This window comes from Pseudomonas sp. JUb42 (assembly GCF_024807945.1).
Classification (GTDB): Bacteria; Pseudomonadota; Gammaproteobacteria; order Pseudomonadales; family Pseudomonadaceae; genus Aquipseudomonas.
Genome location: NZ_JANUFD010000007.1, coordinates 287,983 through 403,325 on the forward strand (window position 1 = coordinate 287,983; position 115,343 = coordinate 403,325).

General features: G+C 61.0%; 79 protein-coding genes, 3 pseudogenes and 1 riboswitch (2 of these 83 only partly in view). Of the genes and pseudogenes, 43 read left to right on the forward strand and 39 right to left on the reverse strand.

Annotation, left to right across the window (positions count from 1 at the left end; genetic code table 11):
• A protein-coding gene (locus tag M2401_RS16175) for a potassium/proton antiporter (protein ID WP_259104338.1) crosses the window boundary here: on the reverse strand, positions 1 to 779 show its start. 964 nt of this gene lie to the left of the window's left edge; only the first 779 of its 1,743 coding nucleotides appear in the window; it begins with the start codon at positions 777 to 779; its stop codon lies off the left edge, out of view.
• 361 nt (positions 780 to 1,140) lie between these two features.
• Here M2401_RS16175 and M2401_RS16180 point away from each other — a divergent pair, with 361 nt between their 5' ends.
• Positions 1,141 to 3,747 carry a dermonecrotic toxin domain-containing protein gene (locus M2401_RS16180; protein ID WP_259104339.1) on the forward strand — a complete coding sequence of 869 codons (2,607 nt, stop codon included), beginning with the start codon at positions 1,141 to 1,143 and terminating at the stop codon, positions 3,745 to 3,747.
• Here the strand turns inward: M2401_RS16180 and M2401_RS16185 are convergent.
• A complete protein-coding gene (locus tag M2401_RS16185; RefSeq protein WP_259104340.1) occupies positions 3,744 to 5,546 on the reverse strand; it encodes an acyl-CoA dehydrogenase in 1,803 nt (600 codons plus the stop codon). The two genes, M2401_RS16180 and M2401_RS16185, sit on opposite strands and share 4 nt — an antisense overlap.
• 291 nt (positions 5,547 to 5,837) lie before the next feature.
• Between M2401_RS16185 and M2401_RS16190 the strand changes: the two genes are divergently transcribed.
• The gene (locus M2401_RS16190) at positions 5,838 to 7,019 is read left to right on the forward strand and encodes a hypothetical protein (RefSeq protein WP_259104341.1); all 1,182 of its coding nucleotides are present in this window, start codon (positions 5,838 to 5,840) and stop codon (positions 7,017 to 7,019) included.
• A gap of 56 nt (positions 7,020 to 7,075) precedes the next feature.
• On the opposite strand, the gene putA is transcribed toward M2401_RS16190, so the two are convergent.
• A complete protein-coding gene (putA, locus tag M2401_RS16195; protein WP_259104342.1) occupies positions 7,076 to 11,029 on the reverse strand; it encodes a trifunctional transcriptional regulator/proline dehydrogenase/L-glutamate gamma-semialdehyde dehydrogenase in 3,954 nt (1,317 codons plus the stop codon).
• Between the two features lie 419 nt (positions 11,030 to 11,448).
• Between putA and putP the strand changes: the two genes are divergently transcribed.
• On the forward strand, positions 11,449 to 12,933 hold the full coding sequence (gene putP, locus M2401_RS16200; RefSeq protein ID WP_259104343.1) for a sodium/proline symporter PutP: 1,485 nt from the start codon (positions 11,449 to 11,451) through the stop codon (positions 12,931 to 12,933).
• A 98-nt stretch (positions 12,934 to 13,031) separates the two neighbouring features.
• Here putP and M2401_RS16205 read toward each other — a convergent pair whose 3' ends face one another.
• On the reverse strand, positions 13,032 to 13,700 hold the full coding sequence (locus M2401_RS16205) for a polysaccharide lyase family 7 protein (RefSeq protein ID WP_259104345.1): 669 nt from the start codon (positions 13,698 to 13,700) through the stop codon (positions 13,032 to 13,034).
• Positions 13,701 to 14,014: 314 nt separating this feature from the next.
• Between M2401_RS16205 and M2401_RS16210 the strand changes: the two genes are divergently transcribed.
• Positions 14,015 to 16,144, forward strand: a complete 2,130-nt coding sequence (locus M2401_RS16210; protein ID WP_259104346.1) for a bifunctional diguanylate cyclase/phosphodiesterase — start codon at positions 14,015 to 14,017, stop codon at positions 16,142 to 16,144.
• 143 nt (positions 16,145 to 16,287) lie between these two features.
• On the opposite strand, the gene M2401_RS16215 is transcribed toward M2401_RS16210, so the two are convergent.
• On the reverse strand, positions 16,288 to 17,031 hold the full coding sequence (locus M2401_RS16215) for a hypothetical protein (protein WP_259104348.1): 744 nt from the start codon (positions 17,029 to 17,031) through the stop codon (positions 16,288 to 16,290).
• 66 nt (positions 17,032 to 17,097) lie between these two features.
• On the opposite strand from M2401_RS16215, the gene M2401_RS16220 reads away from it, so the two are divergent.
• Together M2401_RS16220 and M2401_RS16225 are read left to right on the forward strand one after the other, a co-directional pair.
• The gene (locus M2401_RS16220) at positions 17,098 to 17,616 is read left to right on the forward strand and encodes a YgjP-like metallopeptidase domain-containing protein (protein ID WP_259104350.1); all 519 of its coding nucleotides are present in this window, start codon (positions 17,098 to 17,100) and stop codon (positions 17,614 to 17,616) included.
• Positions 17,603 to 17,899 (forward strand): winged helix-turn-helix domain-containing protein, encoded by a 297-nt coding sequence (locus M2401_RS16225; RefSeq protein ID WP_259104351.1) that lies wholly within the window; start codon positions 17,603 to 17,605, stop codon positions 17,897 to 17,899. Before M2401_RS16220 ends, M2401_RS16225 begins: the two co-directional genes overlap by 14 nt.
• 19 nt (positions 17,900 to 17,918) lie before the next feature.
• Here the strand turns inward: M2401_RS16225 and M2401_RS16230 are convergent, their stop codons facing one another.
• Positions 17,919 to 18,377 (reverse strand): GNAT family N-acetyltransferase, encoded by a 459-nt coding sequence (locus tag M2401_RS16230; RefSeq protein ID WP_259104353.1) that lies wholly within the window; start codon positions 18,375 to 18,377, stop codon positions 17,919 to 17,921.
• Between the two features lie 258 nt (positions 18,378 to 18,635).
• Between M2401_RS16230 and M2401_RS16235 the strand changes: the two genes are divergently transcribed.
• Positions 18,636 to 19,373, forward strand: coding sequence for an ABC transporter substrate-binding protein (locus tag M2401_RS16235; RefSeq protein WP_259104354.1), 738 nt, complete (start codon positions 18,636 to 18,638; stop codon positions 19,371 to 19,373).
• 130 nt (positions 19,374 to 19,503) lie between these two features.
• Here the strand turns inward: M2401_RS16235 and yccS are convergent, their stop codons facing one another.
• From yccS to M2401_RS16295, 12 genes are all read right to left on the reverse strand, one after another.
• Positions 19,504 to 21,693 (reverse strand): YccS family putative transporter, encoded by a 2,190-nt coding sequence (yccS, locus tag M2401_RS16240; RefSeq protein ID WP_259104355.1) that lies wholly within the window; start codon positions 21,691 to 21,693, stop codon positions 19,504 to 19,506.
• A 229-nt stretch (positions 21,694 to 21,922) separates the two neighbouring features.
• Positions 21,923 to 23,101 (reverse strand): NAD(P)/FAD-dependent oxidoreductase, encoded by a 1,179-nt coding sequence (locus tag M2401_RS16245; protein WP_259104356.1) that lies wholly within the window; start codon positions 23,099 to 23,101, stop codon positions 21,923 to 21,925.
• 105 nt (positions 23,102 to 23,206) lie between these two features.
• A complete protein-coding gene (dbpA, locus tag M2401_RS16250) occupies positions 23,207 to 24,586 on the reverse strand; it encodes an ATP-dependent RNA helicase DbpA (protein ID WP_259104357.1) in 1,380 nt (459 codons plus the stop codon).
• Between the two features lie 240 nt (positions 24,587 to 24,826).
• Positions 24,827 to 26,269: a multidrug transporter subunit MdtD gene (gene mdtD / locus M2401_RS16255; protein WP_259104358.1), complete on the reverse strand. Its 1,443-nt coding sequence runs from the start codon at positions 26,267 to 26,269 to the stop codon at positions 24,827 to 24,829.
• Between the two features lie 230 nt (positions 26,270 to 26,499).
• Complete coding sequence (locus M2401_RS16260; protein ID WP_259104359.1) at positions 26,500 to 27,825, reverse strand: TldD/PmbA family protein; 1,326 nt, start codon at positions 27,823 to 27,825, stop codon at positions 26,500 to 26,502.
• A complete protein-coding gene (locus M2401_RS16265; protein WP_259104360.1) occupies positions 27,825 to 29,267 on the reverse strand; it encodes a TldD/PmbA family protein in 1,443 nt (480 codons plus the stop codon). Before M2401_RS16265 ends, M2401_RS16260 begins: the two co-directional genes overlap by 1 nt.
• A 329-nt stretch (positions 29,268 to 29,596) precedes the next feature.
• A complete protein-coding gene (gene betA / locus M2401_RS16270; protein WP_259104361.1) occupies positions 29,597 to 31,282 on the reverse strand; it encodes a choline dehydrogenase in 1,686 nt (561 codons plus the stop codon).
• A gap of 133 nt (positions 31,283 to 31,415) precedes the next feature.
• Entirely contained in the window at positions 31,416 to 32,888 is a 1,473-nt protein-coding gene (betB, locus tag M2401_RS16275; RefSeq protein WP_259104363.1) for a betaine-aldehyde dehydrogenase, read from the reverse strand.
• A gap of 44 nt (positions 32,889 to 32,932) precedes the next feature.
• Complete coding sequence (betI, locus tag M2401_RS16280; protein WP_259104365.1) at positions 32,933 to 33,526, reverse strand: transcriptional regulator BetI; 594 nt, start codon at positions 33,524 to 33,526, stop codon at positions 32,933 to 32,935.
• Between the two features lie 326 nt (positions 33,527 to 33,852).
• On the reverse strand, positions 33,853 to 35,031 hold the full coding sequence (gene choV / locus M2401_RS16285; RefSeq protein WP_259104366.1) for a choline ABC transporter ATP-binding protein: 1,179 nt from the start codon (positions 35,029 to 35,031) through the stop codon (positions 33,853 to 33,855).
• Entirely contained in the window at positions 35,028 to 35,873 is an 846-nt protein-coding gene (gene choW / locus M2401_RS16290) for a choline ABC transporter permease subunit (protein ID WP_259104368.1), read from the reverse strand. The genes choV and choW overlap by 4 nt, the downstream gene beginning before the upstream one ends.
• Before the next feature lie 67 nt (positions 35,874 to 35,940).
• Positions 35,941 to 36,885: a choline ABC transporter substrate-binding protein gene (locus tag M2401_RS16295; RefSeq protein ID WP_259104369.1), complete on the reverse strand. Its 945-nt coding sequence runs from the start codon at positions 36,883 to 36,885 to the stop codon at positions 35,941 to 35,943.
• A gap of 479 nt (positions 36,886 to 37,364) precedes the next feature.
• Between M2401_RS16295 and M2401_RS16300 the strand changes: the two genes are divergently transcribed.
• Both M2401_RS16300 and M2401_RS16305 read left to right on the forward strand, forming a co-directional pair.
• Positions 37,365 to 38,741 carry an L-serine ammonia-lyase gene (locus M2401_RS16300; protein WP_259104371.1) on the forward strand — a complete coding sequence of 459 codons (1,377 nt, stop codon included), beginning with the start codon at positions 37,365 to 37,367 and terminating at the stop codon, positions 38,739 to 38,741.
• Between the two features lie 527 nt (positions 38,742 to 39,268).
• Positions 39,269 to 40,375, forward strand: coding sequence for a GlxA family transcriptional regulator (locus tag M2401_RS16305; protein WP_259104372.1), 1,107 nt, complete (start codon positions 39,269 to 39,271; stop codon positions 40,373 to 40,375).
• A gap of 91 nt (positions 40,376 to 40,466) precedes the next feature.
• Here the strand turns inward: M2401_RS16305 and M2401_RS16310 are convergent, their stop codons facing one another.
• Entirely contained in the window at positions 40,467 to 40,727 is a 261-nt protein-coding gene (locus tag M2401_RS16310) for a hypothetical protein (RefSeq protein WP_259104373.1), read from the reverse strand.
• Between the two features lie 389 nt (positions 40,728 to 41,116).
• Between M2401_RS16310 and M2401_RS16315 the strand changes: the two genes are divergently transcribed.
• Positions 41,117 to 41,956: a 23S rRNA (adenine(2030)-N(6))-methyltransferase RlmJ gene (locus M2401_RS16315; protein ID WP_259104374.1), complete on the forward strand. Its 840-nt coding sequence runs from the start codon at positions 41,117 to 41,119 to the stop codon at positions 41,954 to 41,956.
• A gap of 222 nt (positions 41,957 to 42,178) precedes the next feature.
• On the opposite strand, the gene msrA is transcribed toward M2401_RS16315, so the two are convergent.
• The 4 genes from msrA to aceE all read right to left on the reverse strand — a co-directional run bounded on the left by msrA (position 42,179) and on the right by aceE (position 50,625).
• A complete protein-coding gene (msrA, locus tag M2401_RS16320) occupies positions 42,179 to 42,841 on the reverse strand; it encodes a peptide-methionine (S)-S-oxide reductase MsrA (protein WP_259104375.1) in 663 nt (220 codons plus the stop codon).
• Between the two features lie 198 nt (positions 42,842 to 43,039).
• On the reverse strand, positions 43,040 to 45,733 hold the full coding sequence (locus M2401_RS16325; protein ID WP_259104376.1) for a bifunctional diguanylate cyclase/phosphodiesterase: 2,694 nt from the start codon (positions 45,731 to 45,733) through the stop codon (positions 43,040 to 43,042).
• Positions 45,734 to 46,170: 437 nt separating this feature from the next.
• A complete protein-coding gene (aceF, locus tag M2401_RS16330) occupies positions 46,171 to 47,811 on the reverse strand; it encodes a dihydrolipoyllysine-residue acetyltransferase (RefSeq protein ID WP_259104377.1) in 1,641 nt (546 codons plus the stop codon).
• A gap of 168 nt (positions 47,812 to 47,979) precedes the next feature.
• Complete coding sequence (aceE, locus tag M2401_RS16335) at positions 47,980 to 50,625, reverse strand: pyruvate dehydrogenase (acetyl-transferring), homodimeric type (RefSeq protein WP_259104378.1); 2,646 nt, start codon at positions 50,623 to 50,625, stop codon at positions 47,980 to 47,982.
• A gap of 382 nt (positions 50,626 to 51,007) precedes the next feature.
• Between aceE and glnE the strand changes: the two genes are divergently transcribed.
• The 7 genes from glnE (at position 51,008) to M2401_RS16370 (ending at position 60,792) form a co-directional block, all read left to right on the forward strand.
• Positions 51,008 to 53,956 carry a bifunctional [glutamate--ammonia ligase]-adenylyl-L-tyrosine phosphorylase/[glutamate--ammonia-ligase] adenylyltransferase gene (gene glnE / locus M2401_RS16340; RefSeq protein ID WP_259104380.1) on the forward strand — a complete coding sequence of 983 codons (2,949 nt, stop codon included), beginning with the start codon at positions 51,008 to 51,010 and terminating at the stop codon, positions 53,954 to 53,956.
• 227 nt (positions 53,957 to 54,183) lie between these two features.
• On the forward strand, positions 54,184 to 55,218 hold the full coding sequence (gene waaF / locus M2401_RS16345; protein WP_259104382.1) for a lipopolysaccharide heptosyltransferase II: 1,035 nt from the start codon (positions 54,184 to 54,186) through the stop codon (positions 55,216 to 55,218).
• A 1-nt stretch (position 55,219) separates the two neighbouring features.
• Positions 55,220 to 56,284, forward strand: a complete 1,065-nt coding sequence (gene waaC / locus M2401_RS16350) for a lipopolysaccharide heptosyltransferase I (RefSeq protein WP_259104384.1) — start codon at positions 55,220 to 55,222, stop codon at positions 56,282 to 56,284.
• The gene (locus tag M2401_RS16355) at positions 56,284 to 57,408 is read left to right on the forward strand and encodes a glycosyltransferase family 4 protein (protein ID WP_259104386.1); all 1,125 of its coding nucleotides are present in this window, start codon (positions 56,284 to 56,286) and stop codon (positions 57,406 to 57,408) included. Before waaC ends, M2401_RS16355 begins: the two co-directional genes overlap by 1 nt.
• Complete coding sequence (gene rfaP / locus M2401_RS16360; RefSeq protein ID WP_259104387.1) at positions 57,405 to 58,211, forward strand: lipopolysaccharide core heptose(I) kinase RfaP; 807 nt, start codon at positions 57,405 to 57,407, stop codon at positions 58,209 to 58,211. Before M2401_RS16355 ends, rfaP begins: the two co-directional genes overlap by 4 nt.
• Before the next feature lie 196 nt (positions 58,212 to 58,407).
• Positions 58,408 to 59,172 (forward strand): lipopolysaccharide kinase InaA family protein, encoded by a 765-nt coding sequence (locus M2401_RS16365; protein WP_259104390.1) that lies wholly within the window; start codon positions 58,408 to 58,410, stop codon positions 59,170 to 59,172.
• A gap of 174 nt (positions 59,173 to 59,346) precedes the next feature.
• Entirely contained in the window at positions 59,347 to 60,792 is a 1,446-nt protein-coding gene (locus M2401_RS16370; protein ID WP_259104391.1) for a lipopolysaccharide kinase InaA family protein, read from the forward strand.
• Positions 60,793 to 60,802: 10 nt separating this feature from the next.
• Here the strand turns inward: M2401_RS16370 and M2401_RS16375 are convergent, their stop codons facing one another.
• On the reverse strand, positions 60,803 to 66,838 hold the full coding sequence (locus M2401_RS16375) for a membrane-targeted effector domain-containing toxin (protein ID WP_259104393.1): 6,036 nt from the start codon (positions 66,836 to 66,838) through the stop codon (positions 60,803 to 60,805).
• A 340-nt stretch (positions 66,839 to 67,178) separates the two neighbouring features.
• On the opposite strand from M2401_RS16375, the gene M2401_RS16380 reads away from it, so the two are divergent.
• The 6 genes from M2401_RS16380 to M2401_RS16405 all read left to right on the forward strand — a co-directional run bounded on the left by M2401_RS16380 (position 67,179) and on the right by M2401_RS16405 (position 74,700).
• On the forward strand, positions 67,179 to 68,936 hold the full coding sequence (locus M2401_RS16380) for a carbamoyltransferase (RefSeq protein WP_259104395.1): 1,758 nt from the start codon (positions 67,179 to 67,181) through the stop codon (positions 68,934 to 68,936).
• Positions 68,920 to 70,050, forward strand: coding sequence for a glycosyltransferase (locus tag M2401_RS16385; RefSeq protein WP_259104396.1), 1,131 nt, complete (start codon positions 68,920 to 68,922; stop codon positions 70,048 to 70,050). Before M2401_RS16380 ends, M2401_RS16385 begins: the two co-directional genes overlap by 17 nt.
• Positions 70,050 to 70,946 (forward strand): antimicrobial resistance protein Mig-14, encoded by an 897-nt coding sequence (locus M2401_RS16390; RefSeq protein ID WP_259104398.1) that lies wholly within the window; start codon positions 70,050 to 70,052, stop codon positions 70,944 to 70,946. The genes M2401_RS16385 and M2401_RS16390 overlap by 1 nt, the downstream gene beginning before the upstream one ends.
• The gene (locus tag M2401_RS16395; protein WP_259104399.1) at positions 70,943 to 72,352 is read left to right on the forward strand and encodes a PIG-L deacetylase family protein; all 1,410 of its coding nucleotides are present in this window, start codon (positions 70,943 to 70,945) and stop codon (positions 72,350 to 72,352) included. Before M2401_RS16390 ends, M2401_RS16395 begins: the two co-directional genes overlap by 4 nt.
• 32 nt (positions 72,353 to 72,384) lie before the next feature.
• On the forward strand, positions 72,385 to 73,341 hold the full coding sequence (locus M2401_RS16400) for a glycosyltransferase (protein WP_259104401.1): 957 nt from the start codon (positions 72,385 to 72,387) through the stop codon (positions 73,339 to 73,341).
• Positions 73,342 to 73,599: 258 nt separating this feature from the next.
• Positions 73,600 to 74,700: a glycosyltransferase gene (locus M2401_RS16405; protein ID WP_259104402.1), complete on the forward strand. Its 1,101-nt coding sequence runs from the start codon at positions 73,600 to 73,602 to the stop codon at positions 74,698 to 74,700.
• Between the two features lie 9 nt (positions 74,701 to 74,709).
• On the opposite strand, the gene M2401_RS16410 is transcribed toward M2401_RS16405, so the two are convergent.
• On the reverse strand, positions 74,710 to 75,312 hold the full coding sequence (locus tag M2401_RS16410) for a serine/threonine-protein kinase (RefSeq protein ID WP_259104403.1): 603 nt from the start codon (positions 75,310 to 75,312) through the stop codon (positions 74,710 to 74,712).
• Between the two features lie 739 nt (positions 75,313 to 76,051).
• Between M2401_RS16410 and M2401_RS16415 the strand changes: the two are divergent.
• The 3 genes and pseudogenes from M2401_RS16415 to hldE all read left to right on the forward strand — a co-directional run.
• Positions 76,052 to 76,435: pseudogene (locus tag M2401_RS16415) on the forward strand (O-antigen ligase family protein); the annotation flags it as partial.
• A gap of 264 nt (positions 76,436 to 76,699) precedes the next feature.
• Complete coding sequence (msbA, locus tag M2401_RS16420) at positions 76,700 to 78,508, forward strand: lipid A export permease/ATP-binding protein MsbA (RefSeq protein WP_259104485.1); 1,809 nt, start codon at positions 76,700 to 76,702, stop codon at positions 78,506 to 78,508.
• A gap of 108 nt (positions 78,509 to 78,616) precedes the next feature.
• Positions 78,617 to 80,038 (forward strand): bifunctional D-glycero-beta-D-manno-heptose-7-phosphate kinase/D-glycero-beta-D-manno-heptose 1-phosphate adenylyltransferase HldE, encoded by a 1,422-nt coding sequence (gene hldE, locus M2401_RS16425; RefSeq protein ID WP_259104404.1) that lies wholly within the window; start codon positions 78,617 to 78,619, stop codon positions 80,036 to 80,038.
• Positions 80,039 to 80,219: 181 nt separating this feature from the next.
• On the opposite strand, the gene M2401_RS16430 is transcribed toward hldE, so the two are convergent.
• Genes M2401_RS16430 through M2401_RS16445 form a run of 4 tightly spaced genes read right to left on the reverse strand, consistent with a single transcriptional unit; the run spans position 80,220 to position 83,585 of the window.
• Positions 80,220 to 81,179 carry a metal ABC transporter ATPase gene (locus M2401_RS16430; protein ID WP_259104405.1) on the reverse strand — a complete coding sequence of 320 codons (960 nt, stop codon included), beginning with the start codon at positions 81,177 to 81,179 and terminating at the stop codon, positions 80,220 to 80,222.
• 36 nt (positions 81,180 to 81,215) lie between these two features.
• Complete coding sequence (locus M2401_RS16435) at positions 81,216 to 82,031, reverse strand: aldo/keto reductase (protein ID WP_259104406.1); 816 nt, start codon at positions 82,029 to 82,031, stop codon at positions 81,216 to 81,218.
• Positions 82,028 to 83,203, reverse strand: a complete 1,176-nt coding sequence (locus tag M2401_RS16440; RefSeq protein ID WP_259104407.1) for an FAD-binding oxidoreductase — start codon at positions 83,201 to 83,203, stop codon at positions 82,028 to 82,030. The genes M2401_RS16435 and M2401_RS16440 overlap by 4 nt, the downstream gene beginning before the upstream one ends.
• A 49-nt stretch (positions 83,204 to 83,252) precedes the next feature.
• Positions 83,253 to 83,585, reverse strand: coding sequence for a multidrug efflux SMR transporter (locus M2401_RS16445; RefSeq protein WP_259104408.1), 333 nt, complete (start codon positions 83,583 to 83,585; stop codon positions 83,253 to 83,255).
• 93 nt (positions 83,586 to 83,678) lie between these two features.
• Between M2401_RS16445 and M2401_RS16450 the strand changes: the two genes are divergently transcribed.
• A complete protein-coding gene (locus M2401_RS16450; RefSeq protein ID WP_259104409.1) occupies positions 83,679 to 84,557 on the forward strand; it encodes a LysR family transcriptional regulator in 879 nt (292 codons plus the stop codon).
• Positions 84,558 to 84,571: 14 nt separating this feature from the next.
• Positions 84,572 to 85,846: a lipid IV(A) 3-deoxy-D-manno-octulosonic acid transferase gene (gene waaA, locus M2401_RS16455; RefSeq protein ID WP_259104411.1), complete on the forward strand. Its 1,275-nt coding sequence runs from the start codon at positions 84,572 to 84,574 to the stop codon at positions 85,844 to 85,846.
• A gap of 146 nt (positions 85,847 to 85,992) precedes the next feature.
• Here waaA and M2401_RS16460 read toward each other — a convergent pair whose 3' ends face one another.
• Positions 85,993 to 87,432, reverse strand: coding sequence for a TolC family outer membrane protein (locus M2401_RS16460; RefSeq protein WP_259104413.1), 1,440 nt, complete (start codon positions 87,430 to 87,432; stop codon positions 85,993 to 85,995).
• A 151-nt stretch (positions 87,433 to 87,583) separates the two neighbouring features.
• Positions 87,584 to 87,687: riboswitch (TPP riboswitch) on the forward strand.
• Between the two features lie 156 nt (positions 87,688 to 87,843).
• Here M2401_RS16460 and thiC point away from each other — a divergent pair.
• Both thiC and cytX read left to right on the forward strand, forming a co-directional pair.
• Positions 87,844 to 89,733 carry a phosphomethylpyrimidine synthase ThiC gene (gene thiC, locus M2401_RS16465; protein ID WP_259104414.1) on the forward strand — a complete coding sequence of 630 codons (1,890 nt, stop codon included), beginning with the start codon at positions 87,844 to 87,846 and terminating at the stop codon, positions 89,731 to 89,733.
• Positions 89,734 to 89,841: 108 nt separating this feature from the next.
• The gene (cytX, locus tag M2401_RS16470; RefSeq protein WP_259104416.1) at positions 89,842 to 91,131 is read left to right on the forward strand and encodes a putative hydroxymethylpyrimidine transporter CytX; all 1,290 of its coding nucleotides are present in this window, start codon (positions 89,842 to 89,844) and stop codon (positions 91,129 to 91,131) included.
• Here cytX and M2401_RS16475 read toward each other — a convergent pair.
• The gene (locus M2401_RS16475; RefSeq protein ID WP_259104417.1) at positions 91,100 to 91,846 is read right to left on the reverse strand and encodes an RsiV family protein; all 747 of its coding nucleotides are present in this window, start codon (positions 91,844 to 91,846) and stop codon (positions 91,100 to 91,102) included. The two genes, cytX and M2401_RS16475, sit on opposite strands and share 32 nt — an antisense overlap.
• A gap of 199 nt (positions 91,847 to 92,045) precedes the next feature.
• Between M2401_RS16475 and M2401_RS16480 the strand changes: the two genes are divergently transcribed.
• The 8 genes from M2401_RS16480 to M2401_RS16515 all read left to right on the forward strand — a co-directional run bounded on the left by M2401_RS16480 (position 92,046) and on the right by M2401_RS16515 (position 101,205).
• Positions 92,046 to 92,675 (forward strand): NUDIX domain-containing protein, encoded by a 630-nt coding sequence (locus M2401_RS16480; protein WP_259104419.1) that lies wholly within the window; start codon positions 92,046 to 92,048, stop codon positions 92,673 to 92,675.
• The gene (locus tag M2401_RS16485) at positions 92,666 to 93,118 is read left to right on the forward strand and encodes a DUF1249 domain-containing protein (RefSeq protein WP_259104420.1); all 453 of its coding nucleotides are present in this window, start codon (positions 92,666 to 92,668) and stop codon (positions 93,116 to 93,118) included. Before M2401_RS16480 ends, M2401_RS16485 begins: the two co-directional genes overlap by 10 nt.
• 429 nt (positions 93,119 to 93,547) lie before the next feature.
• Complete coding sequence (gene cpdA, locus M2401_RS16490) at positions 93,548 to 94,357, forward strand: 3',5'-cyclic-AMP phosphodiesterase (protein ID WP_259104422.1); 810 nt, start codon at positions 93,548 to 93,550, stop codon at positions 94,355 to 94,357.
• 107 nt (positions 94,358 to 94,464) lie between these two features.
• Positions 94,465 to 95,070 (forward strand): YqiA/YcfP family alpha/beta fold hydrolase, encoded by a 606-nt coding sequence (locus tag M2401_RS16495; protein ID WP_259104423.1) that lies wholly within the window; start codon positions 94,465 to 94,467, stop codon positions 95,068 to 95,070.
• A gap of 28 nt (positions 95,071 to 95,098) precedes the next feature.
• Positions 95,099 to 97,003 carry a DNA topoisomerase IV subunit B gene (parE, locus tag M2401_RS16500; protein WP_259104425.1) on the forward strand — a complete coding sequence of 635 codons (1,905 nt, stop codon included), beginning with the start codon at positions 95,099 to 95,101 and terminating at the stop codon, positions 97,001 to 97,003.
• Positions 97,003 to 97,986: an esterase-like activity of phytase family protein gene (locus M2401_RS16505; RefSeq protein WP_259104427.1), complete on the forward strand. Its 984-nt coding sequence runs from the start codon at positions 97,003 to 97,005 to the stop codon at positions 97,984 to 97,986. Before parE ends, M2401_RS16505 begins: the two co-directional genes overlap by 1 nt.
• 79 nt (positions 97,987 to 98,065) lie before the next feature.
• Positions 98,066 to 100,330 carry a DNA topoisomerase IV subunit A gene (parC, locus tag M2401_RS16510; RefSeq protein ID WP_259104428.1) on the forward strand — a complete coding sequence of 755 codons (2,265 nt, stop codon included), beginning with the start codon at positions 98,066 to 98,068 and terminating at the stop codon, positions 100,328 to 100,330.
• Between the two features lie 182 nt (positions 100,331 to 100,512).
• Positions 100,513 to 101,205 carry a membrane integrity-associated transporter subunit PqiC gene (locus M2401_RS16515; RefSeq protein ID WP_259104430.1) on the forward strand — a complete coding sequence of 231 codons (693 nt, stop codon included), beginning with the start codon at positions 100,513 to 100,515 and terminating at the stop codon, positions 101,203 to 101,205.
• Between the two features lie 306 nt (positions 101,206 to 101,511).
• On the opposite strand, the pseudogene M2401_RS34545 reads toward M2401_RS16515, so the two are convergent.
• Together M2401_RS34545 and M2401_RS34550 are read right to left on the reverse strand one after the other, a co-directional pair.
• Positions 101,512 to 102,237 (reverse strand): annotated as a pseudogene (locus M2401_RS34545) (histidine kinase); the annotation flags it as partial.
• A 77-nt stretch (positions 102,238 to 102,314) separates the two neighbouring features.
• Positions 102,315 to 103,062, reverse strand: a pseudogene (locus M2401_RS34550) (AhpA/YtjB family protein); the annotation flags it as partial.
• 130 nt (positions 103,063 to 103,192) lie between these two features.
• Between M2401_RS34550 and serB the strand changes: the two are divergent.
• Positions 103,193 to 104,407, forward strand: a complete 1,215-nt coding sequence (gene serB, locus M2401_RS16525; protein WP_259104433.1) for a phosphoserine phosphatase SerB — start codon at positions 103,193 to 103,195, stop codon at positions 104,405 to 104,407.
• 153 nt (positions 104,408 to 104,560) lie between these two features.
• Here the strand turns inward: serB and M2401_RS16530 are convergent, their stop codons facing one another.
• From M2401_RS16530 to M2401_RS16545, 4 genes are all read right to left on the reverse strand, one after another.
• Complete coding sequence (locus M2401_RS16530) at positions 104,561 to 106,342, reverse strand: molecular chaperone (protein ID WP_259104434.1); 1,782 nt, start codon at positions 106,340 to 106,342, stop codon at positions 104,561 to 104,563.
• 265 nt (positions 106,343 to 106,607) lie between these two features.
• Positions 106,608 to 107,471 (reverse strand): archaetidylserine decarboxylase, encoded by an 864-nt coding sequence (asd, locus tag M2401_RS16535; RefSeq protein ID WP_259104436.1) that lies wholly within the window; start codon positions 107,469 to 107,471, stop codon positions 106,608 to 106,610.
• Positions 107,472 to 107,515: 44 nt separating this feature from the next.
• Positions 107,516 to 108,331 (reverse strand): thiosulfate sulfurtransferase, encoded by an 816-nt coding sequence (gene rhdA, locus M2401_RS16540; RefSeq protein ID WP_259104438.1) that lies wholly within the window; start codon positions 108,329 to 108,331, stop codon positions 107,516 to 107,518.
• 53 nt (positions 108,332 to 108,384) lie between these two features.
• On the reverse strand, positions 108,385 to 109,920 hold the full coding sequence (locus M2401_RS16545) for an HDOD domain-containing protein (RefSeq protein WP_259104439.1): 1,536 nt from the start codon (positions 109,918 to 109,920) through the stop codon (positions 108,385 to 108,387).
• Between the two features lie 210 nt (positions 109,921 to 110,130).
• Here M2401_RS16545 and motA point away from each other — a divergent pair, with 210 nt between their 5' ends.
• Together motA and motB are read left to right on the forward strand one after the other, a co-directional pair.
• A complete protein-coding gene (gene motA / locus M2401_RS16550; RefSeq protein WP_259104441.1) occupies positions 110,131 to 110,982 on the forward strand; it encodes a flagellar motor stator protein MotA in 852 nt (283 codons plus the stop codon).
• 3 nt (positions 110,983 to 110,985) lie between these two features.
• Positions 110,986 to 111,984 (forward strand): flagellar motor protein MotB, encoded by a 999-nt coding sequence (motB, locus tag M2401_RS16555; RefSeq protein ID WP_259104442.1) that lies wholly within the window; start codon positions 110,986 to 110,988, stop codon positions 111,982 to 111,984.
• Positions 111,985 to 112,037: 53 nt separating this feature from the next.
• Here the strand turns inward: motB and rsgA are convergent, their stop codons facing one another.
• Positions 112,038 to 113,069: a small ribosomal subunit biogenesis GTPase RsgA gene (gene rsgA / locus M2401_RS16560; protein ID WP_259104444.1), complete on the reverse strand. Its 1,032-nt coding sequence runs from the start codon at positions 113,067 to 113,069 to the stop codon at positions 112,038 to 112,040.
• Positions 113,070 to 113,178: 109 nt separating this feature from the next.
• Between rsgA and orn the strand changes: the two genes are divergently transcribed.
• Together orn and M2401_RS16570 are read left to right on the forward strand one after the other, a co-directional pair.
• Entirely contained in the window at positions 113,179 to 113,712 is a 534-nt protein-coding gene (orn, locus tag M2401_RS16565; RefSeq protein ID WP_259104446.1) for an oligoribonuclease, read from the forward strand.
• A gap of 13 nt (positions 113,713 to 113,725) precedes the next feature.
• On the forward strand, positions 113,726 to 114,337 hold the full coding sequence (locus M2401_RS16570) for a trimeric intracellular cation channel family protein (protein ID WP_259104448.1): 612 nt from the start codon (positions 113,726 to 113,728) through the stop codon (positions 114,335 to 114,337).
• Between the two features lie 142 nt (positions 114,338 to 114,479).
• Here M2401_RS16570 and queG read toward each other — a convergent pair whose 3' ends face one another.
• Positions 114,480 to 115,343 carry the 3' portion of a tRNA epoxyqueuosine(34) reductase QueG gene (gene queG, locus M2401_RS16575; protein ID WP_409033931.1) on the reverse strand. The gene runs 228 nt beyond the window's last position, so 864 of the gene's 1,092 nt are visible here — the last part of the coding sequence; its start codon lies beyond the right edge, outside the window — the gene reads right to left on this strand; it ends in the stop codon at positions 114,480 to 114,482.

Sequence of the window (115,343 nt, forward strand, 5' to 3'; positions counted from 1 at the left end):
ATCGGTTGGTTGCCCATCACCAGGCCGCACAGGTACACGGCGAGGAAGCCGCTGCCGTGGATGGCGTTGGTCAGGGCGAACACCGCCAGGCCGCCGGCGATCACCAGAATCGGATACAGGCCGGCCGCCAGATTGATGCGGTTGACCAGTTGCAACATCATCCAGCCGCCGCCCAGGCCGATCACCCCGCCGATACCGAACTCGCGCACCAGATGGCCGAGCAAGCTCCAGTGCAGGCCGGTTTCGCCGCTGGCGAGCATGTCGATCAGGGTGACAGTGAGGAATACGGCCATGGGGTCGTTGCTGCCGGACTCGATCTCCAGGCTGGCGGTGACCCGTTCGTTCAGGCCCTTGCCGCCGAGCAGGGAGAACACCGCAGCGGCGTCCGTGGAGCCAACGATGGCGCCGATCAGCAGACCCTGGATCAGGTTCAAATCGAACAGCCAGGCCGCGACCAGGCCGGTCAGGCCGGTAGTTATCAGCACGCCGACCGTGGCCAGGGATAACGCAGGCCAGAGAGCTACGCGGAAACTCGCCACTCGCGTGCGCAGGCCGCCGTCGAGAAGGATCACGGCAAGTGCGAGGTTGCCCACCAGATAGGCAGTCGGGTAGTTATCAAAGACGATGCCGCCGCCGTCCACGCCCGCAGTCATGCCTACCGCGAGGATGATGACCAGAATCGGGATGCCGAGACGCGAAGACAAGGAGCTAACCAGAATGCTCGCCGCTACCAGCAACGCGCCGATCAGGAACAGGCTGTTGATGGTGGTGGCATCCAAGGGCGGTACTCCATAAACAACGAAAGGGGTTAACGCACACGGATAGACCATGCAGTCAACGTGCCAAGGGATTCTAACCTGTTGAATTGGTTCGCTGTCAAAGCATTGCTAATGATTAATCAGAAGATCGTGCGTCCGATGCCGTTGGAGCGCGGCTTGCCCGCGAATGCCTTGACGCGTTGTGTCTGGATTAATGCATCGCTCAATTCGCGGGCAAGCCTCGCTCCAACGGGATAACGTATTGGATGTACCAGCTTTCTCCCGGCTAAAACCGGTCCTGCATAGAAGATACATAGTTACCGCACCACTTCCCGCTCAATCTGCTCACGTGCATGCCTTTCTCTCTACCAAGGAAAGCCCCATGCATCGCCCTCAAATCGAACCCTCGTTCAGCTTCACCCAAGACATCGCCGACGTGCGTTACATCCGCGATGAGCAGCGCCTCAAACAGATGGCGCGACAGCTCATAGACGACTACCCGGATGTCCACGGTGTGGCCTATGCCGAAGCAGGCAAGTTGCTGCTGCGCCACACTGGCAGGCAACTGGACCCGGAAAAAGTCTATTGGCACCGCTTTCGCAATGCTGCCAACAGCCCGCGGACTTTCACTGGCTGGCAGCATTGCGGCGAGCCGGTGGAGTCCATGACCTTTGTCGAGCTGATGCTGCAGCGCTTTTCTACCCACGATCAGCAGGCCAGCGACGAGCTTTCCCTCTACGGCGGCTTTTACACCGATGGGCCGTTGCACGGTGTGTACGACGAGCGCAACGAAGTGGCGATGCTGCCGCAGCAGATCCTGACGGATTTCTGGGCGCTTGATTTCAGTGTCCTGTTCCGCGCGCGCATAGACAGTTTCTGGGCGACCCACAGCAACAATTTCTGCACCCTGGCCCGCTCGCGATTTCTCGCCGCGGCCGGTCATCAATTGCGCATTGGTGGTCTGACCGTACCCCAGTTCAAGCAACTGACCGGCGCGGTCGTCGGCAAGCTGCAACCGGTCATGACCCTGCATGCACTGCAAGTTACCGTGCATACCGGGCCGGGAATCACCTTGCACAGCTTTGATATTGGCGGTCATGTGTGCAGCGATGGCTTTCGTATCGTTGGCAATGGCTGGCAGGTCGTGTATTTGCCTGGGGACGCCCAGGTGTTCCATATCTTTGCTTCGCAGCGCGAGCTTTATCGCTGGGTGCGTTCGCGCCTGGATTCTGCGGCGGCCCGCAATGCCCTCAAGGCCATGTTTCTGCGCACCGACGCGGCCAGGCAGTTGCATGGCGATGCCTTCGACGAAACCCTGCGGCAGATCCGCAACGCGCCATGGCACGCTGGACAGAACCTGATCAACTCCGCCGACAGAGTCATCACCGGGGATGTGTTCGAACACCTGCGTGACATTGCCCAACAGCAAATGCTCAGCGATGCCCAGATCCTGATGACCTCCAACAGTGATCTGCGCAAGCGCATGTGGATCGGCTACCTGAGTGCCTTCATCAGCGTGTTTGGTGGCTTGGCCCCGCTGGGCTGGCCGGTGGCGCTGACGTTGGTGGGGGCGGGGGTTGCCAATGTCGCGCTGAATGCCGATCAGGCCATCCACGGCAAAAGCGCCCGAGAGCGCAAGGCCGGGTTGATCGGCGCCATCTTCAGTTCGATTTTTTTGGTCTTCAACCTGCCGATACTGATTGGCCTGAGCCGCGCGGCAACAATCGGCAACGCCACCCCGCCTGCCGTGCCTGCGGCTGACAATCTGAGCGAGCTGACGTTTGAATTCAGCTCAGTCAGTGATCTGGCGGGGCTTGAAGGTAACGTCGTGCTGACTGACGAGCCCCTTGAAGCGCTCGGGCATCTGCGCGGCGTACAGCAGTTGGTCAATGGTGAGACCTGGATCAGCCTCGACGACATGCCTTACCGGGTGAGCTACAGCGAGGCTTCGGGTCGCTGGGGCATTGTCGATCCGGATGCGCCGGGTTCCAGTGCGGGCCGCCCGGTGCGGCTCAATCGCCTGGATGAATGGGAGTTGGTGCCAAATCCGGCGGAGTTGGTGGCGGGCACGCCGCCCGGCCAGATCAGGTCGGTCCGCTCGGCCTTCTGGGACGTGTTCATGCAGTTCAATCTGCCGGACGAGACCTTTCAATCGCAACTGGGCCTGGCCCGCCAGGAAGCAGCTATCAACCTGCCCGAGGTCGAACCCGGTGGCCGCATTGGTCGGGACGCGAGTCAGGACGAGATCTATATCGATAGCTGGGGTGATGTGCATCGGGTCTTCAAGACCGCGAGCGGGCGCTACGTGGGAGGGCGTATCAGCCTGTATACGACCGAGGATGCTGCCTTCAACAACTACCTGCGTACCGGGGTGCCTTCAGGTCCGGGGCAGGCCCGGCTGATCGAAGAACTGGCCGACGACCTGCAAGCGGTAGGGCATAACAACAACGCCACTCTGTATCGCGGTGGCAACGGCGCGCGGGGCACCTCCGGCAGCTTTTTCCGCAACAGCGATGTCAGGGCCGGGGACGTGTTGGTCAACACCGATATCAGTTCTTTCAGCGAAAATCCCTACCTGGCACGGGCGTTTTGCAGCAGCCAGGCGGGCCGCAACTCGCCGGACTTTGCCCTGAGTGGTGAGTCGATCACCTTTGACGACACCTCGGTGGTTTTCGAGCTGCCGGAAAAACACTACCTGGGCGCCACGCCCGTTGCGCCGTTCTCCTCGGATCAGGAAGAAGTCGAGTCGATCTTCATGCCCGGGCATTACTTCCTGATTGACGGCATTCAGCAGGTGACGGGTCTCAACTACCGTTTTATCCGGGTGCGCATCACCGAAATCCCGCAGCCCAAGGTCTGGCACAGGCTTTACGACATGCGCACCGGCGAGCCCTTCAGCCGCGAGCAGTACGCGGCAAAACTGGGCGAGGAGGGGCGTGTACTGGTAGAGCGCTTCTTCCCGCTGCAACCGGCTGGCCTGCGCTATTAAAACCAGCTCTCTTGCATGCCCAGGCAGACGTCATCACGGCTTTCGAGAATCGCCAGCTCGTGATGGCAACCGGGGATTTCCCAAGTCAGGAAGTAGCGCGCCGCCTGCAGCTTGCCCTGATAGAAGTCCGTGTCTGCCGGGTTGCCTTTGGCGAGGCCCTGCTCGGCATGAATCGCTTGCTCAAGCCAGCGCCAGCCGATCACGGTATGGCCGAAGACTTTTAGGTACAGCGCCGAGTTGGCCAGGGTCGAGTTGACCTTGCCTTGGCTCAGGTCGCCGAGCAGGCCGAGGGTTACGGCTTGCAGGCGTGCCACCAGTTGTTCCAGTGGCTGGCGCAGGGCATCCAGGCCTGGATAGCCCTGGGCCCGCTTGGCCGTGGTGGCGATCAGACGCAGCAGTTGCTTGAGCCCGGCGCCGCTGTTCTGCGCGAGCTTGCGCCCCAGCAGGTCGAGGGACTGGATGCCGTGGGTGCCTTCATGGATCGGGTTCAGGCGGTTATCGCGGTAGTACTGCTCCACCGGGTATTCCCGGGTGTAGCCGTGACCGGCGAGGATCTGGATCGCCAGCTCATTGGCCTTGAGGCAGAACTCCGACGGCCAGGATTTGACGATGGGCGTCAGCAGGTCCAGCAGTTCGTGGGCCTGCTGGCGCACTTCTTCGGTCTCGCCTGTGGTGGTGTCGTCGAATAGCCGCGCGGCGTATAGCCCAAGGTCAAATGCACCTTCGACATAAGCTTTCTGGGTCAGCAACATGCGCTTGACGTCGGCGTGGCGGATGATCGGCACGGGCGCGCTGTCCGGGCTCTTGCTATCCGGCAGTCGGCCCTGCGGGCGCTCACGGGCGTATTCCAGCGAATACAGGTAACCGGCGTAGCCGAGCATCACCGCGCCCATACCGACGCCGATGCGTGCCTCGTTCATCATCTGGAACATGCAGCTCAGGCCTTGATGCGGCTTGCCCACCAGATAGCCGACACACTCACCGTTATCGCCGAAATTCAACGCAGTAGAGGTAGTGCCACGCCAACCCATCTTGTGAAACAGTCCGGCGAGGATCACGTCATTGCGCGGGCCGAGGCTGCCGTCTTCGTTGACCAGAAACTTGGGCACGATAAACAGCGATATACCCTTCACCCCGGCGGGTGCATCCGGCAGCTTGGCCAGGACCATGTGCACGATGTTTTCCGACAGCGGATGGTCGCCGCCGGAGATAAAGATCTTGTTGCCGCGCAGGCGATAAGTGCCATCCCCGGCCGGTTCGGCGCGGGTACGGATATCCGACAGCGACGAGCCCGCATGGGGTTCGGTCAGGGCCATGGTGCCGAAGAAACGCCCGTCGATCATCGGTTGCAGGAACAGGCGTTTCTGCTCGTCGCTGCCAAAACTCTCGATCAGATTGGCCGCGCCCATGGTCAGGAACGGATAGGCCGTGGTCCCGGCATTAGCCGCTTGGAAATGGGCGAAACAGGCCTGTGACAACAGCGTCGGCAACTGCATGCCGCCGGCCTCGAAGCTGCGCGCGGCGTTGAGAAAGCCCGCTTCGAGAAAGGCATCCACCGCCGGCTTGACCTCGGGGATTAGCACCGCTGCGCCATTCTCATAGCGCGGCTCGTTTTCATCGGCCTTGCGGTTATGCGGCGCGAAATATTTCTCGGCAATGGTGCGGGCCGTGCCGATGGCCGCATCGAAGGTCTCGCGATTGTGTTCGGCGAAACGCTCACGGCGGGTCAAAGACTCGGCGTCCAACACCTCATACAGCTCGAAAGCCAGATTGCGGGAATTGAGCAGCGTCTCGGACATGGCGGCTTACCTTTTGTTGGAATGCATCGAGTCTAGTCAGGTGAATTAACCCTGCACAGCATGATTGATGAGGGTGATGATCGGGCCTTGTGCTGTGTGCAATGAACTCTGTAGGACCGGCTTTAGCCGGGAGAGCGTCCACGCAGCTGCCGACATCCTCCCGGCTAAAGGCGGCCCTGCAAAAAGCCCGTGCAGAAAGAAGCCGCCCATCCATTGATCAAGGCCCGCCGACCACGGCGTATAAGCTGATTAATAAAGAAGTCAGGCAAATAATTGATCAGGAGGAAGATCATGGCCATTTCGACAGCAGGAGAGCTGGATGCTGATTTCGCCGATCGCGGGCGATTGTTATTGGGGCGTGATTGTCGTGAAGCGCAATTGCGCAAAGTCTATGCACTCGAGTCCAATTGCTCGCTCTGCATAGGCAGCATTCAGCTCAAGAATGAAAAGACTCACCGTTTCGCCGCTGCCCGGACAACGCCCGCAGGAGAGCTGGACCGTTCCTTTGCCGATGGTGGTTACTTGCTCGGCGAACCGGCGCAGGTATCGGTCCATCGATTTTCCGGGTTTGCCAGCAATGACCATGGCGAGCTGATGCTGGTGGGCAATGTTGCCGACAAATCCCGGGACGAACTGCTGCGCTGTACAGCCCACGGCCAATGCCTGAATCGCTGGCAATTGACCACCCCCGGCGCCAAATCCAACACCACCCATCCCATGATCACCACAGGACAAGGCGGTTGCCTGTGGATGTGCTCAAGTACCATGCACAACGGCAAATGCGGCGGTGCTTTGTATCGCCGTTTGCCCGGGGGTGAGCGGGACGACGCTTTTGCCGACAATGGCACCCTGGATTTCTGCCTGGATAACACTTACGTGCGTTTCAATGATCTGGCGATCACCGGCGAGCAGGGGCATCTGGTCGTGGCCGCCGATATTCATCCCTGGACGTCTTCCGATTCGAGCCTGACGCTGTGCTGCTTTGACCGCGATAGCGGCGAGGTGGTGTCGGCATTCGGCGCCAATGGCCGGTTTACTTACCCGCCGAGCCATTCGCTGTATCGCCAGCTGTCGATTCAGCGAGTGATCGCCACTCGCCATGGTTTGCTGGTGATCATTCAGTCCTACGACGGTCAGGGCGCTATCTACTCGTGTTTTATTCGGGTGACGGAGCACGGTGAACTGGATGTCGGCTTCAATGCGGGGAAGCCTATCGTCATTGCTGGCGCCTATTCCGATGTGGCGGTGCAGTCGGATGACCGCATTATCGTGCTGGCCAGTAATCTTTACCCCGACAGCGTGGTCAGGCGTTATCTGGTCAATGGCGAAAAGGACTGCAGCTTTGGCAATCGCGGCGAAGTGTTGCTGGGGCAACCGGGGGAGCGCTTTTACGCCCTGGCGGTGCAGGCGGACGACAAGATTCTGGTCAGTGGGGTAGGGCGCAGCAGTGTGCTGTACCGGCTTCAGGGCTGACATAAAAACGGGGAAGAGCCTGAGCGTCTTCCCCGTTGTTCGTAGCAGGACGACCCTTAACCGATGGTCATCAGGCTGGCATTGCCACCCGCCGCTGCGGTGTTGACGCTCAGGGCGCGTTCAATGACCAGACGTTCCAGGGCAATGTTGCTCTCGCCGTGGGACAGGCCGTTGACGCCGACGATAGCACCGGCGCGTTGGGCAATCTGTTCGCAGACCGAGCGCAACTGATCCGAGTCGCCGTGATGCAGCACGGCGTCGAACACCACCTCGTCCTTGGTCCAGTCGGCCACACGCTGAATGCGCGCCTGCACTTCTTTGGGCAGGCGGGCAGCCAGGGTGCGACTCAGTTCGCCTTCCGGCCACACGGCGGTGCTACCTACAGCCAATACCGCTGCCAGTTGCGCCAGCAAATCGGTTTCATCGTCGGCCAGGCAGAGTACGTGCTCACGCGGCAGGATCGCATAGCTGTTGCGCTCGCCGGTCGGACCGGTGAGCAGGCGGGTGATACCGCTTTGCGACTGGGTGGCGAAGCTGATGCACAGGGCTTTGAGCTCGCTGAGGCTCTGGCTCTCGGCCCAGGTCTGCAGGGCGGCCAATGGCTTGCTCATGGCGTCGCGCAGGCGCACGTCCGGCGTGCTCAGGGCATCGCCACGGGCGAACGATTGCTCGATGGCATCGCTCGGACGAGTCGATAGCAGGCGATACAGGTACAGCGGGCCACCGGCTTTCGGACCGGTGCCCGACAGGCCTTCACCACCAAAGGGTTGCACCCCGACCACGGCGCCGACGATGTTGCGGTTGACATAGACGTTACCGGCGTTGACGTTGTCGATCACCTTGGCGATGGTCTCGTCGATGCGGGTGTGTACGCCCAGGGTCAAGCCGTAGCCGGAGGCATTGATCTGGCCGATCAGGGCGTCCAGTTCCTTGCGCTTGTAGCGCACAACGTGCAGCACCGGGCCGAAAATTTCCCGTTGCAGCTCGTCGAAGCTCTCCAGTTCGATCAGGGTTGGCATCACGTAGGTGCCGCGCTTGATTTCTTCGCTGTCGGCAATCGCCATCTGATAGACCGTGCGGCCTTTGTCGCGCATGGCCTGAATGTGCTTCTCGATGCCTGCCTTGGCTTCGGCGTCGATCACCGGGCCGATGTCCACGGACAGGCGCTCGGGGTTGCCCAGGCGCGACTCGGCCATGGCGCCCTTGAGCATTTCGATCACGCGGTCGGCTGAATCTTCCTGCAGGCACAGCACGCGCAGGGCCGAGCAACGTTGACCGGCGCTGTCGAAGGCCGAGGATACGACGTCTATGACAACCTGTTCGGTGAGGGCCGAGGAGTCGACAATCATTGCGTTCTGGCCGCCGGTTTCGGCGATCAGCGGGATTGGCCGACCCTGGGTGTCAAGGCGGCCGGCAATGTTGCGTTGCAGCAGGCGAGCGACTTCGGTGGAACCGGTGAACATTACGCCTTTGACCCGATCGTCACCGACCAGACGGGCGCCGACGGTTTCACCGCGGCCCGGCAGCAGTTGCACCACGCCTTCCGGAATACCGGCTTCGAGCAGGATGCGTACCGCTTGCGCAGCAATCAGCGGCGTTTGTTCGGCAGGCTTGGCCAGGACCGGGTTACCGGCGGCCAGGGCTGCGGCGACCTGGCCACTGAAAATTGCCAGCGGGAAGTTCCACGGGCTGATGCAGACCACCGGGCCCAGTGGGCGGTGGGCGTCGTTGCTGAAGTCGTTGCGTGCCTGCACCGCGTAGTAGCGCAGGAAGTCCACGGCTTCGCGCACTTCGGCGATGGCGTTGGCGTAGGTCTTGCCGGCTTCACGGGCCAGCAGGCCCATCAGTGGCTGGATCTCGGCTTCCATCAGGTCGGCGGCGCGCTCAAGGATGGTTGCACGTTCGGCCGGCGGCGTGGCTTGCCAGATCGGCCCGGCATTAAGGGCGCTCTGGATGGCAGTATCGACGTCGTCCAGATTGGCTTCTTGAACATGGCCGACTACATCGCGCAGGTCAGACGGGTTGAGCACCGGGGCAGCAGTACCTTCGCTGGCGTTGCCGCCGAGCATCGGGCCGGCTTTCCAGTCGGTGTGGGCAGTGGCCAGAAGGGCCGAGGACAACGATGCCAGGCGGTGTTCGTTGGCCATGTCGATGCCGCTGGAGTTGGCGCGGTCCGGGCCGTAGAGGTCGCGCGGCAGCGGAATGCGCGGGTGCGGCAGGCCGAAACCGCCTTCCTGGGTGGCCATGTGCTCGATGCTGCTGACCGGATCGGCCACCAGTTCCTGAATCGAGATGGACTGGTCGGCAATGCGGTTGACGAACGAGGTGTTGGCGCCGTTTTCCAGCAGGCGGCGAACCAGGTAGGCCAGCAGGGTTTCGTGGGTGCCGACCGGTGCGTACACGCGGCACGGACGGTTCAGCTTGCCTTCGGATACCTTGCCTACAACCTGCTCGTACAGCGGCTCGCCCATGCCGTGGAGGCACTGGAATTCGTACTGGCCGGGGTAATAGTTCTGACCGGCAATATGGTAGATGGCCGACAAGGTATGGGCGTTGTGGGTGGCGAACTGCGGGTAGATGACTTCCGGCACCGACAGCAGTTTGCGTGCACAGGCGATGTAGGAAACGTCGGTGTACACCTTGCGGGTATAGACCGGATAGCCTTCCAGGCCTTCTACCTGGGCGCGCTTGATCTCGCTGTCCCAGTACGCGCCTTTGACCAGGCGGATCATCAGGCGATGACGGCTGCGGCGCGCCAGGTCGATCACGTAGTCGATCACATAAGGGCAACGCTTCTGGTAGGCCTGGATCACGAAGCCGATGCCGTTCCAGCCGCTCAGTTGCGGTTCGAAGCACAGGCGCTCGAGCAGGTCGAGGGACAGCTCCAGGCGGTCAGCCTCTTCGGCGTCGATGTTCAGGCCGATGTCATATTGCTTGGCCAGCAGGGTCAGGGACAGCAGGCGCGGGTACAGCTCGTCCATGACGCGCTCGTACTGGGCGCGGCTGTAACGCGGGTGCAGGGCTGACAGCTTGATGGAGATGCCCGGACCTTCGTAGATGCCGCGACCGTGGGAGGCCTTGCCGATGGAGTGGATGGCCTGCTCGTAGGACGCCAGGTATTTCTGCGCGTCGTGTTCGGTCAGGGCGGCTTCACCGAGCATGTCGTAGGAATAGCGGAAGCCCTTGGCTTCGAAACGGCTGGCGTTGGCCAGGGCTTCGCCGATGGTCTCTCCGGTGACGAACTGCTCGCCCATCAAGCGCATGGCCATGTCCACACCCTTGCGGATCATGGGCTCGCCGCTCTTGCCGATGATGCGGCTCAGGGACGAGGTCAGGCCGGTTTCGTTGTGGGTCGAGACCAGCTTGCCGGTTAGCAACAGGCCCCAGGTCGCAGCATTGACGAACAGCGACGGGCTGTTGCCCAGGTGCGGCTGCCAGTTGCCGGTGCTGATCTTGTCGCGGATCAGGGCGTCGCGGGTGCCTTTGTCCGGGATGCGCAGCAGCGCCTCAGCGAGGCACATCAGGGCCACACCTTCCTGGGACGACAGGGAAAATTCCTGCAACAGGCCCTGCACGATACCGGCGCGGCCGCCAGCGCTCTTCTGATTACGCAGTTTTTCTGCAATGGATGCGGCCAGCTTATAAGTGGCATCAGCCATAGGTGCCGGCAGGCGGGCCTGCTCAAGCAGCATCGGCACCACTTCCGGCTCGGGGCGACGGTAGGCGGCAGTAATGGCGGCGCGCAATACCGATTGCGGCAGGATGCTCTCGGCGAAATCGAGGAAGCACTGGTGAACGGCATCGACCGGTGCGTCGGCCAGGTCATCGCTGTCCTTGCCGCCTGAACCGTTGAGCTCCGACAGGGTTGCACCCGCTTCCAGCTTCTCCAGGTAATTGAAGATCGCCTGCTTGATCAGCCAGTGCGGCGTGCGATCAATGGAGTGAGCGGCCGCTTTCAAGCGTTCGCGTGTCGGGTCGTCGAGCTTTACACCCAGCGTGGTGGTCGCCATGTCTTGTCCTCAATGTCGGCCACTGTGGGTGTGGCTTCGGCTTTGCCCAAGATTAGCGGCGCATTTGTCGGGGTGCAACCGGGTGCAACCTGTTTTTGACAGTTTAATTTCATGCGGATAACCCGAGAGAAATCATGGGTGGCCCTCGGCGCACAAAGCTAGTGCTTTTTATTCTGAAAAAATGGCCTGTTGCTCCGAAAGGGAGCAAGAAAGACCTTGCAGTGATTTATTTGTGGAGTAGGTGCAACTTATCCTCATGAAGGGGTTGCACCTTGTTTGTTTTGTTGAATAGGATGCCCCCCTTCAGTGCATGCAGGATCTGAAGCGTTCATTGGCTGTTGTTTTCCCAAGGAAAAATCAGTCGCGTCGCCGGTGGCACAGACCCCGGCGCTCTATAAAAACAAGCCAAGGCAGAATCAATGAGTGTCAGCAACCCTACCTTGATCACCTTTGTGATCTACATTGCCGCCATGGTCCTGATCGGACTCATGGCTTATCGCTCGACCAATAACCTTTCCGATTACATCCTCGGCGGACGCAGCCTGGGCAGCGTAGTCACGGCCCTGTCGGCTGGTGCTTCGGACATGAGTGGCTGGCTGTTGATGGGCCTTCCGGGCGCCATCTACATGTCGGGTCTGTCGGAAAGCTGGATCGCCATCGGCCTGATCGCCGGTGCTTACCTCAACTGGCTGTTCGTTGCCGGTCGCCTGCGGGTACAGACCGAGCACAACGGCGATGCGCTGACCCTGCCGGACTACTTCTCCAGCCGTTTCGAGGACACCAGCGGTGTGCTGCGAATCATCTCGGCCGTGGTTATTCTGGTGTTCTTCACCATTTATTGCGCCTCGGGCATCGTCGCCGGTGCACGCCTGTTCGAAAGCACCTTCGGCATGTCCTATGAAACCGCGCTGTGGGCCGGTGCTGCGGCAACCATCGCCTACACCTTCGTCGGTGGTTTCCTGGCCGTGAGCTGGACAGATACCGTGCAGGCCACGCTGATGATCTTCGCGCTGATTCTTACGCCGATCATCGTGCTGCTGGCCACCGGCGGCATCGACACCACCTTCCTGGCCATCGAAGCCAAGGACCCGAACAACTTCGACATGCTGCGCAACACCAGCTTCATCGGCATCATCTCGTTGCTGGGCTGGGGACTGGGTTATTTCGGCCAGCCGCATATCCTGGCGCGCTTCATGGCGGCGGATTCGGTCAAGTCGATTGCCAGTGCCCGTCGTATCTCCATGACCTGGATGATCCTGTGCCTGGGCGGCACCGTGGCCGTGGGCTTCTTTGGCATCGCCTACTTCTCGGCGCATCCTGAGGTGGCCGGTCCGGTGACGCAAAACCACGAACGCGTGTTTATCGAACTGGCCAAGCTGCTGTTCAATCCGTGGATTGCCGGTGTGTTGCTGTCGGCGATTCTCGCGGCGGTGATGAGCACCCTGAGCTGCCAGTTGCTGGTGTGCTCCAGCGCCCTGACCGAAGACTTCTACAAGACCTTCTTGCGTAAAAATGCCTCGCAGAAGGAGCTGGTCTGGGTCGGTCGCGCCATGGTGCTGTTGGTTGCGCTGATCGCCATCGCCCTGGCGGCCAACCCGGAAAACCGCGTGCTGGGCCTGGTCAGCTACGCCTGGGCCGGTTTCGGCGCGGCGTTCGGGCCGGTGGTGCTGATTTCGGTGTTGTGGAAAGGCATGACCCGTAACGGCGCTCTGGCCGGTGTACTGGTCGGCGCGTTCACAGTGATCGTGTGGAAGCAGCTGAACCTGCTGGGTCTGTACGAAATCATTCCGGGCTTTATCTTCGCCAGCATCGCCATCGTGGTGTTCAGCCTGATCGGCAAGGCGCCCTCGGCAGCCATGCAGGCGCGTTTTGCAGCGGCGGAGAAAGAGTTCAAAAACGCCTGACGCTGTTGGAGCGAGGCTTGCCCGCGAAGAGATGTGCACGGTCTGTCAGATAGACCTTATCGCGCCCTTCGCGGGCAAGCCTCGCTCCCACAGTTTGTTTATTTATTGTGATCAATATCCAGATTATAGAAGGTGGCCTTGCCGCCTTCGCTGGTGTAACCAGTGTTGTCCTGGGTATACACCCCCGCCTTGAAGTACAGCGGCTTGTCACGCCAGGTGGCGCTGATCGGGCTGCTCCAGTTCATGTTCCGCGCGCTGACACTGAGTTCGCCGCCTGGGCTCAAGTGGATGATGTACTTGAACGGCTCGTTCATCGGCACGCCTTCGGCAATCAGGATGATCCGGCTTTTCTTGTCGTCGAAGCGATTGCGCACCTTGGCCACGATATCGCCGGCCCCGGTCGCGTCCTTGAATTGATACTCCACTTTCAATAACGGTTCGGTGCTGTTGTAGGCATGGATCTGGCCGATGACGATGCGTCCGGATGAGGGCACCTGGTTGACTGCTACCGTTGCGTTGAGGAAGTTGTCGGCATCGGGGTACAGCCAGTTGTGCAACTCACCGTTGGACCAGGTTTCGCGAAGCTCGCTGCGCGGGTAGATAGCGTTGGCAGTGCGCGAGCCGGTCACCGGCGCCCAGAACCAGATGACGTCCGAGCCTGAGTGGAAGTATTTGCCATCGTAACCCTTCATCAGCTGCGAGGTTTCGACAGTGGCAGGTGGTGAACCGACGGGGATGCTCAGATTCCACGAAGCCATATCAATCATTTGAGTGCCTTATAAACTGTCTCATTGCCAGCAGAAGCGTCTGGCTCAACCCTTTGCGGGGCACTCCTTATACGTTTCAGCAAGCGGTCTGTTAACGTCGAACCGTCGAACGGATGGCGTCAAAGTGCCGCCATTTTTGGCAGAAGCAGCGTACGCAAGGCCTGCACAGGCATACCGTTAGTCGGTTAGCTTGAGGTTTAAAGGTGGCTATTCGCTAGCTGACTACAGTTTCCCGTAGAGCGGTCTAGAGTGACATTCACTCGGATGAGGGGCCTGAGAGCGGCTGCGTTAAACAATCCATATAGAGAAGCGGCATGGAATGCGTGCAACCCAAGGCAGTTGAAGGCTGCTCGGTTTTATTAGTCGTGGACGACTACCCGGAAAATCTGGTGACGATGCGTGCGGTCCTGCAACGCCAGGACTGGTGCATCATCACGGCCAGTTCTGGCGTTGAGGCATTGGGCGTGCTTCTGGAGAAGGACGTCGATCTGGTGCTGCTCGATGTGCAAATGCCCGGCATGGACGGCTTCGAGGTCGCTCGCCTGATGCGCGGCAGTCAGCGAACGCGGCTGACGCCGATCATCTTCCTGACCGCCAACGAGCAATCCCAGGACGCGGTGCATAAGGGCTATGCCAGCGGTGCCATCGATTACCTGTTCAAGCCTTTCGACCCCGCAGTGCTCAGGCCCAAGGTCACGGCGCTGCTTGAACAACAGAACAACCAGCGCGCGTTGCGACGCCTCAGTCAGGAGCTGGAACAGGCCCGGGCCTTCAATGCGTCGGTGCTGGACAATATCGACGAAGGCATCCTGGTCGTCAGTGAGAAGGGCATCATCACCTTCGCCAACCCGGCGATCTGCCGTTTGCTCAAGGGCACTGTGGAAAGTCTGTGTGGCACGGAGCTGATCGATTACCTCGTCGAGCCCAATGTGCCGGATTGGAATGATTCGGGGTTCTATCGCTATTACCGTAGCGCCGATACCTATCGTGTGCACGATGCCATCCTGCGTACCCAGGGCGGCTGCCAGTTGCCTGTGGCAATGTCCTGCGCGCCGCTGCCTCTCGAGCAGAAGGCCATGGTGCTGAGCATTCTCGATATGTCGGTGGTGCGCGACCTCTATCGCCAGCTCGAACATCAGGCCGTGACCGACTCCCTGACCGGCCTGCTCAATCGTCGCGGTTTCTACCAGACCGTCGAAAGCATGCTGCTGCGCAACGACCACGTCGGCAAATACCTGGTGGTGCTCTACCTCGATCTGGATGGGTTCAAACGGATTAATGACTCCTTCGGGCATGACGCCGGGGATCAGGTGCTGCTGTGGGTTGCCGGGCAACTGCGCGACTGTCTGCGCCCCTACGACGTGCTGGCGCGTATGGGGGGCGATGAATTCACTGTAGTGATCGATGGCCTCAATTACCCCGAACAGGCAGCCAAAGTGGCCGAGAAGCTGATCGAACGTGTCTCCGGGCGCCGGCAGTTCGATGGCGTGGAAGTCAGCCTTGGTGTCAGCATCGGCATCGCTACTTATCCCGATTGCGGTTCCAATCTCGATGGCCTGCTGCGCGCTGCCGATGTCGCCATGTACGAAGCCAAGCGCGCCGGACGCCAGCAATACCGTTTCTATGATCAGGAAATGAACGGCCGCGCCCGCTCGCGGCTGATGCTCGAAGAGAGCGTACGCACGGCCATCGACGGCAAAGACTTCTCCATGGTCTATCAACCCCAGGTGTATATCGCCGACGGGCGTCTGCGCGGCTTCGAGGCGTTGTTGCGCTGGCAGCACCCGAGTGCCGGGGATGTGCCGCCGGGGTTGTTCATTCCGTTGCTGGAAGAGACGCGGCTAATCAACAAGCTCGGTGGCTGGATCTTCGAGCAGGGCGCCACCCAGCGGCAGATCTGGGGCGAAGTGTTTCCGGATGATCTGGTGGTCAGCATCAGCGTCAGTGCCACTCAGTTCAGCATGCCCAACCTTGCCTCGGAATTGCAGCGAGCAGTCAATCGCTGCGGCCTCAAGCCGGGTCAGCTGGAGGTGGAAATCACCGAAAGCTCGCTGGTGCAGAACCTGGTCCACAGCCGCAAGCAACTGCAGATGCTGCATGAGATCGGCGTGCGGGTGGCGCTGGACGACTTTGGCATCGGCGAATGCTCCTTGGCGCATCTGCGCAATCTGGAACTGGACACCCTCAAACTCGACCGCCACTTTATCGCCGGCATGCTCGACTCAACGCGGGACAGGGTCGTGGCCCACAGCATCATCGAACTGTGCCGCAACCTGGATGTACTGGTGATTGCCGAGGGTGTGGAAACCTACGAGCAATATCAGTGGCTGGCCGATAACGGTTGTGAGCTGATCCAGGGCTTCCTTGTGGCGCACCCGATGGTGGCCGATGACGCGGCGCGGTTTCCCCAGCCGTTCAACTGGGCGGGGCTTAAGCACCATTGAGTGAGCCGCATAGTGCGGTTTTGTGGGACCGGCTTTAGCCGGGAAGGGGCCGGTACATCCGCTCAATTTTCTGTGCCAGAAATACCGCTTTCCCGGCTAAAGCCGGTCCCACAGATTATGTTTCCCGTTAGAGGACCTGTTGCTCAAAAATTGATCATTAGCCCATGTAACGTACTCTGCGCATCGCTCATGTCGTTCACATACACCTTCACCTCGATCCCCGGCTTGCCGGGCACTTCGCCGATATAGCAATCGGTTCGCCCCTGGCTGCAATAGAGATAGGCGTGAGCGCCCCGCAGGCCTTCGCGGTCGGCGAGGGTGCGGATGTCCTTGAGGGTGGTTTTGCTGTCGATACCGACCTGGTCCAGCTCCAGATAACCCGAGAATGGCTTGGCCGGTGTGTCCCCGGCGTCGAGCACGGCTGAACCGCTGGCGTTCAAGTGCAGATAGACCCAGGTGATGGGCTGGTCCTCGCGTTTGTCCGCCGGGTTGAAGTCGTGAATATGGGGCCATTCGGATTGCACGGTAATACCCAGCGCGTCCCAGATTTGGGTGCCGTTGTAGCCTTTGCGCGAGTTTGGCCCGAGCACGTCCAGGGCACGTTGCAGCGTATCTCCCGATTTGAGGGTTTGCCCGGCTACTGTGAAGCCATTGGCAAAGCGCGGGTCGCCGAATTCATCGACGCCGCTGCGGCGGATCAGCACTTGCGGCTCGGCGCCATAGGGGGCGCTACGGGCCTGGCTGCGGGCTTTCTCGCGGTCTGCGTCGCCCCAGCGATTGAGCTGGTCGCCGGACCATTGCAGGGCCCGGTCTACCTTCTCGCTGAGCCCGCCGTAAGCCAGGCTGCAGACCAGTAGCAGGGCGCTGGCGAGCATGGCTTTGCTCATGGCGCATGCCGTCGCACTGGCCGTTTCTGTACACTGGTCTCTTTCCATGATCTGTCCCGCGACTCCATGACCGCTCTCGTTCTCAAATACCTGCAAGCCTATCCCCATGACTTGCAGGATCAGGTCCGCCACCTGATTGCCCAAGGCAAGCTGGGCGACTACCTACAGCAACGCTATGCCGAGCGCCACGACGTGCAGAGCGACAAGGCTCTCTACGCCTACGCCCTGGCATTGAAGCAGGAGCATCTGCGTAACGCGCCGAACATCGACAAGGTGCTGTTCGACAATCGTCTGGATCTGACCCATCGCGCCCTCGGTCTGCATTCGACCATCTCCCGGGTGCAGGGCGGCAGGCTCAAGTCCAAGAAGGAAATCCGCGTCGCCTCGCTGTTCAAGGAAGCCGCGCCGCAATTCCTGAAGATGATCGTGGTGCATGAACTGGCGCACTTCAAGGAATCCGATCACAACAAGGCGTTCTACCAGTTGTGCGAACACATGCAGCCAGGTTATCACCAACTGGAATTCGATCTGCGGGTCTACCTGACCTGGCGTGACCTCAAGGGACAAGACGATGGACGTCAGTAAAACCAAAAGCAGTTTTTACCGCCGCCTCTACGTGGCCTACCTGATCGACAGCCAGTTGGCCAGCAGCGTTCCGGCGCTGACCGAGGTCACCGGTATGCCACGCCGCACGGCTCAAGACACCATCGCCGCCCTGGCCGACCTGGATATCGAATGTGTCTTCGAGCAGGAAGAGGGCGCGCGCAATCACGCCGGGCGTTATCGCATTCTGGATTGGGGCGCCATCGACCGGGACTGGATCACCTTGCATCTTGCCCGGATCAAAACGGTGCTGGGCTACCCCTGAACGCACCGATGTGAATGTGTCACTCCAGATCGCGACGCATGCCGATATGGGGAATTTCGTCTTCCAGGTAGACCTCGCCCACGGGGTTAAAGCCGTAGCGGCTGTAGTAGCCCTGTAGATGCGCCTGGGCCGACAGATAGATCGGTTGATCGGGCCATTTTTTCTCGGCCTGTTCCAGCGCCTGGGTCATCAACTGATGGCCCATACCCTTGCTGCGCACTGAGGGCGCTGTTACCACGCGGCCAATGGTGACATCGCCGTCCTGCTGAATTGGGTCGATAAGACGCAAATACGCGACCAGTTGATCATCCTGCCAGGCCATCAGGTGGCAGGTGTCGCCTGACAGATCCAGGCCATCGACGTCCTGATACCAGCACTGTTGCTCGACGACAAAGACTTCCGAGCGCAGCTTCAGGATGGCGTAGAGCTGCTCCTTGCTCAGATCGGTATGGTGTTTGCAGATCCATTTGATTGACATGTCGCTGACTCGCAGAGGAGAACCTGAACGCGATACTAAACGTATCTGCACGCTTCCCCAACAAACGCTGATACGAGGGAAAATGCAACGCTTGGGATCGCGGTTTTTCTTGATGTACTGCACAAAGGTCACAGTGTTATGAGTTGTGCAATGTCTGTAATGCGTCTTCAATAGAGGCTGATCGCCATGATTGTGGCGAGAACAATCAGGCGCTCGTCAGTTGTATGCCGGGCTCAGGCCCGCCTAAGGATCTCGCGCATGTCCCGTTCGCTTCGTGCCATGGGGTTTTTGGCCGCACTGCTGGTCATGCAGCCGACCTCTGCGGAGGTGCTGCGGCTGGCAGGTGATGCATGGGCACCCTATGCCGATACTTCGCTGGTCAACGGCGGGTTGGCAACGGATTTGATCCGTACGGCTCTGGCACGGGCCGGCTACACCACAGAATATGATCAGGTGCCTTGGGCCAGGGGGCTGCTGGGCTTGAGCGACGGGCGTTATGACGTCCTGATCGATACCTGGTACAGCGAAGAGCGCACCCACATCGGCCTGTTTTCCAAGCCGTTTCTGGTCAACCGCCTGGGTTTTCTCAAGCGCAAGGATTCATCCATCAGCTTTTCCCGGCTGTCCGATCTATACCCTTATCCCGTCGCTACCGTGCGCGGTTACGCCTACTCGCCCGAGTTCGACAACAACCCGAGCATGAAGAAAGTGCCCGTGGCCAGCTTCTCCATGGCCTTGCGCATGCTGGCGGCCGGGCGGGTGCAACTGGCCGTTGAAGACGAGTTCGCCGCACGCTTTGCGCTGTCCCGCGAGTCAGCCGAAGTGCGTGACTCCATCGACTTTCTCACCGTGCCGCTGAGCGAGAACAACCTGCATATCCTGGTCAGCTTCAAGAATCCCCACCATACCGAGATTGTCGCCAAATTCGATCGCGAGATCGAAGCGATGAAGGCCGATGGCACTTATGAGCGGTTGTTCAAGTTGCATGATTTGTAGGACACGGCAGATGCTTTGCGGGGGCTATTTTGGGGCGATGGCAGCCGAGCAGCTGTCTAGCTTGCGAGCGCTTCGCACTCGATCGCCAGCAAGCCGGCTCCCACAAACTGCTCCTACGGCTCTTGCAGCTTCAGGCTGTTGCTGCCTCATGCTCCTTGATCAGATGCGCCGCCAGGGTCCGCAGCGGCCCTAGCTGACGGCAGATCAATGCCAGCTGGGTCTGCACCAGACGCTGATTTTCATCCATCTCGTCGGGCATCTGCTCAAGCTCGGTGGCCAGGGCCTCTTCGCTGTCGCTCTGGATTGCCACGGGTTGCTTGTCGGCCAGGCTCTGAGCGATCTCGTTGATGCTTTCTGCCAGTTTGACCCCGGCGCCGTCGATGACGTGCTCGCGCATCTCGGCGGGCAGTTCGGTGCCGCGGTGCGCGCCGAGGCCTGACAGGTAGCTGAGCAGGGTGTGGGACAGCACCAGGAAGCGGAAACCGATATCGGCCTCCTTACGGAAATGCCCCGGCTCCATCAGCATATTGGCCAGGGTGGTCGACAGCGCCGCGTCGGCGTTGTGGGCGTTGCGCCGGGCCAGGCGGTAGGCCAGGTCGTCGCTCTTGCCCGCAGCGTACTGCTGCATGATCTGGCGCAGGTAGATGCTGTTGCAGGTCAGGGTGTTGGCCAGCACCTTGTTCAGGCGCCGACCCTGCCAGTCCGGCAGGAACAGGAATACTGCAAGGCCCGCAATCAGGCTGCCCAGCAGGGTGTCGAACAGCCGTGGCAGGAACAGCCCGTAACTGTCGCCTACCTGATTGAAGCAGAACAGGATCATCACTGTGATCGCCGCCGTGGACAGGGTGTAGCGCGTGGTGCGGTTGACGAAGAACACCACCCCGGCCAGTACCGCACACATCGATTGCAGCAATGGGCTGCTGACCAGATCAAACAGCGCCCAGCCGACCGTCAGGCCGATGGCCGTACCAATGATCCGCTGGCCCAGCTTGCGCCGCGTGGCGCCGTAGCTCGGCTGGCAGACGAACACTGTGGTGAGGATGATCCAGTAGCCCTGTGACGGGTGGATCAAATGCACCATGGCGTAACCCACGCAGACCGCCAGGGGCAGGCGCAGGGCGTGACGGAACACCAGGGAGGTCGGCGTCAGTTGCAGGCGCAGGCGGTTCCAGATGTCCTTGAGGTTCTGTGGCGAGCGATCCAGCAGGCTGCTATCGGTGGCATCGGCCAGGGCGTCCGGGTTACTGGCATCGCGCAGCAGTCGGTCGAGGGTGCTGAGGTTGCTGGTCAGGGCGCGCAATGAACGCAGCAGGCCGCGCCAAGCGGGGTTGCTCTGGATGCGCAGGTGTTCCAGGGACGCATGCAGGTCTTCCATGGCGTCGGCAAAACTGTCGTCGTAGACGAACGGCTGGCGCAACTGGATCGACTCCGACAATGCCTTGCACGCCGAGCCCTGCTGACGCAGCAGGCGCTGGCAGCGGAACAGCACGTCGCTGTGGAAAAACGCTTCGGCCAGGGAGTTGTAGGGGTAGTGCGAAGAACTGGCGCGCTCGTGAATGTCCTGAGCGAGGAAGTACAGCTTCAGATAACGGCTGACCTTGGAGCCGGGGCGGTTGCTGCCGACCCGGTGCAGGATGATTTCCTTGGTCGCGTTCAGGGCGGCGACTACCCGGCCATTCTGCTTGGCCAGCTCCAGGCGCCGGGCTTCGACGTCGAGGGTGCGGATCGGTTCGAACAGCGAGGACTTGAGCTTGAGATATTGCCCCAGCTCACGGAATAGCCGGGCCAGGGCCTGTTGCACCGGCTGGTTGGAAAACAGCACCTGCCACAGCACCGAGAGCAGGCCATACCAGGCCGCGCCCGCCACCAGCAGCATGGGTTCGTGCCAAAAGTCAGTGACTTCGCCGCCGCGCTGGTCGACGCCGATCATGGTGTAGACCGACAGGATCAGGGTGCCGTAGGCAATCGCGCCGTAACGCTCGCCCAAGGCGCCGAGCATGATCAGGCAGAAGGTCGCCACCGCCAGGGCGACGATGAACAGCCACGGATACGGGAACAGCAGCTCCACCGACAGCGCCGCGACGCTGAAGCACACCAGGGTCACCGCCAGAGCATTGAGCCGGCCTTGCCAGTTATCGTCAGTCTCAGCCAGGGCGCTGGCGATAATCCCCAGAAACAGCGGGATCAGCAGTCCCATCTCATCCTGATACCAACACAGCGCCATGCTGCCGGTCAGGGCGATAAATACCCGCACGCTGTAACTAAATTTGTCCAGCGCCCACAGGCGGCGGAAGGTTTGACGCAGGGAGGTCGATGCCATAGAGGAACAAAGCAGCCTTGTACGCAATTAATCGATTTCGCTGAACGAATATGTACAGCCCGGAAGGCGGGCTGTACATCGGTTAGGCAAAATTTATTCCAGCGAACAACAGAAATTTAATGTGAGAGCGAGGCTTGCCCGCGAAATAGCCGCTGCGGTGTGTCAGACGTACCTAAATATTGTTCTTCGCGGGCGAGCCTCGCTCCCACAGAAGATGGCGCTCCGCCCGTCAGACGTACTGCGCCGCCGCATAGGCCGACGCCCAGGCCCACTGGAAGTTGAAGCCGCCCAGGTGGCCGCTGACATCCAGCACCTCGCCGATAAAATACAGCCCCGGTGACTTCAGCGACTCCATGGTCTTGGACGACACTTCGCGGGTGTCGATCCCGCCCAGGGTCACTTCGGCGGTGCGATAGCCCTCGGTGCCGGCCGGGACCACTTGCCAGCACGCCAGGCGATTGGCGATATCGGCAAGTTCTGCGTGGGTGTACTGCTTCATCGGCCTGGACACGAACCAGTGCTCGGCAATCAGGGTGGCCATCTTCTTGGTGAAGATCTCGCCCAGCAGGGTTTTCAGCTCGCTGTTGGGCCGCTCGCTCTGTTGCTCGGCCAGCCACTGGGCGGCGTCATGGTCGGGCAACAGGTTGATTTCCACGGCATCGCCGGGGTGCCAGAACGAAGAAATCTGCAGAATCGCCGGGCCGCTCAGGCCCCGGTGAGTGAACAGGATGTTTTCGCGAAAGCTCATGTCATTGCAGCTGACCAGGCAATCCACCGAAGTACCGGACAGCTCGCCGCACAATTCCTTTAGCTGATCGGTGATGGTGAAAGGCACCAGCCCCGCGCGGGTTGGCAGCAGGGCATGACCGAACTGCTTGCCCACCTGATAGCCGAAGCCGGTGGCGCCCAGGGTCGGGATCGACAGGCCGCCGGTGGCGATGACCAGAGAGGTGCAATCGAGAGTGCCGAGGGTGGTATTCAGCGAGTAACCGGTTTCGGTTTTTTCGATCTGCTGCACCGAGGTATCCATATGCAGGCTGGCACCGGCCTTCTGACATTCGTCGAGGAGCATTTCCAGAATGTCGCTGGACTTGTTATCGCAGAACAGCTGGCCGAGCTTTTTCTCGTGGTACGGCACGCCATGCTTGCCGACCATCTCGATGAAATCCCACTGGGTATAACGGGCCAGGGCGGACTTGCAGAAGTGCGGGTTCTGCGAGAGGAAATTGCCCGGCTCGGTGTACATATTGGTGAAATTGCAGCGCCCGCCGCCAGACATGAGGATCTTCTTGCCGGGCTTGTTGGCGTGATCGATCAACATCACCTTGCGCCCGCGATTGGCGGCGGTCAGGGCACACATCAAACCGGCGGCACCGGCGCCGATGATCACTACGTCAGTAACGGGCACTGCTGTTTCCTCGGGTATCTGGGATGACGCATTCGCGAATAAATTCGCTCCCACAGGAGCTTGAATATGACCTGTGGGAGCGAATTCATTCGCGAAGCTTTTGAATTACAAAATGCGCACGCGCAACGACTTGCCCTTGATTTTGCCGTTGTTCAAACGCTCCAGCGCCTGTTTGGCGACGCTGCGTTCGACTGCGACATAGGCCTGGAAGTCGAAAATGGCGATCTTGCCGACCTGGGCGCCGGGGATGCCGGCATCACCGGTGAGGGCGCCGAGGATGTCGCCGGGGCGCAGCTTGTCCTTGCGCCCGGAACCGATGCACAGAGTGCTCATGGTCGGCAGCAGCGGGCCACCGCCAGCGTTTTTCAGGTCGTCCAGTTGCTTCCATTGCAGGGCGGCTTTCTGGATTTCTTCGATGGCGCGGGCACGCTGGCTTTCCGACGGGGCGACCAGGCTGATGGCAATCCCGGTCTCACCGGCACGACCGGTACGGCCGACGCGGTGAATGTGCATTTCCGAATCACGGGCCAGCTCGACGTTGATCACCATGTCCAACGCGTCGATGTCCAGACCGCGCGCGGCGACGTCAGTGGCGACCAGTACCGAGGTACTGCGGTTGGCAAACATTGCCAACACCTGGTCACGATCGCGCTGCTCCAGGTCGCCGTGCAGGCCGACGGCAGAGATGCCCTTGGCGGTCAGGTGATCGACCACTTCCTGGCACTGCTGTTTGGTGAAACAGAACGCCACGCAGGATTGCGGACGGAAATGCGCGAGCACCTTCACGACTGCGTCCATGCGGTCTTCGGGAGAAATCTCGTAGAAAATCTGCTCGATCTGGCTGTCGGCATGCAGCGCCTCGACCTTGACCGTCTGCGGGTCGCGCATGAACTTGGACGACAACTGCTTGATGCCCACCGGGTAAGTGGCGGAGAACAGCAGGGTCTGCCGCTTGGCCGGGGTCTGGCTGATGATGTCGGCGATGGCGTCGTAGAAGCCCATGTCGAGCATGCGGTCGGCTTCGTCGAGGATCAGGGTATTCAGGCCGTCGAGGACCAGCGAGCCCTTGCGCAGGTGCTGCTGGATACGACCGGGCGTGCCGACGATGATGTGCGCGCCGTGTTCCAGGGAACCGATTTGCGGGCCAAACGGCACGCCGCCACACAGGGTCAGGACCTTGATGTTGTCCTCGGAACGGGCCAGGCGACGGATTTCCTTGGCCACCTGGTCAGCCAGTTCACGGGTCGGACACAACACCAGCGCCTGACAGCCGAAATACCGTGGATTGATCGGGTTCAGCAGGCCGATACCGAACGCAGCGGTCTTGCCGCTACCGGTTTTAGCCTGGGCGATCAGGTCCATGCCCTTGAGAATCACCGGCAGGCTCTGCGCCTGAATCGGCGTCATCTCGGCATAACCAAGGGACTCCAGGTTAGCCAGCATGGCGGCGGACAGGGGCAAAGTATTGAAAGCGGTGTTGGTCACGGTCTGAACCTGCAAAACAAAATGTTGCGCAGTGTATCAGGTCGCAAAGCCATCAGGCTGGCTCCCGCCGGGTGGACGTATTTCTGGGGGGCACGTATGCCAGATTGCGAAGCGGATGTCAGGGTGTAATGGGGTTTGGTGGGAGCCGGCTTGCTGGCGATGGCGTCGTGTCAGTCGTTGACGCCATTGCGAGTGCTTCGCACTCGATCGCCACCAAGGCGGCTCCCACCGGCCCTGCTGTTAATGCTCAACATCCGTCGGCTGCCGCGCAGGCTGGGTCGCTTCCTTGGCGGTGGTCTTGGATGGTAGTTGCAGGAAGATCCCGGCTGCGAACATCGCCAGTACGCCCACCGAGAGGAAGGTCAGCTGGAAGGCGCCCAGAACGCTGCTGACTTCGCCGGTCGCGACCTGGTCGGTAAAGCCGCCGAGCAGGGCGGCGGCACAAGCTACGCCGAAGCTCAGGGAGAGTTGCGCGACCACCGACAGCAGGCTGTTGCCGCTGGCGGCGCTGGCGTCGTCGAGGTCGATCAGGGTGACGGTGTTCATCGCCGTGAACTGCAGAGAGTTGACCGCGCCCAGGCAGGCCAGCAGGGCCAGCAAGGCCCAGTACGGCGTGTCGGCGCCGACCAGTGCCACGCTCGCCAGCAGGATGCCCAGCAGCAAGGTGTTGCCGGTCAGGATGATGCGGTAGCCCAGGCGCTCGATCAGCCAGCGGGCCAGGGACTTGGCGATCATTGCCGAAGCCGCCAGAGGCAGCATGCTCATCCCCGCTTCAGCAGGCGAATAACCCATGCCCACTTGCAGCAGCAAGGGTACGAGGAACGGCAGGGCGCCGCTGCCCAGGCGGGCGAACAGGTTGCCGAGGATGCCCACCGCAAAGGTGCGCGTACGGAACAGTGACGGTGAAAACAGCGGCGCGGCGGTATGCCCGGCGCGCAGCCAGTAGGCCGCCAGACAGCCCATGCCGCCGAACAGCAGCAGGACCACCCGCAGGTGCGACAGATGCAACTCACCCAGACCTTCCAGGGCGATGGTGATCAGCACCATTGCCGCGCCGAACAGGACGAAGCCGACGCCGTCAAAGCGGGTCCGTCCGCCGCCCTGCAAGTCCGGAATGAAGCGCTTGATCGCGTAGCAGCCCGCCAGGCCCACGGGGATATTGATCAGGAAGATCCAGTGCCAGCTCAGGTACTGCACCATCCAGCCACCCAACGTCGGGCCGAGCAACGGGCCGAGCAGGCCGGGCACGGTGATGAAGCCCATGATCCGCACCAGTTCCGAACGCGGGTAGGCACGCAGCACGATCAGGCGCCCGATAGGTAGCATCAACGCACCACCGAGGCCTTGAATCACTCGGGCACCGACCAGCAGGTTCAGCGACCAGGACAGGGCACACAGCAGCGAGCCGAAGCTGAACAGCAGCACGGCGCTGAAGAAGATCTGCTTGATGCCGAAGCGATCCGCCAGCCAGCCCGATGCCGGGATCAGCAGGGCGATGGTCAGCATGTAGGCGATGATCACCGACTGCATGCGCAGCGGATCTTCGGACAGCGAATGGGCCATGGACGGCAGCGCGGTATTGAGGATCGTGCCGTCCAGGCTTTGCATGAAGAAAGCGATGGCGACCACCCAGGGCAGCCAGCGCAGGGTTTGGGCATCCAGAATCGGCGTGGTGGTGGGCATGTGGGGCAGGGGTCCTTTGATTATTCTTTGAGATGAATCTTGTGGAGGCAAATTATGGGGGCAGTCCTGTTGGCGCGGTTTGAGAGCGCGAATCGTGGGAGCGAATTCATTCGCGAAAGCTGTCGTTCAGGCAACAGATGAGCGTCGAATGTACTGGCCTCTTCGCGAATAAATTCGCTCCCACAGAATCTGTCTCCACAGAGTGCCCCAATAAATCCCCCAATCCTGTACTACAAGGTCAAAGTCAGGCGGCTGATCAGCGCCCCCGGCAGATGATTGGAATCGGTCTGGCGCTGGCTATAGGTACTGGCCGAGAGCAGGAGTTCCCGCTCTGCGGTCAATTCTTCAAGTGCGCTGCCCAGCAGGCTGTATACGCTGTCATCGAAACGCATGGTGCTGACCGGTGCCTGGATCTTGCCGTCCTCCACCCAAAAAGTGGCAAAGCGGGTCATGCCGGTCAGGCGCGCGGCCGGTTGGTCGGAGTAGTTCAGATACCAGAGGTTGCTGATATACAGGCCGGTGCCGAGCTTGTGCAGAATGTCCTCGAGCGCCAGAGTCCCCGGCGCCATGCTCAAGGCACTGGGCGACTCGCCCCAACCGGCGCCGTTGGCTTGCAGGTTGTACTCGGCGGCGCTGCGGGAGCCGACCAGTTGTTCCCTGGCCACGCCGCCTGCGATCAGCGACAGATCCCGACGCGGATAACCTTCGCCGGAGAACGCCGGCGACAGCGAACCAATGACCTGCTCATCGATGCTCACCAACGGGCTGAGCTGCACGTCGCCGTTGTACAGGCGCTGCAACGGGCTGCTTTTGCTGGCCAGGTCCTGGGCCGAGAAGCCGCCCCAGCAGAGCATGCTCATGACTTCTTCCAGCGCCGCCGGGGCCAGATAGGCGCGGTATTGGCCGGGAGCCAGGGTGCGCAGGGGCTGGCCGAGAAACTCCAGTTGCTCGCGCGCCAGTTGCAGGCGTCGGGCGAAGGCGTCGTCATCCCAGGTATGTCCGGCGTAATTGGCTTTAACCGCCTGGCCGTTGGTGTGAAACAGGCTCCAGTCGAAATTGAAGCTATTGGCCTGATGCCAGCCCAGCGCGCCCCAGGAACTGGCAAAGCCGCGATACAGCGGCCCGGCGGCGTAGAAACCGACCAGATCCAGACCCGCAGCCAGACTGTCGATGCGCTCGACCACATGGGTGGCGTCCGGCAGCGGCTGGCTCTGTACCTGGCTGCTGAACCAGTCCTGGGTATTGGGCAGCAGATACGGATCGCGAGGCAGCAGGATCAGGGTTTCGCGCAACTGCTGCAACGCGTCGTGCAAGCGCTGACGATCCACCTCGGTGTCGCCCGCGAGGGTCAGTTGCAGGTCGGCATGGCGGCCGTCGTCGATCAGCTTGAAACTCAGGCTGGCCTGTTGCACCCGCCCGGCCTGGCGCACCTTGGCGTGGTTGAAGCGGATGAAGTCCGAGACCTCGGCGCTGTAGGCCAGGGTGAATTGTTCCGTGCCGGTCAGCGCGCCCTTGAGCGTCGCGACCAGATCTTCAAACTGCTGTTGATGGGACATCAGGCATCCCCTCCAAATACATCGACCGAAGAGAATACGCAGGCTGGCGACGCATGCCCGACCCGCACCACCTGGTTGGGTTCGCCCTTGCCGCAGTTGGGCGTGCCCAACACCTTGAAGGTGGTGGCGTCGCCCACGGCGCTGAGGTTGCGCCAGAACTGCGCGGAAATGCCCCGGTAGTTGGGGTTCTTGACCACGCCCTTGAGTTCACCGTTCTCGATCAACTGGCCCCACTCGCAGCCGAACTGGAATTTGTTGCGCGCATCGTCGATGGACCATGAGCGGTTGGTCGACATCAGGATGCCGCGCTCGATGCCGCCGATCAGCTGTTCCATCGTCTTGTCGCCGGGCTCGATATTGAGGTTGGCCATGCGATCGATGGGCGGGCGGTTCCAGCTGCAGGCGCGGCTGTTGGCTACGCCCGGCAGCCCGGCGCGGAACTGCGACAGTGCGCCACCCAACGGCCGCTCCAGCAGGCCGTCGCGGATCAGAAACTGCTTGCTGGCGGCAGTGCCGTCATCGTCGAAGGCATAACTGGCGAGTTGCTCGGGAATCTCCGGGTCGAAGGTCACGTTGAGCAGACTGGAGCCGTATTGCAGATGGCCGAAGTCGCTGGCTTTGACGAAGCTGGTGCCGGCGTAATTGCGCTCGTCGCCGAGGATACGGTCCAGTTCCAGCGGGTGGCCGATGGATTCATGGATCTGCAAAGTCATCTGGTCCGGCAGCAACAGCAGGTCGCGCGGACCCTGTGGCGTATTGGGCGCCATGATCAGTTGCAGCGCCTGATCGGCGACTTTGGCCGCCGCGCCGATCAGTCCGCACTGGGCGATGACTTCGGCGCCGCCCTGCTGACCAAAGTTTTCCCGACCCAGGCTGCGGCTCTGGCTGTCCTGGCCGTCGTAGGCGGTGACGCTCATGCCGGGGAAAACAAAGCGTTGGGCCTGACGAATCTCGGCGCCTGCGCTATTCAGGTAGATCTGCTCGACGTTTTCCAGGCCCAGGCTGACCTGCCAGTTCACCAGTCGTGAGTCGGCGGGCACGGCGGCTGATTCCTGCGCAAGCAACGCGTAGCAATCGCTCAGGGACGGGAACAGCAGGTGCTGATTGGGCGACAGGTAGTCGGCTTGGGCGGTCGACACCGCTTGTTCACTCAGGTCGAGCAACGCATGGGGCGCCAGACGCCGGGCCTGCTCTTCTGCCTGCTCCAAAGCCGCCTGCAAACCGCGCAGGGAAACGTCATTGGTGGCGGCGTAGGCTTCCACGCCATTGAGGCGCACGGTGAGCATCGCGCCTTCGTCGCTGCTCAGGTGCGGCGGCTCGGCGACGTTCTTGCGCACCGAAAGGTGTTGGCTGGTCTGTTTGACGTAACGCAGGGAGAAGAACTGGGCTCGGCTGCGCAGGGCGGCAAACCGCTGCTTGAGCTGGGCGGAGAGATCGAACATGCAGGGCAGCTCCGATTTTGGAGTGAAGTTACGCAAGTCCTGACGTTGCGAAATCCCTGTGGGAGCGGATTCATCCGCGAAGAGGCCCGCACATCGATAAATTATCGTCGCCTGGAATGCCGCCTTCGCGAATGAATTCGCTCCCACCAGAATGACCATGAGCAGGCATTTAGCGTTGAAACAATGCGTCTAGAGTAGGCCTCTGGAGAGCGAGCATCAAGCGATGCACGTATGTAGGACCGGCTTTAGCCGGGAGGTCGCAAGGGCTGGCGATAGAGGTGTATCGACCGTGCCGACACCTCCCGGCAAAAGGCGGTCCTACAAGGTTCCTATTTAATCTCCCGCACAGGCTTGCCCCGCACCGGCCGTTCTCCGGCAACGAAATACGCCGCCGTGCTGCGCGGCAGCGGTTTGCGGCCACGGATCTTGTCGGCGATTTTCTCGGCGATCATGATCGTTGGCGCATTGAGGTTGCCGGTGGTGATGATCGGCATGATCGAGGCATCGACCACGCGCAGACCCTGCATGCCATGCACGCGGCCTTCGCCGTCGACCACAGCCATATCGTCGGTGCCCATCTTGCACGAGCAGGACGGGTGGAACGCGGTCTCGGCGTGTTCGCGGACAAACTTGTCGAGTTGCTCGTCGGTCTGCACCTCGATGCCGGGGCTGATCTCGCGGCCACGGTACGGGTCCAGCGCTGGCTGCTGCATGATCTCCCGGGTCAGGCGGATGCCGTCGCGGAACTCCTGCCAGTCCTGTTCGGTGGCCATGTAATTGAACAGGATGCTCGGGTACTCGCGCGGATCCTTGGATTTGATCTGCACCCGGCCACGGCTGGGCGAGCGCATCGAGCCGACGTGGGCCTGAAAGCCGTGCTCTTTCACGCCGTTGCTGCCGTTGTAATTAATCGCCACGGGCAGGAAGTGGTACTGAATATTCGGCCATTCGAATTCCGCACGGGAGCGGATAAAACCACCGGCCTCGAACTGGTTGCTGGCGCCAATGCCCTTGCCGAGGAACATCCATTTCGCGCCAATGGGTGGCTGGTTCCACCACAGCAACGACGGATACAGCGACACTGGCTGGGTGCAGGCGTATTGCAGGTACATTTCCAAGTGATCCTGCAGGTTCTGGCCGACCCCCGGCAGGTCATGAACCACGGGAATGTCGAGCTTCTTCAGCACTTGCGCCGGGCCGACGCCGGAGCGTTGCAGCACTTGTGGCGAGGCGATGGCGCCGCTGCATAGCAGTACTTCCTTGCGTGCGCGGGCCTCGGTCGGGGTATTGCTGTCGCCGACCAGATACGTCACGCCGATGGCACGCTTGCCTTCGAAGAGGATGCGATCGGTCAGGGCGTGGGTGACGATGGTCAGGGTCGTGCGTTTCTTCGCTTCGTCCAGGTAACCGCGCGCAGTACTGGCGCGACGGCCTTGCGGGGTCACGGTGCGGTCCATCGGGCCAAAGCCTTCCTGCTGATAACCGTTGAGGTCGTCGGTACGCGGGTAACCGGCTTGAACGCCTGCTTCGACCATGGCATGGAACAGCGGATTATTGCCGGCCTTGGGCGTGGTCACACTGACCGGACCGTCGCCGCCGTGGTAATCGTTGGGGCCGATATCGCGGGTTTCCGCCTTGCGGAAATACGGCAGGCAGTCGAGATAGGTCCAGTCTTCCAGGCCCGGCAACTTGGCCCAGCCGTCGTAGTCCATGGCGTTGCCACGGATGTAACACATGCCGTTGATCAGCGACGAGCCACCCAGGCCCTTGCCGCGACCGCACTCCATGCGGCGGTTGTTCATGTGCGGCTCGGGGTCGGTCTCGTAGGCCCAGTTATAGCGGCGGCCCTGTAGCGGAAAGGCCAGGGCGGCGGGCATCTGGGTACGGAAATCAAACCGATAGTCCGGGCCGCCTGCTTCCAGCAGCAGCACGGTGACGCCCGGGTCTTCGGTGAGACGGGCTGCCAGGGTGTTACCGGCCGAACCTGCGCCGATGATGATGTAGTCGTATTCCAAGAGATATCTCCATGGGGAGCTGCAAGCTGCAAGGAAAAGCAGTTCGCGTGTTGCTGCGGTCGATGAGCGGTAGTTCAAGCTGCGTTTGATCTGGCTTGCCGCTTGAAGCTTGTCGCTTGGAGCTTGGAGCTGCTTAAAAGACCGAGACGTACTCGCCCAACTCAACCTGCACCGACTTGATCCGGGTGAACTGCGCCAGCGAGCTGATGCCGTTCTCACGGCCCACGCCCGATTGTTTGTAGCCGCCGACCGGCATCTTGGCGTCGGACTCGCCCCAGGCGTTGATCCAGCAAATACCGGCTTCGAGCTGATGAATCACGCGGTGCGCGCGGTTCAGGTCGCGGGTGACGATACCGGCGGCCAGGCCGAACTCGGTGTCGTTGGCGCGGCGGATCACTTCTTCTTCGGTTTCGTAGCTGAGGATGCTCATCACCGGACCGAAGATTTCTTCGCGCACGATGGTCATGTCATCGGTGCAGTCGGTGAACACGGTCGGTGCGACGAAGGCGCCCTTGCCCAGTTCGCCTTCGCTCAGGCGTTCGCCGCCGCACAGTACGCGGGCGCCTTCTGCCTTGCCCTTGGCGATGTAGCCGAGCACGCTTTCCATATGGGCGAAGCTGACCAGCGGGCCGAAGTTGGTGTTTTCATCCTGCGGGTTGCCGACGCGTACGCGTTTGACGCGCTCGACGATCTTGGCTTCGAACGCGGCTTTCATCGAGCTGGGCACGAACACGCGAGTGCCGTTGGTGCAGACCTGACCGGAGCTGTAGAAGTTGGCCATCATCGCGGTGTCGGCGGCGCGGTCCAGATCGGCGTCGTCGAAAATGATCAGCGGCGACTTGCCGCCCAGTTCCATGGTCACGTCCTTGAGCGACGAGCTCGAGGCGCTGGCCATGACTTTCTTGCCGGTGTCGGTGCCGCCGGTGAAAGAGATTTTCTCGATGCGCGGGTGCTCGGTCAGCCAGGTGCCGACTTCGCGACCGCTGCCGGTCAGGACGTTGAACACGCCATTGGGCACGCCCGCAGCGGTGTAGATTTCTGCCAGCTTGAGGGTGGTCAGGGACGTCACTTCGCTGGGCTTGAAGATCATCGCGTTACCGGCAGCCAGGGCCGGGGCGGATTTCCACAGGGCGATCTGGATCGGGTAGTTCCAGGCGCCGATACCGGCGACGACGCCCAGGGGCTCGCGACGGGTGTAGATGAACGATGTGGTGCGCAGGGGGATCTGCTCGCCTTCGATGGCGGGCACCAGGCCAGCGTAGTATTCCAGTACGTCGGCACCGGTGACGATATCGACATAGCGGGTTTCCGACACGGCCTTGCCGGTGTCGAGGGTTTCCAGGTCGGCCAGTTCGTCGTTGCGCTCGCGAAGGATCTCAACGGCACGACGCAGGATGCGCGAACGCTCCATGGCGGTCATGGCGGCCCAGATCTTCTGGCCCTTTTCCGCGCTTTCCACGGCACGCTCCACGTCGGCCTGGCTGGCGCGCTGTACCTCCGCGAGGACTTCACCGTTGGCCGGGTTGATGGCTTCGAAGGTCGTGCCACTGGTGGCATCGACGTAGGCGCCATCGATGTAGAGTTTTTGCAGTTCGAAACGGGCCATAGAGTCCTCGCGAGATTCGTTGAGTTGCCGGGCGTGTCAGCGCATCAGTGCAGCGCCTTGGCCAGTTGGAAATCCATATATTCGTAAGCAATCTGCTGCGCCTGCTCGGTGTCGAAGGCATCCCCCGACAGCGCGCCGCGCAGCCATAATCCGTCGATCAATGCCGCCAGCCCCCGGGCCGAGGTGCGCGCCTGTTCCAGCGGCAGCACGCGGCGGAACTGGCAGCACAGGTTGGAATACAGGCGGTGATCGTTGATCCGCTGCAACCGGTGCAATGTCGGGTGGTGCATGCTGGAAGCCCAGAAGGCCAGCCAGGTTTTCATCGCCGGGCCGTTGACCTGGCTGGCATCGAAGTTGCCCTCGATGATCACTTGCAGATGCGACCTGGGGTTGTCATCGCGCAACGCCAGGCGGCGCAGGGTGACGCCCTCACTCAGGGCGCGCATCAGGTAACTCATGGTCGCCGCGATCAGGCCGTTCTTGTCCTGAAAGTAGTGGCTGATAATGCCGTTGGAGACCCCCGCCAACCGTGCGATCAAGGCAATGCTGGCATCGCCCATGCCCACCTGGTCCACCGCGCTGAGCGTGGCCTGGATCAACTGCTGGCGACGGATGGGTTGCATTCCGACCTTGGGCATAACGGTGTTTCTCCTTGTGTCCGGAGTCATTGCCTGGCCATTCAAGGCATTGGCCAGTCTAGGGTTTTTTTATTGAACGCTCAATCAACAAAAAACCATGGACGTGACAAAAAGCAGTTAACTGCGGTTTATCCGGTCAGCATCCGGCTGACGTCTGGTGTTACGTGTTGTTCTATGTAAGCGAGCTTTGAGAGGTAAATTGTGGGAGCGAATTCATTCGCGAAGGCGTTGTATCAGGCGATATAAATGCATCGAATGTACAGGCCTCTTCGCGAATGAATTCGCTCCCACAGAACTCGCTCCCCTCTGAATTCGGTCCTACATGATCAACCGTGATTCTTGCCCAGCAACGCGTGATACAGCTCGGTGTCGCCGAGGATGCCAACCACTTGATTGCCCTCTTGCAGCACCAGCTTGTTGCCGGTCTGGTAGCGAATCTGCAACGCTTCACGCATGCCGATATTGGAGTGCACGACGGTTGGACGACGGTCCAGGCCTTCTACCGCCTGGCCCGGTGTCCAGCTTTGCAGGTCGAACTGGGTCGCGCCCTGGCGTGCGCCCTGGATGGTGTTGCCATCCTTGAGGCTCAGCCACGAATCGCCGCCCGGATCCAGGCACAGCTCGCCGTTGACGCGGGTGCAGTTATCCACGGTGCGCATCAGGCTGCGGCCGCACAGTACGTTGAGCGGGTTGGTGTGGGCGACGAACGTACGCACGTACTCGTCGGCCGGGTTGAGGACGATTTCTTCCGGCACGCTGTACTGGATGATCCGGCCGTCTTTCATGATGGCGATACGGCTGCCCAGCTTGAGGGCTTCGTCCAGGTCGTGGCTCACGAAAACAATGGTCTTGCTCAGCTTGGCTTGCAGGTCCAGCAGCTCGTCCTGCAGACCCTGGCGGATCAGCGGGTCGAGGGCCGAAAACGGTTCGTCCATCAGCAGGATGTCGGCATCCATCGCCAGGGCGCGGGCCAGGCCGACGCGCTGCTGCATGCCGCCGGACAGCTCGTCCGGCTTCTTGTTGCGCCATTGGGTCAGGCCAACCAGTTCCAGCTTCTCGTCCACCAGCTTGCGCTGTTCTTTTTCCGGACGACCCTGCATTTCCAGGCCGAAGCTGATGTTCTCGCGAACGGTCAGCCAAGGCATCAGGGCGAACTTCTGGAACACCATGGCGATGCGCTTGGTACGCATCAGTTTCAGTTCTGCCGGGGTGCAGTGGGCGATGTCGATCTGCGCGCCTTCATGCTCGACGAACAGCTTGCCACGGCTGACGGTGTTGAGGCCGTTGATGCAGCGCAGCAGGCTGGACTTGCCCGAACCGGACAGGCCCATCAGCACGCAGATTTCGCCTTTCTCGACTTCCAGCGTGGCTTTTTCCACGCCGACGATCTGGCCGATCTGTTTCAGGATCTGCTCGCGGGTCTTGCCCTGGTCCAGCAGTTTCAGTGCTTCGCGTGGATCCTTGGAAAAGATCACATCGACGTTGTCGAATTTGATGATGCTCATGCGTCAGACCTCACCTTTGCGTCAGGTTGCTTGCAGATTCGGTCGAGCATGATTGCCAGCAATACGATCGCCAGGCCGGCTTCGAAGCCCAGGGCGATATCAGCGGTGTTCAATGCGTTGACCACGGGTTTGCCCAGACCGTCAGCGCCTACCAGTGCCGCAATAACCACCATCGACAGCGACAGCATGATGCATTGGGTGATACCGGCAGCGATGCTCGGCATGGCGTACGGCAGCTCGATGCGGGTCAGCAACTGGCGGCGCGAGGAGCCAAAGGCTTTACCGGCGTCGAGCAGTTCATGGGGCACATCGCGGATGCCCAGGTAGGTCAGGCGGATCGGCGCGGCGATGGCGAACACCACCGTGGAGATCAGGCCGGGTACCACACCCAGACCGAACAGGGTCAGGGTCGGGATCAGGTAAACGAAGGTAGGAACGGTCTGCATCAGGTCGAGGACCGGACGCATCGCCGTGTAGAACATCGGCTTGTGTGCGGCGACGATGCCCAATGGCACGCCGATCACTACACAGACCAGGGTCGCGAACAGCACTTGGGCCAGGGTCTCCATGGTTTCTTGCCAGTACCCCAGGTTGAGGATCAGCAGAAACGAAATGACGACAAAGGCGGTCAGGCCCCACTTGCGTTGAATGTAATGAGCCAGCAGTGCGATCAAGCCAATCAATACCAGCGGATTGAACCAGGTCAGGGCAAACGTCAGGCCGTGGATCATCGCTTCCAGGGTGGAGGCGATTGCGTCGAAGTAGTTGGCGCCGTGCCGCGTCAACCATTCGACGAAGGCGGCGATGTACTGCCCCAGGGGGAGTTTGTGATCAGTCAGCATGGTATCGATTGTCCACATACGGGAGAAAATTAGGACTGCAGGCGGGCGCACCCGCCTGTCATCCGGATTACTTCAGTTTGGCTTCGACAGCCTCCAGACCAGGCTTGCCGTCGATGGTGGTAACGCCGGCCAGCCAGGTTTTCAGCGTGTTCGGGTTCTGCTTGAGCCAGGCTTTGGCGGCAGCTTCAGGCTTCATCTTGTCGTCCAGGATGTTGCCCATCAGCGAGCTTTCCATGTCGACGTTGAATTCCAGGTTTTTCAACAGTTGACCGACGTTGCTGCATTCGGTGGTGTAACCCTTGCGGGTGTTGGTCGCCACGGTCGCGGCGCCAAAATCGGCCCCGAAGAAGTCATCGCCGCCAGTCAGGTATTGAATCTTGAAGCGCTTGTTCATCGGGTGTGGTGCCCAGCCGAGGAAGACCACGTCGGTGTCGCGTTTGGAGGCGCGATCAACCTGGGACAGCATGCCCGCTTCGCTGGACTCGACGACCTTGAAGCCGGCGTCTTTGAGGCCGAAGGCGTTCTTGTCGATCATGCTCTGGATCAGGCGGTTGCCGTCGTTGCCCGGCTCGATGCCGTAGATCTTGCCGTCCAGTTCCTTCTTGAACTTGGCGATATCGGCAAAGTCATGCAGGCCTTTGTCGTACAGCGCCTGTGGCACTGCGAGGGTGTATTTGGCGCCCGTCAGGTTGGTACGCACGGTTTCCACGGTGCCGGCATCACGGTAAGCCTTGATGTCGTTTTCCATGGTCGGCATCCAGTTCCCCAGGAACACGTCCATGTTCTTGCCGTCGGCGAGGGACTTGTAGGTCACCGGCACGGAAATCATGGTGGTCTTGGTTTTGTAGCCGAGCGATTCAAGGACCACGCTGGTCACTGCGGTAGTGGCCGTGATGTCAGTCCAGCCGACATCGGAAAAGTTAACGGTGCTGCACTGCGCCGGTTCGGCGGCCTGTGCCAGGACTGGCAGGCTGAGGGCTACGGCCAGCAGCAGTGATTGGGAACCTTTCATGGGTGGTGGACTCCTGTGGTGTTTTCTTCTCGTCATCAGCGCAGATGGCTGTGGCGGTTCTAGGTGTGGCAGCTAAGTGGCGACACTTTTTCACGACAGCTCTATCACTGCGCCGGCGATCGAGTCGGACCGATCATGTAACAGGGAAAATCAAACGCCTACAGGGGGGGTCGTAACCAGTACACAGGGGGTCGTATCCAGTGTTGGTGACGTCGCTTACAGATTTTTTCTCCGGGGCAAGGCTGGTTTTCCAGCGCCTTTGAGTCGAAAAGCGGCCCCCGCCTGTCGTAAACCGCTATGGCTTGACGCTCCCTGTCACGGGCGACGTTGCTGGGCATGAGTGAGTCGGTGTGAGACGTTGTGACGCAGGGCAAAAGCCCGATGATGCGGCCATTCCGACGGACGCGAGGCTCAGCGTAGCAGCTCCGTCGCCGGCTGCTTTGCGCGCCGGGAGTTCCGACCACAGAGGTTCATCAGCAATGGCTATCAGCGTTTTCGACCTGTTCAAGATCGGCATCGGCCCCTCCAGCTCGCACACCGTTGGACCCATGCGCGCCGCCGCGCTGTTCGTCCAGGGCCTGCGTGACAGCGGGCGACTGGCATCGGTACGACGGATCGAAGTGCGCCTGTATGGTTCGCTGTCGGCCACCGGCGTCGGTCACGGCAGCGACAGCGCAGTGATCATGGGCCTGATGGGGGAGTGGCCGGATGCCATCGACCCATCGCAGATCGGCCTGCGCATCGCCACCCTGCGTGAAACCGACACCTTGCTGCTCGACAACCGCCTGCCGATTCCTTTTGTCTGGCAGCGCGACATGTTGCTGCTCGACGAGAACCTGCCATTCCACCCCAACGCCATGACCCTGATTGCCGAAGGCGAGGGCGGTGAAGTGCATCGCGACACTTATTACTCGGTGGGCGGCGGTTTCGTCGTCGATGAAGCCCAGGCCGCCAGCGGTGTACTGGACATGGACACCACCGTGCTGCCTTACGACTTCTCCAGCGCCGAAGAGCTCCTGCGCCTGTGCCAGCAACATGGCCTGCGCGTGTCGGAACTGATGATGGCCAACGAGAAGGTGTGGCGTAGCGAAGATGAAATTCGCAGCGGCCTGATGAAGCTCTGGCATGCGATGCAGGATTGCGTCGAGCAAGGCCTCAAGCATGAAGGCATTTTGCCCGGTGGCCTAAACGTCCGTCGCCGTGCCGCCAAGCTGCACCGCAGCCTGCAGGAACTGAACAAACCCAACGTGATCGGCTCGACCCTCAGTGCCATGGAGTGGGTCAACCTGTTCGCCCTGGCGGTCAACGAAGAAAACGCCGCCGGCGGGCGCATGGTCACCGCGCCAACCAATGGCGCGGCCGGGATTATCCCGGCAGTGCTGCATTACTTCGTCAAATTCAGCGATGAAGTCAGCGAAGCCAATGTGGTCGACTACTTCCTCGCTGCGGCGGCGGTGGGCATCCTGTGCAAGAAGAACGCGTCCATCTCCGGTGCCGAAGTCGGCTGCCAGGGTGAAGTCGGTTCGGCTTGCGCCATGGCGGCAGCCGGTTTGGCCGATATCCTCGGTGCGACCCCTGAGCAACTGTGTAACGCTGCGGAAATTGGTCTGGAACACAACTTGGGCCTGACCTGCGACCCGGTCGGTGGTCTGGTGCAGGTGCCGTGCATCGAGCGTAACGCCATCGCCGCAGTCAAGGCGATCAACGCCGCGCAGATGGCCCTGCGCGGCGACGGCCAGCACTTTATCTCCCTGGACCGTGTGATCCGCACCATGCGCGATACCGGCGCCGACATGCACGATAAGTACAAAGAGACATCACGGGGTGGCTTGGCGGTCAGTGCGGTGGAGTGCTGATCGTTTGTAGATAAATTCAGTGGGAGCGAATTCATTCGCGAAGAGGCCAGTGCATTCGACGCTAATCTGTTGCCTGAACTTGCGCCTTCGCGAATGAATTCGCTCCCACAATTCGCGACCACAAGTTGAGCGCTCCGTCTTCGAACACCGTTGTATCCGCCCGCCACCTTTTGGCGCGCTTTACGTAATGTCACAGTGAAATCAGCGGTCTCGCCTGACGCCGCTCGTCACCCGTGAAGTGCAGTGACACTCCCTTTCGAGTCGCTGCCCGGCGCGTCACCCGAGTGCTACCGAAGTGCTCACCCCACAAGCATTTACACGGCTTGTAAATCCCATAGGTCGCTAATGATTGCATCTGGTCGCAGCTGACTAGACGCATCGCGACGTCGTTTTCAGGGTTTATTGAATGCACATTCAAGTTTAGGCACGACAATTGCGATGCATTGTGTAAAGCCCTGTTACGAGAAGGGCAATAAAACAAGAGCCCAGCCTGGGGCCTACAACCGCTTTGTGTGAGGAGATACGTGATGACTTCGTTCAATGCAGGGGCTCAACAGCCTCAGAACCGCGCACCACAATCCATCGGCTTCCTGCTGCTGGATAACTTCACGCTGATCTCCCTCGCATCGGCGGTCGAACCTCTGCGTATGGCCAACCAGTTGTCGGGCCGTGAGCTGTATCGCTGGACCACCCTGAGCGTGGACGGCGGGCAAGTCTGGGCCAGCGACGGCCTGCAGATCACCCCTGACGCCTCGATGCACAAGGCGCCGGCTCTGGACACCGTGATCGTCTGTGGCGGTGTCGGCATTCAGCGCACTGTTACCCGCGAACACGTCAGCTGGCTGCAAAGCCAGGCGCGTCAGTCCCGTCGTCTGGGTGCCGTGTGCACCGGTAGTTGGGCGCTGGCCTGTGCCGGCCTGCTCGACGGCTTCGATTGCAGCGTGCACTGGGAATGCCTGGCGTCGATGCAGGAAGCCTTCCCGCGTGTGGCCATGAGCACCCGTCTGTTCACCCTGGACCGTAACCGCTTCACCAGCTCCGGCGGCACCGCGCCGCTGGACATGATGCTGCACCTGATCAGCCGCGATCACGGTCGCGAACTGTCGGCTGCGATCTCCGAGATGTTCGTCTACGAGCGTATTCGTAACGAACAGGATCACCAGCGCGTGCCGCTCAAGCACATGCTCGGCACCAACCAGCCGAAGCTGCAGGAAATCGTGGCGCTGATGGAAGCCAACCTGGAAGAACCGATCGACCTCGATGAACTGGCGGTGTACGTCGCCGTCTCGCGTCGTCAGCTCGAACGCCTGTTCCAGAAATACCTGCACTGCTCGCCGTCGCGCTACTACCTCAAGCTGCGCCTGATCCGTGCACGGCAGTTGCTCAAGCAAACGCCGATGTCGATCATCGAAGTGGCTTCGGTCTGCGGCTTCGTCTCCACGCCGCACTTCTCCAAGTGCTACCGCGAATACTTCGGCATTCCACCGCGTGACGAGCGCGTAGGTTCCAACACCACCCAACAGGTGGCGATGATGCCGATTCCGCAAGCCATGGTTCTGGCGCCGCTGTCCGGGCCGATGTCGGCGCTGAGTCAGGCGCGCAATGAGTCGACGTTTGCGAGTGTGCGGTTGTAAGAAGGGCGAGTTAATGATTGCGGGAGCAGATGGATCTGCTCCCGGCTATCCGTGTGCCTCCTGATAGATAAGGGAGCAGCGGAGCTCTGGATCAGCCATGCTGCTGTTTGTAATGCGCCAAAGCCGGCAACAACTCCTTATCAATCGCCTGGCGCACCGCCGGCAGGATCGTCGCGCTGCCGGTCAGCAACTGCTCGACCATACGCCGCAGCGCCGTGGCGCGGTCCGCGGTCAGGCCGCAAACGGCCTGGGCGCAAGCCTGTTCAGCGGTGGCGCCGGACGGCATTTCGAAGCCAATGGAGCGCAGCTGGCTGATCAAGTCTTCCTGGTCAATCAAATCCACATGCATCATGAGCGCTGTTCCTTTCAATCGGGCTTGTCTCGATTCTGGTAGTACGACGTCCTGTCAGCAACCCCGAAAACCGCAGATGTCAGAGATGGCTATGGGTATGTCGTTTTCGACTAACTCGCTTGTCGGTACAGCGGGCACACTGGCTTCGCTCACCAGCGCGGGGCATGGTTTGGTCACCCTCTGCACCGCGTGGATTTCTCAGGCAACACCTCCAGCCCCGGTTTTGTGACGGCTTGACCGGGGCGTTTTTTTGCCCGGACATTTATGAAAACCACTGCTGCAAACACTTGGGCCTGACAGCCGAGCCTTACTCCGGGAAAATGTTGACGAATGTGTCTGCTCTGCCGCCGCCGGGTTTTGCTAAACTGCCGGGCCTTGCAGGAGTCGCCATGAATTACCGTCACGCCTTCCACGCCGGCAACCACGCCGATGTGTTCAAACACCTGATTCTGTCCCGCCTGATCGCCCTGATGGCGCGCAAGGAACAGCCATTCGCTTATATCGACACCCATGCGGGCCTTGGGCTGTATGACCTGCAAGGCGATCAGGCCACGCGCACCGGGGAGTGGATCGAGGGTATCGGCCGCCTGTGGGACGCCGACGACCTGCCGGAGCTGGCCGCCGACTACATGAACGTGCTGCGCCGCATGAATCGCAAGGAAGACAGCCTGCGTTATTACCCCGGCTCCCCGGAACTGGCCCGGCGCCTGACCCGCTCCCAGGACCGTGTGTTGCTCAACGAAAAGCACCCGGAAGACGGGCAACTGCTTAAAGACAACATGAAGGGCGACCGCCGCGTGGCCGTGCATCTGGGCGAAGGCTGGCATGTGCCACGGGCCTTGCTGCCGGTGGCCGAGAAGCGTGCGGTGATGTTGATCGACCCGCCGTTCGAACAGCTTGATGAAATGAAGCGCTGCTCCGTGGCCCTGAAAGAGGCCATCGGCCGTATGCGTCAGACCGTGGCGGCGATCTGGTATCCGGTCAAGGATCAGCGTCTGCTCAAGCGTTTCTATCAGGACCTGGCCGAAACCGGCGCGCCGAAGTTGCTGCGGGTGGAGCTGCATGTGCATCCACTCGATACCCCGGCCAGCCTCAACGGCTCAGGCCTGGCCATCGCCAACCCGCCTTGGGGGCTTGAGGAAGAGTTGCGCGAGCTGATGCCGTATCTGGCGCAGAAACTGGGCCAGACCAAGGGTGGCTGGACGATGGATTGGTTGATTGCTGAGTAGCGTGAAGCCGGTCTTTACCTGTAGGAGATCCCGCCCCGTCTACGACGCCGCGCTGTCATGCAGCAAACACTAACCGAGGCAGGAGCAAATCTTGTGGGAGCGAATTCATTCGCGAAGAGGCCGGTACATTCGCCGCATCTTCATCGCCCGGAGCACCGCCTTCGCGAATGAATTCGCTCCCACAATTCACGCCATCATATGGCGCCGCTTGATCGGTGCCTGTCAGTTCCCCGCCAGGCTCGGCGGCATGCACACACCCGTTCCGCCAATGCCGCAATAACCCTGAGGGTTCTTGGCCAGGTATTGCTGGTGGTAGGCCTCGGCAAAGAAGACGGTTGGGGCCTGGTCGATTTCGGTGGTGATCTCGCCGAGCCCGGCTTTGCTCAGTTCGGCCTGGTACACCGCGGCGCTGGCCTTGGCGGCGTCGAGTTGTTCCGGCGTGGTGCAGTAGATCACCGAGCGGTACTGGGTGCCGATGTCATTGCCCTGGCGCATACCCTGGGTCGGGTTGTGCAGTTCCCAGAACATGGCCAGCAGTTCGTTGTAGCTGATGATTTCCGGCTCGTAGACCACCAATACCACTTCGCTATGACCGGTCAGGCCCGAGCAGACTTCGTCGTAGGTCGGGTTCGGCGTGAAGCCACCGGCATAGCCGACCACGGTGCTGACCACGCCGTCTTTCTGCCAGAAGCGCCGTTCCGCACCCCAGAAGCAGCCGAGGCCGAAAATGGCGAAATCGACGTTGGCAGAGAACGGGCCGAGCAGCGGGTTGCCGTTGACGAAATGGGTTTCCGGCAGGGACATCGGGGTTTCGCGGCCCGGTAGTGCTTGTTCTTTGGTGGGCAGGACGTTTTTGTTCACAAGAATTTCCGAACGCAGGGCCATGAACCATTTCCTCTGTGGGGTGGTGGTCTGGACGAATGACATATGCTGAAGCTGACTTTGTGGGAGCGGATTCATCCGCGAAAGCGGTATTTTAGGCGCTGAGGATGTATCAGATGCACAGGCCTATTCGCGAATGAATTCGCTCCCACAATCAAGAGAGGGGTAGTTTGCCCGAAATATCCGGATACGGGAAAGCGGTCAGTCCGACGGCCCGCGTGGATAGCGGCGCAGTTTCTCGATCAGTTCTTCGCCGGGGATCGGTCGGTCGAACAGGTAGCCCTGGCCGACATCGCAGCGATGGCGGCGCAGGAAGGCCAGCTGGGCGGCGGTTTCGATACCTTCGGCGACGACCTTGAGCTTGAGGTTGTGGGCCATGGCGATGACCGCCGAGGTGATTTCCATATCGTCCTGATCATCCGGAATATCACGGATGAAGCTGCGGTCGATCTTGATCACGTCGATGGGGAATTTCTTCAGGTAGCTGAACGACGAGTAGCCGGTACCGAAGTCGTCCATGGCCAGGGACAGGCCGAGTTTCTTCAGCGAGTCGAGTTGCTGGCGGGTGTCTTCGGTGGCTTCGAGCAGCAGGCCTTCGGTCAGCTCAAGCTCAAGCAGCGACGGGTCGAGTTTTTCTTCCTTGAGAATGGCGGCAATCGAGGCCACCAGCTCCGGGTCGGAGAACTGTTTCGGGGAAACGTTGATCGCTACCTGCAGGTTGCCGAAACCGGCGGCGGTCAGGGCCTTGCTCATGCGGCAGGACTCCCGGGCGACCCATTTGCCGATCGGGATGATCAGGCCGGTTTCTTCGGCCACGCTGATGAATTGGTCCGGACGTATCATGCCCTTTTCCGGATGGTTCCAGCGCAGCAATGCTTCCATGCCCAGCAGGCGGCCGGTGAGCAGGCACAGCTTGGGCTGATAGAAGACTTCCAGTTCGTTCTGGGTCAGGGCGCGGCGCAGGTTGTTCTCGACGAACAGCTTGTAGCTGGCTTCGGCGTTGAGGGCTTCGGTGAAGACCTGGACCTGATGCTTGCCGTTGGCCTTGGCCTTGTGCAAGGCCAGACCGGCGTTGCGCATCAGGGTCTGCGGGTCGCGACCATGCAACGGCGCGCAGGCCAGGCCCACCGAGCCGGTGACGCTGATCAGCTGGTTGTCGACGAACATGGGTTTGTCGAGAGTCATCAGCACCTGGCTGGCGATGCGTTGGCCAGCGTCGGGGCCAGTGTGGTCCAGCAACACAGCGAATTCGTTACTGGCAAAGCGCGCCAGCACGTCGGTGGAGCTGAGGCTGTTGCGCAGGCGCCGGGCCAGGCTGATCAGCAGTTTGTCGCCGGTCTGGTGGCCGAGGCTGTCGTTGATGCGCTTGAAGTTGTCGATGTCGACCAACAGCAGGCTCATGGGCGTATCGGCATCCCGGGCGAAACGCTCGTCGAGATTGCGGATGAACGCCGGGCGGTTGCCCAGATTGGTCAGGTTATCGGTGTAGGCCAGGCGTTCGATGCGCTGCTGCGCGAGCTTGCTCTGGGTGATGTCTTCGTAGATGCCGATGTAGTGGGTCAGCTCGCGATTGTCGCCATAGACCTTGGAGATCGACAGCTGGCCCCAGTAGGGTTCCAGGTTCTTGCGGCGGCTCTTGAACTCGCCTTGCCAGCTGTTGCTGGTGCTCAGGCTGGAGTTGGCGTCGAGCAGCAGCTCACTGAGGTTTTCCAGGGCCGGCAGCTCGGAGAGCTTGTGGCCGTGGACTTCATCGGTGCTGTACTGGGTGATCGCGGTAAAGCTTGGGTTGACGTACTCGACCACGCCGTCGCAGTTGACCAGCAAAAAGGCGTTGGCGCTTTGCTCGACCGCACGCTGGAACAGATGCAGGGCACTGGTGGCGCTGCGCCGGTTACGGTTGTTGATGACTTGGGCGAAGTGGTCGGCCAGCTCACCGGCAAAGGCGATTTCATCCGAATGCCAAGGGCGCGGCAGGCCTTTCTGCTCCAGGCAGAGTACGCCGACCACCTGGCCGTCGATACGAATGCTGGCATCGAGAATGGCGCTGGTGTCGCTGGGCGTCAGGCCGTGGGCGATTTCCCGGGTGCGCGGGTCGTGCTCGAAATCGTTGGCGTCGATGGCGCGGCTGTTGTGCAGCGCTTCCAGATAGGAAGGGTAGTGGCTGACATCGATGGGCTCGGCGACATGGTATTCGCCGCTGGCGAGGCTGAAGCCGGCAATCGGCTCCAGCATCTGACCGTTGAGGTTCCACACCCTGGCGCCGGCGATGTTGTAGATCTGGCAGGCGCTCTTGGTGATCAGTCGCGCGGCTTCCTGCACCGGATCATCAGTGCTGTAGCGATGACGTGCCAGACGCAGGATCAGGCCCTGCTGGGCGCGTACGCGCTCCAGGTGCTCGAGCTGTTCCTGTTGCGCGCGCTGATTGAGTTCCAGGGCGATCTGCAGACGGTTGTTCTGGGTTTCCAGATCCGGCTCGCCATTGGCGACGCTGGTGTCAAACAATTCATCGACGACGATCAGGTAGCCACGCAGCAACTCGCGGTTGTGCTGTTTATAGCCTTCGCCGATTTCCAGGATGCCCAGCGGGCCTCTAGTGGTGTGCAGGGTGTAACGGACCAGGTAATAGGGGGCGGTGGCCAGTTGCAGCTGCACGGCGTCGTGCTGGGCATAACGAGCTTCGGGTTCCATGAGGCTGGCGTAGGGCGAACCGACCAGAGCGCAAAGCTCGACGGCGGGCATGCCGAACTGCTTTTCGCAGTTGGGGTCCAGGTACAACAAGGCCCAATTGGCTTCATTCAGCCGTTCGAAACGCAGCATGCCGAGGCGCGAGGGCACCGGCAGTTGCGTCACTACCTCGGCAGCCGTTCTTCCGGCTGCATCGGGTTGGCTTTTCATGAAGAAACTCGCTTTCGGAATTCTGGTCGCGCGAGGGCGTAAGCCCGTTTCGAGGTCGCGTGTGGCAAGGTTGCATCATGCGGAGCGGGCTGACAAGTCGGCGCAATGGCTCAGTGCTATAAATGTGTCGGCCATTTGTGCCGGATCTGGAGCGCAGTTGGTCGGAACGCTGATGGCATAAGGCCTCCATGAGTAATGGCGGCGATTTGTCGCAGTAATATTCGAGGCAAAAAAAAGCCCCGCCAGACGGCGGGGTTGAGGTTCGAGCGTGGCAGCTCGGTGAAACAGTGAGGCGTCTCCGTAATCGGCGCAAATCCTGTGGGACCGGATTCATCCGGGAAGACGGCGGTCCAGGCGACAGGTATGTGTCGAATGTACTGGCCCTTTCGCGAATGAATTCGCTCCCACATTTGCATCTGCGACAACAGGTATTGCGCTTACAACAGGATCGTACGGATATCAGCCAGCAGGTCGCTCAGACGCTTGGTGAAGCGTGCGGCGGCGGCGCCGTTGATGACGCGGTGATCGTAGGACAGCGACAGCGGCAGCATCAGCTTCGGCTGGAAGGCTTTGCCGTCCCATACTGGCTGCATGGTGGCCTTGGACACACCCAGGATCGCCACTTCCGGCGCGTTGACGATCGGCGTGAAGCCGGTGCCGCCAATGTGGCCGAGACTGGAGATGGTGAAGCAGGCACCCTGCATTTCATTGGCCGACAGCTTCTTGGTACGGGCTTTCTCGGCCAGTACAGCGGCTTCGGCGGCCAGTTCCAGCAGGCTTTTCTTGTCGACGTCTTTGATCACCGGGACCAGCAGACCGTCCGGGGTGTCAACGGCGAAGCCGATGTTCACGTATTTCTTGCGGATGATCGCTTTGCCGCTCGGAGCCAGAGAAGCGTTGAAGTCCGGCAGTTCCTTGAGCAGGAAGGCGCAGGATTTCAGCAGCAACGGCAGGATGGTCAGCTTGACGCCGGCTTTTTCGGCAACGGCTTTCTGCGCGACGCGGAAGGCTTCCAGGTCGGTGATGTCGGCCTGGTCGAATTGCGTGACGTGCGGAATGTTCAGCCAGCTGCGGTGCAGGCCGGTGGCGCCCAGTTGCATCAGGCGCGTCATCGGCACTTCTTCGATTTCGCCGAAACGGCTGAAGTCGACTTCCGGAATCGGCTGGATGCCCATGCCGCCGCTGGCGCCGCCAGCGGCTGGAGCTTCCTTGGCCTTGTGCATCATGGCCTTGACGTAAACCTGCACGTCTTCCTTGAGCACGCGACCGTGCGGGCCGGTAGCCGTGACTGCGCTCAGCTCGACGCCGAACTCACGAGCCAGCTGGCGTACTGCCGGGCCAGCGTGGACCTTGGCGCCGTCTTTGGCCGGAGCAGCAGGTGCTGCAACAGGTGCCGCAGCTGCAGCGGCCGGAGCGGCTGGTGCTTCAGCTTTTGCCGCAGGCGCGGCGGCCGGTGCAGGAGCCGCAGCAGCCGGAGCGGCTGCTGGCGCTGCGCCCGCGACTTTCAGTTGCAGGATCAGGTCGCCAGTACCGACTTCGTCTTCGAGCTTGACGCTGATGCTCTCGACCACGCCCGCTGCTGGAGACGGGATCTCCATCGAGGCTTTGTCGGATTCCAGGGTGATCAGGGATTGATCGGCTTCGATGCTGTCGCCGACCTTGACCATCAGTTCGATGATCTTGGCCTTGCCGGACGAGCCGATATCCGGCACATGGATGTCCTGCACGGTGGCAGCAGCAGGTGCGGCAGCCGGAGCAGGCGCAGCGGCCGGAGCCGGATCAGCAGCAGGTGCGGCGGCAGCAGGAGCCGGGGCGGCGGCAGCGGCTGGAGCAGCGGCGGCTTCGCCTTCCACTTCCAGTTCGAACAGCTCGTCGCCTTCTTTCAGGCGATCGCCCAGCTTGACCTTCATGGCCTTGATGACACCGGACTTGGGCGCAGGGATTTCCATGCTGGCCTTGTCCGATTCAAGCGTCAGGACGCTCTGGTCAGCTTCGATGCGATCACCGACCTTGACCATCAACTCAATGACTTCACCTTCACCGTTGCCGATGTCGGGTACACGAATCAGTTCACTCACAATGTCTCTCCTTCGGAGAACCTGTTCATTCTCGGCTGCACTGCCTGAGGGTAGTTGCAACAAGACAGCTTGGGATGCTCATGACCCCGTAAAAATCTGGGGAAATTCCGCATCGTTCGGCTGTCTTGCGCCCTTGTGGCCGCGCGTTATGCGATGTTGACCAGACTCTTAGCAGTCCAGTGGGTTGCGTTTTTCCGGGTCGATGCCGAACTTGGTGATGGCTTCCGCCACTACTTTAGGTTCGATGTCGCCACGGTCGGCCAAGGCTTCGAGGGCGGCCAGCACGATGAAGTTGCGGTCCACTTCGAAGAAGTGACGCAGTTTCTTGCGGCTGTCGCTGCGGCCGAAACCGTCAGTGCCCAGGACTTTGTATTCCTTGGTCGGAACCCACTGACGGATCTGGTCAGCGAACAGTTTCATGTAGTCGGTCGATGCAATCACCGGACCTTTACGGCCGCCCAAGCACTCTTCAACGTAGCTCAGCGCTGGCTTCTGGCCAGGGTGCAGGCGGTTGTTGCGCTCTACAGCCAGACCGTCGCGACGCAGTTCGTTGAAGCTGGTAACGCTCCAGACGTCAGCGCCAACGTTGAATTGCTCACGCAGGATTTTCGCCGCTTCGCGAACTTCACGCAGGATGGTGCCCGAGCCCAGCAACTGGACGTGGTGCGCCGCTTCCTTTGTGTCTTCTTCGAGCAGGTACATGCCCTTGACGATGGCGGCCTCGACACCGGCCGGCATGGCAGGTTGTACGTAGGACTCGTTCATCACGGTCAGGTAGTAGAAAACGTCCTGTTGCTCTTCGAACATCTTCTTCATGCCGTCCTGGATGATCACCGCCAGCTCATAGCCGTAGGTTGGATCGTAGGTGCGGCAGTTCGGGATGGTCGAGGCCAGCAGGTGGCTGTGACCGTCTTCGTGTTGCAGGCCTTCGCCGTTGAGCGTGGTGCGACCGGCAGTACCGCCGACCAGGAAACCACGTGTGCGGCTGTCGCCAGCGGCCCAGGCCAGGTCACCAATACGCTGGAACCCGAACATCGAATAGAAGATGTAGAACGGGATCATCGGCTGGTTGTGGCTGCTGTACGAGGTACCGGCAGCGATGAAGGAGGACATGGCGCCCGCTTCGTTGATGCCTTCTTCGAGGATCTGGCCCTTCTTGTCCTCGCGGTAGAACATCACTTGCTCTTTATCGACTGGCTCGTAGAGCTGGCCGACGGAGGAGTAGATGCCCAGTTGGCGGAACATGCCTTCCATACCGAAGGTACGGGCTTCGTCCGGGATGATCGGAACGATGCGCTGACCGACTTCCTTGTCCTTGACCAGTTGCGAGAGGATCCGCACGAAAGCCATGGTGGTGGAGATTTCACGGTCGCCAGTGCCGTCAAGGATTGCCTTGAGGGTTTCCAGTGGCGGGGTCGGCAGGCTGAAGCTGGAAGCGCGACGCTGTGGCACGAAACCACCCAGGGCGGCGCGACGCTCGCTCAGGTAGCGGGCTTCGGCGCTGCCTTCTTCTGGTTTGAAGAACGGCAGTTTTTCCAGGTCGGCTTCGGACACCGGAATGTCGAAACGGTCACGGAAGCTGCGCAGGCTGTCGACGTCGACTTTCTTGGTGTTGTGCGCGGTGTTCTTCGCTTCACCGGCGCCGGTGCCATAACCCTTGATGGTCTTGGCCAGGACAACAGTCGGTTGACCCTTGTGGTTAACGGCCTGGTGGTAGGCCGCGTACATTTTGTACGGGTCGTGGCCACCGCGGTTGAGCTTCCAGATCTCGTCGTCGGACAAATCAGCAACCATCGCCTTGAGTTCAGGCGAGTTGAAGAAGTGTTCACGTACGAACGCGCCGTCCTTGGCTTTGTAGTTCTGGTACTCGCCGTCGATCACTTCGTCCATGCGACGTTGCAGGATGCCGTCGACGTCTTTTGCCAGCAGGGAGTCCCAATGACGGCCCCAGACCACTTTGGTGACGTTCCACTGAGCGCCACGGAACACGCCTTCGAGTTCCTGGATGATCTTGCCGTTGCCGCGAACCGGGCCGTCGAGGCGCTGCAGGTTGCAGTTGATGACGAAGATCAGGTTGTCGAGTTTTTCACGACCGGCCAGGGCGATGGCGCCCAGGGATTCCGGTTCGTCGGTTTCGCCGTCACCCAGGAAGCACCAGACTTTCTGCTTGCCTTCCGGAATGTAGCCGCGATGTTCCAGGTACTTCATGAAGCGCGCCTGGTAGATCGCCTGGATCGGGCCCAGCCCCATGGAAACGGTCGGGAACTGCCAGAAATCTTTCATCAGCCACGGGTGTGGGTAAGACGACAGGCCTTTGCCGTCGACTTCCTGACGGAAGTTGTTCATCTGCTCTTCGGTGATGCGGCCTTCCATGAACGCACGGGCGTAGACGCCTGGCGATGCGTGACCCTGGAAGTAGATCAAGTCGCCGCCGTGTTCGTCGGTCGGGGCCTGGAAGAAGTAGTTGAAGCCGATGTCATACAGCGTGGCGCTGGAGGCGAAGCTGGAGATGTGGCCGCCCAGATCCGGGTCGTTCAGGTTGGTCTTGACGACCATGGCCAATGCGTTCCAGCGCACCAGCGAGCGAATGCGGCGTTCCATGAACAGGTCGCCAGGCATGCGTGCTTCGTGGGTGACAGGAATCGTATTGCGGTACGGCGTGGTGATGGCGTAAGGGAGTTGCGAGCCACTTCTGGTGGCGAGCTCACCCATACGGGTCATCAGGTAGTGAGCACGGTCTTCGCCTTCTTTGTCGAGAACCGATTCCAGGGCGTCCAGCCATTCCTGGGTTTCGACGGGATCGAGGTCTTGCATGGCTTGCTCCAGGGCGGAAAGGCTTCCAGAATCGGTTGCCTGAGTTTGCGACTGGCCTTGTGGGCAGACGACATAAATTCTTGGATGACCGGAGGTTGTACCGGCGTCGTGTAGTTTTACTACAAATCGTCGACCATTTCAGCCTTTCGAAAACTGTGGTCAGTAGTAAAACTACAGAGAAACGCTGTAAAAGCTCCTGTCCGCTTGTGAAGAAAAACGTTACCGTTGGTTGAAATGGTTCGCAATTAATAAAAAATTAATACTGGGTGCTGCCAAATTCGGTTTTTCAGCAATTTCTGACTTTTGTTCGACAGTCCGTCACGAAGCGTGAAACTTGCCATTGCAGCAGACAGCCCTTTTGCACGCCCATCAAGGATAGACCATGAGCCTACCTTCGCTGGCTGATCTTCCAGCCATCCTGCTGCCCATAGCGTCCCGCGTTCAACAATCGCTACATACCGCTCTTGTAGCGCTCGAAGATGACAGCCTCGCGCTTTTCGACGCCTGGCCCGCTTCACGTCGCGCCGCCTGGGAGCGGGTCTGCGCGGCCAGTGACTTCGTTGCCGAGCAGTGCATTCGTGATCCGCGCATGCTCATCGAACTGGCTGAATCCGGCGAGCTGGAGCGCTCCTTCGCCGATGGCGAGATGCGCGCGCAGATCGCCGAGGCGACCACCGCCGCCATTACCGAAGATGAGCTGGGGCGTAATCTACGTCGCCAGCGTACGCGCCAGCAAGTGAGGATTATCTGGCGCGATCTGACGCGCCAGGTTGATCTGGTGCAGACCTGCCGCGAGCTGTCGGCGATGGCCGATGCCTCTATCGATCTGGCTTATCAGTGGCTGTACGAGCGTCATTGCCAGCAGTTCGGCGTGCCCACCGGGCGACGCAGCGGCGAGCCGCAACAGATGGTCATTCTGGGCATGGGCAAGCTCGGCGCAGTGGAACTGAACCTTTCGTCGGATATTGACCTGATCTTCGGTTATCCCGAGGGCGGCGAGACGGTTGGCGTGAAGCGGCCACTGGATAATCAGGAGTTTTTCATCCGCCTGGGCCAGCGCCTGATCAAGGCGCTGGACCCGGTCACGGTCGACGGTTTCGTGTTCCGCGTCGATATGCGCCTGCGGCCTTATGGGTCGGCGGGGGCGCTGGTGCTCAGCTTCAACGCCCTTGAACAGTACTACCAGGACCAGGGCCGCGACTGGGAACGCTACGCCATGATCAAGGCACGTGTAGTGGGTGGCGATCAGGTCGCCGGGGCGCAGTTGCTGGAAATGCTGCGTCCCTTCGTCTACCGGCGTTATCTGGACTTTTCCGCCATCGAAGCGCTGCGCACCATGAAGCAGCTGATTCAGCAGGAAGTGCGGCGCAAGGGCATGGCCGACAATATCAAGCTGGGTTCCGGCGGCATTCGCGAAGTCGAGTTTATCGCCCAGGCCTTCCAGCTGATTCACGGTGGCCGCGACCTGAGCCTGCAACAACGCCCCTTGCTCAAGGTGCTCAAGACCCTCGAAGGCCAGGGTTATCTGCCCGGCGCGGTCACTGACGAACTGCGCGAAGGCTACGAGTTCCTGCGCTATACCGAACACGCCATTCAGGCGATTGCCGACCGCCAGACCCAGATGCTGCCCGACGGCGACCGGGATCAGGCGCGCATTGCCTTTATGTTGGGTTTCCCGGACTGGGCCAGCTTCCACGAAAAACTCATGTACTGGCGTGGCCGGGTCGACTGGCACTTCCGCCAGGTCATCGCCGACCCGGATGGCGACGATGCTGCGCAAGATGAAGCGGAAATCATCGGCGGCGAGTGGTTACCGCTGTGGGAAGAATCCCAGGATGAAGAAAGCGCCTGCCGGCAGTTGACCGAGGGTGGCTTTGTCGACGCGGCCAAGGCCCTCAAGCGCCTTACCGATCTGCGCCACAGCCCGCAATTGCGCGCCATGCAGCGCTTGGGTCGCGAGCGTCTGGACGCCTTTATTCCGCGCCTGCTGGCCCAGGCGGTTGAACACGATAATCCGGACCTTGTGCTTGAACGGGTGCTGCCCCTGGTCGAGGCCGTGGCGCGGCGTTCGGCTTATCTGGTGCTGCTCACGGAAAACCCCAACGCCCTGCGCCGCCTGCTGACGTTGTGTGCTGCCAGCCCGTGGATCGCCGAACAGATCGCCCGCTTCCCGCTGCTGCTCGACGAACTGCTCAATGAAAGCCGTCTGTTCAGCCCGCCCCAGGCCCTTGAGCTGGCGGCGGAGTTGCGCGAGCGTCTGACCCGGATCCCGGAAGACGACCTCGAACAGCAGATGGAAGCCCTGCGCCACTTCAAGCTGGCCCACGGCCTGCGCGTTGCTGCGTCGGAAATCACCGGCAGCCTGCCTTTAATGAAAGTCAGCGACTACCTGACCTGGCTGGCCGAAGCGATCCTGGAGCAGGTGCTGGCACTGGCCTGGAATCACTCGGTCGCTCGCCACGGTACCCCGGCGCGACCGGATGGCAGCCTGTGCAACCCCAGTTTCGTGATTGTCGGTTATGGAAAGCTGGGCGGCATCGAGCTGGGTCATGGCTCGGATCTGGACCTGGTGTTCATCCACGACGGTGACCCTCACGCCGAGACCGACGGCGCTAAACCTATCGATGGCGCACAATTCTTCACTCGACTGGGCCAGCGCATCATTCATATGCTCACCACCCAGACCAACTCCGGGCAGCTGTATGACGTCGATATGCGTCTGCGTCCATCCGGTGCCTCGGGGTTGTTGGTGAGTTCCCTCGGCGCATTTTCCCGCTATCAGGAAAACGAAGCCTGGACCTGGGAGCATCAGGCGCTGGTGCGGGCGCGGGTCTTGGTCGGCAGCCCGGATGTGCGGGCGGCCTTTGAAGACATTCGCGCGCAGATCCTCGGTCGCGAGCGGGATCTGGCTAAGTTGCGTCAGGAAGTCAGCGAGATGCGCGCCAAGATGCGCGACAACCTCGGCACCAAGGGCACGACAGCCGGGACAGGGGCCAACGCCTTCCTGGCCACTGCGGCCTTTGATCTCAAGCAGGATGCCGGTGGTATCGTCGATATCGAATTTATGGTGCAATACGCGGCTCTGGCGTGGTCCAGGGAACACCCGGCACTGCTGCGTTACACCGATAACATTCGCATTCTGGAGACGCTGGAGCAGCTTGGTCTGATGGCCGAAGCCGATGCCAGTCTGCTGCGCGAGGCCTATAAAGCCTACCGCTCCGCCGCCCACCGCCAGGCCCTGCAGAAAGAGGCCGGCACCGTGCGCGGTGACCAGTTCGAGGTCGAGCGGCGTGAGGTGATGCGGATCTGGGCGGGGATGGGCTTGAGCTGATTCACAAATGTTTGGGCGAGTCCTGTGGAAGCGAACTCTGTGGGAGCGAATTCATTCGCGAATGGATACCCCCAAGCGCTGGAGATGCGTCGGCTCTGCCGGCCTCTTCGCGGATAAATCCGCTCCCACATGGATTGCGTTGATCCCCCGACACCTGCGCATGTGTCAAAGCTATGACAGGGAGGCGTCAGCCTCCCTGATCGTTTCTGGTCGTTTTTGGATAAAGCATGAGAATTTTGATCATTGGACCCAGCTGGGTCGGTGACATGGTGATGGCACAAACCTTGTTCCAGTGCCTGAAGCAGCGTCATTCCGAGTGCGAAATCGATGTGCTGGCCCCGGAGTGGAGCCGACCTATCCTTGAGCGCATGCCCGAAGTGCGCGCCGCCTTGAGCTTTCCGCTCGGCCATGGCGCACTGGAGCTGGCAACTCGCCGCCGTATCGGCCGTTCGCTCAAGGGTCAGTATGACCAGGCCATCCTGCTGCCCAATTCCTTGAAGTCGGCGCTGGTGCCGTTCTTTGCCGGTATTGCCAAGCGCACCGGCTGGCGTGGCGAGTTCCGCTACGGCCTGCTTAACGATGTGCGTACCCTCGATAAAGCCCGCTATCCGCTGATGATCGAGCGTTTCATGGCCCTTGCCTTTGATCGCGGCGCTGATTTGCCGACGCCCTATCCGCGCCCGAGCCTGCGTATCGACCCTTTAAGCCGCGACGCTGCGCTGGCCAAGTTCGGCCTGAGCCTGGATCGCCCGGTACTGGCGCTGTGCCCCGGCGCCGAGTTTGGCGAGTCCAAGCGCTGGCCCGCCGAGTACTACGCCGAAGTCGCCGAAATGCGCATTCGCCAAGGCTGGCAGGTCTGGCTGTTTGGTTCGAAGAAAGATTTCCCCGTAGGCGAAAGCATCCGCGAGCGGCTGATTCCCGGCCTGCGCGAAGAAGCCAGCAACCTCAGTGGCGATACTTCTCTGGCCGAAGCGATCGACCTGATGTCGTGTGCCGATGCTGTGGTCTCCAACGATTCCGGGCTGATGCACGTCGCCGCCGCGCTGAACCGGCCGCTGGTGGCGGTCTACGGCTCGACGTCGCCGGGCTTTACGCCGCCGCTGGCTGATCAGGTGGAGATCGTCCGCCTGGGCCTGGAATGCAGCCCTTGTTTCGAGCGCACCTGTCGCTTCGGCCATTACAACTGCATGCGCCAACTGGAGCCCGCCCCGGTGCTCGAGGCCTTGCAGCGTGTAGGCGGCCAGCCCGCGGAGGTCGTCTGACTTGCGGGTCCTGCTGATCAAGACCTCGTCCCTGGGCGATGTGATCCACACCTTGCCCGCCCTGACCGATGCCGCACGCGCCGTGCCGGGTATCGAGTTCGACTGGGTGGTGGAGGAAGGCTTCGCCGAGATCCCCAGCTGGCACCCGGCGGTCAACGCAATCATTCCAGTGGCGATTCGTCGCTGGCGCAAAAGTATCTGGCAGACCTGGCGCAGCGGTGAGTGGAAACGTTTCAAGCAACGTTTGCGCGATACCCCCTATGACTTGGTGATCGACGCCCAGGGCCTGCTGAAAAGCGCCTGGCTGACTCGCTACAGCCGCTCGCCGGTGGTGGGCCTGGACCGTGACTCGGCCCGGGAACCCCTGGCCAGCCGCTTTTATAAGCAAGGTTATGCCGTGCCGCGCGGTCAGCATGCGGTGGAGCGGGTGCGCCAACTGTTTGCCCAGGCACTGGGTTATGAAGTGCCCCAGACCACCGGCGATTACGGTTTGCAGCGCAGCCGGTTGGTTGATGCGGCAGATGCTGCTCCCTTCGTGCTGTTCCTGCACGGCACCACCTGGGCCACCAAACACTGGCCGGAGCTGTATTGGCGGCAACTGGCCGAGCGCCTGATCGCCCAGGGCCTGCAGGTGCGCCTGCCGTGGGGTAATGTCGTCGAGCGTGAGCGCGCCGAGCGGATTGCCGAGGGGCTGGAGCAGGCGCAGGTACTGCCGAAACTGAATCTGGCAGGCGTCGCCAAAGTGCTGGCTCAGGCCCAGGCCTGTGTGGCGGTGGACACCGGCCTTGGTCACTTGGCTGCGGCGTTCGACGTACCGACCCTGTCGCTGTACGGCCCTACCAACCCCGGCCTGAGCGGCGCCTACGGCAAGTCCCAGGTGCATCTGGCCGGCGATTACCCGGCCTGCGCGCCGTGTATGCAAAAGAAATGCACCTACCAACCGACGCCCGATGATCAGGCGCGGCTGGACCTAAAACGCGAGTGGCCGGTGTGCTTCACTCGTTTGAATCCCGAGCGGGTAGCGAGCCAACTGGGCGCGCTGTTGCTGGCAAAGGAAGCAGGCTGATGCAACTGGCTTTTGTGCTGTACAAATATTTCCCCTTCGGTGGCTTGCAGCGTGATTTCATGCGTATTGCCCTGGAGTGTCAGCAGCGCGGGCATCAGATCCGCGTCTATACCCTGATCTGGGAAGGCGATGTGCCGCCCGGTTTCGAGGTGTTGGTGGCACCGGTCAAGGCGCTGTTCAACCATCGGCGCAATGAAAAGCTTACCGACTGGATGAACGCCGATCTAGCCAAGCGCCCGGTGGACCGGCTGGTCGGCTTCAACAAGATGCCGGGGCTGGACGTGTACTACGCTGCCGACGGCTGCTTTGAAGACAAGGCACAAAACCTGCGCCACTCGCTGTATCGCCACTGGGGCCGCTACCGCCACTTCGCCGAATACGAGCGTTCAGTGTTCGGCAAGGACGAAAAAACCCAGGTATTGATGATCTCCGAGGTGCAGCAACCGCTGTTCATCAAGCATTACGCGACGCCGCTGCAACGCTTCCATCTGCTGCCGCCGGGCATCGCCCAGGACCGCCGTGCGCCGAGCGATGCGCCGCAGATCCGCACCGAATTCCGCAAGGAGTTCGGTCTGGCCGACGATGACCTGTTGTTGGTACAGATCGGTTCGGGTTTCAAGACCAAGGGTGTGGATCGCAGCCTCAAGGCCCTGGCCGCCTTGCCTGCGGAACTGAAAAAACGCACGCGGTTGTTTGTAATCGGTCAGGACGACCCCAAAGTATTCCAATTGCAAAGTGCCACATTGGGCCTGGGCGACCACGTCACCTTCATGAAGGGGCGCAGCGATATTCCGCGCTTTCTGTTGGGGGCCGACGTGCTGATCCACCCGGCCTACAACGAAAACACCGGGACCGTGCTGCTTGAAGCCCTGGTGGCCGGGCTCCCTGTGCTGGTCAGCGCAGTGTGTGGCTATGCCCATTACATTGCCGAGGCCAATAGCGGCCTGGTGCTGGATGAGCCGTTTGAGCAACACCAGCTCAATGACTATTTGAGCCGCATGCTCCAGGATAACGCCGCGCGCGTGACCTGGGGGCGCAATGGTCTGGCCTATGCCGAGACGGCAGACCTTTACAGCATGCCGCAGCACGCTGCGGATGTGATTCTGGCGGAGCACTACGGATGAAACTGATCCTTGCTGAACCGTTCAAGAGCCTGTGGCGCGAGCGCGATGCGTTCGAAGCCGTCGAGGCCCTGGACGGCAAGGTCTATCGCGAACTCGATGGTCGGCGCACCTTGCGTACCGAGGTCGACGGGCGCGGTTATTTCGTCAAGATCCATCGCGGCATTGGCTGGGGCGAAATCGCCAAGAACCTGATCACCGCCAAGCTGCCGGTACTGGGCGCGGGCAAGGAGTGGGACGCCGTCGAGCGCCTGCATGAAGTCGGCGTACCGACCATGACCGCCGTGGCCTATGGCGAGCGCGGCAGCAATCCGGCCGAGCAGCATTCGTTTATCGTCACCGAAGAGCTGGCGCCGACCGAAAGCCTGGAAGATGTCAGCATCAACTGGCGCAACCAGCCGCCCGAGCCGCGCATGAAGTGGGCGTACATTGCCGAAGTGGCGCGCCTGGTCGGCATGATGCACCGCGCCGGGGTCAACCACCGCGACTGCTATATCTGCCACTTTTTGCTGCATACCGACAAGCCGGTGACCCCCGAAGACTTCAAACTCTCGGTGATCGACCTGCACCGCGCCCAGACCCGCCGGGTGATCACCCCGCGCTGGCGCAACAAGGACCTGGCTGCGCTGTATTTCTCGGCGCTGGACATCGGCCTGACCAAACGCGACAAACTGCGCTTTCTCAAAGGCTACTTCCAGCAACCGCTACGGCAGATCCTGGCTGAAGAGGCGAAGCTGCTGAAGTGGCTGGAGGTCAAGGCCGAGAAGCTGTATCAGCGCAAGCTGCGTTATGGGGATGCGTTGTGATGAAAAAGCCAGGTTGGAGTGAGCACTGTGGGAGCGATTGTGGGAGCGAATTCATTCGCGAAGGCGGTATTTCAGGGGATACAACTGTGTCGAGTTTGCTGGCCTCTTCGCGAATGAATTCGCTCCCACAGAACCCGCTTCCACAGTCGGTCCCACAGAGCAGCAATAATTTCGTCTTGTTTGAGGCGAGGGCCAAATGAGCCACTTCATTGCAGGCAGCGACCAGCCCTTGCTGGCCCGCCATGGCCTGGCTGATTTTCAGTCGCTGTGGGATGTTCAGCTCGATGCGGTTGATGAGCCCAACACCGGACGCGGCGGCTGGAGCAGCGTGTTTCGTCTGGAGCTGGAGGGCAGCGGCTTTTACCTCAAGCGCCAGAGCAACTACCTGACCCACACCTTGCACCACCCGTTTGGCGAGCCGTCGTTCTCCCGGGAATTCCGCAATATCAGCCGCTACCAGAAGCTCGGCATTCCGGCATTGCAGGCGGTGTTCTTTGGCGAGCAGAAGATCAAGGGCGAACGCCGGGCGATACTGATGACTCGAGCCCTGGATGGCTGGACCGATCTCGATACCCTGTTGCAGGGCTGGGCCGAGCAGCCGCTGCCTGCACGCCGGGCGATCCTGCAGGCCTGCGGGCAACTGGCGCGCACGCTGCACGGCGCCGGGCAGATCCACGGTTGTTTTTATCCGAAGCATATTTTCCTGCAGGCGGTGGGCAATGCTTACCGTGCGCAACTGATTGATCTGGAGAAGACGCGGCCGATCCTGTTCGGTCAGCGTGATCGCATCAAGGACCTGGAACCGCTGCTGCGCCGTGCGCCGATGTGGCAGGAGGCGGACGTTCGCGAGTTGCTTGCGGTGTATCTGCATGGCGACAGCAACAGCGCCGAGGCCGATACCTGGTTCGAGCGTCTGGGCCGGCGCGGCAGCCATAAGCGCCGTGAGCAGCACAGTGCCTGATTTGATCTGGAGCGATATCTGTGGGAGCGAATTTATTCGCGAAGGTGTCGGCACGTTCTGTATCCATGCGCCTGACAGACCGTATTCGCGAATAAATTCGCTCCCACAATTGATCGGGTGCATCCGGGCATGGGTACCCATGTTTACAAGATTGTTTGACGAGAATCCCCGCTGATGCGTTTGTCTGAACTCAAGTCGGCCGGGCGCACCCCGGCATTGCCGATCAGCCTGGCCCTGGCCGATGCCGCCGGGCCTGCCGAGCTGCAATTGTTGACGCTGTTGCGGGTGTTGCCAGGCCAGCGTTATGTCGGCGCGGGTGTCTGGCGTGGGCGGCCGGTGTTGGCCAAGTTGCTGGTCGGTAACAAGGCCGCGCGGCATTTTCAGCGCGAGCGCGATGGTGCGCGGTTGCTGGCCGAACAGGGCATGACTACGCCTTTGTTGCTGGCCGATGGCTTGCAGGATGGAGAGGGCGGCTGGCTGTTGTTCGAGCTGCTGGAAAATGCCCAGGGCCTGGGCAATGCCTGGGCCGCTGTCGAGAACCTGCCGGCGCTGGCCGACGAGCAAAGCGCAGTGCTCAGTGAGGCGCTGGCAGCCATCGGCCAGTTGCATGCTAAAGGCCTGTGGCAGGCCGATCTGCACCTGGACAACTTGATGCGCGCCAATGGCCTGCTCTACCTCATCGATGGCGGCGGGGTCATGGCTGAGCAGGCCGGGCAGCCGTTGTCGCGGCAGAAGGTGCTGGAAAACCTCGGCGTGTTCTTCGCCCAGTTGCCACGCACCCTTGAGCCGTTCACCGAAGAGCTGTTGGTGTATTACCTGCTGAGCAACGGCGAGCACGCGCTGCCGCTGGAAGCCCTGCAGAAGCAGATCGACAAGGTGCGTGACTGGCGCCTCAAGGATTTTCTCGACAAAAGCACCCGCGATTGCAGCCTGTTCAGCGTCAACGACACGGCCTTCGAACTGCGGGCGATTCGTCGCGAAGAAGAAGCGGCAATGCTGCCGGTGCTGGCTCAGGCTGACGGTCTGCTCGATCAGGGCCATCTGTACAAGACCGGCGGCGCCGCCAGTGTCGCGCGGGTCGAAGTGGCGGGTCGGGCGTTAGTGATCAAACGCTACAACATCAAGAATTTCGCCCATTGGCTCAAACGTTTCTGGCGCCCGAGCCGGGCCTGGCATTCCTGGCGCGAAGGCAATCGCCTGACCTTTCTCGGCATCGCCACGCCCAAGCCGCTGGCCTTGCAGGAGCAGCGCTTCATGGGGCTGCGGCGCAAGGCTTATCTGGTCACCGAATACCTGTCGGGCCCGGACATCATCGAACGCTTCGCCCCTTATGTTGAGTCGGGCGCGGTGCCGCAAAGCGAATTGCAGGCACTGGACATGCTGTTCGCGCAATTGCTGCGCGAGCGCATTAGCCACGGCGACTTCAAGGGCCACAACCTGTTCTGGCATGACGGGCGCTGGTCGATGATCGACCTTGATGCCATGTGCCAGCACCGCTCCCAGGCATCCTTTGCGACGGCCTTCGCCAGGGACCGTGCGCGTTTCATGCGTAACTGGCCGGTTGACAGTGCGCTGCACCAATTGCTGGAGCAGCGCCTGCCCAAGGTTCCTGTGGCTTGAGCTGAGCGCTTTAACGGATGTGGCTCAGCCCCGCCTGCCTGAGGCTCGTAATCAGGTCGTCAAGGTCTGCGAACGTCCGGCCATTGATAGTCGCCCAGCGACTTCTTGGCAGCGACACCCGACCTTGGGCATCGGTCTGTACATGGGTGCGATAAATCGCCATGTCCCGTGAGCGATGCACGACTTGGTGCTGCCCGTCAGCGCCTTGCTCGATCAGGAACATTCCCGGTCGGGACAGGCGCTGTTCGATCGGGCTGGTCCGGGGGCTGGCGGCCTGCGGCCGCACGGTTTCCAGGGTGATCCTGAAGTCGCCCCTGACAAAGTGTTGTTCCATGCTGAGCGAGTCCCTGAGCAATTCGCCAGTATCAGCCATCACCGTATTGCCAGCTCCCGGCTTGACGTCGACCACTCGTACGCCGATGCCGCCCTGCAATTCGGCAATGCCCGGCACCAGCTTCTTGTAGAGATTGGTATGGGTGTTGCCAACCAGGGCAATCCATTTGTGCTGCCCGGTGACCTCTTGATGCCTGGTGATTTTGCGCGCGGCAAAGTAGCTCAGCATTTGTTGTCGTGAGGTGGGGGCCGGATCGCGCAGACCCTTGAGGTAATAACTGGCGACACAGTCGATGGCGCAGATTTCCATGCCGTGCTCGCGCGCCTTGATTACCAGTTTTTCGAAGGTATAGACCTGGGTGGGGTCCGTGCGGTGGCCGCGGTCCAATACCTTCAGGTCATGCAATAGGCGCTTGCTCATATGGCCGGTATCGGCAAAGCGGTCCAGGTCGGCCTGATGCAGATCGCTCAGCAGATGTTCCAGATACAGGGTTTTGACGTTCTGCTGCGAGAGCGCGGGCAGGTTGTCGATCAGCAGTTTTTTGCTGGCGATCGAGCTGTGTGATTCGCCTATGACCACGCCATCGGTGTGCACATACAGGCTGCCGAGGAAGTCCGCCGGACGTGTGTCGGGTTGTACCTCGGGTAGTATCGGACGCGGCGGCAATTCGCGGATGACAATCTGCTGGGCATCCCTATGCAGCGCCGTGCGTCGGGCAAAGAACAGGTCCTGGACCAGTTCCTGTTGATCATTGGCCTGGCGGTAGTCCTGGTCCAGCCCGCGCTTTTGAAAGTTCGCCAGATCGTGCAGGGTCTCGCCATGCAGGGCGGGTATCTCGTAGTCCGCATCGATCATCGACAGTTGCAATGGTGTCGGCGCGTTATCGGTTTTCCAGTGCCGGGGATCGACACGCTGCCAGCCGTCGGCATCACTCCATCTGAAGCCCTGATCGCCGGGATAGGGGTTGTCGATGGCGATAACGGGTTGATCGGTCAGGTACTGGTGCAGGGCATCGTCTATTTTGCTGCCCGGGCCGAAGGACGTGACGCTATCAGGCGAAGCGCGCCGGGGAGCCGGGCCGGTCATCTCAAGGCTGAAATCACTGCGAATGGTCACGTCGTCCACCGGCGCTCCATCTATGTCCGGACGGATCACCGGCTTGCCCGAGCCGGGCTTGCCGTGCACGCGCAGACTGATCGCGCCTTCGAGTTCGCTGATGCCCGGCACGCCTCTGTGGGTGTTGGCCAGTTTCTGATCGAGCAAGGCGATCCAACGACGGTCCGGTTGGGCCTGGATATCCCCGGAGATCAGTTGGTGGCCAAAGAAGTTGCTCATTTTTTGCCCGGCAGCATCGTCGCCAGCGGCACCAGGCACCGGATGACTGTTGTGGGGGTAGCTGACGTTGGAACTGAAGGGGCGGACTTCGATGCCGTTGCGGTGCGCGACCTTGACCAGATGGTAGTAGTCGAATTCGCGCGAGGCATTGTCCAGGGCACCATCATTGAGCAGGTTAAAGTGCTGCTTGATCTCATGGGAGCCTGCCCGGCTGTTACTGGAGAGCTTCCGATATTTGGCGAGCTTCTGCAGGTGCTGGTCGGTGAACAGGTGCTCGATATACAGGATCTTGACGTCATGTTTGGCCAGGGCAGCCATGTTCTCAATCAGCAGACGCTTGCTGACGACAGACTTGGGCGCTTCGCTGATGACCAGGCCGTTGGTCTGTTTGAAGCACTCTTGAACAAGTCCTTCGAAATCAGTCTCTGCTGCCAGATCCGGTAAGGCTGGCCGCCTGACCGCTGCAGGGGCGGCGAAGTAAGCCTTGGCGTCGTTATAAAGCTTGTCGCGCATTGCAGAGTATTTGTTACGTATGTCGGCATAAACGACGGCGAAGTAATCTCCCACCACGGGATCAATATCGTATTTGCTGATCACAATGTTATTGGCATGGTGATGCATCTCTTCGGGGAGCTGGTAATCGTCCAGGCGCGTAATGGCGGTTTCCTGTGACGGGATTCGCTCCAGTGGCAGCTGACTATATCTATCCATGCCGCCGCGCAGGCGCAGGGGTGCGCTGAGATGCCAGTTGCCTTGGGCGTCAAGATGCACCGGTTTCTTGCCATAAAAAGCGTACGGATTGGTCGGGTCGATGATGTTCCAGGTGCGCAAGCGGGCGTCGTATTGCACTTGGTAGACCTGCCCGTTGAGGTCGATGCAGGGCTTGTTGTCGACGATGCGCACGCCCTTGGCATGCGGGGGCTGGGCCGGCCAGCCGGCGCTCAGGGAAACCTTGACGGGGACCGGTTGTGGCGGGTTCGTTTCGTGACCCAGCGGACGCCACATACCGTTGGCATCGCGACGTGCGAATTGGCCTGTGGCGTGCAGTTCCTGTGAGCCATCGGACAGGCTGCGGAACAACGGTGCGTAACCTTCGGCGACCGGCTTGCCCAGCCAGAAGCTTTCTTCGGCCAGTATCACTGGATACAGGTCGATCTTCCTGCCGATTTGCACAGGTTGCCTGATCGATTGCAGTGTCTTTACGCGACCGTGGCTCGGCTTGAGTTTGTGCAGCAAGGCACCGAAACCTTTGACGCCGGAGTGCAGGTCGCCAATGGCGCCGAGGCTGTTGAACAGTGAGGTGAGGATGTAGGCGCTGGCCGCCTCGTGATTGCCATTGGTCAGGGCTGTGACAGCACGCAGGCTGTCATGGAAGGCCAGCAGGGCGCCCACGGCAAAACTGGCGGGCGGGAAGGGCAGCGTCATGGCCGTGGCAATCAGCTCGACGCTGGTCCAGACCAATGCGCTCAGCATGTCGTGACGACCGGTGGTGGTGTCTTCGACATCGCGGATTTTGCGCTCCAACGGGCGGTTGTAGCAGATATCCTGAAGGTCGCTGAACCATTCCCGAGGGATGAACGGCGGCTTGTTGGCCCCGCCTTTTTTCATGTCATTGAGGAAAAACGACAGTGTCCTGCGCGCCGCCAGTCGGCAACGATCCTTGTAGTAATCAACCATGCCGGGCTGTTGCAGCGAAGTGACGAAATCGGCAAACAGGCGAAACTCGACGCCGTCGGGCGCCTGGGGCGTGTACAGCAATGCGGCCTGGCGGATGCGGGTCGGCAGCACCACGAAGCAGCCTTGCACGGTCTCGATGTGAATCAGTACCGGTGCGGGAACTATCAATTGGTCGATCCCTTCCAGCCCCGAGCCAATAAAGGGCTTGTCGATGTGCAGTTGCAGCGGGAACAACGGGAAGTCTTCGCGGGTTTGCTTGTCATTCAGTTGCAGCCTGTCCAGGGATGCCCGCAGCCATTGATACTGCGGTGCGTCGATATGGCCTTTGAGCAGGCTGCGCAGGGCGGCGGCCTGCATGTGCAACTGGTTGATCAGCAGGCTGGTCTGGCGGCGGTAGTCGTAGCCGACTGATTCTGGGTCTAGCAGGTTGCTGCGGATCTGCGCGATGTAATCGTCGGCGAGCCATTTGCCATGAACCGACCGGGCTACTTTCTGCGGCGTCAGCGGACTCAGGTCCACTCCTTCCGGGCCCTTGAAAGTGGCCAAGGTGTCGGCGCCGGCGCTGAACAGGCCGAGGCTGTCGTCATAACCGTTGCGCAGCATCTGGGTGTAGCTGAGGGTTTCGCGCTCGGAGGTGATGATGATCTGATCCGGATCGACTTGACCGTCGGCCAGACCCAGCAATTGGTTGATCTTCTGGCTGGCGCGTTGATGCACGTAGGCTTCGAAGTCCGGCACCTGACTGTGGGATTTGTCGGTGTAGTGCTCTTCAGCGGCCCAGGCAGCCTGCTCAAGGGCGAGCAGTTCCTGGCGTTGCTCGGTGCTGGCGCGGATGAGCCAGGCAGGTGTGTGTCGGGCCTGTTCGGCCATGGCGACGCGCAGTTGTTCCGAGACCAGTGCACTCAAACCCTGGCTGTAGTCCCCTGCCGTCAGCAGCTGCATGAAATTTTCCGGCGGGTAGGGCTTCAGACGCAACGCTGCGAGCTGGGCCTGCAAGCGCGGCTGGCCGGATGCTTCGACCTGTTGGACCAGGTAGTCGCTCATCGGCGCAAGCGCGCTCCAGCTCACCAGTTCATGCAGCAGTTGTGTTTCGTTGGCTAAGCCCTTGAACAGCTGCGCCTGCGGCGCGTCGGCGGCAAACAGCACCAGGCGCTCGGGGCGACCCTGAGCATCGTCCTTGCGCAGTACCAGCAGTTTGCTCGGGATGTCCTGGCCATTGAGCCTGAGCAGTTGCAGCTTCACCGCCGGGTCGCTGGTCTGGCCGGAAATACTTTCGACGATGCCCAGCTCCTCTTGCGAGATATGGCCCTGCATCCAGGCGGTATAGGCCAGCGCGCCGAGTTGCTTGCGGATCAGTTCGCGAATCAGTTGCTGTTTGTGTTTGAGGGCGAAGGTGCGGCGCTGGATCTCACCGAACGTCACGCGCAGATTCAGCTCGTCGATCAGGCGGGCGATGTAGGTGGGGGTGAGCAGCGGATAGTCCGCAGCGATGGGGGCGTCGTCCAGGCTGAGATGGGTCTGGGTCAGGAATGCCGAACCCTCGCTGCGATCCTGCGGGTGCAGGCCGTACAGCGCCAGTTGCACGAGCGAATGGCTGACGGTGTAGCTTTCGCCGGTCAGGGGCAAGGTGCGTTGGGTGCTGACAATGAGGTCCTGAGGGGCCAGGTCGTAACCCAGGTCGGTGGCCAGGCTTGTACGCAGGCGGATATCGGCGAACTGCTGCGGCGAGGTCGCGCCGTCCATGGCACTGAGCAGCAAGGTGCGGGTCTGGTCGTAGCCCTGCAGGCGCTGCTGGCAGGTCTGCTGCTCGGCGCTGTTGGCGTGTCTGAACCAGTGCGGTAGCTGCTTGCGCTGCCTGGCTTCGATATAGGCCAGTTCGCGCAGCTCCAGCACGGCGATGGGGCCGAGCAGGCCGCGCATGGCGATGGCCTGATTGACGAGCGTCGCCTGTTTGCCGGTTGTGCAGGCGTGACGCACGTCCGCACGTTGCTTATGCCGCTGACGATCAAGGCTGTAATGGAACGGATTACCCGTGATGGCCTGCAACTGCACATCGCTCGCCTGGAAGTCGGGCAGGAACAGCTCCGGGTCGGCATTGATGGTCTGGAAGATGTCTTGAAAGTGCTGCTCGGCGTTTCTCAGCACAGTGCCGCGCAGGTTGCTGTCATTCAGCCAGGAGGCGATGGTTTCGCTCATGGCACTGCGGCTGGCAAAGCCCAGCAGGCCGACACCGGGCAGCCACAGCAAGGTAGGCCCCTGGCCATGGCACATGACCAGCGCCCCGGTGATTTCGGCGTCGTTGTCTTCATTGAACTGCACATATAAGGAAAACGCCGACACCGGCCCATCGGGTTGCGGCTCGGCGGTTGCAGGCAGGCAAACGCGGTAGCGGGCGTCGAGGTCGCCTTCGTGGACCTTGAGCGTCATTTCGGCGCGCAGCGCCTGTTCCATGCTGATTGCCAGCGAGGTGTGACGGCTTTGCCAATAGTCGTCCAACTGCTGCAGCAGAGCGTCGAGATGGCGTTCGACTGCAACGGTGTCGGCGCTTGCCATCGCATCCAGCAGGGCTGTGTCGGCCTGGGGCAATGATGTGAGTTGATCTTCGAAGGTCTGGCTCTGTTGATCGAGGCTTGCCAGTGCGGCAGAGGCGGCAGCCAGCCCGGCGCCGCTGCCGGTGGAGATGGGCGTATAGGTTGTCATGGGATCCTGCTTGTCAAAAAAAAGGTGTGGCGGCAGGGGCGCCACGGCCCCTGGATTCATGAGGGGTAATCAATCAGGAGTGGCGAGGGTGTTGGGAGTAGATAGTTAAACGACGGGAAATTTGGTCGAGCGTAATTCCGTAGGAGCGTCTTCAGCCGCGAGGGCCTCCTCCCGGCTAAAGCCGGTCCTGCGGTGTGGGGCGCGGGATTTGTGTCGCCCCGACCATATCCCTTGTCATTAGGCTATAATCCCGCGCTTTAGCTGCTCACCGCGCCCTGTGCGGGAGCACATACTTCCCAGGCGCCTGCCGCCTGCAAGCAGACTCAAGAGGCTAGACCCAGTGGCATTGACGATCCTTGGCCTGTCCGGCGCCCTTAGCCATGATCCTTCCGCAGCCCTGTATATCGACGGCAAGCTGATTGCAGCCGCCGAAGAAGAGCGCTTTGTGCGCGACAAGCACGCGAAGAACCGCATGCCCTACGAATCGGCGAAGTTCTGCCTGGAACAGGCAGGCATCAAGCCATCCGATGTCGATGTCGTGGCAATCCCTTTCGCACCGATCAGCCTGTTCGGCAAGGCTCGCTGGCACTACGCCAAGCGCTACTGGTATGCACCTGATCGCGCCCTTGACGCGCTGTTGATGGGTAACCGTCGCTACAAGCGCTATCGCAACAAGATTGTCTGGTGTCTCGAGCAATTGGGCTTCGATCCGAAAAAGATCAAGATCGAGCCGGTCGAGCACCACCTTGCCCACGCTTCCAGCGCCTACCACTGCTCCGGTTTCAAAGAGAAAACCGCGATCATGGGCATCGACGGCAAGGGTGAGTACGCCACGACCTTCTTCGGTTACGGCGAAAACGGCCGTATCCACAAGATCAAGGAATTCTTCGACCCGGACTCCTTGGGTGGCCTGTATGGCGCGATCACTGAATTCCTCGGCTTCGAGATGCTCGACGGCGAGTTCAAGGTCATGGGCATGGCGCCGTATGGCGATGCCAGCAAATATGATTTCTCGCGCCTGGCGACTTTCGAGAACGGCGAACTGGTGATCAACACCGAACTGGCCAACGTCATCGGCCTGCGTCGTTACAAAGAGAAGGGCAAGGGCTTCTACTTCTCGCCAAAACTGATCGAGTGGCTGGGCCCGAAACGCGAAGGCGATATCGCTGACGAGCCGTACATCCACTACGCGGCCAGCATGCAGGCGCTGTTCGAGAAACTGGCGCTGCAGATGATGGACCACTACCTGGGGGATATCCTCAAGGAAACCGGCAAGATCGCCTTTGCCGGTGGTTGTGCACTGAACGTCAAGCTCAACCAGCGCATCATCGCCCGCCCTGAGGTCAAAGAACTGTTCGTTCAGCCTGCCTCCGGCGACGCCGGTACTGCGGTGGGGGCAGCGGCCTATGTGTCCCACGCCCGTGGTGTGCCGGTTGAGAAGATGGAGCACGTCTACCTCGGCCCGGCCTACAGCAACGAAGATGTGATCGCTGCCTGTGCCCGTCACCCGAGCAAGCCGGTGTGGCGCCAGATCGAAAACACGCCTGAGCGCATCGCCAAAATCATGGTCGAAGGCAATCCGGTAGCCTGGTTCCAGGGCCGCATGGAGTTCGGTCCGCGGGCCCTGGGCGGTCGTTCGATCATCGGTTGCCCGAGCGTCGCTGGCGTGGCTGACCGCATCAACCATCAGATCAAGTTCCGCGAGCGCTGGAGGCCTTTCTGCCCGTCGATGCTCGACACCGTGGCGCCGCAGATGATCAAGATCGATCACCCTGCGCCCTTCATGACCTTCACCTTCGAAGTGGCTGAAGAGTGGAAGACCCGCGTGCCGGAAGTGGTCCACGAAGACGGTACGTCCCGTGCCCAGGTGCTCAAGCGCGAGTACAACCCGCGCTACTACGACATGATGAAAGCCCTGGAAAACCTCACCGGCAACGGTGTGTCGCTGAACACCTCGCTGAACCGCCGTGGTGAGCCGATGATCTGCTCGCCGACCGATGCGTTGAACATGTTCTTCGGCTCGGACCTCGAGTACCTGATCATGGAAGACATCCTGGTGGTCAAAGACGGCGTGGAACTCTATGACACGGTCGGCTGAACGCCGAGTCCTGCAGTTCTGCCACGGCTATGACGGGCCGTTTCTCGACTGCGCCCGGCAGTACGCCAGCCTGTTCGCGGGCAAGGGCTACCGGGTTACCACGGTCTTTTTGACCGGTGCAGCCGATTCCGAAGTGGCGACGTCCTGCGCTTCGGATGAAGTACTGTTCATGGAATACAGCTCCCAGGCCATCCGTGGCCTGAAGCTGGGGGCGATCCGAGATCTGCGGCGGATCGTCGCTTCACGCAATTTCAGTTTCTGCATCGCCCATCGCTTCAAGCCGGTGTACATCGCCTTGCTGGCGACGAGTCTGCCGGTGATCGGCGTGCATCATGCCTTTGGCGATTATCAGCGTCGTTCGCGCAAGTTGTTTGCCCACCTGTTTCGTCAGCGCCTGAGCCTGCTCGGCGTGTCCGATGCGGTGCGCGACGACATGCGCAAAAGCCTGCCGAAGTGGCCGCAAGAGCGCATCGAGACGCTGTACAACCGCATCGATATCCAACCGTTGCAAGCCAGCCAGCTATCCGCCGCGCAGGCCCGTGAAGAAATGGGCCTGGCACCGTCGGCCTGGGTGGTCGGCAATGTCGGGCGGCTGCACCCGGACAAGGATCAAGCCACGCTGCTGCGCGGATTTGCCAAGGCGTTGCCGGATTTGCCCGCCAACAGTCAGTTGGTGATTCTCGGCAAGGGCCGTCTCGAAGAGCGCCTCAAGCAGCAGGCGCTCGAACTAGGTATTGGCGCTCAGGTGCTGTTTCCCGGGCAGATCGCCGACGCTCGCCGCCTGTTCAAGGCATTTGACGTGTTTGCCCTAAGCTCCGATCACGAACCCTTCGGCATGGTCCTGCTGGAAGCCATGGCCGCTGGCGTGCCGCTGATTGCGACGTCTTGTGGTGGCGCCAGGGAAGTGGTCGAGGGTGTTGGCGTGCTGTTCCCGTTGGGCGATGCCGATCGTCTGGCCCAGGGCCTGGTGCATCTGTCGCGCCTCGATGACGCGCAGCGTGAGGCTTGTGCCGAATTGATGGATCTACGGCTGCTCGAGCGCTTCAGTGATCAGGCGGTGCGCGATGTGTTCTGGCACTTGCCGCAAGTCAGCCGCCTGCTCGTGGGGTCTTGATGCTCAACCGACTCCAAGGCTGGCGCGAGCGTGGCTGGGACCTGATTGACGCGACGACCTACGCTCAGGCGTGGCAGCGTTTTGGCGGTAGCGTGGCGACCCATCCGCTGGTAGTGGAACGTCTGGCCGAACTGGCCGGGATTCCCGTGCGTTATCTGGGCTGGCAGCACAACGGCGAGCTGCAGGCTGCGATTCCTGCCTGGGGTCGTTATCTGGCCCTGTCCAAGGACGTGCTCAAGCGCCACGGCAAGAAGGGCCTGTTCGATCTGGGCAACGCGGAGGTGATCCTGCCGGTGGCTGAGAATGCCCAGGTGCCGGTGCGTCACGCCGCGCGTTATCTGTCCGAACTCAATCAGGGGCGTGTCAGCACCCTCAAGCCCCAGACTGAATCCCTGGCCATGGCGCGGGCGCCGGAAGACCTGTCGAAGAAGTTTCGTTATAACCAGCGCCGCGAACTGCGCCTGCTGGAAGAGGCGGGTGGCGTGGTGCGGCCGGTCAGCGACTTCAGCGGTGCCGAGCTTGCCGCCATCTATTGCGACCTGTTCCAGCGCCGCTGGGGGTTCCCGGCGACGGGTGCCGAGCGTATGGCCGAGGTGGTCGAGCTGCTGCGCGAGCTGCTGATCGGCTCGGTGCTGTTTCTCAATGACGCGCCGATTGCCGTGCAATTGGTCTATCGCGTCGAAGCGCCGAAGTGGATCAGCGTCGAGTACGTCAACGGTGGCGTCGACCCCGAGACCCGCGACTTCAGCCCCGGTAGTGTCTTGAGCTTCCTCAATACGCAAAGCGCCTGGGAGCACGCTCGAACCCTGGACAAACCCCTGCGTTTCTCCTTCGGCCGCGCCGACCGCGAATACAAAGACCGTTGGTGCAACCCCGTGCCGGTATTTCAGTTATGAGCCGCAAGCAGCAGTTGCTCAAGCGCCACCGCCGTAACAAGCGCGTGGCCCTGCTGGTTGCGCTGTTGCTGCTGATTGCTGCAGGCGTATTGCTGGCGTGGTGGCTGATCCCGCTGCTCGCGGTGTTCGGCTGGGTTGCCCATGAAGCCTGGTTTGCCGATCACCTGTTCTACTCGCCGGGCGATGATTACCAGTACAACCTCCCTGCGGATAACGAGGTGGCAGGTGTCACCCTTGAAGGCGGCCGGTTGCAGGTCGTTGCGCCCCTTTCTTTGCGGGGCGACGAAACTCTGGTGCTGGGTTTGACCGTGAAAAGCTCATGGCTGGGGCGTTTCTTCGATCCTGTGATCGAACTGAGCGGCAGCGGTGTTGATGATCGGCAGGCGTTCGAGCGAGGGGTCAGCGGGCTGCGCTACCTCAATCTCACCGGCATGGCCGAGGCGCTGAACTCAGGCAGCCTGCGAGTGCGCGGACGTCATTGCCGGGTGCAGGGGCCGCTAAGCCTGTGGGCCTTTCGCCATGCCGATGCGCGGCAGCAGCGGGTCATGGTCATTGCCCCCCATGCCGACGATGCCGAGCTGGCTGCGTTTGGTCTCTACAGTCAGGCTGCCGATACCTGGATCGTGACCCTGACTGCCGGCGAGATAGAAGCTGAGCATTATCAGCAGATGGGCGTGCCGCGCCCCGAAGCGGCGCGCTTGAAGGGGCGTTTGCGCGCTTGGGACAGCATTGCCGTGCCACGTTGGGGCGGAGTGCCCGAGACACAGTGCGTGCAGCTGGGTTATTTCTGCCTGCAACTACCCGCCATGCAGGCTGAACCGGATCAGGCCATCGCTTCGCGAGAGGCGGACTTGAGCGATACCCGCCTGTTCCGTCAGTTCAATTCCATGACCTTGCCGGGCGATGCCGATGGCGCGCCGACCTGGAATAACCTGCTGGCCGATTTGCGGGCACTGCTTTTGCAAGCACGCCCGCAGGTTTTGGTCATGCCCCACGCGACTATCGATCCACACCCGGACCATATTTGCGCCCAGGCCGCAGTAATGCAGGCGCTGGAGGGACTGGAGTGGCAACCGCAAACGGTGCTTGGGTACGCCAATCACTTGCATGACAACGATCGCTGGCCCATGGGAGATGCCTACAGCGGCATCGCCTTGCCGCCGGTGTTCGATCCTGGATTGCCGTTGGTCCCCTATAGCCTGACCCTCACTGTCGAGCAACAGCGAGACAAGGCTATGGCCCTAGGCATGATGCACGACCTGCAACCGCCAATGCCGCTCAAGCGTAAGCTGCGGCGCGGCATGCAACACCTGTTGGCCGGGCGGCGCTGGCCGGCCGAAGGCGAGAACGAATTCTTCAGAAAGGCCGTACGCCGGCACGAGTTGTTCTGGCGCAGAGATATTTGAATCAGCGGTCTGTGGAGGCCGCGAGGAAAACAATGAAAGTTCTATTGCTGGTCCAGAAAGAGCAGCGGGCCATTCTGGATCGCCTGTACGAAGGTATCGCCGCCCATTGCGAATGCGACCTGCGCTGGCTGACATCGGCTGAGCAACGCAATCTGCGCGCCTATTTCCGTCGTGAAGTGGATGTTACGAAGTACGATCGCATCGTGTTTTTCCTGCGCTTCAAGCAGGAAATCCGTCAGGCTGGCTTCATTCGTACCCTTCCCAATCTGGTCATCCTCGAGCACGACGCTTACCAGAACTACATTCCCTGCAAGTACACTGGCAAGTTCAGCGAGCATTACCGCAAGTTGCCGTGGGCGCGTGTGCTGAGTTCCGGTTTTGTGGTCAGCGAGCGGCTGCGTGAAGAGGGCTTCGACGCGGTATTCGTGCCCAAGGGCTACGACCAGACTCTGTTGCAGGATCAGGGCATTGAGCGGGATATCGAACTGGCGTTCGTCGGCAGCACCAACAGCGTGGCCTATAGTGGCCGCAAGGCCTTGCTTGATGAGCTGGGCCAGGTCGAGCCGCTGGTGGTGACCCGCACCAAATCCGGCGAAGAGTATTGCCAGACCCTGAATCGCATTCGCTTTTTCGTCAGTGCCGATGTCGGCATGGGCGAGTACATGATCAAGAATTTTGAAGCCATGGCCTGTGGTTGCGTGTTGTTGGCCTACGATCAAGGGGACGCGGAAAATCGCGCACTCGGTCTTCAGGATATGGAGAACGTGGTGTTCTACAGAAATATCCCACAACTCCAGTCGAAATTAGCGACGTTACGCGTCGACCCGGAATTGGCGGCCCGTATTGCTGTCAATGGCCGTAATCTGGCAATGTCGCAGTTCAGTTTTGCAACCATTGGTCAGCGCATTGTCAAAGAGCTTGAGCCCGCGCTACGGAAGGCGGCTGCAATAAGTTGGATAGAGCGTTTGCGAGCAGTACTGGGAATCTGACGCTGCTCTCGTGAGTCTACGAGCGCTCAGGGGCTGAAAGATTTGACTATTCAGGGCGGCGCCGGAAGCGGCGAAGCGATTTACCTACTGTTTCGGGCTTCACAGGTGTGTTCCGGCGTGGCGAGCGACAAGGGTCGCTCAGCCCCGGAACCATTGAAGACCGGGCCCACGCGGCTGTCTGGAGTGTGCATTGGCTTTACCAACGATTGATTGCGCCTGCGCGGACGCGGTGATTCCGACATCGGGGTTCGATACCCGATGACCATCATTAATATTATGTGGTCCAGTGGTTCGCCGTTTTCATCGGTGCACAAGGTCCATCAGCAAATCGTCTCGCAACTGGATCCGGCCATCGAGATCAAGACCTGGTTTCTCCAGGGTGAGGTCAATGGTTGCACCGAGCCGGTGAAGGACGTGCACGAGTGGCGCTTTTCCTCGCGCCTGCTCAAGGAACGGCATGTCTGGCGCCTGCTCAAGCCCTGGATGCAGGCCCGCCTGCGCAAGGCGATGATCCAGAGCGGGGCCAAGGTGGTGTTGCTCGACGGTCTTGGCGTTGCCCGGGTGATGTTGCCCATTCTCAGGCAGATGCCGGATATCCGTGCCGTGGTGGTCTTCCATGGCGCCACTCGTCTGCGTGAAGAGCATCTGGCGCTGTTCCGCACCTTTCCCGCCGAACGTCTGACCCTGGCGGCCGTCTCCCAGACCCTTGCCCTGGCTTTGCAGGAAAAGCTGCATCTGCCGGTGCAGGGGCTGCGCAGTGCTCTGCATCCCGAGACCTTCCGCGCACGGTTGCTGGAGCGCAAGCAGGCGCGTCGGGTATTCGACCTGCCGCAAAACGGTGGACGGGTGCTGGGTGCGGTGGGGCGTCTGGTCGCGGACAAGGGCTTTGACTATCTGCTCGACGCCTTCGCCCGCTCCCTGGCAAAGCATCCCGACATCAGCCTGGTAATCATCGGCGAAGGCCCTGATCGTAGCGCGCTCGAGCGCAAGATCAAGCATCTGGGCCTGGGCGGGAAAGTCTTCCTGCCGGGGCACAAGCCGGGTCTGGCCAAGCTGTACCTGGGCTTTGATTGGGTGGTGATTCCCTCGCGGGAAGAGGGCCTGGGGCTGGTGCTTCAGGAAGCGGTCATTGCCGGAGTGCCGGTGCTGGTCAGTGACCTGCCGGTATTTCGCGAACAGTTGGGCGGTGCCGGTCATTACGTACCGGTCGGCAACGTCGAGGCCTGGATCGCGGCGCTGGATGAGGTTGCCGGGGAGGATGGCGCTACCGTTGCCAGCTCCCAACACCAGGCTCTGGCGCCGGAACAGGCATGGCAGCGCTTTTGTGAAGATTCACGTACCTTGCTGTCCATCCACTAGCGTTGCGTGTCAGTTCAGCACGCCCTGCTCGAGTGTCTGCAACGGAAAGGCCTCGGTCAGATTCTCGCGGGCGATGTAGCGAGCGAAATGCTGCAGGTTGCGTTTCTTCAGGCTGCTCGACAGCGGCCCCCGAAAGAAGCGCATGTCGGCGACGTCGATCAGGCCCAGGGTGTTCTCCGGGGTGACGACGATGTTGCCCAGGTGCAGCGAGCGGAAATAAATCCCCGATTGATGCAGGCTGCGGATCAATTCGATCAGCGCGGGCATCGATTGCTGCCAGCTGAAACCCTCATGCCGGGTGATCTGGCGCAGGGTCTCGCCGGGCAGCGGGCGGTACAGCACGGCGGTCATGCCCGGCTGATCGAGGGTATAGAAGTGGGTAACCTTGAGGGTCGGCACGCCGAGTTTTTCCAGTTTCACGGCGTTATCAATGAAGCGCCGGGAGTATGGACGCAGCAGTGCGGAAGAGAACCAACGCTTGCGACGGAACAGTTTAAGGATTTTGCCATCCTGCAACATGTACACTTTCGCGCCAAAGCTGTCGGCCTCCAGAACTTTGGCACCGACAATCATTTGATTTAAAGCGGCTTTAGAGAGCCGAAAGCATTGCATCAGTAGAAGCCTTGTAAGGAACGCGAGCGGTTTGGCCGGCAATGATGCCGAAAAGTGACGGGTTGCACCACTATAGGACCGGTTTCTGTGGGACCGGCTTCAACCGGGAAGGCCTATCCCCGGCTAAAGCCGGTCCCACAGGGGCGGCTTTAGCCGCGAGTTTGCGTTGCGAATATCGTTTTTCAGAGGAGTCAGGATGTACACGAACCGTTGGGCACAGGCCTGGTTATCGACCGGGTTGCTATGGTTTCTGCTGGCCATTGCTTTCGCGCCGACCAACAAGATCTATCAACAGGGTCTGGTCGCTTTTCTGTGGGTGCCTGCCCTGGCGTTGGGCTGGTCCGCTCGCGAACGTATTGGTGAGTTCTGGCGTGCCCAGCGTTTCCTCTGCGTATCGATGCTGCTGCTGGCGGTGTGGGCCAGCCTCAGCCTGACCTGGGGCCACGCGGAAGAGGCGGACCGCGAATTCAAACGCATGCTGTATATCGCCGTGTTTGTCCTGTTCTTCCCGATCCTGGCCAATGCCAATCCCGACCGCGTTGTACGGCTGATGCAGTGGGGCGGCATCGGCATGGCCCTGGCGGCGCTGACGTCGATCGTGCGCTTCTATGGCATGCAGCATAATCCCTGGTTGGCCCGGGTGGAGGGTATCGGTGAGCTTAGCCATCCTATCCTTGGCGCCTATGTCGTCGGTATTGCCGCCGTCTGGACGCTGCTCTGGCCGCCCAAGCAGCGCGCGATGCTGCCGGTCTGGGCGTTGACCCTGGCTCTGACCGGCGCCTTCGTTGTGTTGTCCCAGAGCCGCGGGGCGATCCTCGCCTTGTTCCTGACCGTCGTCGCCATGCCGATCTGGTGCCGGGACCGTCGCAGCTATCTGCTCTCGGGGCTGGCCATCGCTGTCGCTGTCGTGGGCTTCTGGTTGCTTGAGCCATTGATGCTGGCGCGGGGCTCGTCTTATCGCCCGGAAATTCTCGCCGCCGTGATGAAGATGGTCGCAGTGCATCCATGGACCGGTATCGGCCTGGGCGCGCCTTACGATGTGGTGGTGGCCGATGGCCTGAAGTTCGACCATTCCCATAACCTGTTTACCCATACTGCCATTCAGTTGGGCATTCCCGGGATGCTGCTGTGGGCGTGCGTCTGGCTGGCGGTGCTGGTCCAGGCCTGGCGGGCCCGGCATACGACGCTTGGCCGTGGCCTGATGGGGATTTGGCTGTTTTCTACACTGGCCATGCAGTTCGATGCGGCGAGTCTTACCGGTTCGCCACGGGCCGAGTGGTTTATCAGCTGGCTGCCGATCGGTCTGACCAGTGCGCTGGTCTGGGCCAAAGCGCAAATCGGCGGCTGTGATAAAATCCCGCGTTCTTCAACTTCAGCGAGCTTTACGATGAGCGACAAGGCACCCATTGCCGGGCAAAGCTCCAGCCTGAAAATCTATTTCCGACTGCTTAACTACGTAAAACCCTACATCGGCATCTTCCTGCTGAGTATCATCGGCTTCATCATTTTCGCCTCGACCCAGCCGATGTTGGCCGGGATTCTCAAGTATTTCGTCGACGGCCTGGGCAACCCCGAGGCTGTGCTGTTCCCCAACGTGCCGTACCTGCGCGACCTGCAACTGTTGCAGGCGGTGCCGCTGCTGATCGTGTTGATCGCCGCGTGGCAAGGGCTGGGTTCGTTCCTGAGTAACTACTTCCTGGCCAAGGTCTCCCTGGGCCTGGTGCATGACCTGCGTGTCGAACTTTTCAACAAGCTGCTGGTTCTGCCCAACCGCTATTTCGATACCCATAACTCCGGTCATCTGATTTCCCGCATCACCTTCAACGTGACCATGGTCACCGGCGCCGCGACCGACGCCATCAAAGTGGTGATTCGTGAAGGCCTGACGGTGGTGTTCCTGTTCATCTACCTGCTGTGGATGAACTGGAAGCTGACCCTGGTGATGCTGGCGATTCTGCCGTTGATCGCCGTAATGGTCAGTCGCACCAGCAAGAAATTCCGCAAGCAGAGCAAGAAGATCCAGGTCGCCATGGGCGATGTCACCCACGTTGCCTCGGAAACCATCCAGGGCTATCGGGTGGTGCGCAGCTTCGGCGGTGAAGGCTACGAGCAGGAGCGCTTCGCCGGGGCCAGCAGGAGCAACACCCGCAAACAGCTGACCATGAACAAGACCGGCTCGATCTACACGCCGATGCTGCAACTGGTGATCTACAGTGCAATGGCTGCGCTGATGTTTCTCGTGCTGCTGCTGCGCGGCGAAGCGACCCCCGGTGATCTGGTGGCCTACATCACCGCGGCTAGCCTGTTGCCCAAGCCGATCCGCCAGTTGTCGGAAGTCAGCTCGACCATCCAGAAAGGTGTCGCGGGCGCTGAAAGCATCTTCGAGCAGCTGGATGAAGTGCCTGAAGTCGATACCGGTTCGTTTGAGCGTGACAGCGTCAGTGGTCATCTCGAAGTGCAGAATCTCAGCTTCACCTATCCGGGCACTGAGCGTCAGGTGCTCAATGACATCAGCTTCTCGGCCGCGCCGGGGCAAATGGTGGCGCTGGTCGGCCGCTCCGGAAGTGGTAAATCAACTCTGGCCAATCTGCTGCCGCGTTTTTATCAGCATGAAGTCGGTCATATCCTGCTCGATGGCGTCGATATCAACGAATATCGCCTGCGCAATCTGCGCCGTCATATCGCTCAGGTGACCCAGAGCGTGACCCTGTTCAACGATACCGTGGCCAATAACATTGCCTACGGCGATCTGGCCGGTGCACCACGGGCCGATATCGAGGCGGCTGCGGCTGATGCCTATGCCAAGGAGTTCGTCGACCAGTTGCCTGAGGGCTTCGATACTCAGGTTGGTGAGAACGGCGTGCTGCTCTCCGGTGGCCAGCGCCAGCGTCTGGCAATTGCCCGTGCGTTGCTCAAGAACGCACCGTTGCTGATTCTCGACGAGGCAACCTCGGCTCTCGATACCGAGTCCGAGCGTTACATTCAAGCGGCGCTGGATCATGTGATGAAAGGTCGCACCACCATCGTCATCGCGCACCGCCTGACCACCATCGAGCGCGCCGATCTGATTCTGGTCATGGACCAGGGCCGTATCGTCGAGCGCGGCACCCACCGCGAGCTGCTGGCGCAGAATGGCTACTACTCGCGTCTGCATGCCATGGGGCTGGATGAGCCAGCGCCGGTCGGCGCAGTCTGATTTTGTTGGAGCGAGGTCTATGCCTGACCGCAAAGAGGCTTAGCCACGACAGTCACAAGCCCTGTGCTAACATTGCGCCCCTATTCATTCTTGGTTACGGGTTGTTCGATGAAGTTGTCCATGCCGCGTTTCGATCAGGCACCAGTCTTGGTGGTGGGCGATGTCATGCTCGACCGTTATTGGCATGGCGGCACCTCAAGGATTTCCCCTGAGGCACCGGTGCCGGTGGTCAAGGTCGAGCAGATCGAAGATCGCCCCGGTGGCGCCGCCAACGTTGCGCTGAACATCGCGGCCCTGGGCGCTCCGGCGTCGCTGGTCGGGGTAACGGGTGAAGACGAGGCCGCCGACAGCCTGGCCAACAGTCTCGAGGCCGCCGGTGTGCGTGCGCGTTTCCAGCGCATCGCCCATCAGCCGACCATCGTCAAGCTGCGTGTCATGAGCCGGCATCAGCAACTACTGCGCATCGACTTCGAAGAACCCTTCGCCACCGATGCCCAGGCCCTGAGTGCCGAGGTCGACAGCCTGCTCGACGGCATCAAGGTGCTGGTGCTCTCCGATTACGGCAAGGGCGCCCTGAAAAACCATCAGGCGCTGATCACCGCTGCCCGCGATCGTGGCATTCCGGTGCTGGCCGATCCCAAGGGCAAGGATTTCTCAATCTATCGTGGCGCCAGCCTGATCACGCCGAACCTCAGCGAATTCGAAGCCATCGTCGGTCATTGTGTCGACGAGGCCGAACTGGTCGCTCGGGGCGCCGAGCTGATGGCTGATCTCGAGCTGGGCGGCCTGCTGGTCACCCGTGGCGAGCACGGCATGACCCTGCTGCGTCCGGATCAACCGGCCTTGCACCTGCCTGCCCGTGCCCGTGAAGTATTCGACGTGACCGGTGCCGGCGACACAGTAATTTCTACTCTGGCTGCCGCCATTGCAGCCGGTGAAGACCTGCCCCACGCCGTGGCCCTGGCCAATCTGGCGGCGGGCATCGTCGTCGGCAAGCTGGGTACGGCGGCCATCAGCGCGCCGGAGCTGCGTCGGGCGATTCAGCGCGAGGAAGGTTCCGAGCGTGGTGTGCTGAGCCTGGACCAGTTGATTCAGGCCGTGGGCGATGCCCGTGCGCACAAAGAGAAAATCGTCTTTACCAACGGCTGCTTCGACATTCTCCATGCGGGCCATGTGACCTATCTGGAACAGGCCCGTGCTCAGGGCGACCGATTGATTGTCGCGGTCAACGATGACGCCTCGGTCAGCCGTCTGAAAGGGCCGGGTCGTCCGATCAACAGTGTTGACCGACGCATGGCGGTGTTGGCCGGTCTCGGCGCGGTGGACTGGGTGATCAGCTTCCCTGAAGGCACTCCGGAAAACCTGCTGACCCACGTCAAGCCCGATGTGCTGGTCAAGGGCGGCGACTACGGTATCGACCAGGTGGTCGGCGCCGATATCGTCCAGGCCTACGGTGGCGAAGTGAAGGTGCTGGGGTTGGTCGAGAACAGCTCGACCACGGCTATCGTCGAGAAAATTCGCGGGCAGTAATACAAAGCCCGCAGGCCTCCTTTCGATGGGGCGAATACGGTGGGAGCGAATTCATTCGCGAATAGGGTAGTGAAGTCGATACATCTTCGTCGTCTGGAATACCGCTTTCGCGAATGAATTCGCTCCCACAGTAGCTCCAGCAATCCTCTCCCTCCCACAGAATCGGCATCTACAAGTTTTTCTATTTACTCAGACTGCTGCGCGCCATCTGCAGCAGTTGCCGGGCCTTGCCGGTTAGGTTCTTGATCCTGCTTTTCTTCGGTGGCGTCAGGCCCTGCTGGCGTAGCCAGTCCTTCCAGCGAATCCGCTCGTCGCGCACCACCCAACCTTCCTGAGCCGCGAAGCTTTCCGCCAGATACAGCCCTCGAGTGCTGGCCGGGATCAGCTTGTCGCGTTTGAGGGTGTACAGCTCCGGCAGGGGTACACCATTTTCCAGAGGCATCAGGTACAGGTCGGGCTTGCTGCGGTTGAGGCGGGCGACCAGTTGATCGTCTTCGAGCATTTCATCGACATGAAACAGGCTCAACGGACGGGCTTCCCTCGGTACTTCCAGGCGCAGATCGTAGATCAGTTGCAAAGACGCCGTGGGCAGATGGACATAGGCCCGTGGGCGCTCGATCAGGGTCATGTTGCCGCAACGCACTGGCCGCGCCGCGCCAGACAGCGGGGTCAGGCGAAAGGGCATGGCTTCGCGATAGTGCAGGGCTGCGGCATAAGGCGCGGGCAGCCAGGTATCGTTGAAGCGGCCGCTGAGCCAGCCCTGGGGCGTCTCGATCAGGCACTCTTCGGCGACTTCCTGAATCGCCGTATGCAGCGGCAGGGCCAGTTCCTGGGCCGGGACGTAACCAGAAATCAGCTTGAGCACCACATCGCCGCGGTCCTGACGACGTTGGCGCACCAGCACCCAGTAATCACGGTTCTGCCAGCTCAGGGTCAGGCGTACAGACACGCCGAGGTTGGCCAGCTCAGTGGAAAAACGCTCGCTGTCAGCTACCTCGATCTTGCGCCGACGTTGCAGGGTCTGGGAGAAGTTCAGCGGCATGCCGACGCTTTGGTAGCTCAGGCCTTCGGGGGTGGCTTCGACGAATAACGGCAGGGTTTTGAAGTTGCTGGGGTTTTTTCGAATCAGGGTTCGCGGCATGTCGGCTCCTTCTTGCGTTGGGGTCGGCCGCCCAAATCAGGCTTGACGGCGAATGACAGCGGCAGCAACGGCTGCATTATGGGCCAGATGCAGCGGGTTGATGGTCCCGACAATAGCACCGGCAACGCCCGGATGTTGAAACAGTAACGTGAAACTTGCTTCAACCGGATCAACGCCTGGAGTCAGGCAAATATGCCCGCTGGCCAGGGCCTTTTTGATCAGGATGCCTTTGTTGTGTTCGCCAGCGTAGTCCAGCACCGGCTTTTCGGCCTGCTCGTTGAGATTATAAGTGACCATCGCGCAGTCTCCGTCGCGCAGGGCGAGCAGGCCGCCTTCGACGGTCTTGCCGGAAAAACCGAAGCCGCGGATCTTGCCTTCGGCCTTGAGTGCGGCCAGGGTCGGGTAGACGTCGCTGTCGTTAAGAATCGCCAGGTCGTTGCCGTCGGAATGCACCAGCACCAGGTCGAGGAAATCGGTTTCCAGACGTTTCAGGCTGCGCTCCACCGACATGCGCGTGTGGGCGGCGCTGAAGTCGTGGCTCGACAGGCCTTGCTCGAACTCTTCACCGACCTTGCTGACAATCACCCAGTCGTGGCGCTGACCACGCAGTAGCGGGCCCAGGCGCTCTTCGCTGGTGCCGTAGGCCGGTGCGGTGTCGAGCAGGTTGATACCCAGGTCCCGGGCCTGGCCCAGCAGCAGGCGCACGACATGGTCATCAGGAATGGTGAAGCCGTTGGGGTATTTCACCCCTTGGTCGCGGCCCAGTTTGACCGTGCCCAGGCCCAGGGGGGAAATGCTCAGGCCAGTGCTGCCCAAGGGACGATGCAGATCGTGCAGGGTTGGTAGAGTCATGGCAGCAGTTGGTCCCAGATCGGTACGGCGCGCGGCGGGCGCGGCAAGGTCGGCAGCGGCGGTTGTGGCGTCGGGTGGATTTCGTCATGGGCGAGGGCGCCCAGCACCCGGTCGGCGAAGTCCGGCACCAGGGCCAGTTTGGTTGGCCAGCCGACCAGCAGACGGTCTTGCTGATGGAGGAAGGCATTGTCGGGGCGGGTCAGACCGCTTTGTGTCGGCTCGGCGCGGTCGACGCGCAGGGTCGCCCATTGCGCCTGGCTCAGGTCGATCCACGGCAGCAGGCCGGACAGTTCCTTTTGCGCGGCGGCAATCTGCGCCGCTGGTTCGCGCGCTACGCCTTCGGCTTCGGCGACATCGCCACCGAGGTACCAGACCCACTGGCCGTCGGCTGCGGGATGAGTGGTCACGGTTATACGCGGCTTCGGCCCGCCGCCCAGGCAGTGGGCGTACAGCGGTTTTAGGGTCGGCGCCTTGACCATCACCATGTGCAGCGGACGGCGCTGCATGGTCGGTTGCACCACGCCCAGAGCGCTGAGCAGGTCGGCGGTGCCGGCACCGGCGCTGAATACGATGCGCTGGGCGATGATGTCGCGGCCATCGACGCGCAGGCCGATCAACTCATCGCCATCACGCAGCGGCTCGATGGTTTGCCCGGCGAGCAGGCTGTCCCCGGCCAGTTCAGCCAGACGGTCGAGCAGGCTGGGCACATCGACGACCAGTTCGGCCAGGCGATAGACCTTGCCTTTGAATTTGGGGTTTTGCAGCGCGGGCGGCAGTTCGTCGCCCTTGACCTGATCGACCCGGCCCCGCACGGCCTTGCTGGCGAAGAAACTGGTGAGGTTGCCCGCCAGGGTGCCCGGCGACCACAGGTAATGGGCTTCAGAGAGCAGGCGCACGCTGGACAGGTCCAGTTCGCCCTTGCCCGCCAGTGCCTCGCGCCAGCGACGCGGCATGTCGGCAATGGCCTCGGAGGCGCCGGACAGGGCGCCATGCAAGGCGTATTTGGCGCCGCCGTGGATGATCCCCTGCGACTTCAGGCTTTGTCCGCCACCCAGGCTGGCGCTTTCGACCACGACCGTGGAAAAGCCCTGACGTCGCAGGCGGGCGTTGAGCCAGAGACCGGCGGCACCGGCGCCGACGATCAGGACGTCAGTGGAAATAGCAGAAGGCATGGGCACCTCAATGGCGACAAGAATCCCGCCATTATAGGGGAATGGCCCTTCAATGCCCGGCGGTTTTCGAGAACAACTGGATAACCACCACGCCTGCGACGATCAGCCCCATGCCGAGCATGGCCGGAATATCGAGCTTCTGCCCGTAGATGAACAGCGCTGCGATGCTGACCATGACGATGCCCATTCCTGCCCACACGGCGTAAGCGACCCCTACTGGAATGCTGCGCACCACCAGGGTCAGCATCCAGAACGCGATGGCGTAACCGGCGATGACCAACAGCAGCGGCACAGGCGTACTCAGGCCCTTGACCGCTTTCATCGAAACGGTGGCAATGACTTCACAGCAAATGGCAATGGCCAGCAGGTAGTACGCGCTCATGGTGAATCTCCTCTGCGATGGCCCGCATTTTAGTGATTGCCCAGATGGGGTAAAGTCATTACCTATCTTAAATAAATATAGGTTGCCGCTGCCGTGCAATGGAATCTTGAGCATATCCGCCTGTTTGTCAGCGTCGCCGAGCAGCGCTCCTTTTCGGCGGTGGCGCGGGATATGAAGCGCGCACAGTCGGCGGTCAGCAACGCCATCGCCTTGTTGGAGGCGGACTTGGGGGTCAGCCTGTTCGATCGCAGCAGCGGGCGTCAGCCACGCTTGACCGAGGCGGGCAGCGCGTTGCTTGAAGAAGCGCGGGAGGTCTTGCGTCAGTGCGAACGTCTGGATGGCCGTGCCCTGGCTCTGCTGCGCGGAGAGGAAGCGCGGCTGCGCCTGGCCCATGACGAGGCGATGCCTTATCTGCCGGTCCTCGATAGCCTGGAAGCCTTGGCTGAGCGTTACCCCAGTGTCGAAGTGCAACTGGCCAGTGCGGCTCAGGGCGACGTGGCGCGCAAGTTATTGGAGCGGCGGGCCGACCTGGGACTGCTGTTTCACCATGAGCAAATGCCCGAAGCATTGGAGCGTCAGGTGCTGGGCAGTGTCGAGATGGTCACGGTCTGTGCCGTTGGTCATCCATTGGCATCCGAGCGGCGTATTGGTCGCCAGCAACTGGCCCGTCATCGGCAGATCGCCCCGCAGCAGAGCGGTTATCCCGGCAGTGAGCAGCTCAGCCCGCAGATGTGGCGCGCCGACAGTTTCTACTTCATGGCTGAGCTGCTGATGCGCGGGTTGGGCTGGGCCTGGCTGCCGCGCCATGTAGTGCAGTACCCGGCGTATCAGAACCTGATGGTTGAACTGGTCAGCGACTGGACGCCGCCGTCACTGGTGGTGGAAATGGTCTGGCGCCGCGATCAACCCCTGGGCCCGGCCGCGCGCTGGCTGGCCGAATGTTTTGCAAGGCATTTGCGGGCCATTGGCTGATAGACTTCGCGCCCATGAATAGAACGCTATATACCCTGCTGTTTCATCTCGGTCTGCCTCTGGTGGCTTTGCGCCTGTGGTTGCGCGCGCGCAAGGCGCCGGCTTATGCCAAACGTATCGGCGAGCGCTTCGCTATCGGCCTGCCTGCCATGCAGCGCGGCGGTATCTGGGTGCATGCGGTGTCGGTGGGCGAGAGCATCGCCGCCGCGCCGATGATCCGCGCGCTGCTGCAACGTTATCCACAGCTGCCGATCACCGTGACCTGCATGACGCCAACGGGGTCGGAGCGTATCCAGGCGCTGTTCGCCAACGAGCCGCGCATCCAGCACTGCTACCTGCCTTATGACCTGCCGTGGGCGGCGGGGCGCTTTCTTGAGCGTGTGCAGCCGTGTCTGGGCGTGATCATGGAAACCGAGCTGTGGCCCAACCATATCCATCAGTGTGCCAAGCGCGGGATTGCGGTGGTGCTGGCCAATGCCAGGTTGTCCGAGCGCTCGGCCCGTGGCTATGCCCGTTTTGCCGGGCTGACCCTGCCAATGCTGGCTGAAATGAGCCTGTTCGCCGTACAGACCGAAGCCGAGGCCGAGCGTTTCCGCGCCCTGGGCGCGCGGCCCGAGTGCGTGACGGTGACCGGCTCGATCAAGTTCGACCTGACCATCGACGCGCAGTTGCTCGAACGCGCCAGCGAGTTGCGCGAACAATGGCAGGCCAGCCAGCGTCCGGTGTGGATTGCTGCCAGTACCCACATTGGCGAAGACGAAAGCGTATTGGCCGCCCATCGTCAGCTGCTCGCCAGCCATGCCGATGCGCTGCTGATCCTGGTGCCGCGCCACCCTGAACGTTTCGACAGCGTGTTCGCTCTGTGTCAGCAGCAGGGCTTCAGCACCGTGCGCCGCTCCAGCCGACAGTTGGTGGATATGTCGACCTCGGTGCTGCTCGGCGACAGCATGGGTGAGCTGCTGTTTCTCTATGCCTTGGCCGACAGCGCCTTTGTTGGCGGCAGCCTGGTGCCCAACGGCGGCCATAACCTCTTGGAACCGGCGGCACTGGCCAAGCCGGTGTTGAGCGGGCCGCATCTGTTCAACTTTCTGGAAATTGCCGCGATGTTGCGCAATGCGCAGGCGCTGGTTGAGGTCTGCGATGGCGTCAGTTTGGGCGCCGCCGTGCAGCGCCTGTTCGAACACCCACAGCAGGCCCGGCAGATGGCCGAGGCAGGGCTGGCGGTGATGAAGGCCAATCAGGGGGCGTTGAACCGATTGCTGGAGGGGATTGCGCGGTTGATGCCTTAAGGCGAGAGCGCGGCGAATATCGAACCCCTGGGAGCCGCCTTGGTGGCGATCGAGTGCGAAGCGCTCGCAATGGCGTCAGTGACTGATCCGACGCTATCGCCAGCAAGCCGGCTCCCACAATAGATCGCGCTCCAATCAAGTATTACTCAACGCTTGCCCGGCTTATCGAAATTCTTCTGCGCCAGGGTCGCGAGGTCCGGTGGCAGGAAGTCTTTGTCCGGGTTGTAGTCGGCCTTGAGGTAATGCGACAGGTCCTGCAGGTCGCTGGGGCTCAAGGTCCCGGCGGCCTGTTTCAGGCGCAGGTTGTCGATGATGTAGTCATAGCGCGTGTTGTTGTAGTCGCGCACCGAGGCATAGAGCTGACGCTGGGCGTCGAGCACGTCGACGATGTTGCGCGTACCGACCTGATAACCGATCTCCGTGGCCTCCAGAGCGCTCTGGTTGGAAATGATCGACTGCTTGCGTGCCTGGACCTGCTCGACATCGGTATTGACCGCGCGGTGCAGGTTGCGGGTGTTTTCCACCACCTGGCGGCGCAGGCTTTCGCGCTGCTGCTCGCTCTGGCTCAGGCGCGCATAGGCTTCGCGCACTTGCGAGCTGGTCAGGCCGCCGCTGTAGAGCGGGATATTCAGTTCCAGGCCGATGCTGCGTTGCTCGACGTCACCGCCGTAGTTCTGCCCGGTGTAGTTGGGGTTGCTGAAGCCCAGGGCGTCGTTGTCGCCGCGCTTGTAACTGACCACCGCATCCACGGTCGGCGCATGCCCGGCCTTGCGCTGGCGCAGGGTTTCTTCGGCGGCGCTGACCGCGTAGTTGCTGGCCTGCAGATTGAGGTTCTGCTGCGAGGCGGTATCGACCCAGGCCTTGGCGTCGTTGGGCGTCGGCGGCAGCACCGGCAGGGTGTGAACGATGCCTTCGATGGCGTTGTAATCGCGGTTGGTCAGGGTTACCAGGGCTTGGAAGGCATCTTCGACCCGCTGCTTGGCAACGATCCGGTTGGCCCGGGAGGTGTCGTAACCAGCCTGAGCCTGGAGCACGTCGGTCTTGTCCGACAGGCCGACGTCGAAGCGTTCGTTGGCCTGGTCCAGCTGACGTTTGAACGCCGCTTCTTCGGCCTTGGCCGTGGCCAGGTTGTCCTGGGCGCGCAGTACCGTGAAATAGAACTCGGCACTTTGCAGGATCAGGTTCTGCTCGGTTGCCGACAGCTGCAAGGCCGCCTGCTCATTAACCGCTTTGGCGGCCTTGAGCTGGAACCAGCGGTCGGCGCGGAAAACCGGTTGGGCCAGAGTGGCCTGATAGACCACGCCGCTGCGGGTCGCGGTGACATCCGGGCGATCGATGCTGGTGCGGGTGTTATTGATGCTGCTGCCAGCGGACAGGTTCGGCAGCAAACCGGCACGGGCCTGGGGCACGACTTCCTTGCGCGCATCGTAGTCGGCGCGGGAGGCTGCCAGGTCGGCGTTGTTACTCACCGCCTCGTTGTAGACATTGACCAGCCCGGTCTGGATCGGCGCGGGGAGTTCGGCAGCCCAGGCCAGACCGGTGGAGGCACACGACACGGCGACAGCCAATGAAAGTTTGCGCAGCATGGTGCATTCCCTGTTCGTAATTGTTCTGGCCCGCAATAGGCTAGGGAGTGTAGTGGCAGAGCTGTCTTGCAAACAATCCGGCATATCGGCCATTTATCGAAGGATTGAGCATAAGACTGGCGTTTTGGCAGTGGCAAAGTCTAGACTTGCCCCGTTCTTGTCGGGGTGCCTTGCGAAGAGGCTGAGATCGGTTATCCGGATCCCGTTGAACCTGATCAGGTTAGCGCCTGCGTAGGGAACAAGATTTCTCGTCTCCCGGCGAGTCCTCTTGAGTGCCGTCCGGGGTCGATTGTTCAAAAATTGAACAGTTCTCCGTTGCTCGTCACTCAGCACTGCTCAAGGTGCGTCCGTCCGTCATTCAGGTTCTCCCTCCGACAAATCAAGCCGCCGCTGATGTCTGGAGAGCCCGTGATGAGTACAAAAGCAAAAAACACAATTCATTTGAGTGAGTCTGCCCAGGTCGACTCGGGATCGGTACAACCGTTTACCCGCTCGCAAAAAATCTATGTCCAGGGTTCGCGCCCGGACATCCGCGTGCCGATGCGCGAAGTCACCCTCGATGTCACACCGACCGACTTCGGCGGCGAGATCAACGCGCCGGTCACTGTCTATGACACGTCTGGCCCGTACACCGACCCCAACGTCATCATTGATGTGCGCAAAGGCCTGGCCGACGTGCGCTCGCCGTGGATCGACTCGCGCAACGACACCGAGCGCCTGCCGGGCCTGAGCTCCAACTTCGGCCAGCAGCGCCTGAACGACGCCGAATTGACCGCCCTGCGTTTCGCCCATGTGCACAACCCGCGCCGCGCCAAGGCCGGGGCCAACGTGAGCCAGATGCACTATGCGCGGCAGGGCATCATTACCGCCGAGATGGAATACGTCGCCATCCGCGAAAACATGAAGCTGCAGGAAGCCCGCGCAGCCGGTCTGCTCAAGCAGCAGCATGCCGGTCACAGCTTTGGCGCGAGTATCCCGAAGGAAATCACCGCCGAGTTCGTCCGCGAGGAAATCGCCCGTGGTCGCGCGATCATCCCGGCCAATATCAACCACGTCGAACTGGAACCGATGATCATCGGCCGTAACTTCCTGGTGAAGATCAACGGCAATATCGGTAACAGCGCGCTGGGTTCTTCCATCGAAGAAGAAGTGGCCAAGCTGACCTGGGGTATTCGCTGGGGTTCGGACACGGTCATGGACCTGTCCACCGGCAAACACATCCATGAAACCCGCGAGTGGATCATCCGCAACTCGCCGGTGCCGATCGGTACGGTGCCGATCTATCAGGCTCTGGAGAAAGTCGGCGGCGCGGCCGAAGACCTGACCTGGGAGCTGTTCCGCGACACCCTGATCGAACAGGCCGAGCAGGGCGTGGATTACTTCACCATCCACGCTGGTGTATTGCTGCGCTATGTCCCGCTGACCGCCAAGCGTGTGACAGGCATCGTCAGCCGCGGCGGTTCGATCATGGCCAAGTGGTGCCTGGCGCATCACAAGGAAAACTTCCTTTACACCCATTTCGAAGACATCTGCGAAATCATGAAGGCCTACGACGTCAGCTTCTCGCTGGGTGATGGCCTGCGTCCGGGCTCGATTGCCGACGCTAACGATGAAGCGCAGTTCGGCGAACTGGAAACCCTCGGCGAACTGACCAAGATCGCCTGGAAGCACGACGTGCAGACCATGATCGAAGGCCCGGGCCATGTGCCGATGCAGCTGATCAAGGAGAACATGGACAAGCAGCTGGAGTGCTGCGATGAGGCGCCGTTCTACACCCTCGGCCCGCTGACTACCGATATTGCACCCGGCTACGACCACATTACCTCCGGTATCGGGGCGGCAATGATCGGCTGGTTCGGTTGCGCCATGCTCTGCTACGTCACGCCCAAGGAACACTTGGGCCTGCCGAACAAGGATGACGTCAAGACCGGCATCATCACCTACAAGATCGCCGCCCACGCGGCCGACCTTGCCAAGGGCCACCCCGGTGCGCAGATCCGCGACAACGCCCTGAGCAAGGCGCGTTTCGAGTTCCGTTGGGAAGACCAGTTCAACCTTGGCCTGGATCCGGACACCGCGCGCTCGTATCACGACGAGACCCTGCCGAAAGACTCGGCCAAGGTCGCGCATTTCTGCTCCATGTGCGGGCCAAAGTTCTGCTCGATGAAAATCACCCAGGAAGTTCGCGAATACGCGGCCAATCAGAAGATCGAGGCGCTGGACGTGTCGGTGCAAGAGGGCATGCGCGAACAGGCTGAGCGGTTCAAGCAGGAAGGTAGTCAGTTGTATAAAAAAGTCTAAGCCGCAAGAGGCAAGCTACAAGCGGCAAGAAAAAGCAGTGCTGCTTTTTGCTTCAGACTTGTAGCTTGCCGCTTAAAGCTTGCCGCTGCTCCGTATTGAGATAACAACATGAACACACCCGGTACTTATTCCCCCGATATCCCCGTCCCCGCAGGCAAGCGTGTCTTCGGCGGGCGCGATCTATTTTCCCTGTGGTTCTCCCTCGGCATCGGCCTGATGGTTTTGCAGACCGGGGCCTTGCTGGCGCCAGGTCTGGGGCTGTCCGGCTCGTTACTGGCGATTGTCCTCGGCACCCTGGTGGGTGTCCTGCTGCTGGCGGCGGTGGGGGTGATCGGCAGCGATACGGGCCTGTCGTCCATGGCCGCGCTCAAGCTCAGCCTGGGCAATCGCGGCGCGGCCTTGCCTGCGGTGCTGAACCTGCTGCAACTGATTGGTTGGGGCGCGTTTGAAATCATCGTCATGCGCGATGCCGCCAGCCTGCTTGGCGCCAAGGCGTTTGTCGAAGGCAGCCTGTGGGCCAATCCGCTGTTGTGGACACTGATCTTCGGTGCCCTCGCGACCTTGCTGGCAGTCAGCGGGCCGCTGACTTTCGTGCGGCAGGTGCTGCGCAAGTGGGGCATCTGGCTGTTGCTGGCGGCATGCATCTGGCTGACCTGGAATCTTTTTGCCAAGGCTGATCTGGCAGCGCTCTGGACGCAGGCCGGTGATGGCTCGCTGCCGTTTGCCGTGGGTTTCGACATCGCCATCGCCATGCCGCTGTCGTGGCTGCCATTGATTGCCGACTACTCACGCTTCGGCAAGCGCGCCGCTGGCGTCTTTGGCGGTACTGCGCTTGGCTTCTTTATCGGTAACTTCTGGCTGATGGGCCTGGGCGTGGCCTACACCCTGGCGTTCGCCCCGAGTGGCGAGACCAATGCCCTGCTGCTGGCTCTGGCAGGTGCCGGGATGGGCATTCCATTGTTGCTGATTTTGCTCGACGAGTCGGAAAACGCCTTTGCCGACATTCACTCGGCGGCGGTGTCCAGCGGGATTCTGTTGAAAGCCAAGGTCGAGCATCTGGCCCTGGCCATCGGCGTGATCTGCACCCTGATCGCCTGCCTGGCGCCATTGGCGCAGTACCAGAACTTCCTGCTGCTGATCGGCTCGGTGTTTGCGCCGCTGTTCGGCGTAGTGCTGGTGGATCACTTCATTCTGCGTCGGCGCAGTGCCCAGGTCCGGGCCACGGCGTTGAACGGCATGGCCCTGCTGGCCTGGCTGGGCGGTCTGGCGACCTACCATTTGCTGGCCAATCTCTACCCTAACGTTGGTGCAACACTGCCAGCGCTGGTTGTGGCTGGCGTGTTGCAGTTCATGCTGGGTAAAGCCTTCAACCGCGGCCGGGGAACAGTTCCGGCTTGAGGATGCCATTGAGCTGCGGATAAGGAATCTTCAGCTCGATGTGGCCCATGGAGTAGGGCGCGATGGTGTCGACCTGATACTTGAGGATCAGGCCGCCGTAGGTCAGGGCGATGTGGGGGGTCTTCTTGAACGGCCAGGTTTGCAGGAACTGGCTGTCCTGATCCATCTTCACGCTGATCAGCCACGCCTGGTGCGCCAGTTGCGCCTTGTCCCAGAACGCCTGCTCCTGGCCCGGCACCAGCATGTCGGCCAGGGTCAGCACCTTGTGTTGCTGACGCGAGTAGTTGATGAAGGCGCGGCCGGGCGTGCCATGGGCACCGCCGGTGTCCAGATAGCTGGACAGCTCAACCACCACCAGACCGTCATGCTGCTCGCGTACCTTGGCCTGCAAGTAGCTGTTGATATGGCCCTGGCTGTCGCGCAGGAATTGCTCCTGATAAGCCTTCAGGGTCGGCAGCACCGGGCCGCCGCTGTCGCTGCGGGTCAGTTGCAGCAGAGTGCGCTCGACGATGGCGTCCAATTGCGGTTCATCGGCAAAGTGCACGGTATCGATATTGACCAACGGGCATTCGGCGCTGGTGCAACCCGGCTTGATCACTTCGGAGGCATCGCGCTGGACAGCCAGCGGGGTGCGGTAATTGGGTTGGAAAATGCTCTGGCAGGCGCCCAGCACAAGGGCCAGCACAACCAGCGATGTAATCCTCAAAAACGACATTGATGTTCCTTGGCTTTGGCTATGGAGACGGTATCGCGAGGTGGTTTGACTGCGTATCCGCTGATCGGTTCGCCGTCCGGCGGATTAGAGTTCTTTTGTGGCCCCGGCGTCCAGTCCGTGTAATGGCAGGGGGCTGCATACTGAGGCCGATGCGCGTTAGGATGGCGCGAAGTCTACGATCGCCGCAGTGAGAAACCCTATGAATGACAGCACCCGTTCGACCCCGACCAAGGTTGAGATCAGCCAGCGTGACAACTGCTTCAAGGGCTTCTACAAGCTGGATCGCCTGGTCCTGCGCCACGAGCTGTTTGCCGGTGGCATGAGCCGGGAAATCAACCGCGAACTGTTCGTGCGCCACGACGCCGTCTGCGTGCTGCCCTACGACGCCCGCCATGACGAAGTGGTGCTGATCGAACAGTTCCGCGTCGGTGCCCTGGACAAGGCTGCCAACCCGTGGATGGTCGAGCTGGTGGCCGGCCTGATCGATAAAAACGGCGAGCCGCCTGAAGAAGTTGCTCGCCGCGAAGCAGAGGAGGAAGCTGGTCTTACGCTGCAAACCTTGTGGCCGATTACCAAATATTTTCCTTCGCCGGGCGGCAGTGACGAGTTTGTGCATCTGTACCTGGGCCGCTGCGAAACTCGTGGCGAAACCGAGGTTGGGGGCCTGCACGGGCTGGAAGCAGAAGCCGAGGATATTCGCGTGACGGTGTGGGCACTGGACGATGCCCTGCAAGCCGTGCGCGACGGACGAATATGCAATGCGGCCACGATCATTGCCTTGCAATGGCTGGCGTTGAACCGTACTGAAGTCAGGGGGCTATGGTCGTGAATCTCTTGCGTGAACGCTACCGTGTCGATCTCGCTGGCCTGCAGGCTGCCTGCGAGGCCAACTACGCACGTCTGATGCGTCTGTTGCCGGACATGCGCAACGAACAGCGCTCACGCCGCGTGGCCGTTACCCAGGGTGACCAGATGCTCGGCGTGCTGGCCGTCGAAGTGCTGCTCGACTGCCCCTACACCACCACCCTGCAAGTCCGTCAGGAACACAGCCTGCCGTGGCTGCCGGTGCCGCAACTGGAAGTGCAGGTCTACCACGACGCGCGCATGGCCGAAGTCATCGGCGCCGAGCACGCCCGGCGCTTCCGTGGCATCTATCCGTACCCCAACGCCGACATGCACCAGCCAGACGAAAAGGCCCAGTTGAATCTGTTCCTCGGCGAATGGCTGAGCCATTGCCTGGCGTGCGGGCATGAGTTTGAGGCGGTGCGTTGATCGTCGGTGGTCTGCGTTGTCCATTGTGGGAGCGAATTCATTCGCGAAGATGGCATTGAGGGCAATACCTCTCGAATACTGCTTTCGCGAATGAATTGGCTCTGTCTGCGTTAGATGTTGCAGCTAGTGATTTATCGAATGGATTCAGTCAGTTGCAGCGCCATCATTCTCGAATCAGGCTCAGATGTTGTGGGAGCGGATTCATCCGCGAAAAGGTCATGATCGTGCAGACTTCTTCGCGGATAAATCCGCTCCCACGAAATCCGCGATACCTCGTACGCAACACTTAACGCAGACAGAGCCAATGAATTCGCTCCCACATTAATTCTCTATGCAGAGTAAACAACTGAGACCTGACGCTCATTCCTGGGTTTGCCGTGCCAGGGCCTTGCAACCATAATCGTTGCATATCGCCCTGGGAGACGGCCATTGTCGAGCGCATCCGCTAAAGACACTTCAGTTCTGTTGGTCCAACTGTCCGACAGCCACCTGTTCGCCGAGGCGGACGGGCGCTTGCTGGGCATGAATACCCGGCAGAGCCTGGAAAAAGTCATTGAGTCGGTGTTGGCCGAACAACCTGTTGTTGATCTGATACTGGCCACTGGAGATTTGTCCCAGGACGGTAGCGTCGAGTCGTACCAGGCATTTCGCCAATTGAGCGCGCAGATTGCCGCGCCGGTCCGCTGGTTGCCGGGCAATCACGACGAATTGCCGCAGATGGCCGAAGCTGCACAGCAAAGCGACTTTCTTGAGCCGGTGATCGATATTGGGCAATGGCGCATCACCCTGCTGGATTCCGCAGTGCCGGGTTCGGTGCCCGGCTATCTGCAGGATGCTCAGTTGCAACTTCTGGCCCAGGCCTTGAGCGAGGCGCCGCAGCGTCATCACTTGATTTGCCTGCATCATCACCCTGTGTCTATTGATTGCGCCTGGATGGAGCCCATCGGCCTGCGCAATCCTGAAGCGCTGTTTGCCGTGCTGGGTCGTTTCCCTCAGGTCCGGGCGGTGCTGTGGGGGCATATTCACCAGATGTTCGATCAGGTGCGCGAAGGCGTACGCCTGCTGGCATCGCCTTCGACCTGCATCCAGTTCGCGCCGGGCAGCGAGGACTTTCAACTCGATGACCTGCCACCCGGCTATCGTTGGTTGCGTCTGCATGACGACGGACGGCTGGAGACCGGGATTTCCCGGGTGACCGGCTTTGCGTTTGAGGTGGATTTGGGGGGGGAAGGTTACTGACGCCGCACCAACATCTATTGGAAACGTATTAAAGGCAGTCTTGCTCCCTGAGTCCCTGTAAACTGCGTGGTTTTGCGCAAACACAGAACAATTCGGGAGTGCATGGCGTGACCGGCGAAACCCCCACCCTGTTGTATATCCATGGCCTGAACAGCTCGGCCCTGTCGAAAAAAGCCACTCAGCTCACGGCCTTGATGCAGGCCCGGGGGTTGGCTGAACAGTTGCGGGTCCCGGAACTGCACCATCATCCCCGTCAGGCCATCGCCCAACTTGACGCCGCAATCGAAGAACTGGGGCGGCCACTGCTGGTCGGCAGCTCGCTCGGCGGCTACTATGCGACTCACTTGGCCCGTCGCCACGGCCTCAAGGCGCTGTTGATCAATCCGGCGGTCAATCCTCACCAGTTATTCGATGGCTTTCTTGGCCCCCAGGAAAACCTCTATACCGGTGAGCGTTGGGAACTGACCCTCGACCACGTAAAGGCCTTGGCCGAGCTGGAAGTACCGGCTCCGCAGGATCCGCAGCGCACTCAGTTATGGCTGCAGACCGGCGACGAAACTCTGGATTACCGGCGCGCCGAAGCCTTTTACCGGGCCTGTGCCCTGCGCATCCAGGCCGGTGGCGATCATAGCTACCAAGGGTTTGCCGAGCAGTTGCCTGCCGTGTTGAGTTTTGCCGGGTTTGCCCCGGCCACTGAAAATGACGCCCTGTAATTTCACGAACCATTGATGACGAGACCCCATGGCCAATCCCAGCGCTAGCTCTTATAACGCCGACGCCATCGAAGTCCTCTCGGGCCTCGACCCGGTACGCAAACGTCCGGGCATGTATACCGATACCTCGCGGCCCAACCACCTGGCCCAGGAAGTCATCGACAACAGTGTCGACGAAGCCCTGGCCGGTCATGCCAGGTCGGTGCAGGTCATCCTGCATGCCGATAACTCGCTGGAAGTGTCTGACGACGGTCGCGGCATGCCTGTGGATATCCACCCGGAAGAGGGTGTGTCCGGGGTCGAACTGATCCTGACCAAGCTGCACGCGGGCGGCAAGTTCTCCAACAAGAACTACCAGTTCTCCGGCGGCCTGCACGGCGTGGGGATTTCCGTGGTCAACGCGCTCTCGACCCTGGTCCGGGTCCGGGTCAAACGCGATGGCAACGAATACGAAATGAGCTTTGCCGACGGCTACAAGGCCTCTGAGCTGGCGGTGATCGGCACGGTCGGCAAGCGCAATACCGGCACCAGCGTGTATTTCGCTCCGGATCCCAAATATTTCGATTCACCGAAGTTCTCCGTCAGCCGCCTCAAGCATGTGCTCAAGGCCAAGGCTGTGCTGTGCCCGGGGCTGCTGGTCAGCTTCGAAGACAAGGCCAGCGGCGAGAAGGTCGAGTGGCATTACGAAGACGGCCTGCGCTCCTACTTGCAGGATTCGGTAACCGATTTTCTGCGTCTGCCGGACGAGCCGTTCTGCGGCTCCTTCGCCGGTAATAAAGAAGCCGTCGACTGGGCGCTGCTGTGGCTGCCAGAGGGCGGCGACAGCCTGCAGGAAAGCTACGTCAACCTGATTCCCACGGCCCAGGGCGGGACTCACGTCAACGGCCTGCGCCAGGGCCTGCTTGATGCCATGCGCGAGTTCTGCGAATTCCGCAATCTGCTGCCGCGCGGGGTCAAGCTGGCGCCGGAAGACGTCTGGGAGCGCATTGCTTTCGTTCTGTCGATGAAGATGCAGGAGCCTCAGTTCTCCGGCCAGACCAAGGAACGCCTGTCGTCTCGCGAGGCGGCGGCCTTTGTTTCCGGGGTGGTCAAGGACGCTTTCAGCCTGTGGCTCAATGCCAATGCCGAGCTGGGCATGCAACTGGCCGAACTGGCGATCAACAACGCCGGTCGGCGTCTCAAGGCCAGCAAGAAGGTCGAACGCAAGCGCATCACCCAGGGCCCGGCACTGCCCGGTAAGCTGGCTGACTGCGCCGGGCAGGACCCGATGCGTGCCGAGCTGTTTCTGGTCGAGGGTGACTCCGCCGGTGGTTCCGCCAAGCAAGCGCGGGACAAGGAATTCCAGGCCATCCTGCCGTTGCGCGGCAAGATTCTGAACACCTGGGAAGTTGACGGCGGTGAAGTGCTGGCTAGTCAGGAAGTGCATAACATCGCCGTGGCCATCGGCGTCGATCCGGGGGCCGAGGACGTCAGCCAGCTGCGCTACGGCAAAATCTGCATCCTCGCCGACGCCGACTCCGATGGTCTGCACATCGCCACCTTGCTCTGCGCGCTGTTCGTCCAGCATTTCCGCCCGCTGGTCCTGGCCGGTCACGTATACGTGGCGATGCCGCCGCTCTATCGCATCGACCTGGGCAAGGACATTTATTACGCTCTGGACGAAGCCGAGCGTGATGGCATTCTTGATCGTCTGGTGGCAGAGAAGAAGCGCGGGAAACCTCAGGTCACGCGATTCAAAGGTCTGGGTGAAATGAACCCGCCGCAACTGCGCGAGACCACCATGGACCCGAACACCCGGCGTCTGGTCCAGTTGACCCTGGAAGATATCGAGCAGACCTCGGAAATGATGGACATGCTGTTGGCCAAGAAGCGCGCGCCGGATCGCAAGAGCTGGCTCGAATCCAAGGGCAACCTGGCCGAGGTCCTGGCTTGATGCGAGTCTGGCTGGCAGCGTTGCTGGTCGTCATGGCCCCGGTGTTCGCGGTGCCGATGGTGGTTCAGGAAGAGCTCAAGCTGCTGTCCGAGCATGCCGTCGACGACATGCCCGGCGGCAACCTGTCGGGCCTGACTTACTGCAACGGCAGCATGTGGACGGTCTCCGATCGCGACGACGAGGTGCTCTATAGCCTCGATATGAGCAAGCCTGTGTGGAAGGCCGTTGCCCATCATCTGGATATTCCAGAGGTGCCGGACAGCGGCCTGCCCCTGACTTTGCGCTCCATGACCAAGGCTTCGTCCTATGTGCGTGGCGGGGCGATGGACTTCGAAGGCGTGAGCTGTGATGCCAAGGGCAATCGCTATCTGGTCAGCGAAGGCTACGCCACGGTGCTCAAAGTGCCGGTGGATGGCGCGCCGCAGTGGCTTGATCTGCCAAAAACACTGGTAGAAGAGGCCCGGGCCAAGGGCATGCTGCAGCATTTCAATGCAATCTTCGAAGGCATCGCCACCAACGCAGCGGGCGACCACCTGTGGCTGGCGGCGGAGCGCGAAGAGCGCGGCCTCCTGGCGATACAGCATGACGCAAGCGGCTGGCACTGTGATGGCAGTTGCGTGCTGAATACGGATACTGACAAGACTCAACTGCCCAAGCAGTTGGGCGGCAAGCAGGTGTCCCAGGATTATTCCGACCTGATGCTCTACCACGACAAACTGTTCACGCTGGAACGGGCAACCTATCGCATCTGTCGCCGCACACTGCAAACCGGTGTGATCGAGCGCTGCTGGTCATTCGCTGACGAAGCCCTGCAGCCCATGCGTCTTTACGATCAGCCTTACGGCCTGACCGAGGCTCTGGTGATCGACGACAAGGGGGCCTGGATCGGCATCGACAATAATTTCGGTGCCCGCGCCGATGGCGAGAAACGCCCGATCGTCTGGCGCTTCGCTGCCCCCACCGATGGCTGGGATGCGCGTTGATGAGCCCGTTTGAAACCAATCGAACAGACCCGGCGCGGCAGCAGCCTGCCACGCCCGAATACCTACTGATGAGGCCCGCATGAGCGACTCCCTTGACCTCAGCCTGGATGGTGTAGAACGCCGTTCACTGTCTGACTTCACCGAACAGGCCTACCTCAACTACTCCATGTACGTGATCATGGACCGGGCCTTGCCGCATATCGGCGACGGCCTCAAGCCGGTGCAGCGCCGCATCATCTACGCCATGAGCGAGCTGGGCCTGGACGCTGACTCCAAGCACAAGAAATCGGCGCGTACCGTCGGCGACGTGCTCGGCAAGTTCCACCCCCACGGCGACTCGGCCTGCTATGAAGCCATGGTGCTGATGGCGCAGCCGTTCAGCTATCGCTACACACTGGTCGACGGCCAGGGTAACTGGGGTGCGCCGGATGATCCGAAGTCCTTCGCCGCCATGCGTTACACCGAGGCGCGCCTGTCGCGCTATTCCGAAGTGCTGCTCAGCGAGCTGGGGCAAGGTACGGCGGATTGGGTGCCCAACTTCGACGGCACGCTTGATGAGCCAGCGGTATTGCCTGCGCGCCTGCCCAATATCCTGCTCAACGGCACCACCGGTATCGCCGTGGGTATGGCCACTGACGTGCCGCCGCACAACCTGCGCGAAGTGGCCACCGCCTGTGTGCGCCTGCTCGACGAGCCCAAGGCTACGGTCGAGCAGCTGGTTGAGCATATCCAGGGCCCGGACTATCCGACCGAAGCGGAGATCATCACCCCGCGTGCCGATCTGCTGAAGATGTACGAAACCGGCAAGGGCTCGGTGCGCATGCGTGCCGTGTACCACGTTGAAGATGGCGACATCATCGTCACCTCGCTGCCGCACCAGGTGTCGGGCGCCAAGGTGCTTGAGCAGATTGCCGCGCTGATGCAGGCCAAACCGTCCAAGGCGCCGCAGGTGGCCGACCTGCGCGACGAGTCTGACCACGAGAACCCATGCCGCATTGTGATCATTCCGGTAAACAGCCGGGTTGATCACGAAGCGCTGATGCAGCACCTGTTTGCCACGACTGATCTGGAGTCCAGCTACCGGGTCAACATCAATATCATTGGCCTGGACGGCAAGCCGCAGCTGAAAAATCTGCGTGCATTGTTGGTCGAATGGCTGGAATTCCGCGTGCTGACCGTGCGTCGCCGCCTTCAATTCCGCCTCGATAAGGTCGAGCGTCGCCTGCACCTGTTGGACGGCTTGCTGATTGCCTACCTCAACCTGGATGAAGTGATCCATATCATCCGCACTGAGGAGCATCCGCGTGCCCGCCTGATTGAGCGTTTCGAGCTGAGCGAAATTCAGGCCGACTACATCCTCGATACCCGCTTGCGCCAATTGGCCCGTCTCGAAGAGATGAAGCTGCGCAATGAGCAGGACGAGCTGAACAAAGAGCGGGCCAAACTGATGGCTCTGCTGGGCAGCGAAGCCAAGCTCAAGAAGCTGGTGCGCACCGAACTGATCAAGGACGCCGAGACTTATGGTGATGATCGCCGTTCGCCTATCGTTGAGCGTGCTGAAGCCAAGGCCATGACGGAACATGACCTGCTGCCTAACGAGAAAGTGACCGTCGTGCTGTCGGAAAAAGGCTGGGTTCGCTCGGCCAAAGGCCACGATATCGACGCGACCGGGCTGTCCTACAAGGCCGGTGATGGCTACAAGACTGCAGCAATGGGGCGTTCCAACCAGTTTGCGGTGTTTATCGACTCCACCGGGCGCAGCTATTCCCTGGCGGCCCACACCCTACCATCGGCACGGGGCCAGGGCGAGCCGTTAACTGGCAAGCTGCAACCACCGCCGGGCGCCACCTTCGAATGCGTGCTGCTGCCGGACGACGACGCGCTGTATGTGATCGCTTCCGACGCGGGTTATGGCTTTGTGGTCAAGGGCGAGGATCTGCAAGCCAAGAACAAGGCCGGCAAGGCGTTGTTGAGCCTGCCGAACGGTGCCAGGGTTATCCTGCCGCGTCCCGTGGCTGACCGCGAGCAGAACTGGCTGGCCGCGGTGACCACCGAAGGTCGTCTGCTGGTATTCAAGATCAGTGACTTGCCGCAGTTGGGTAAGGGCAAGGGCAACAAGATCATTGGCATCCCCGGCGAACGCGTGGCCACTCGTGAAGAGTACGTCACCGATCTGGCGGTGATTCCTGATGGCGCGACCCTGGTTCTGCAGGCGGGCAAGCGAACGCTGTCGCTCAAGCCTGACGATCTGGAACATTACAAGGGCGAACGCGGTCGGCGCGGCAATAAACTGCCCCGAGGCTTCCAGCGCGTTGACGCGCTCTTGGTGGAAATCGCCGGATAATTGCAGATTAGAGCTATCGGTCTTCGTTTTCCTACGAAGATCGGTGCTTAATCGCTGGAGTCACGACGCATATTCACGGATGATATGACGTGATGCGGCACTTCAATGGCTGAGTGCCTGTATGTTTTTTATTCAGTATTTATACACGATGATGGCATTTTAATAGCTATCTGGACGGGACGATGAAACTTTTACGCCTTCCTCTTCTCATGCTGCTGACCAGCGTTCTGGGTCTTGCAGGTTGCAGCATGCATCAACCGACCGCCCTTTATCAGCTCGACAGTGGCGATCCCGGTCAACCGAAAAATACAGGGCTGGCCGTAGTGCTGGGCCCTGTTGCCATCGCTGACTACCTGCAACGCGAAACCCTGCTGCAACGCCAGCCCGATGGCAGCCTGACGGCTTCGCCGGATGGTCGCTGGGCGGGTAGCCTGTCTTCGGACATCGATCAATTGCTGCTGCGACAACTGTCGTGGAAGCTGGACAGCCAGCGGGTGGTCATGGCCCCTGCTGTCGCCAATTTCACCCCGGATGTGCAGGTTGTCCTGTCCATCACTCGCCTGGACTCCGGCGCACAACAGCCCGCTATCCTCGACGCCCAATGGCGCCTGCTGGACCGCAAGGGCCAGGTTCGCGACAGCCGTCTTGTGCACCTGCAGGAAAACCACAACGGTACTTCTGCCTCCCAGGTGAAGGCCCAGGGCATTCTCTTGCAGCGCCTGGCCGATCAGGTCAGCGCGGCGGTCAAGCCAATTGCCTGGCAGCCGGTGGAAGAGCCGAAGAAACCGCCGGTAGCCAAGGCCAAAGAGCCTGAGAAGCCAAAGATGCCGATTGCCTCGCCGATTCGTACTGATCTGGAAGTGTTCAGGTTCTAACAGATTTCAGGCCGCGACTGAATGCCTGTCCCGTGGGAGATCCCGCCCCGTCTATGACGCCGAGCCGAGGCAGGGAGCAAATCTGTGGGAGCGAATTCATTCGCGAAGAGGCCAGTACATTCGACGCATCTTCGTCCCCTGGAACCCCGCTTTCGCGAATGAATTCGCTCCCACGGATCACCATTTGTCGTGAAATAGCACAGACTCGGATGCAACGCAGAGCGCTGAATAGATATAAAGCCCCCAAACAAAAACACCCTGCCTCGGCAGGGTGTTTTTGTTTGGGGGCTTGGCAGGCGGGGAGTATCAGGCCTTGCGTGCTTCGTGCATGCGCGCCAGTTGCCGTTCCAGCATGGACGGGTAGGGCTCCATCAGGCGTTCGACGCAGCAAGCGCCTTCGGGGCTGGCGATGGGGCGGATGCGGGCACGCTGGCGGATCAGGCTGTCGTCGCTGATCTTGCGCTCGACCAGCAGCAGGTTGCGGCTGTGTTGCGACAGGGCCAGGGCATCCTGGGCGGTTTCGGTCAGCAGCAGGTCGATCTGGCTGAGACCGGGCAGACCATCGCCCAGAGTAAGGCCCAGTTGCAGTTGCAAGGTGATGCCGCTGTCAGCGACTTCAATCTGCAACGCATGGCTCAGGGCCCGCAACAGCTCGCCGCAGCAGATGGCGTTGGTCAGATAGTCATCGCCGCTGTCCTGGCTGTGGAACAGCATCAGGGTGCTGCCGTCGTTCAGGGTATGCAGTTCGCTGTCATACAACGACGCGGCCTGGTCGATGCAGTCGCGGTAGCGTTGCAGCAAATCGGTCAGGCGTGCCCGTGGCAGGCGACGCAGCTGATCCTGAGCGCCCAGTTGCACGGCCAGTACGGCGCTGTGACGTGGCTGGGTGTCGACCACGGCGGTGCGCTGCGACTGTACGACCGGCGCTGAGTGATCGCGCAGATCGGCAAACGGATCGTGATCGTCGTCTTCATCTTCGTCGGCGACCAGGGCGCGCGGCACCAGAGGCTTTTGTACCGGGCGCGGCGTCGGCGCTTCATCGAAGCCGGGGTCGCGCAGGTCACGGACTTCAAAGGCCGGTTCGTCGTGCTCATCGGCGTGGCCGAAGTGATCGTCCTCTTCTTCCTCGTACTCGGGTTCCGGCTCAGGCACGGGCTCCGGGGCAGGCGGTGCGAAGGAGGTGCGCAGTTGCCGGGCCAGATCACCGATTTCATCCTGGCGGTCAGTGGCCGGTGTATAGGGGTCGATATCGCGCAGCCACAGACGCAGTTGCAGCAGCGGTGTGGAGATGTGCCGACCCAGACGCAGGCTCAGGGCCAGAGCCAACGCCAGCAGGATACCGGCGAGGATGCCCATGCTTTGCAGGCTGATGGTCATCGGCTGCTGGAACTGACTCATGTCCAGGCTGATGCGCAGATGCCCGGCGATCACGTCCTGGAAGGTGATCTTGATCTCGTACAGCCCCTCGCTTTCGCCCAGCAGGCCGCTTTTCGGGCGCTGTCCGGCTTCGGCGAGGATGCGGTTGTCCACGCTATAGATCGCGGCGTGGGCCACCAGCGGGTTTTTCACCAGGTTGCCCAGCAGCACGTTGAGGCTGAGGATGTCGTTGGACACCAGCAGTTCAGTCGCCGAAGTGGCAGTCTGTGTAGTCAGGGCCTGTCCCAGGGCGTCAGCTTGCTCATGCATGGCCTGCTTGAACTGCAGCCCCATGACACCGGCATAGATCACCAGCGCCAGCGCGACGAGGAAGACGTTATGGCTGGCGATACGCAATGCGATCGGCACTCGACGGTGGCGCAACGCACGGAAGATCAGCAGGAAGAAGTTATCGGTTTTGACGGGCGTGGGCCGGTTCACAGAGCACGGCTCTCTTGGAGAAGTTGCCGCGCAGTATAGCGAGCGACCCAGTAGCGGCAAAGCGCTGCCTGTGCCCGATGGTCACTGAAAGTGGGTAGAATGCGGTTTTTTTCCACTGCGGGGGTGCGCCTTGCGCGAAATTGTCCTGATTAACATCACAGGTGAGGACCGTCCCGGTCTCACCGCAGCCATCACCGGGGTGCTTGCCCAGGGTGGCGTGAACATTCTCGATATTGGTCAGGCAGTGATTCACGACACCTTGTCGTTCGGCATCCTGGTTGAAATTCCGGGCACCGAGCAGGGGTCTTCGGTGCTCAAGGACATTCTGTTCACCGCCTATAAGCTCGATCAGCAGGTGCGGTTCACGGCGGTGTCCGAAGAGGACTATCAGCAATGGGTCGACGGGCAGGGCAAGGCCCGGCATATCGTCACCCTGCTGACCCGCAAAGTGACTGCCGAGCAATTGCAGCGCGTCAGCTCGATCACCGCCAAGTACGGTCTGAATATCGACCAGATCGATCGCCTGTCCGGGCGTATGCCTCTGGATACTCCGGCCGACAAGGGCAAGGGCTGCATCGAGTTTTCCGTGCGCGGCGAGCCGGATGATGCCAAGGCCATGCAGGCGGAATTCCTCAGCGTGGCTCAGGAACTCAATGTCGATATCGCCTTCCAGCAGGATTCGCTGTTCCGTCGCAACCGTCGCCTGGCGGTATTCGACATGGACTCGACCCTGATCGAAGCCGAGGTCATCGACGAGTTGGCCAAGGCTGCTGGTGTGGGCGAGCGGGTCTCGGAGATTACCGAGCGCGCCATGCGTGGCGAGCTGGATTTCCGTGCCAGCTTCAAGGAGCGTCTGGCGCTGCTTAAGGGCCTGGACGTCAGTGTACTCGACGAAATCGGCGCGCAACTGCGCCTGACTGAAGGTGCCGAGACGCTGTTCGCCGAACTCAAGCGCCTGGGCTACAAGACTGCCATTCTGTCCGGCGGCTTCACCTACTTCGCCAAGCAGCTGCAGGCCAAGCTTGGGATCGACTACGTGTTCGCCAATGAGCTGGAAGTGGTGGATGGCAAGTGCACGGGCGTGGCCATTGAGCCGATCGTCGACGCCAAGCGCAAGGCTGACCTGCTGCGGGAATTGGCGCTCAAGGAAGGCCTGAGCCTGGAACAGACCATTGCCGTGGGCGACGGTGCCAACGACCTGCCGATGCTGGCGATTGCCGGTTTGGGCGTGGCATTCCGTGCCAAACCACTGGTCAAGCAGTCGGCCAAGCAGGCGATCTCGACCCTGGGCCTGGACGGGATTCTTTATCTGCTGGGGTTCCGCGATCGCGAAGGGCGGGTCTGATATTGGTTAATCGCGTGGCTGGCCTTGGCTCGTTGGAGCGAGGCTTGCCCGCGAAGGAGTCGGTACATTCCCCGCATTTTCTCGTCTGAAATATTGCTTTCGCGGGCAAGCCTCCCTCTCACGCTGCGTGAGGGAGTGGCATTTAGTACAGGTTTAGAGCGACGTCCACAACGAATCGAATTCCTGTCCCGGACCACTATCGTTGCGCGCTGACTTGGGCGCATCGAAGGTCTGGTATTCGAACTGGTTGTAACTGCCACTGCCTGCGCGACGATGTTGCAGGGCACCGCGGCGTTCTTCGCCGGCGATATTGATCATCACATGGTTGCCTTCCTGGAAAGGCAGGCAGGGCGCGAGGATCGTCGCCGGTTGGCCGATGGCGCGCACTTCCGGCAGTAGCAGGGCGCGCAGGTACTGGCTGTTCTGGCCTTCGCGTACCAGTTGCAGGCCGCACGGCTGAGCAAAGGGTGCGATCAGCTCGACACCCATCTGAGTGCCACCACTGCGCACTTGGCGCACCCAGCGCACCACGGCAACGCTCCAGCCTTGCGCCGTGTCATCCTGAATCCCGATCAGCTCACCGGCCTGCAATTGGTCCGGTACGTCTTTTGGCCACGCCAGGCAGTAGCCGCCAGGGCTGTGGTTGACGATATGCAGATCAAAGTTCTGAAAGCTTTGCTGAGCGTTGGCCGCGGCTTCGCTGCCTTCGGCGTCGTTCTGGTGGTACTGGATTTCTTCGTAGGGCAGCAGCACCTGAGAGGTATTGCCGCGCTGGGTATCGAAGGCGCTCGACCAGGGATCGTCGTCGTGATCCATTAATTCCAGCTTGAATTCGGCCGCCTTGCCTGCTGTAGGCACTTGCAGCATGTCGCTGAAGGACTTCTGCCCGCCGACGTTGTAATGCAGGGCGCTCATGCCGATGCAGACATTCAGCGTGCCCTGGCCCGGCGTGCGCTGGAAAGTGCGTTCGGCGACATCGCCCCAGGCGGCCGCCACATGTTGCAGCAGGTCGGTGGAGAATCCCGGTGGGACCAGCAGCGGTGACTGCGAGCGTTGTTCGGCCGGTAGTTCAAGGTACTGATTGATGGTCGCCGCCAGCGTCAGCGGGTTGAGGCCCAGCAGCTCCGGCCACTGCTCGTCGGGGAACAGCGATTTGTACAGGGGCGGCTTGTCGGCTTTCGGCGACAGCGCAAACAGGCTTTCGCCATCAGCCGGCGATTGCAGCTTGACCATGGCGCTCCAGGGTTCAAGTACATCAGCCAGGCGACCGATGTTGATCTGGCGCATCTGGTTGCAGCGCGAGCAGCCCAGCAGCAGCGCGACGATGTAGGTCTGCTCGATGCTGAGGGTGCGGGTATGGCTGGCCAGGCTGTCGCTGACCGGGGTGTTCTGCAGCTGGTTCTGCCGGGCGATCTGGTAGATCTGGTGCATTTCCAGCCAAAGGCCGTCCTGCACCGGACAGTAGAGCTGGCTGGCGCGGATCAGCGGGCCGTTGAGGCAGTGCAGCGCGCGCTGCATGGCTGTGGTCAGGGCCGGGGCCAGCTCTTTATTGAAGTTCGGCGATAGCCGCTCGATGATCTGCTTGTAGCCAATGGCAAGGTGGTTTTGCAGGGCCTGGCAGAGGTTGGCGACCTTGCGTGGTCGCTCGTCGAGGACGATGGCTTGATTGAGGAAGTGACGTTCCAGGTGCTTGCAGACGAAATACACTTCCGGGCGCAGCAACTCGAGCAGTTGCAGGCGGTTTTCGCTGGAGGTCATCAACTGGTTGAGTTCGCTCAGGCCCTGATAGAGCTGACGAGCGGTTTCGCCGAGGTTTGCTTTGGGCAGCGTGGAGATCCAGCGCTTCAAGTCGCGGGGTATGGCTTCACAGAACGATAGGCTCGACTGCGTTGGCGTAGGAACACGCAGCAACATAGGGAGGCTCAAATTACTCATGTGACAGGCAAACTCCAACTGCTTACAGGCCCGAACGGCGGCTTCAATCAACCGATTAATAGCATTTCCATGAGCGAGTCGATGGAGTCTACGTCAATTAAAAGCAAAGTGTCCTACTACACCGATGATGTCACTTTAGCATTGTCGGTGTTAGACCGCAGCATGGGTAAGGCTTTTACTACGGTCGCGTCCTTGTTTCGAGCTGTCCAGGCAGGGAAGGGTGAGCATCTTATGGATCACCCATTCGCATTCAGACTGACTGGCCTCAAGCCAGTTTCGATGATGCCAGCGCCTGACCCATTTGCACAGGCGCGCCCGCCGACAATTCGTTCAGCCAACTGACCTGGTTCGGGCCGAACAATACGATGGCGGTGGAACCCAGTTTGAAGCGGCCCAGTTCTGCGCCTTTTTCCAGATGAATGGGCGCGCGAGCGGCTTCGTCGTAGCGCACGCTTTTCAGTTCGCGCTTGGGTGGCGTAACCAGGCCGGCCCAGACAGTTTCAATCGAGGCCACGATCATCGCGCCGACCAGCACCACCGCCATCGGCCCATGCTCGGTATCGAACAGACAGGCGACGCGTTCATTACGGGCGAACAGTTCGGGAACGTTTTCGGCGGTGGTCTGGTTGACCGAGAACAGGCGGCCCGGCACGTAGACCATTTCCCGCAGCGTCCCGGCCACCGGCATGTGCACCCGGTGGTAGTCCTTGGGCGACAGGTAAACCGTGGCGAATTCGCCGCCCATGAACGGCGCAGCCAGTGCGGCATCGCCACCGAGCAGTTCCAGGGCGCTGAAGCTGTGGCCCTTGGCCTGGAAGATACGGCCCTGGTCGATGCTGCCCAGCTGGCTGATGGCGCCGTCGGCGGGCGACAGGATTGCGCCGGGCGTCTGGTCCAGCGGCCGCGCGCCAGGCTTCAGGGCGCGGGTGAAAAAGTCATTGAAGTGCTCGTAGGCGGTGAGGTCTTCGACCAGGGCCTGGGACATGTCCACCTGATAGCGCTGGGCAAACCAGCTGGTAAAGGCATTCTTGAACCAGCGCACGCGGCACTCGGCAATACAGCCCGCCAGCCGTGACAGCAGGTGATGGGGCAGGACGTACTGGAAGAAAATAAACAAATTTTGTTTCATCAAATTTCCTAGAGCGTATTCGCAGTGAATTCGGTGTGTCCGGGTTACTTCTCGACTGGAGTATCGGGGTGGTTGCCCCATTCGCCCCATGAGCCCGCATAGCCTTTGACGCGCGGGTAGCCCAGTGCCTTCGCCACCAGATAAGTGAAGCCGGAGCGGTGATGAGTCTGGCAGTGGGTGATGACTTCTTTGTCAGGCGTGATGCCCAGTTGTTGCAGAATTTGCGGCATGTCTTTGCGGATACGCAAGTTGCGCGCCTGATCCATGCCGGCGGTCCATTCGAAATTGACCGCGCCGGGAATGTGGCCACCCTTGGCTGCGAGGACTTTCTCGCCGGAATACTCGGTTGGCCCGCGGGCGTCCCAGATCGCCAGGTCGGCGGCGCCCAGGCGCGACTGCAGGTACTCGCGGGTGGCGGTCGGTTCGTCGTGCAGGGTCAGGGCAACCGGGCCGCCGCCGGGCGCCGGAGTTTCGCTGCTCAGGGGCAGATCCTGGGCCTGCCAGGCCAGCAGGCCGCCGTCCAGATAGTGGTATTTGCTGTGGCCGATGACGTCCAGCATCCAGATGAAACGCCCGGCCCAGCCGCCGCCTTCGTCGTCATAGACCACGTAGACCGCATCCGGGTTATGGCCCAGTTCGCCGAACAGTTCCTGCAACTGCGCCAAGGACGGCAGCAGGCCGGGAGCTGGCGGCTGGCCCAATTGCGTACGTTTGGGATCGACGAAACGCGCCCCTGGCAGATGGCCGGCGGCATAGCGGGCGCTGCTGGTCAGGTCTACCAGAATCAGCTCGGGGGCGTGCAGATGTGGCTGCAAGTCGCTGGGTTCGATTACCAACGGCAAGCTGGAGAAGACTGACATGGGTGCCTCCAGATCATCGAAAAGAGGCGAATTGTACACCAAGCCCTCAGATATCAACTCTTGCGATTGGTAAAGCTGGCCAGGGCGCGTTCGATGCACTGAGTGGTCTTGCCAAAGGCCTGTACGCTGATTTCCGAGAACGGCCCGCCGCCCTGATCGGCGACGATCAACATGATGACTTTGCCGTTATTGGCCACGGACTTGATCAGCCAGTGGTTGCCGTTGAACAGCGCTTTCAGGGAGCCGGGCAACAGCGCCGAGAACTGCGCCTGGTTGGTGGGCGTCAGGCGCAATTGCGTGGGCTGCGCCAGTAAGCGCTGCAGCACGGTACTTTCCTTTATATGCAGCACGGTGCCGCCGACTTCCTTGGGCAGCCCGGCAAACTGATGCACGCGCAGACTGGTACCGGTCTTTTCCATCATCAAGAGCAACACGCGCTGCATGCCGCAGGCCTTGAGGGCGTCGCGGGCACAGATGGTCAGGTGCATGGCGTTGGTGAAGCGGCTCGGCTCGAGCAGCAGTTCGGCGCACAGTTGGCGCCAGTGCTGCAACGCATCGGCGGACGGCGGCGGCGCGGGCAGCAGGCCACGGTGCACGCGGCGGGTGTCCCACGGCCAGATCAGCGCTTCGGCCGGATGCCACAGGCCGGGAGCTGCATGCTGGCGGGCGCTGCTGGCGGCGTTCTGGTGGACTTGTTGCTGGGTCTCGTCCAGGGGCTGTTGCAGATACAGGCAAGTGAGCAATTCCCAGCGCATGCAGTGCGGGCTGTTCCATGCCTGTTGCGCCGACAGCGCCAGGCCGTTGCCGAGCAGGACGGTGTTGGCCGGCTGGTTGAACCAGCGGCGCAGGTTGGGATCGGCGTCCATCAACTGTTGTTGCTGCAAGGGATCGTCGTTTTCCCGAGCAATGCGCAGCGCCTTGACCAGTTCCCGACGCTCGCTGATCAGCAGTCGATAGCCCTGGGTCACCCACAGCGGCAGGCGCCAGGTTTCGGCCAGGGTCAGGCACAGGTCGAGCAGGGCGACGCCAAACAGTTCTTTTTCTACCTTGCGGGCCGGTTCGCCCTTGTGGATAACCCGCAGTTCCCAGTCTTCCAGCAGCTTCGGGTGGGCCAGGGCCATGGGCCAGAGCGGTGCCAGGAACAGCAGGGCGCCCAGGTGAATGTCCTGCCACAAGCGCGCCAGCCGGCTGGCGAACAGGCCATTGGCCTGTTGTGTGGCGTGCTGGCTGATCAGTTGCAGTTGCAGGAAGGCCACCGGGATATCGGCGATCTCCACCGACGGCAGGCGGTTGAGCAGCACTTCGGTGCGCGCCAGGCCCAGGCGGTTGATGGCGATCTCAAGGCTTTCTGCCGGCTCGGTCGTGCCGGTGGTGTGGTGGTTGGCTTCGCGCATGACGCTTAGCACCAGCGCGGGGCTATCCTGCATCATGTCGGCAATGTCGCGCAGTGACCGCCGACTGTCATTCAGCGCACCCTGTACCTTCTTATGATTGGCCGCAGGCACGGGTAGCGCAAGGCTATCCAGGTGCTTGACCCAGGCAGTGAGGTTGTTCGGAACGTCTGTCGAATGCGAGGTTTCTGACGGCATGCAGGAGGCCTGTTTGACGAGTTTTTTTGAGCAATCTGACGGTTGGATTTACTGGCCCCGACTGTGTTGCCTGAGCTTTGGGCCGAGGACCGAACTGGCTTTTCGCCTTAACTGGCTATAGTCTGGCCCAGTTAGGCCGATAAGTAGAAGAAGAGTTTCACGAACTTCCGCATATGTCCCTGAACCCGACTCAGTAAGTACCCTCTACCTATGGCTAAAATAATCGGCATTATTGTGGTTTTCGCGAGTGTGCTCGGCGGCTACGTCCTGTCCCACGGCGCAATCGCAGCATTGGTCCAGCCCTTTGAAGTCCTGATCATCGGCGGTGCGGCGTTCGGCGCATTTCTCCAGGCCAACCCCGGCCATATGACCAAGCTCGTGATCAAGAAGTCGCTGAAAATGTTCAGCAACCGCTTCACTCACGCGTTTTATCTTGAGGTACTCGGCCTGGTCTACGAGATCCTCAACAAGAGCCGACGCGAAGGCATGATGGCCATCGAAGCGGACATCGAAGATGCTGCGGCCAGCCCGATTTTTGCCAAATACCCTGGTGTGCTGAAAGACGAGCGCATGACGGCGTACATGTGCGATTACCTGCGCATCATGTCCTCGGGAAACATGGCCCCCCACGAGCTGGAAGGTCTGTTCGACATGGAATTGCTGAGCATGAAGGAGGAGCTTGAGCATCCTTCCCATGCCATTACCGGCATTGCCGACGGTATGCCCGGTTTCGGTATCGTTGCGGCGGTACTGGGTATTGTGGTGACCATGGCGTCCCTGGGTTCGGGCGACAAGGCAGCCATCGGTATGCACGTAGGTGCGGCACTGGTGGGTACATTCTTCGGTATTCTCGCGGCGTACGGCTTCTTCGGTCCGCTGGCCAACTGCCTGGCCCACGATGCCAAGGAAGAAGTGAACGTCTATGAGGCGATCAAGGCTTCCCTGGTGGCTTCGGCTTCCGGCATGCCGCCTTCGCTGGCTGTGGAGTTTGGTCGCAAGGTTCTTTATCCCGCGCATCGGCCCAGCTTCAGCGAGCTGGAGCAAGCGGTTCGCGGTCGCTGATTTATGGAAAATAATCAGCCGATAATCATCAAGCGCGTCAAGCGCTTCGGGGGCGGGCACCACGGCGGTGCATGGAAAATCGCCTTCGCCGACTTTGCAACGGCGATGATGGCGTTCTTCCTCGTGTTGTGGCTGATGTCCTCGGCCACACCCGAGCAGTTGATCGCCATTGCCGGTTATTTCAAGGACCCGGTCGGTTTCTCCGACAGCGGCTCGCCCTACGTCATCGACCTGGGCGGTTCGCCGGAAATGTCCCCTGACCAGACCCTGAACCCCGAGATCAAGTCCACACCGACCCCGGATAACGTGCCGATTGAGTCGGAGACCGCTGAAGCCAAGGCCGAGGCGCTGGAGCAGGAACGTCTGAAATTGCTGCTGCAGGAATTGCAGAACAAGGTCAACGAGAACCCGCAACTGCAGAAGTTCAAGGACCAGATTCTCTTCGATATCACCACTGATGGCTTGCGTATCCAGATTACCGACGCCGATAACCGGCCGATGTTCGACCTGGGCAGCGCGCGCCTGAAGCCGTATTTCGAAGACATCCTGCTGGCCATGGCTGACACCATCAAAGCGGTGCCGAACAAGATCAGCGTCAGCGGCCATACCGATGCCAAGCCTTATGTGGGCAATGGCGATTATGGCAACTGGGAGTTGTCGGCCAACCGGGCCAACGCGGCGCGTCGGGCGCTGGTGGCGGGTGGCTATCCTGAGCCTCAGGTTGCGCGGGTCGTCGGTTTCGCCTCGTCGGCGCTGTTCGATCGCGAGCATCCGCTGAATCCGGTCAACCGTCGTATCGATATCATTGTGCTGACCAAGAAGGCCCAGCAGCGCATCGAAGGCAGCCTTGGCGGGGAAACTTCTCCGCAGGCCAAGCCGGCCGGTTCTGCGCCGGGTGCAAGTGCGGCACCGGCGCCGCCGGACCCACAGGCCGGGGCGCAACCCCACGAGCTGCGCGAGAAGCTCAACCTGTTCGAGGATGACCCGACCAAGGTCAAGTAAGCGGACATGAAAAAACGCCCCTCGGGGCGTTTTTTTATGGCACGCGAATCAGCTCAATAGCTGGACTCCGGCAGGCTGGCGATGATCGAGCGATAGCTGTTCATGCGCTGCTGCTGGACGCGGCCGTCTTCCAGAGCCTTGAGCAGGGCGCAACCGGGCTCGCGGTCGTGCTTGCAGTCGCGGAAGCGGCAAGTGCCGATCAAGTCGTTGAATTCGATAAAACCGGCTTCGACATCATGACGGCTGACGTGGCCGAGACCGAACTCGCGGATACCCGGTGAGTCGATCAGGTCGCCACCTCGGGGGAAGTGGAACAGCCGCGCCGTGGTCGTGGTGTGGGTGCCCTGACCAGACAGCTCGGACAGCGGCCCGACACGGGTTTCGACTTCCGGCAGCAGACTGTTGACCAGGGACGATTTGCCGACCCCCGACTGCCCGACGAACACGCTGATATGGCCATCGAGCTGGGCTTGCAACTGTTGCATGCCATCGCCCTGATGCGCCGACACTTCCAGCACCGGATAACCCAGTTGCCGATAGACCGCCAGCAGCGCATTGAGCGCCGGGGCGTTCTGTTCGTCGATCAGGTCGGCCTTGTTCAGCAGCAGCAAGGGACGAATCCCGGCGTGCTCGGCGGCCACCAGATAGCGGTCGATGAGGTTGGCGTGGGGCTCAGGCATGGGCGCAAAGACAATCACGATCAGATCGACGTTGGCGGCCACCGGCTTGAGCTGGCCGCGGCTGTCCGGACGGCACAGCTCGGTGCCCCGTGGCAGTTGCGCGACGATCACGCCGATGCCCTGGTTGCCCGCGCGCCAGACGACGCGGTCGCCGGTCACCAGCGCAGGCAGGTTGGCCCGCAGGTGGCAGCGGAAGACCTGGCCTTGCAGCTCGCCTTCCTGGGCCTCGACTTCCACCTGGACGCCGAAGTGGGCGATGACCAGGCCCGTCTGCTCGGGGCCGAGATCGCCACCTTCCAGAGTCTCCAGTGTATGGGACTCGCGTTTGGCGGCGCGGGCAGCGCGTTCGCCCTGGATTTTTTCGATGCGCCAGTTTTGGCGACGATTGAGTTGGCGTTTGGCCATGGGTGTTCCGAGTCGATAAAACAGCTAATTGGGTGATGCCGGTAAAACGGGCTGGAGTCTACCACGCCGGGGTGAGCTAAACTGCGCGCCTACGTTGAGGAGCCGACACATGCAGAACAAGCAGAACCTGATTTGGATCGATCTGGAAATGACCGGTCTGGATCCGGACACCGATGTCATTATCGAAATGGCCACCATCATCACCGACAGCGAACTCAATACCCTGGCCGAAGGCCCGGTGATCGCCGTGCACCAGAGCGATGAAACCCTCGCCGGTATGGATGAGTGGAACACCCGCCAGCACGGCGGCTCGGGTCTGACCCAGCGCGTGCGCGAGAGCACCATCAGCATGGCTGAGGCCGAGGCGCAGACCCTGGCGTTCATCCAGCAATGGGTGCCGGAGCGCAGCTCGCCGATCTGCGGCAACAGCATTTGCCAGGATCGCCGCTTCCTGTACCGCCACATGCGGACCTTGGAAAACTATTTCCACTACCGCAACCTCGACGTCTCGACGCTCAAGGAACTGGCTGCCCGCTGGTCGCCTGAGCTGAAATTCAAGAAGGGCAGCACCCACCTTGCTTTGGACGATATCCGCGAGTCCATCGCCGAGCTGCGTTACTACCGCGAGCATTTCATCAAGTAAGGCGCCTGACTCCGTGCTGCTGACGCTTTATTTGATCGCGATTACCGCAGAAGCCATGACCGGCGCGCTGTCCGCCGGACGGCGCGGCATGGACTGGTTCGGCGTGGTGCTGATTGCTTGCGTGACGGCCCTGGGTGGCGGCTCGGTGCGCGATGTGCTGCTTGGGCACTATCCGCTGACCTGGGTGCGTCACCCGGAATACCTGATCCTGACCAGTGTCGCGGCCTTGCTGACAATCTTCATTGCGCCGCTGATGCGTCATCTGCGCTCGCTGTTTCTGGTGCTGGACGCCCTGGGGTTAGTGGCATTTACCCTGATCGGCTGCACCACGGCGCTGGAGACCGGGCATGGCCTGCTGGTGGCTTCGGTGTGCGGGGTGATTACCGGGGTGTTTGGCGGGATTCTGCGGGATATCTTCTGTAACGATATCCCTCTGGTGTTCCGTCGCGAGCTGTACGCCAGCGTCTCGTTCCTTGCCGCCTGGTGCTTTCTGCTGTGCCAGCATCTGGGGCTGCCGACGGAGCAGAGCGTGTTCATCACTCTGTTTGCCGGGTTGCTGCTGCGGTTATTGGCAATTCGCAATCATTGGGAAATGCCGAAATTTGTCTATAAGGACGAGCAATAAGCAGGCGAGAGCGGATATTGCGGCGGCGAATTGTGGGAGCGAATTCATTCGCGAAAGCGGTATTCCAGTCGCTGAAGAGGTGTCGAATTCAGCTGCCTCTTCGCGAATGAATTCGCTCCCACAGAATCGCGCCTATAGAGCCCTAATCGCGGCTGTTGTGTTGTCTCAACGCCCACTCCACATGCTCACGTACCATTTCCGACGGATACTCCCGTCGCGCCTCCAGCGCCTGCAAGACCGGAATCGTCGATGGCGCATTGCCCAAGCCCACCGCCAGATTGCGCAGCCAGCGTTCATAACCGGCGCGGCGCAGGGGGGATCCCTCCGTATTGCTGAGGAATGTCGCCTCGTCCCACATAAACAGCTGGGCCAGTTCACTATTGTCCAGGTTGTGCCGGGGCTGGAAGTCGCTCTGCTCGGTGGGGCGGGCGAAGCGGTTCCAGGGGCAGACAATCTGACAATCGTCGCAACCAAACACCCGGTTACCAATTAAAGGACGCAGTTCTTCCGGAATCGCCGTCTTGAGCTCGATGGTCAGGTAGGAAATGCAGCGCCGGGCGTCCAGCACATAGGGGCCGACAAAGGCCGCCGTTGGGCAGATATCCAGGCAGGCGGTGCAGCGCCCGCAGTGTTCGGTGGTGTGAGGGGCGTCGACGGGCAAGGCCAGGTCGACGAACAGCTCGCCCAAAAAGAAGAAACTGCCGGCCTTGCGGTTGAGTACCAGGGTGTTCTTGCCAATCCAGCCCAGCCCGGCCTGCTCGGCGATGGCCTTCTCCAGTACTGGCGCGCTGTCGACGAAGGCGCGATAGCCGAACGGGCCGATGGCCTGCTGGATGCGCTCAGCCAGCTGCTGCACACGCTTGCGGATCAGCTTGTGATAGTCGCGGCCCAGTGCGTAGCGCGAGACGTAGGCTTTTGCAGGCTCGGTCAGGCGCTGAGTCATCTCGGTGTCGCCGGGCAGGTAATCCATGCGCAGGGACACCACGCTGAGGGTACCGGGCACCAA

Excerpts from the sequence above, each read along its gene's own strand:
- hldE (WP_259104404.1), top strand. The coding sequence starts at position 78,617 with ATGAAGTTGTCCATGCCGCGTTTCGATCAGGCACCAGTCTTGGTGGTG.
- waaF (WP_259104382.1), top strand. The coding sequence starts at position 54,184 with ATGAGAATTTTGATCATTGGACCCAGCTGGGTCGGTGACATGGTGATG.
- M2401_RS16310 (WP_259104373.1), bottom strand. The coding sequence starts at position 40,727 with ATGATGCATGTGGATTTGATTGACCAGGAAGACTTGATCAGCCAGCTG.
- motA (WP_259104441.1), top strand. The coding sequence starts at position 110,131 with ATGGCTAAAATAATCGGCATTATTGTGGTTTTCGCGAGTGTGCTCGGC.
- M2401_RS16215 (WP_259104348.1), bottom strand. The coding sequence starts at position 17,031 with ATGAGCAAAGCCATGCTCGCCAGCGCCCTGCTACTGGTCTGCAGCCTG.
- M2401_RS16440 (WP_259104407.1), bottom strand. The coding sequence starts at position 83,203 with ATGCCTTCTGCTATTTCCACTGACGTCCTGATCGTCGGCGCCGGTGCC.
- waaA (WP_259104411.1), top strand. The coding sequence starts at position 84,572 with ATGAATAGAACGCTATATACCCTGCTGTTTCATCTCGGTCTGCCTCTG.
- M2401_RS16265 (WP_259104360.1), bottom strand. The coding sequence starts at position 29,267 with ATGTTCGATCTCTCCGCCCAGCTCAAGCAGCGGTTTGCCGCCCTGCGC.
- asd (WP_259104436.1), bottom strand. The coding sequence starts at position 107,471 with ATGAAACAAAATTTGTTTATTTTCTTCCAGTACGTCCTGCCCCATCAC.
- M2401_RS16530 (WP_259104434.1), bottom strand. The coding sequence starts at position 106,342 with ATGAGTAATTTGAGCCTCCCTATGTTGCTGCGTGTTCCTACGCCAACG.
- M2401_RS16445 (WP_259104408.1), bottom strand. The coding sequence starts at position 83,585 with ATGAGCGCGTACTACCTGCTGGCCATTGCCATTTGCTGTGAAGTCATT.
- M2401_RS16390 (WP_259104398.1), top strand. The coding sequence starts at position 70,050 with ATGCTCAACCGACTCCAAGGCTGGCGCGAGCGTGGCTGGGACCTGATT.
- M2401_RS16485 (WP_259104420.1), top strand. The coding sequence starts at position 92,666 with ATGGTCGTGAATCTCTTGCGTGAACGCTACCGTGTCGATCTCGCTGGC.
- orn (WP_259104446.1), top strand. The coding sequence starts at position 113,179 with ATGCAGAACAAGCAGAACCTGATTTGGATCGATCTGGAAATGACCGGT.
- rsgA (WP_259104444.1), bottom strand. The coding sequence starts at position 113,069 with ATGGCCAAACGCCAACTCAATCGTCGCCAAAACTGGCGCATCGAAAAA.
- M2401_RS16410 (WP_259104403.1), bottom strand. The coding sequence starts at position 75,312 with ATGCAATGCTTTCGGCTCTCTAAAGCCGCTTTAAATCAAATGATTGTC.
- M2401_RS16180 (WP_259104339.1), top strand. The coding sequence starts at position 1,141 with ATGCATCGCCCTCAAATCGAACCCTCGTTCAGCTTCACCCAAGACATC.
- M2401_RS16300 (WP_259104371.1), top strand. The coding sequence starts at position 37,365 with ATGGCTATCAGCGTTTTCGACCTGTTCAAGATCGGCATCGGCCCCTCC.
- M2401_RS16230 (WP_259104353.1), bottom strand. The coding sequence starts at position 18,377 with ATGTCAATCAAATGGATCTGCAAACACCATACCGATCTGAGCAAGGAG.
- M2401_RS16225 (WP_259104351.1), top strand. The coding sequence starts at position 17,603 with ATGGACGTCAGTAAAACCAAAAGCAGTTTTTACCGCCGCCTCTACGTG.
- M2401_RS16205 (WP_259104345.1), bottom strand. The coding sequence starts at position 13,700 with ATGATTGATATGGCTTCGTGGAATCTGAGCATCCCCGTCGGTTCACCA.
- M2401_RS16185 (WP_259104340.1), bottom strand. The coding sequence starts at position 5,546 with ATGTCCGAGACGCTGCTCAATTCCCGCAATCTGGCTTTCGAGCTGTAT.
- putP (WP_259104343.1), top strand. The coding sequence starts at position 11,449 with ATGAGTGTCAGCAACCCTACCTTGATCACCTTTGTGATCTACATTGCC.
- choW (WP_259104368.1), bottom strand. The coding sequence starts at position 35,873 with ATGCTGACTGATCACAAACTCCCCCTGGGGCAGTACATCGCCGCCTTC.
- M2401_RS16375 (WP_259104393.1), bottom strand. The coding sequence starts at position 66,838 with ATGACAACCTATACGCCCATCTCCACCGGCAGCGGCGCCGGGCTGGCT.
- msrA (WP_259104375.1), bottom strand. The coding sequence starts at position 42,841 with ATGGCCCTGCGTTCGGAAATTCTTGTGAACAAAAACGTCCTGCCCACC.
- mdtD (WP_259104358.1), bottom strand. The coding sequence starts at position 26,269 with ATGCCCACCACCACGCCGATTCTGGATGCCCAAACCCTGCGCTGGCTG.
- yccS (WP_259104355.1), bottom strand. The coding sequence starts at position 21,693 with ATGGCATCGACCTCCCTGCGTCAAACCTTCCGCCGCCTGTGGGCGCTG.
- aceE (WP_259104378.1), bottom strand. The coding sequence starts at position 50,625 with ATGCAAGACCTCGATCCCGTCGAAACCCAGGAATGGCTGGACGCCCTG.
- cytX (WP_259104416.1), top strand. The coding sequence starts at position 89,842 with ATGAACACACCCGGTACTTATTCCCCCGATATCCCCGTCCCCGCAGGC.
- betB (WP_259104363.1), bottom strand. The coding sequence starts at position 32,888 with ATGGCCCGTTTCGAACTGCAAAAACTCTACATCGATGGCGCCTACGTC.
- M2401_RS16385 (WP_259104396.1), top strand. The coding sequence starts at position 68,920 with ATGACACGGTCGGCTGAACGCCGAGTCCTGCAGTTCTGCCACGGCTAT.
- rfaP (WP_259104387.1), top strand. The coding sequence starts at position 57,405 with ATGAAACTGATCCTTGCTGAACCGTTCAAGAGCCTGTGGCGCGAGCGC.
- M2401_RS16430 (WP_259104405.1), bottom strand. The coding sequence starts at position 81,179 with ATGCCGCGAACCCTGATTCGAAAAAACCCCAGCAACTTCAAAACCCTG.
- putA (WP_259104342.1), bottom strand. The coding sequence starts at position 11,029 with ATGGCGACCACCACGCTGGGTGTAAAGCTCGACGACCCGACACGCGAA.
- M2401_RS16235 (WP_259104354.1), top strand. The coding sequence starts at position 18,636 with ATGTCCCGTTCGCTTCGTGCCATGGGGTTTTTGGCCGCACTGCTGGTC.
- choV (WP_259104366.1), bottom strand. The coding sequence starts at position 35,031 with ATGAGCATCATCAAATTCGACAACGTCGATGTGATCTTTTCCAAGGAT.
- rhdA (WP_259104438.1), bottom strand. The coding sequence starts at position 108,331 with ATGTCAGTCTTCTCCAGCTTGCCGTTGGTAATCGAACCCAGCGACTTG.
- motB (WP_259104442.1), top strand. The coding sequence starts at position 110,986 with ATGGAAAATAATCAGCCGATAATCATCAAGCGCGTCAAGCGCTTCGGG.
- M2401_RS16295 (WP_259104369.1), bottom strand. The coding sequence starts at position 36,885 with ATGAAAGGTTCCCAATCACTGCTGCTGGCCGTAGCCCTCAGCCTGCCA.
- M2401_RS16305 (WP_259104372.1), top strand. The coding sequence starts at position 39,269 with ATGACTTCGTTCAATGCAGGGGCTCAACAGCCTCAGAACCGCGCACCA.
- M2401_RS16435 (WP_259104406.1), bottom strand. The coding sequence starts at position 82,031 with ATGACTCTACCAACCCTGCACGATCTGCATCGTCCCTTGGGCAGCACT.
- M2401_RS16405 (WP_259104402.1), top strand. The coding sequence starts at position 73,600 with ATGACCATCATTAATATTATGTGGTCCAGTGGTTCGCCGTTTTCATCG.
- M2401_RS16370 (WP_259104391.1), top strand. The coding sequence starts at position 59,347 with ATGCGTTTGTCTGAACTCAAGTCGGCCGGGCGCACCCCGGCATTGCCG.
- M2401_RS16220 (WP_259104350.1), top strand. The coding sequence starts at position 17,098 with ATGACCGCTCTCGTTCTCAAATACCTGCAAGCCTATCCCCATGACTTG.
- M2401_RS16395 (WP_259104399.1), top strand. The coding sequence starts at position 70,943 with ATGAGCCGCAAGCAGCAGTTGCTCAAGCGCCACCGCCGTAACAAGCGC.
- M2401_RS16515 (WP_259104430.1), top strand. The coding sequence starts at position 100,513 with ATGAAACTTTTACGCCTTCCTCTTCTCATGCTGCTGACCAGCGTTCTG.
- M2401_RS16400 (WP_259104401.1), top strand. The coding sequence starts at position 72,385 with ATGAAAGTTCTATTGCTGGTCCAGAAAGAGCAGCGGGCCATTCTGGAT.
- glnE (WP_259104380.1), top strand. The coding sequence starts at position 51,008 with ATGAGCCTACCTTCGCTGGCTGATCTTCCAGCCATCCTGCTGCCCATA.
- thiC (WP_259104414.1), top strand. The coding sequence starts at position 87,844 with ATGAGTACAAAAGCAAAAAACACAATTCATTTGAGTGAGTCTGCCCAG.
- M2401_RS16260 (WP_259104359.1), bottom strand. The coding sequence starts at position 27,825 with ATGTCCCATCAACAGCAGTTTGAAGATCTGGTCGCGACGCTCAAGGGC.
- betI (WP_259104365.1), bottom strand. The coding sequence starts at position 33,526 with ATGCCCAAGGTCGGAATGCAACCCATCCGTCGCCAGCAGTTGATCCAG.
- M2401_RS16460 (WP_259104413.1), bottom strand. The coding sequence starts at position 87,432 with ATGCTGCGCAAACTTTCATTGGCTGTCGCCGTGTCGTGTGCCTCCACC.
- M2401_RS16475 (WP_259104417.1), bottom strand. The coding sequence starts at position 91,846 with ATGTCGTTTTTGAGGATTACATCGCTGGTTGTGCTGGCCCTTGTGCTG.
- M2401_RS16325 (WP_259104376.1), bottom strand. The coding sequence starts at position 45,733 with ATGAAAAGCCAACCCGATGCAGCCGGAAGAACGGCTGCCGAGGTAGTG.
- M2401_RS16355 (WP_259104386.1), top strand. The coding sequence starts at position 56,284 with ATGCAACTGGCTTTTGTGCTGTACAAATATTTCCCCTTCGGTGGCTTG.
- parE (WP_259104425.1), top strand. The coding sequence starts at position 95,099 with ATGGCCAATCCCAGCGCTAGCTCTTATAACGCCGACGCCATCGAAGTC.
- parC (WP_259104428.1), top strand. The coding sequence starts at position 98,066 with ATGAGCGACTCCCTTGACCTCAGCCTGGATGGTGTAGAACGCCGTTCA.
- M2401_RS16545 (WP_259104439.1), bottom strand. The coding sequence starts at position 109,920 with ATGCCGTCAGAAACCTCGCATTCGACAGACGTTCCGAACAACCTCACT.
- M2401_RS16190 (WP_259104341.1), top strand. The coding sequence starts at position 5,838 with ATGGCCATTTCGACAGCAGGAGAGCTGGATGCTGATTTCGCCGATCGC.
- M2401_RS16365 (WP_259104390.1), top strand. The coding sequence starts at position 58,408 with ATGAGCCACTTCATTGCAGGCAGCGACCAGCCCTTGCTGGCCCGCCAT.
- M2401_RS16315 (WP_259104374.1), top strand. The coding sequence starts at position 41,117 with ATGAATTACCGTCACGCCTTCCACGCCGGCAACCACGCCGATGTGTTC.
- M2401_RS16480 (WP_259104419.1), top strand. The coding sequence starts at position 92,046 with ATGAATGACAGCACCCGTTCGACCCCGACCAAGGTTGAGATCAGCCAG.
- M2401_RS16505 (WP_259104427.1), top strand. The coding sequence starts at position 97,003 with ATGCGAGTCTGGCTGGCAGCGTTGCTGGTCGTCATGGCCCCGGTGTTC.
- msbA (WP_259104485.1), top strand. The coding sequence starts at position 76,700 with ATGAGCGACAAGGCACCCATTGCCGGGCAAAGCTCCAGCCTGAAAATC.
- M2401_RS16210 (WP_259104346.1), top strand. The coding sequence starts at position 14,015 with ATGGAATGCGTGCAACCCAAGGCAGTTGAAGGCTGCTCGGTTTTATTA.